The following is a 113292-nucleotide window of genomic DNA, read 5'->3' on the forward strand; positions in this document are numbered from 1 at the left end:
CTCCGCCAACTCGGCAACCGACTCGTCGGCATCCTCCACGGCTGCCTCAAAACCCGCACCCGCTACGACGAAGCGACCGCCTGGTCCCACCACGCTTAACCCCATGCCGCTTGACACCGAACGACATGGGGTGTCTGACCGGACCCGCCCCGTGCCGGCCGCGGAGCCGTTACGGGGCGGCCTCCGGGTCCGACGCCGCCGGCCCCGCCGACACCGACACCGGGGCGGGCGAGCCGCTCGCACCGGGGGAGGGGGAGGGCGAGCCCGTCGGGGTCTCCCCCTCCTCGCACGTCACGGAGAACTCCACCCAGTCCGAGGCCGCCGGAGCGGGCCCGCGCACCTCCAGCCGGACCGCGTCGGAGAAGGTCGCGCTCGGGTAGTACGTGAGCTCGGTGTGGTCCAGCCGCCGGCTCCTGGGGCCGTCCGCCGGGTACGTGACGGACTGCCAGCCCGGGCCGGAGGTGACCCCGCTGCGCGTCGCCCAGCGGTACTCCAGCACGGCGGGCACACGGTCCGCCTCGACGTCCGCCGCGAAGGCGGGCGCCAGCGAGGCGGCCGGCGGGCAGCTCCCGCGGTAGCCCGCCCGTACGGCGCGGACCGACACGGCGAACCGCGGCGGGGGCGTGGCCGACGGCGAAGCGGACGGCGACGGGGACGCCGACGGCGGCCCCGAGCCGGACGGGCTCGCGGACGCGGCAGCCGAGGTGGCGGCCGGGCCCGTCGGGCCGGTGCCCCCGCCCCCGCCCGTCGTGTCGCGGTCCCTGAGCAACAGCCACACCAGCGCGACCACGGCCAGCAGCAGCACCACGATCCCGGCGGTCAGCACCAGCCCGGCCCGCCCCTCGCGCGGCGGCGCCCCGCCGCCCGCAGCCCCGCCCGGGCCGGGACGCGGTGCCGGCACCGGCCCCGGCACCGGCGCGGTGGGCCCGCCCCGCCGGTCCGGCCCGTCCTGCCCGTCCTGGCGGCCGTGCCGGTAGTGCGCCGTGGCCGTCGGCGAGTCCGGACCCGACACCGCCCCGCCGGAGCCCCGTACGATCCCGCCCGCCCCGATGATCCGCAGCATCCGGGCCGCCTCCGCCGCGGGGAGCCGCTCCTCCGGGTCCTTGCGCAGCAGCCCCTCCAGTACCGGCGTCAGCGGCCCGGCACGGCGCGGCGGCGGCAACTCCTCGTCCACCACCGCCCGCAGCGTGGACAGCGGGGTGTCCTGCCGGAAGGGTGTGACCCCCTCGACGGCGGCGTACAGCATCACCCCGAGCGACCACAGGTCCGATTCGGGCCCCGGATCGCGCCCCATCGCCCGCTCCGGCGCCAGGAACTCGGGGGAGCCCACCACCTCGCCCGTCATCGTGATCGCCGACGAGCCCTCCAGGCTGGCGATCCCGAAGTCGCTCAGCACCATCCGGCCGTCGTTGGCGATCAGCACGTTGGAGGGCTTCACGTCCCGGTGCAGCACCCCGGCCTCGTGCGCGGCGCGCAGCGCGGCCAGCACCTGCTCCCCGAGGTGCGCGGCCCGCTGAGGGGTGAGCGGCCCCTCGGCCTCCAGCACGTCGGCCAGCGAGAGTCCGCGCACCAGCTCCATGACGATCCAGGGCCGGCCGTCCTCGGTGACCACGTCGTAGACCGTGACGACCCCGCGGTGCGAGACCCGGGCCGCCGCCCAGGCCTCCCGTTCGAGCCGCCGGTACATCCGCCCGAGTTCGGCGCCGTCCAGGCCGGCCGGGGCCCGTACCTCCTTGACGGCCACCTCGCGGCCCAGCACCTCGTCGCGGGCCCGCCACACGATGCCCATGCCGCCCCGGCCCAGCACGTCGAGCAGCCGGTACCGGCCCGAGATGACACGGTCCGCGGCGGATTCCCCGTCCGCCCCACCGAATTCGTCACTCACGCGAGCCCCCAGGTGTGTCCGTGTGTCGGCGGGCGATCACTCCAAGTTAGCGCAGTGCGCTCGAAGTGACCCCGATACCGGCGGGACTTCGTGCGCGGGCCCCCGCAGGATCCGCACAAGGCCCCTTCACCTGCGGAGAGTGACGGCCGACTCCGCTGAGTTACCGTCAACTCCCTGTCGCCATAGGGGTAATTCACACCACCGGGATACCCGAGCGCGACGCAGGGGCGATAGGGTTACCCTGCCCGGGCCGGGTGCCCTCGTACGGGTGGGGAGAGAACATGGAACAGATAGCAATGCGCAGCAGGCCGCCTCGCGTGCCTGCCATCACCTGCGGCAGCAGTGCGACCAGCTCGCGCCTCGACCGCCACCTCGCCGTGCTGGGCGGCCCTGCCGTCCCGCACCGCGAGACGGCCGAGGCGACGCTGCTGATGCGCGAACTCACCTCTCGCGACCACACGCACCGCCTGCGGAGCCGGAGCGCGCGCGTGTCGCTCTTCGCGCCGCTGCGGCGGCTGCGTCGCACGCTCTTCGGCAGCCGCCGCTCGTAACAAACATCCCCGACTCCCACTGGTTTCGCTCCCCGGCCCTACGCAACCACACCATCCCGGCGCAGTGTCGTGATCTGTGCGCCCGTCATCCCCAGGGCGCGCAGCAGGGCCTCAGTGTGTTCGCCGAGCGCGGGCACCGCACCCATGTGCGGTGCCGCGCCGTCCGGCAGTCCGATCGGCGGCAGCAGCGCCCGCAGCGGACCGACCGGTGATCCCACCTCCCGCCAGCGGTCCCGTGCCGTCAGCTGCGGGTGCTGCGCGAGCCGGGCCACCGAGTTCAGCCGTGCGCACGCGATGCCCGCCGCCTCCAGCCGCCCGATCGCCTCGTCCGCGCCCAGCAGGGCCAGCGCCTCGGCGACCACCGCATCGGTCTTCTCCCGGCCGCGGGTGCGCGCCGCGTTCGTCGCGTACGCCGGATCCTCGGCCAACTCAGGCCGTCCCAGAACCTGTTCGGCGAGCCGCCGCCACTCGCGGTCGTTCTGCACCGACAGCAGCACCCGGTCCCCGTCCGCCGTCGGGTAGGCGTCGTACGGGGCGATGACGGCGTGCGCGAGGCCCGTGCGCACCGGCTGCTCCCCGCCGTGCATCGTGTGGTGCAGCGGATGGCCCATCCACTCGGCCAGAGCGTCGAGCATCGAGACTTCCACCCGGCCCCCGCGCCCGGTCGTCCCGCGGCGCAGCAGGGCCGCGAGGACCCCGGAGAAGGCGTACATGGCCGCCGCGATGTCAGCGGCCGGGATCCCCGCCTTGACGGGCTGCTCCGGGGTGCCGGTCACCGAGACCAGCCCCGCCTCGCACTGCACGAGCATGTCGTAGGCGCGCTTGTGGGCGTACGGGCCCTCGGCCCCGTACCCGGAGATGTCGACGGCGACCAGCCTCGGGTACCGCTCGCACAGCGCGGCCGAGTCGAGCCCGAGCCGGGCGGCGGCCCCCTGGGCGAGGTTCTGCACGAAGACGTCGGCCCCGGCGAGCAGCCCGTGCAGGACCTCCCGGCCGCGCGGGTCCTTCAGGTCGAGCGCGATCGACTCCTTGCCCCGGTTGGCCCAGACGAAGTGCGAGGCCAGTCCGTGCGCGGCACAGTCGTAGGCACGCGCGAAATCGCCGCCGTCGGGCCGCTCGACCTTGATCACCCGGGCTCCGAGGTCGGCGAGCTGGCGGGTGGCGAAGGGGGCCGAGACGGCCTGTTCGACGGCGACGACGGTGACCCCGTCGAGGGGCAGGGGGTCCACGGGGCGCGCGGGCGCGGGCGAGTCGGGTGTCATGACAGCCTGCCTACCCGCTGGGACCCGGACCTGTCACCACACAGGATGTCGACATGCCACGCCGTGCACGGTTCCTCCGCGTATGGCGCGTCCCCCGTGGACGGCGTACGGCTCTCACTCCCGGCCGCGTGCGAACCTGCGCGTGGCCGGCGGAGCGAAGAGGGCCAGCAGGATCAGCGACCAGACGACGGCCCCCGCGACCGGGTGCGCCGCCGGCCAGGCGGCGCCCGCCGCGGCCTCGCCGCCCGCGTTCCCGCACAGGGCGCGCACCGCCGTGGCGACGGCGCTGATCGGGTTCCACTCGGCGATCGTGCGCAGCCACCCGGGCAGTCCCGCGGTCGGCAGGTAGGCGCTGGACAGCATCGGCAGCACGAAAGTGGCGCTGCCGAGCTGCCCCGCCGCCTCCTCGCTGCTGCTCAGCAGGCCGAGGTACGTCCCCACCCATGCCGTGGCGAAGCGGAACAGCAGGAGCACGCCGAGCGCCCCCAGCGCGCCCGGGAGTCCGGTCTCGATCCGCCAGCCCATCGCGAGCCCCACCAGCATCACGGGCACCATGGAGAGCGCCGTGGTCAGAAGGTCGGCGGCGGTCTGCCCGAGCGGTACGGCCGCGCGGCTCATCGGCAGGGTCCGGAAGCGGTCCATCACCCCGCGGTGGGCGTCCTGCGCGGCCGTGAACATGCCGGTCATGAGGCCGTTCGCGGCGGTGGCGGCGAGCAGTCCGGGCACCAGGAACTCGCGGTACCGGTCGCCGGGCATGGCGAGCGCGCTGCCGAAGACGTACCCGAAGAAGAGCAGCATCGTGATCGGCATGGTCTGCGTGAGGATCAGCAGCGCGGGTGCGTGCCGGGTCTTCTGCAGCTGTCGGGTGAGGACGGCGCCGCCGTCCTGCAGCAGGGTGCTCATGCCGCTCGCTCCTTCGTCGTGGTGGTGCGGACCCGGGTGAGGCGCAGGAACACCTCGTCGAGGGTGGGCGGGCGCAGGCTCGCGTCGGTGACCGGGATCCCGGCCTGGTCGAGGGCGCGGATGATCCCGGGCAGGGTGAGCGTCCGGTCCAGAACCGTCACCCCGGCCGTCAGGCGCTGGGCGTCGAGTACGGGACGGCCGCCGGTCAGCCGGTCGAGTACGACGGCCGCGCCGTGGAGCGCCGCGGCCTCGGCGACGGTCACCTCGGCGTACGAGCCGATCCGGGACTTCAGCTCGGCCGGGGTGCCCGTGGCCACGGCCCGGCCGCGGTCGACGACCACGACGTCGTCGGCGAGGCGGTCGGCCTCCTCGAGGTACTGCGTGGTGAGGAGGACCGTCGTGCCCTCCTCGGCGAGTGCTCGAACTGCCGTCCAGATGTGCTCGCGGGCCGCCGGATCGAGGCCCGTGGTGGGCTCGTCGAGGAAGAGGACGCGGGGGCGGGTGATCAGCCCGGCGGCGAGGTCGAGGCGCCTGCGCATCCCTCCGGACCAGGTGCCGGCCACCCGGTCGGCGGCCTCGTCCAGGCCGAACCGCTCCAGCAGCTCGTCGGCCCGGGCCCGCCCGGCCGGACCGCGCAGTCCGGCGAGGCGGGCGAACAGCCGCAGGTTCTCGCGGCCCGTCAGATCCCCGTCGACCGAGGCGTACTGGCCCGTGACGCCGATGGCGCGGCGGACGGCCGCCGGATCGCGCACGACGTCGTGGCCGGCGACGAGGACGCGGCCGGCGGTGGGCCGGGTCAGCGTGGTGAGGATCCGGACGGCCGTGGTCTTGCCCGCGCCGTTGGGGCCGAGGAGGGCACAGACCGAACCGGCCGGCACCGCCAGATCGAGACCGCGCAGTGCGTGTACCTCGCCGAAACGCTTCTCCAGGCCCTCACTCAGTACAGCGTACGTAGTTGTCATGCGTCGGACCCTACCTCACTCCGTACGGTGTACGTAACTAGGATGATGGCGAGGTGATGAGTGATGGCAGCCAGCGGGCGACCCGCCCAACCCGAAGTGATCTGGGCCCGCCCGGGGCGCGCCGGCCGCGGACCCCGGCCCGCGCACACCCGTGAGTCGATCGCGGCCGAGGCCGTGCGGATCGCGGACGCGGAGGGGATCGAGGCCGTCTCCATGCGGCGCGTGGCCGCCGGGATCGGCGCCGGGACGATGTCCCTGTACAACTACGTGCCGCGCAAGGAGGACCTGTACGAGCTGATGGTCGACGCGGTCGGCGGGGAGTACGAACTGACCCCGCCGACCGGGGACTGGCGGGCCGATCTGCTCGCGCTCGCCCGCCAGACGCGGAAGATGATGCACCGCCACCCCTGGCTGCCCCGGCTGCTGACCCCCGTCTACGGCTTCAGCCCGAACGCCCTGCGCTACCTGGAGCACAGCCTGGACTGCCTGGCCCCGCTGGAGGTGTCGGGCGGGGAGAAGCTGGAGCTCGTCGCCGCGGTCAACGGCACGGTGGCCACCTTCGTGGCGAGCGAGCTGGCCCTGGCCGAACGGGCCCGGTCGCTGCCGTGGAGCGAGGCCGCCGAGGAGGGCATGCGGATGGCCTGGCTGGGCTCACGGCTGGCAACCGGGCAGTACCCGCGGCTGGCGGAGGCGCTCGCCGGCGCGCATCCGGTGACGGAGGCGGCGTCCGACCTGGGCGCGGTGTTCGACCGCTCGGTGTCCCGGCTGCTCGGGGCGTGGGGGCCCGCGGAGGCCACCTGACCCGGGGCCGGGCCCGTGCATTCCCGGTGCCGGAGGGCGAGGGGCGTCCGGTTTTGGTGCCGGAGGGGGCGCGGGCCGTGCGGTTCCCGTCAGAGCAGCGCGAACTGCCCGCCCGGACCCTCCTCGCGGTGGTCCAGTACGGACGCCGGGCGCCGGGCCCAGCGCGGCGGCGGCAGCACCCCCGCGGCCGCCAGACCGGCGGCGGGCAGCAGTGGCCCGGGGGTGAACGCCGCCCGCTCCGGAGCCAGATCGGCCAGCAGTGCCAGGGTGGTCACCAGTGCCAGCAGCTCCGAGGTCCAGGCCTGCGGCCACTCGGCCGGACCGAGCGCCTCCAGCCCGTCGGCCTCCGGATCCCGGTGGGCGGTCCGTGCGGCGAACCAGGCTTCGAGCACCCGCGTACCGCCCTGCACCTCGTACTCCCAGGCGCCCCGCGGTACGGGGGAGACCGTCCCGGCCCCCAGGCCGAGGGTCTCGGTCTCCGGGTCGTACGCGAGCCCGTCCGGCCAGGCCGGGACCGCCGAGCGCACGTACGGGCGCCGCCCGCCCGGCAGCCGGGGCGGCTCGGCGCCGGGCCCGCCCCGCAGCTGGACGGCGAGCAGCCGGTGCCCCAGCTCCAGCCCGGCCCGCCAGCGCCCGGGGTCGCCGGTGAGCGGGACCTCGTACCCCCGGGGGCCGGGGCGGCCCGCGGCGAGGATCCAGCACAGCACGTCCTGCGGGGTGACCGGGCCGCCGTAGCGCTCGCCGAGCAGCGGCAGCAGACCCGGCGCGAGATTGGGCTCGGCGCCGCCCGGGCGGCGGTGCAGCGGGCGGATCCGGCCCAGTCGGCCGGCCGGGAGGTGCGCCGTGACCAGCAGGTCCGGGGTCTCGACGGTGAAGAGCTGGTGCTCGTCGAGGACCCGCCACAGCTCCGGGCGGGCCGTGTCGATGAGCCGCTGGTCGGGCAGCAGCCACTGCTCGTCGAAGGGGTCGCGCAGCACCCGTACGGGGTCGGGGCAGGGGCCCGGCGCATCGGCGAAGCGGGCGGTCGACGGCGAGCGCCGGCCGGGCAGCGCGGCCGCCCCGGTGGTGGGCGTACGGGTCCGGGTCGGGCGGAACAGCCGGTCCCGCTCGGACCCTTCGGTGCCGGTCAGGGCCGCCCAGCGGGCGCGGAGGGACGCGGGGTCCGGGGCCGCCACCCAGGCCCGGCCCAGGCGCAGGCCGCCCACGGCCCAGGGCATCAGATCGTCCAGCAGCGGTACGTCTTCGCTCACCCGGCAGATGGTAGCGACGGGAGGTGGCGGCCGGGGGCGCGGCCGGGGAGCGGCGCAGGGCTGTATCCGGGCCGAAGAGCTACGCTCCATATGTACGGATGTGTTCTGCTGTCGAGGAGGCGGTCATGAGTCAGTACGACGAATACTCGACTCCGTCGCAGGCCGAGGGCGAGCGGCTCGACGAGGACATGGACGAGAAGGAGAAGATGCAGCGGCACCCGCAGACGATGCGGACCACGCCGTCGCAGGCGGAGGGTGAGCGCGGCAAGGACGACGACGAGAAGTGACGGCGAGAAGCAGCCCGCAACGGGCACCGGTCAGGTGGCGTCGACGGTCACCGTGAACGAGAACCGGTCGCCCCGGTACCGGATCCGCGCCACGTCCACGACCCGGCCGTCCTCGTCGTACGTCACGCCCGTGTAGTGCAGGATCGGGCTGAGCAACGGCACTTGGAGCAGTTCGGCCGTCTCCGGGTCGGCGAGGCGCGCCTCGACGGTGTCCGTGATCCGGCTGATCTTCACGCCCACCACGTCACGCAGCACCTTGGTCATCGGCCAGCGCGCCAGGTCGGACAGGTCCACCGCCTCCGCGACCTCGGGGCGGACCGCGTTCTCCGCCCAGTTGGTCGGCTCCCCGCTCTCGCCGTCGTGGCGCAGCCGGCGGTACGTGACCACCTCGGCCGTGTCCGGGAAGTGCTCCAGCAGCTCCCCGGACACGGCCGTCCGCTCGTGGCCGAGAATCGTCGTACGGTCGCCTGACTGCTGCGCGACGATCGCGTCGACCGAACCCAGCAGCCGCACCGGCGCCCCGCGCCGCGCACCCGGCTCGATGAACGTGCCGCGCCGCCGGTGCCGGCTGATCAGCCCCTCGCCCTCCAGCTCCTTGAGCGCCTGGCGCATGGTCAGCACGCTCACGCCGTAGTGCTCGGCCAGCTGCTCCTCCGTGGGCAGGCGCAGCGAGGCGTCCGGGGTGCGCCCCAGTATCGAGGCGCGCAGCGACTGGGACACCTGGTACCAGAGCGGCAGCTTCCGGTTGAGCACCAGGGAGTCGGGGGCGAAGGCGGTCACGGGAGGTTCTCCGTTAGGACGGGGCGTGGGGCGCGTGGCGCTTAGCGATACTAGGCGCGGAAGTGGCGCTGGAGCCCCTGCCAGACGTCGTCGTATCCGCGCTGGAGGTGGTCGGCGCCGGCCGCCTGGGTGGTGGCGGTGATCGGCCAGCGGGTCTCGAACATGAAGGCCAGACCGTCATCGATCTTCTGCGGCTTCAGCTCGGCGGCGCTCGCCTTGTCGAAGGTCTCCCGGTCCGGTCCGTGCGCGGACATCATGTTGTGCAGCGAGCCGCCGCCGGGGACGAAGCCCTCCGCCTTGGCGTCGTAGGCGCCCTCGATCAGGCCCATGTACTCGCTCATGACGTTCCGGTGGAAGTACGGCGGGCGGAAGGTGTCCTCGCCGACCAGCCAGCGCGGGGCGAAGACCACGAAGTCCACGCCCGCCAGCCCCGGGGTGTCGGAGGGCGAGGTCAGCACGGTGAAGATCGACGGGTCAGGGTGGTCGAAGCTGATCGAGCCCAGGACGTTGAAGCGGCGCAGGTCGTACACGTACGGGGTGTGCGTGCCGTACCAGGCGACCACGTCGAGCGGCGAGTGGTGGTAGGTGGCCGCCCAGAGGTTGCCGCAGAACTTGTTGACCACCTCGGTCGGGCGCTCGACGTCCTCGTACGCGGCCACCGGGGCCCGGAAGTCGCGCGCGGCGGCCAGGCCGTTGGCGCCGATGGGGCCCAGGTCGGGCAGCTCGAAGGGCTGGCCGTAGTTCTCGCAGACGTACCCGCGGGCATCGTCGTCGAGGAGCTCCACGCGGAAGCGCACGCCGCGCGGGATCAGGGCGACCTCGCCGGGGCCTGCGCTGAGCAGGCCGAGCTCGGTGCGCAGCAGCAGGCCGCCGCGCTCGGGGACGATCAGCAGCTCGCCGTCGGAGTCGCTGAACACCCGGTCGGTCATGGAGGCGTTGGCGGAGTAGAGGTGGATGGCCATGCCGGAGCGCTGGGTGGCGTCGCCGTTGCCGCCGAGGGTCCACAGGCCCGCCAGGAAGTCGGTGCCGGGGGCCGGATCGGGGAGCGGGTTCCAGCGGAGCCGGTTGGGGTCCGCCGGGGCCTCGGTGAAGGGCGCGGAACGCAGGGTGCCGTTGTCGGTCCGGGTGAAGGGCGGGTGGGCCGCCGAGGGGCGGATCCGGTAGAGCCAGGAGCGGCGGTTGTGCCGCCGCGGCTCGGTGAACGCGCTGCCGCTCAGCTGCTCCGCGTACAGACCGAGGGGGGCGCGCTGGGGCGAGTTGCGGCCGGACGGCAGCGCGCCGGGGACGGCCTCCGAGCTGTGCTCGTTGCCGAAGCCGGCGAGGTACTCCAGTGCCTCCGCCGTCTTCCTGGCCTGCTCGCTCATGGGTGCTCCCGCTCTGTCGAAGGAATCCTATGGTCGACAGTAGGATTCCGCGGCCCGCGCGTCAATGGCCTCCCGGTCCGCCCGGCCGGATCGGGCAGGGGCTTCGGAGGGGGTGGGGCCGAGGCCGTGCGATTTCGCGGTGCCGCGGGGGGTCCAAAAAGATGAACATTGCTCTACTCTCACGCGCATGTCGTGGACCCGCAGGTTCCCTGCCGTGCCGGCGGCGCTCCTCGCCGCCCTCCTCGCCCTCCTGTCCCTCTTCGCCGCCGCGCCCGCCGCCCGCGCGCACGAGGAGCGCCCCGTGACCCTGCCGGACGGCTCCGGATCCGTGCCGCAGTACCGGAAGGCCGAGCCCGACCTGCTGGTCTGCAAGACCGACCGGCCCGCCTTCGAGCGCCGGATATCCGCCTTCCCGGAGGAGCTCAAGCAGCGCAACCTCGCCCTGTACGAGCGGTGCGAGAAGAACGGCTACCGGCACCTCCAGGAAGCCGTCGACGCCGTGGACCGGCCCGGCATGAACATCGCGATCCTCCCCGGCCTGTACGAGGAGGAGCCCTCACTGCCGAAGCCGACGGGGGAGTGCGCCGCGCTGAAGGCCCCCAACTCCGCGCTCGGCTACCAGATCCTGTCCTACGAGCAGCAGGTCCAGTGCCGGCACAACCAGAACCTCGTCGCCATCCTCGGCAAGACCGGCCTCCAGATCGAGGGCACCGGCGCGAACCGGCTGGACGTCGTCATCGACGCCAAGTACCAGAAGCTGAACGCCATCCGCGCCGACAAGTCGAACGGCATCTACTTCCGCAACTTCACCGCCCAGCGCACCACCTTCAACTCGCTGTACGTACTGGCGGGCGACGGGTTCGTCATCGACGACGTGCTGACCCGGTGGAACGACGAGTACGGCTTCCTGACCTTCGCCAGCGACCACGGGCTCTACAAGAACTGCGAGTCGTACGGGAACGGCGACTCCGGCATCTACCCCGGCAGCGCCTCGAACATCAACGACGGGCGCGGCTACGAGGTCCCGCGCTACTCCATCGAGATCACCGGCTGCCGCAGCCACCACAACATGGTCGGATACTCCGGCACCGCGGGGGACTCGGTCTGGGTGCACGACAACGAGTTCGACCTGAACATGGGCGGCGCCTCGATGGACAGCGCCTTCCCCGGACACCCCGGACTGCCGCAGAACCACGCCAAGTTCGAGCGGAACCTGATCCACGACAACAACGCCGACTACTACGGCTACGTCGCCGACGGCACCTGCGCCAAGCCGCCGATCGAGCGCGGCTACGAGCAGGGCGTGGTCTGCCCCCAGATCTCCATGCCGCCGGGCACCGGCATCATCACCGCGGGCGGCAACTGGAACGTCTACGAGAACAACTGGGTGTACGGGCACCGGCGTGCCGGCTTCTTCCTCTCGGCGGTCCCGGCCTTCATCCGCGGCGAGGAGCAGTGGTCGAAGCAGGCGGACACCTCCCACCACAACCGCTACGCCGGGAACGTGCTCGGCAAGGACAAGTCCGGGGCCGCCCGCCCCAACGGCATGGACGTGTGGTGGGACGGCCAGGGCCGCGGCAACTGCTGGCAGAGCGGACCTGACGGCTCCACCCCGGGCACGCTCCCGGAGTGCGGTGCGCGCCGGGGCGCGGTGTCGGGCGGCTCGGCCCGGCTCGTGGGCGAACCGGTGAAACTCGCCCAGCTCCTGGTCTGCGCCGACTACAACGTCCAGGCACGCAAGCTCCCGGCCGGCTGCGACTGGTACGGCGCGCGCGGCCCGGAGCGGGTGGAGACCCAGATCGCGCTGGCGGTGGCGGGGGTGCTGCTGCTGGTGGGCGGGGTGCTGTGGTGGCGCCGCCTGCGCAGGTCCCGGCTGGGCACGGCGGCCTCGCTGCTGGGCCTGGCCGGCCTGGCCCTGGACGTGGCCGGCTCCACGATGCCGCTCGTGGACACCTTCGTGCCCGCCCTGGCCCTGCTCCTGCTGGGCCTGTGGTGGACGGGCGCGGGCATCGCGCTGCGCCCCACCCGCCCCTGGCTGGCGCGGCTGACCCTGGTGCTGGCGGCCCTCACCCTGCTGGACGCCTTCGACAAGGCCGTCCTGATGATCCCCTGGATCCCTCTCGGCCCCTCGTGGATCCGCGCCCTGCTGACCGTGCCCTGGGTCCTGTGGGCCACCATCGCCGCATCCCGCCCGGGCCCGGCCGGCCCGGGCGGCGACCCCGAGGGCGACCGTGCCCCGGTCCCGGTCGGCGCGCCCCCGGCCCTGCACGCCCAAGCCGAACCGGACACGGCATGACGCCCCGCCGACCCCCCACCCACCCCGCCACAAGCACCCCCCGCCGAGCCGGTGGCCGGGACGACCGAAGGAGGAACGCAGTGAGCGACCGGACCGCAGACCCCATCAGGTGCGACGGCCGCGGGGTGACGTCCGTCGGGGCGCGGCCCCGGCGGACCGCCCGCACCGCAGGCCTGCTCGCGCTCGTGCTCCTCCTGGCGGGCGGAGCGGCGACCGGCTGCGGCGGGCGGGCCACCACCCACCACAAACCCGGCACGAGCCACCAGCAGGCCACCGGCAGCGTCGGCACCCTGCTCGATACCACCGACCCCACCGGCCACCGGCTCCGTGAGGTACCGGCCGAGGGCGCGCCGGAGGTCCGGCTCGCCGCCCGCCCCGATACGGAGGACGGCTGGAACCTCCAGCTGACGGTGAAGAACTTCCGCTTCACCCCGGACAGCACCGGCGGCGCCGCGCTCCCGGGCGCCGGGCACGCGCACCTGGAGCTCGACGGCCGCAAAGTGGCCCGGCTGTACGGCCCCTGGTTCCACCTGCCCGCCGCGCAGGTCCCCGAGGGTGCGCACACCCTGACCGTCCGCCTCTACGCGGACGACCACACCGCCTGGGCCGTCGCCGGCAAGGCGGTCGAGGGGACGGCCCAGCTCACGGCCGCCGCCCCGGGCCAGGGCGGCCACACCCACGCCCCGCCGTCGGCACCGCCTTCGCCGGAAGCGCAGGCCGACCGTACGGTCGCCATCACCGTGCGGGACGGCAAGGTCGCCCCCGCCCCCGGCCGCACCGAGCTGCGGCGCGGCGAAAGCCTCGCCCTGCGCGTCACCAGTGACCGCGCGGACACCCTGCACGTCCACGGCTACGACAAGGAACTCGCCCTGCCGGCAGGCCAGGAGGCCACCCTGGTCCTGACGGCCGACCGTACGGGCCTCTTCGAGGTCGAGACGCACGAGTCCCGCCTCGTCCTGACCCAGCTCCTCGTCCGGTGACGCCCGCGCCCACCCCGACCCGGACCCGCCCGGCCCCGTTCCCCTTCCGCGGCGGGGAACAGGGCCGCACGGGCGGCCCGCGGTGACCCCGGTCGTGCCGGGGCTCGTCCCCGCCGCGGGCGGCGGCGGGGGCCGGGGCGTGGTCCTCCGCCCGGCCGATCCGCTCACCGCACTCGCGCACGGGATCGGGTCCCAGCACGATCTGCCGATCTCTCCCTTCTACGCATTCGCCGGTGCCTTCGCCGCGCTGTTCGTCTCCTTCCTCACACTCGGTCTGCTCTGGTCCGCGCCCCGTTTCCGCGGCGACCGGTCAGGCCTCGCCCTGCCCGCCGCCCTGGAGCGGATCGCCGACGCGCCGGCCACCCGTACCGCCCTGCGCGGACTCGGCCTCGCCGCCGCGCTCGCCGTCCTCATCTCGCTCCTCCTCGGTCCCGACGACCCCGCACACAACCCCGGCCCCGGCGCGGTCTATGTCCTCCTCTGGGTCGGCCTCGTCCCCGCCTCCCTCCTCCTCGGCCCCGTCTGGCGCCTGCTCAACCCGCTCCGCACCCTGTACCACCTGCTGCCCCGCGCCCGCCGCCAGGGGCACACCCCCCTCCCCGCCCGACTCGGCCAATGGCCGGCCGCCGCCGGGCTGTTCGGCTTCACCTGGCTCGAACTTGCCGCTCCGGATCCCGCATCCACCACCACCCTCCTGACCGCCGCCGCCCTGTACGCCGCCGCTCAACTCGCGCTCGCCGCCCGCTTCGGAGAGCGCTGGTTCGCCGACGGCGACGCCTTCGAGGCGTACTCCGCCCTCCTGGCCGGGCTCTCCCCCCTCGGCCGCCGCAGCGACGGCCGCCTGGTACTCCGCAACCCCTTCCACGGACTCGACGCGACACCCGAGCGGCCCGGACTCGTCGCCACCGTCTGCGTCCTGCTCGGCTCCACCGCCTACGACGGCTACTCCGACAACCCGTCGTGGATCAACACCCTCCAGACCTCCCCCCTCGGCCGCACCCCCACGGCCACGCTCGGACTGCTCGCTTCCGTCGCTCTCGTCGCCATCCTGTACTGCCTCTGCGCGGCGGCCACCCGCCTCGTCTGCGGCCCGCACCCGGGCCCGCTGACCGCCTTCGCGCACTCACTCGTGCCGATCGCACTCGGCTATCTCGTCGCCCACTACTTCTCCCTCTTCGTCATCGAAGGACCACGCACAGTAAGCATGGCACTGGGCACTGACAACGCCCCCGAACCCTTGCCGCCACTGGGCCCAGGCGGCCTCGCCGCCCTCCAGGTCGTCGCCGTCGTCACCGGCCACGTGCTCGGCGTGATCGCGGCCCACGACCGCTCCGTACGCCTCTTCCCGCCCGCGAGGGCCGTCGCCGGCCAGCTGCCGCTGCTCGCGCTCATGATCACTTACACGATCGGGGGGATCGGCCTCCTGCTGAACTGAGACCACTGCTGTACCGAGAAGCCAGGAGCGGCATGATGGACCCCGTGCCCCCCGCCCACCCCTTGCGCCGTACGCCGATCCAGCAGCGCAGCGCCGACCGGCTCGCCCGGATACTCGACGCCTGCGCCGAACTCCTGGACGAGACCGGGTACGAGAACCTCAGCACCCGGGCCGTCGCCCTGCGCGCCGGGGTGCCGATCGGCTCGGTCTACCGCTTCTTCGGCAACAAGCGGGCCATGGCCATCGCCCTCGCCCACCGCAACCTGGACCGGTACACCGAAGGCATCGCGGACCGCCTCGCCGCCCTTCCGGCCGGCGACTGGCGGCCCGTCGTGGACGCCGTGCTGGACGAGTACCTGGCCATGAAGCGCACCGTCCCCGGTTTCGCGCTCGTCGACTTCGGGGTGCCCGCCCCGCCGGCCGAGGGTCCGGCCGCGGACCCCAACCGGCTGGTCGCCGTACGCCTCACCGAACTGCTCGGCACGCACCTCGGCCTGACCCCGGACGCCACCCTGGAACGGGCGGTGCTGGTCGCCGTCGAGGCCACGGACGCACTGACGAAGCTGGCCTTCCGGGCCGACCCGGCCGGCGCCCCCGCCATCGTGGCCGAGATCCGGGCGATGATGCACGCCTACCTCGCCCGCGTACTGGACTGACCCCGTCCGTCCGCCTGCCCGACAGGCCGCCCGCCCCGCAGGCCCGTCCGTCCCGCCCGCCGTTCTGTCCGCGAGCCCCGCGACCCGCCCGCCCCGGCCCCGTCCCGGGCGCGCCCGCCTCGATGGCCGCCGGCGCTCGCCCGGCCGGGGCCGCCCGCCGGCCCCGTGCGCCGCCCCGACGGCCCGCGCCTCGGCCCGCGTACCCCTCCCCACCGTGCCTACCGGTCGGTATGCTCGGCTCACCCCGCCTGCCCGTGCCGCAGCCTGCCGTCCCTGGAGGGCCCATGCCCCGCACCGCCCTGCGCATCTGCCCCCTCTGTGAAGCCACCTGCGGCCTCACCCTCACCATCGACGGCACCACCGTCACCGGCGCCCGCGGGGACCGCGAAGACGTCTTCAGCCGCGGCTTCATCTGCCCCAAGGGCGCCGCCTTCGGCGCGCTCGATGCCGACCCCGACCGCCTGCGCACCCCCCTCGTCCGCCGCGACGGACGGCTCCGGGAGGCCACCTGGGAGGAGGCGTACGAGGCCGTCGCCGCCGCGATCCCGGCCCTCGTGCAGGAGCACGGCCCCCAGTCCGTCGGCGTGGTCCTCGGCAACCCGAACGTGCACACCATGGCGGGCGCCCTCTACCCGCCGCTCCTGCTCAAAGCCCTCGGCACCCGCAACCTCTTCACCGCCAGCACCCTCGACCAGATGCCCAAGCACGTCTCCAGCGGACTCCTCTTCGGCGACCCGTTCGCCATCCCGGTCCCCGACCTCGACCGCACCGACTTCCTCCTTCTCCTCGGCGCCAACCCCGTCGAGTCCAACGGCTCCCTGTGCACCGCCCCCGACTTCCCGGGCCGGCTCAAGGCGCTGCGCGCCCGCGGCGGCACCCTGGTCGTCGTCGACCCGCGCCGCACCCGCACGGCCAAGCTCGCCGACCGCCACCTCGCGCCGCGCCCCGGCAGTGACGCCCTGCTGCTGGCAGCCCTCGCGCACACCCTCCTCGCCGAGAAACTCGCCGCCCCGGGCGTGCTGGAGGAACGGACCGAAGGACTCGGGGAACTCGCCGAGGCCCTCGGGAGTTTCACTCCTGAGGCCGTTGCCCCCGCCTGTGACCTCGCGGCCGCCGAGATCCGCACCCTCGCCCGCGACCTGGCGGCCGCGCCCACCGCCGCCGTCTACGGGCGGATCGGCAGCTGCACCGTCGAGTACGGCACGCTCGCCAGCTGGCTGGTCGACGTGCTGAACATCCTCACCGGCAACCTCGACCGGCCAGGGGGAGTCCTCTTCCCGCTCCCGGCCGCCGGCCCGCGGCCGCGTCCCGCCGGGCCCGGCAAGGGCTTCACCCTCGGCCGCTGGCGCAGCCGGGTCAGCGGACACCCCGAGGCCAAGGCCGAACTGCCCATGGCCGCGCTGGCCGAGGAGATCGAGACGCCGGGGGAGGGGCGGATCCGCGCCCTGGTCGCCATCGCCGCCAACCCGGTGCTGTCCGCCCCCGACGGGCGGCGCCTGGACGCAGCCCTGGCCGGACTCGACTTCATGATCAGCATCGACCCGTACCTCAACGAGACCTCCCGCCACGCCCACGTCGTCCTGCCTCCGCCGCCGCCCTCCCAGAGCGCGCACCACGACTTCGCCTTCAACGGGTTCGCCATCCGCAACCAGGTGCGCTACAGCCGTCCTGCCGTCCCGCTCGAAGCGGGCCGGCTCGACGAGTGCGAGATCCACGCCCGTCTCGTCCTGGCCGTGTCCGGCCTGCACGGCGCCGCCGCCCCGGCCGCCGTCGACGACATGGCCGTCCAAGGCGCCCTCGCCAAGGAAACCGCCGACACCCGCTCCCCCCTGCACGGGCAGGCCCCGGCGCACCTGGCCGCCCTGCTCGCCGGGGAGAACGGACCCGAGCGGCGGCTCGACCTGATGCTCCGACTCGGGCCGTACGGAGATCTGTTCGGCGCCGGCTCCGCCGCGGGGGCGGGAGCGGGAGCGGGCGAAGGCGAGGGGCTGAGCCTGGAGCGGCTGCTCGCGCACCCGCACGGCATCGACCTGGGCCCGCTGCGGCCCCGGCTCCCGGGCGTGCTGAGGACGCGCAGCGGCAGGATCGAGCTGCTCCCGGACCCGATCACGGCCGAGCTCCCCCGGCTGCGCGCGGCGCTCGCCGACCGCCCTGCCGCCCTGGTGCTCGTGGGCCGCCGCCATCTGCGGTCCAACAACAGCTGGTTGCACAACGTTCCGGCCCTCACCGGAGGTTCCAACCGGTGCACCCTCCAGGTGCATCCGGAGGACGCCGGCCGGCTCGGCCTCACCGAGGGCGGCCTCGCCCGGATCACCGCCGACGGCGGCAGCCTGGAGGTTCCCGTCGAGGTCACCGACACCGTCCGCACCGGCGTGGTGAGCCTCCCGCACGGCTGGGGCCACGACCGCGACGGGGCCCGGCTCTCCGTCGCCTCCACCGTGCCCGGCGCCAACGTCAACCAGCTCCTCGACGGCTCCCGGCTCGACCCGCTGTCCGGGACGGCGGTGCTCAACGGTTTCCCCGTCGAACTGACACCCCTGCCCTGAGCTGGGGTTTTGCTCGTATTGCTCACGCGCGGACGTCTTGTTGGCCGAGTGAGGGGGCACCTACGTTCCCTGCATGCTGACCTTCCTCGGCTTCGCCATGATCGCCACTTTCCTGGTCCTGATCATGATGAAGAAAATGTCGCCCATCGCGGCGCTCGTCCTCATCCCCGCGCTGTTCTGCGTGTTCGCAGGCAAGGGCGCCCACCTCGGCGACTACGTCATCGACGGCGTCGGCAAACTCGCGCCGACCGCCGCCATGCTGATGTTCGCCATCGTCTACTTCGGCGTGATGATCGACGTCGGCCTCTTCGACCCGATCGTGCGCGGCATCCTGCGCTTCTGCAAGGCGGACCCGGTCCGGGTCGTGGTCGGGACGGCGGCCCTCGCCGCCATCGTCTCGCTCGACGGCGACGGCTCGACCACCTTCATGATCACTGTTTCGGCCATGTACCCGCTCTACAAGCGGCTCGGCCTCAGCCTGGTGGTCATGACGGGCGTCGCCGCCACCGCCAACGGCGTCATGAACACCCTGCCCTGGGGCGGTCCCACGGCCCGCGCCGCCACCGCCCTCAAGCTCGACGCCTCCGACATCTTCGTCCCGATGATCCCCGCGCTCGCGGTCGGCCTGCTGTTCGTGTTCGCCCTCGCGTACGTCCTCGGACTCAAGGAGCGGCGCCGGATCGGCACGCTGGTCCTGCCCGGTGCCACGGAGCCGGTGTCCGGTCAGGTTCCGGAGCCCGCCGAGGAGCCGCTGCTCGTCCCCGCCACCGGGTCGGCCGATGCCGAGACCGCCGCCACCGGCGCGGGCGCCGCCCCCGGCTCGGAACCCGCCTCCGGCAAGGGCACCGCCTCCGGCACCGGCTCCGCCCCCACGTCCGGATCGGCCGGCTCCGCCGTACAGGAGGACGGCTTCCAGGGGCTCGACCCCCTCCGCCCGACCCTCCGCCCGCGCCTCTACTGGTTCAACGCCGGCCTCACCGTCGCCCTCCTCGTCGCGATGATCATGGAGCTGCTGCCCATCCCGGTGCTCTTCCTCCTCGGAGCCGCCCTCGCCCTGACCGTCAACTTCCCGCACATGCCGGACCAGAAGGCCCGGATCGCCGCCCATGCCGACAACGTCCTGAACGTCGCCGGCATGGTCTTCGCCGCCGCCGTCTTCACCGGGGTCCTCAGCGGCACCGGCATGGTCAAGCACATGGCCGACTGGCTCGTCGGCGCCGTCCCCGAGGGCATGGGCCCGCACATGGCGCTGGTCACCGGCCTGCTCAGCCTGCCCCTCACCTACTTCATGTCCAACGACGGCTTCTACTTCGGCGTCCTGCCGGTCCTGGCCGAGGCCGGAGCCGCCCACGGGGTCTCCCCGCTGGAGATCGCCCGCGCCTCGCTGGTCGGCCAGGCCCTGCACATGTCCAGCCCGCTCGTCCCCGCGGTCTACGTCCTCGTCGGCATGGCCGGGGTCGAGTTCGGGGACCACACCCGCTTCACCGTGAAGTGGGCGGCCCTCACCTCCCTCGTCGTCCTCGGGGCAGGGATGCTTTTCGGCATCATCTGACCCCCGACACCTCTGGCGTGCCGAAAACTACCGTCGCTAGTTTGTAGGGTGTTCGAACGAGGTCAGGTCTCTACGCGCTGGTGCGTGCTCGGGAGGAAAGCCATGAAGGCCCACGACGGGATGTACATCGGCGGTACCTGGCGGCCCGCCGCCGGACGCGAGCAGATCGAGGTGGTCAACCCGGCCGACGAGCAGGTCATCGGCCGGGTCCCGGCCGGGAACGCCGAGGACGTGGACGCGGCCGTACGCGCCGCCCGTGCCGCCTTCCCCGGCTGGGCGGCCACGGCTCCGGCCGAACGGGCCGCCCTGATCGCGGCGCTCCGCGATGTGCTGGTGGCCCGCAAGAGCGAATTCGCCGAGATCATCACCGCCGAACTCGGCTCCCCGGCGGGCTTCTCGGAGATGGTCCACGTGGGGGCGCCGATCGCGGTGTCCTCCTCGTACGCCGAGCTGGGGGCCTCGTACGCCTTCGAGGAGCGGATCGGCAACTCCACCGTGCTGCTGGAGCCGATCGGCGTCGTCGGGGCCATCACGCCCTGGAACTACCCGCTGCACCAGATCGTTGCCAAGGTGGCGCCCGCTCTCGCCGCCGGCTGCACCCTCGTCCTCAAGCCGGCCGAGGACACCCCGCTGACCGCACAGCTCTTCGCCGAGGCCGTGCACGAGGCAGGCATCCCGGCCGGAGTGTTCAACCTGGTGACCGGGACCGGCCCGGTCGCCGGTCAGGCGCTGGCCGCGCACGAGGGAGTCGACCTCGTCTCCTTCACCGGCTCCACCGCGGTCGGCAAGCAGATCGGCGCCACGGCCGGTGCCGCGGTCAAGCGCGTCGCGCTCGAACTCGGCGGAAAATCGGCCAATGTCATCCTGCCCGGGGCCGACCTGGCCAAGGCCGTCGCGGCGGGCGTGGGCCACGTCATGAACAACTCCGGCCAGAGCTGCAACGCGCTCACGCGGATGCTCGTCCACCGCGACCAGTACGAGGAGGCCGTCTCGCTCGCGGCCGCCGCCGTCGCCAAGTACCCCTCCGGCGACCCCCGCGACCCGGGCACCCGCCTCGGCCCGGTCGTCAACGCCAAGCAGCGCGACCGCGTGCGCGGATACATCGCCAAGGGCGTCGAGGAGGGTGCGCGCCTCGTCGCCGGCGGCCCCGACGCGCCGCACGAGCAGGGGTACTTCATCGCCCCGACCGTTTTCGCCGACGTCACGCCCGGGATGACCATCGCGCAGGAGGAGATCTTCGGCCCGGTGCTGTCGATCCTCCCGTACGAGGACCAGGACGAGGCCCTGCGCATCGCCAACGGCACCGTGTACGGGCTGGGCGGCGCGGTGTGGGCGGCGGACGAGGAGACGGCCGTCGCCTTCGCCCGGCGCATGGACACCGGCCAGGTCGACATCAACGGCGGGCGCTTCAACCCGCTCGCGCCCTTCGGCGGGTACAAGCAGTCGGGCGTCGGCCGCGAGCTCGGCCCGCACGGCCTGGCCGAGTACCTCCAGACGAAGTCCCTGCAGTTCTGAGCCGCCCCGAGCCGCTCCGAGCCGCTCCAAACCGCCCCGCAGTCCCGAGCCCCGAGAGACGGAATCGACCATGGTCCGCGCCGCCATCCTGCCCGCCGTCGGAGCCCCGCTGGAGATACGGGAGATCGTCCTGCCCGATCCCGGCCCCGGTCAGGTCCGGGTGCGGCTCGCCGCAGCCGGTGTCTGCCACTCCGATCTCTCCCTCACCGACGGCACCATGAGGGTGCCCGTCCCCGCAGTCCTCGGCCACGAGGGCTCGGGCACGGTCCTCGCCGTCGGCGAGGGCGTCACGCACGTCGCCCCCGGCGACGGCGTGGTGCTCAACTGGGCCCCGTCCTGCGGGGAGTGCCACCACTGCTCGATCGGCGAGGTCTGGCTCTGCGCCAAGGCGCTCACCGGGGTCGGGGCGGTCTACGCCCACGACGCCGACGGCACGCCGCTGCACCCGGGGCTGAACGTGGCCGCATTCGCCGAGGAGACGCTCGTCGCGGCCAACTGCGTGCTGCCCGCACCCTCCGGCATCCCGCTGCCCGAGGCCGCCCTGCTCGGCTGCGCGGTGCTCACCGGCTACGGCGCCGTCCGCAACAGCGCCCGCGTCGCCCCCGGTGAGGCGGTCGCGGTCTTCGGCGTCGGCGGAGTCGGCCTGGCCGCACTCCAGGCCGCCCGGATCGCCGGAGCGGGCCCGATCGTGGCCGTCGACGTCTCCCCGGGCAAGGAGGAGCTGGCCCGGGCGGCCGGGGCCACCGACTTCGTGCTCGCGTCCGACACCACCGCCAAGCAGATCCGCGCCCTCACCGGCGGCCAGGGCGCCGACGTCGCCGTCGAGTGCGTAGGGCGGGCGGAGTCCATCCGCGGAGCCTGGGACTCCACCCGCCGCGGAGGCCGCACCACGGTCGTCGGCATCGGCGGCAAGGAGCAGCAGGTCGCCTTCCACGCCCTGGAGATCTTCCACTTCGCCCGCACCCTCACCGGCTGCGTGTACGGGAACAGCGACCCCGCCCGCGATCTCCCGGTGATCGCCGACCACGTCCGCGCGGGCCGGCTCGACCTCGGCTCCCTGGTCACCGAGCGCATCACCCTCGACGGCATCCCGGCCGCCTTCGAGGCGATGCTCGCCGGCAAGGGGGGCCGCTCGCTGGTCGTCTTCCAGCCGTAGGACGCTGCCGCACGTTACCGCGGAGCCTCCGCCCCTTCCCGGAGGGCGGGGCTGCGCGGCCGGTACCGGTCGTACTCGCCGTAGTCCCGCAGAGTGATGTTCTCGGCGGTCTTGCGGGCGATCCGGGCCGCCATGTCCTTCCCCGGCAGGTACGGCATGACCTTGTAGTAGCGGTTGAGGAGCGTGGCCGTGAAGCGGCTCCCGGGAACCATGAGCCTGGCGACGCCATCGCCCATCTTCTGGCAGCCCTCCGCGTATTCCCGCAGTTCGGCCTCGTAGCGGGTGAACGCGACGCGGTGGTCTCCGCGCGCCGCGGCCAGCTCGCCGGCCAGGACGTACGCGCCGACCAGGGCGAGTCCCGTACCCATGCCGGACAGGGAGGACGGGCAGAAGGCGGCGTCGCCGACGAGGGCGATCCGGCCCCGGCTCCAGGAATCCATGCGGACCTGACCGACCGAATCGAAGTAGAAGTCGGGCGCGTGGCGCATGTCCTCCAGCAGCCGGTCGCTCTCCCAGCCGGTGCCCGCGAACCGCTCGGTGAGGACGGCCTGCTGCTGCGCGACGTCGCGCCGGCCGACGTCGAGGAGCGGGGAGGCGAAGTAGAAGACGGCCTTGGCCTCGGTGTTGTGGCGGGCGCTGTACACCGCGACGAGCTTGCCCGCGGTGCGGTACGCGTGTCCGGTGTGGTCGAGCCCGAGGCGGTTGGCCGTGGTGAAGATCGCGCAGTGGACGCCGAGGTGCCGTACGAACCGCTCCTCCGGCCCGAACGCCAGGCGGCGGGTGCGCGAGTGCAGCCCGTCGGCGCCGATCACCAGGTCGAACCGGCGCGGTGCGCCGCGCTCGAAGGTGACGGTCACCCCCTCGGCGTCCTCGGTGAGCGAGGTGACGGAGTCCCCGAAGACGTACTCGGTGTGCTCCTTCGTCGTGTCGTAGAGGATCCGCGCCAGGTCGCCCCGGAGGATCTCGACGTCTCCGGCGAACAGATCGGCGGGCAGCCGGGCCTGCGGCTTGCCCGCGCTGTTGACGTACGCCATGGAGCCCATGCCGGTCCGGGCCCGTTCGATGTCGTCCAGGATGCCCATGGCGCGCAGGACCGACAGATGGGCCTCGCCCCGGAAGTCCACGGCGTAGCCCCCGTCGCGGAGGGCGGGTGCGGCCTCCACGATCGTGGTGGTGAAGCCGTACCGGTGGAGCCAGTGGGCGAGCGCGGGGCCGGCGACGGAGGCGCCGGAGATCAGTACGCGGACGTTCTTCGTGTCGGTGTCGTTCATGCCGGTGAGCTTCCACGGCAGGGCTCACCGCGGGCTCACCGTCCGCTCACCGGGCTCGCGCGCTCACCGCCCCACGGCCTCGGTGACGCGCCTGACGGCGCTCGCGGGCAGGCCCATCAGGCGGAGGGCATCCGGAGTGTCGGCCCGTGCCGCCACCGCCGCCTCCGCGGCCTCCCGGTAGCGGGTCCGGGCCGCCGCGAGGTCGCCCCGCGCCTCGGCGATGCGGCCGAGGCCGACGAGGGTACGGACCCGGGTGCCGACGCTCTTGACCCAGTGCGGGTCGGCGCGCTCCAGAGCCTCCTCGTACAGCCGCTCCGCGCCGGCCGGGTCCCCGTCGAGCAGGGCCAGGTCGGCGAGTCCGCGCAACGCCGCCGCCAGACAGGTGGAGCTGCCGGCGCGCCGGGCCAGCGCGGCGGCCTCGGCATAGTCGGCGCGGGCCGTCGCCGCGTCCTCGGCGACGCGGCGGTCGGCCCGGTTGACCAGCAGGTCGGCGCCGTCCTCCAGCGCGCCGAGCTGCTCGGTGAGCGAGAGGGCCTCGTCGGTGAGCGCGAGGGCACGCGCGTGGTCGCCGCGGCGGCCCGCCAGGTCGGAGAGGACGTCCAGGGCCAGGGCGGTGCCCCAGCGGTCACCGAGCGAGCGGAACGCCTCGGCGGCGGTGTCGAACGTCCGCTCGGCCAGGGCGGCGTCCCCCTCACCGAGGGCCCCGAAGCCCGCCACGTACCGGGCGGCGGCCCGCGCCCACGGTTCAGGGCAGTCGAGCTGGGCCGAGACGAGCGCGAAGGCGCTCTGCGCGCCGCCTTCGCCCGCGTTGCGCATCATCCACAGGAGCAGGCCGACGGGGTAACTGCCCGGTCGGGCACCCGACCACGCGGCGGCCAGCGCCTTCTCGGCCACCGCCCGGTGCCGCTGCCACACCGGCCGCCCGTCGGCGCCCGACGCCGCCAGCAGCACGCACAGGACGTACTCCTCGCCGAGCCCGTCAGGCGGCTCGCCGCCCATGGCGCCGCCCGTCCCGCCCGTCCCGTCGTCCGTCGCTTCGAGCTCGTCGAGGGCTTCGAGGAGCGCGATCGCCTGTGGCGCGACCGAGGCCGACACGCCCCGGATCCACAGATAGGTGGAGGCCGAGGCGAGCAGCTCAAGGCCCGTCTCCACATCCTGCGCCTCGGCCGCCCAGCGCAGGGCCGCCAGGAGGTTGCCGTGCTCGGCCGTGAGGAGGGGCAGCCACTCCAGCTGCTCCGCACGCCGCAGATGCGGGTCGGCGGTCCCCGCCAGCTCCAGGAACCGCCGGGCGTGGGCCCGCTGTACGGCATCGCGTTCGAGCGCCGCGTCGAGCTGCTCGCCCCCGTAGGCGCCGATCGTCTCCAGTATCCGGTAGCGGCCGCCCGCGAACTCCAGAAGCGATTTGTCGACCAGTGCTTCGAGTGTCTCGCCGTCGGTGTCGCACACCCGTATCGCGGACTCGGCCGTCGCGCCACCCGCGAACACCGTGAACCGTCGCGCGGCCCGCTGCTCCGGCTCGGAGAGCAGCTCCCAGCTCCACGCCACGACCGAGCGCAGGGTCCGGTGGCGCTCTTCGGCGCTGCGGCTGCCGCGGGCCGCGACCCCGAGCCGGTCGTCCAGCCGACCCGCGAGTTCGTCGACGTCCAGCGTCCGGACGCGCGCCGCAGCGAGTTCGATGGCCAGGGGGAGGTCGTCGAGGGCCGCGCAGATCCGCCGCACGACCTCGGAGCCGGCGGTGAAACCGCGCCGTACGGCGGAGGCACGGTCGGTGAAGAGCCGAACGGCTGCGTCGCCGTCGAGGGGCCGCACCGGCCAGAGGCTCTCGCCGATGATGCCGAGCGGCTCCCGGCTCGTCGCGAGGACCCGCAGCCGCGGGCAGGCCGCCAGCAGTCGCGCCGCCAGCGCCGCGATCTCGTCGACGAGGTGCTCGCAGTTGTCCAGGACGAGCAGCAGCATCCGGTCCGACAGCGCCGCGATCAGGCGGTCGACCGGTGTCTGCCCGGTCTCGCCCATGCTCAGCCCGTTCTCGCGCAGGCCCAACGCGCTCAGCAGGGTCTGCGGCAGCCCGGCGCCGTCGCGCAGCGGGGCCAGCTCCACGAAGCACACGTCGTCGGACCCGGTCCCGGCGACTTCCACGGACAGCCGGGTCTTGCCGACTCCGCCGGGGCCGGTCAGCGTGACCAGCCGGGCCACCCGCAGCAGGCCCGCGACCTCGGCCACCTCGCCGGCGCGCCCGACGAACGCCGTCAGCTGCGCGGGCGGGGCGGCGGGCGCCGGAGACGGATCGGCGCTCAGCAACTCCCGGTGCAGCGCCATCAGTTCGGGAGAGGGGTCGGTGCCCAGCTCATCGGCCAGATGCCGCCGGGTCTCCTCGTACGCCACCAGGGCGGCAGCCGGCCCGCACTCGGCGAACAGCGCCCGTATCAGCAGCCCCGCCAGCCGCTCCCGGAGCGGATGGCGCCCGACCAGCTCACGCAGCTCGGGTACGGCGCCGGGCTGCCCGCCGAGCAGGCACTCCGCCTCGATCCGGTCTTCGAGCGCCCCGAGCCGGAGCTCTTCCAGGCGTAGTGCGGCGGGCCGGGCGGTCTCGCTGTCGGCGAGGCCGGGCAGCGCCGGGCCCCGCCACAGCGCCAGCGCCTCGCGCAGCAGCGTGACCGCCCGCTCGGCGTCGCCGGCGCGCAGCGCGGAGCGCCCCTCCCGGGCCAGCCGCTCGAACCGGCAGGCGTCCACGTCGTCCTGCGCCACCACGATCCGGTAGCCGGTCCCGGCCTGCTCGATCGCGGCCCCCGTACCGAGGGCCTTGCGCAGCCGGGACACCTGGGACTGGAGGGCGTGCGTGGACGGCGTGCCGTCCGGGCCGGCGGCGTCGGCCAGCCGGTCCGCCGACACGACCTGCCCCCGGTGTGTCAGCAGCAGGGCCAGCAGCGCGCGACGGGCCGGCCCGCCCAGCGGAACCTCCGTCCCGTGGTCGTGCCACGCCCGGGTCTCTCCGAGGATTCCGAACAGCATGCCGGTGATTATCCACCGGAGTTGATCACCGCGGGCGATCGGACCGAGATGGGTCCCGCCCGAGACGTCGATGGTCTGGCCGGTCACCCACCGGCCCTGCGGGCCCGCCAGGAACCCGACGACGTCGGCGACGTCCTCGGGTTCGCCGAGCCGGCCGAGACCAGCGCGCCCTCGGCCGCGAGCCGCAGTGCGACCGCCCGGCCGATCCCGCGCGAACCGCCCGTCACCAGCGCCGTCTTGCTGTTCAGCATGCCCATGGCCCTGCCGCTCAGCGGCCGGTCCTCGGTGGATCCGGCGTCGGGGCCACCGTGGCCGGGGCGGCTCACCGCCCGCTCACCGGACCCGCCGCCCGTATGCGCATGCGGCTCACCGCCGGCCACCGGGCCCGGTTTCCCGCCGGCCGGTGCTCAGGGCTCGGGCATTGCCGCGTACTGGAGGGCCAGCCCGTCCAGCAGGGCAGCCAGGCCCGTCTCGAAGGCGCCCTCGTCCACCTCGCGCCGGCGTTCGGCCAGCAGGTGGGCCCGGCCCAGGTGCGGGTAGTCCGCCGGGTCGTAGGCCGCCTCGTCGTCCACGAAACCCCCGGCGAAGGAGCCCACCGCCGAGCCCAGGATGAAGTAGCGCATCAGTGCGCCGATCCGGGTCGCCTGCGCCGGGGGCCAGCCGGCGGCCGTCATCGCACCGAACACCGCGTCCGCCACCCGCAGGCCGGCCGGACGCCGGCCCGGGCCGCGCGCCAGCACCGGCACGATGTTCGGATGGTCGGACAGCGCGTCCCGGTACGAGTGCGCCCAGTCGTGCAGGGCGCCCCGCCAGTCCCGGCCCGATCCCGGCTCGAACATCGACAGGTCGACCCGCGCGCTCACCGCGTCCGCGACCGCGTCCAGGATCTCGTCCTTCGTGCGGAAGTGGTTGTAGAGGGAGGGGCCGCTGACCCCCAGCGCGGCGGCCAGCCGCCGCGTCGACACCGCCTCCAGCCCCTCCGCGTCCACCAGCGCGCCCGCCGCCTCGACGATGCGGTCTCGGCTGAGGAGGGGCTTGCGCGGTCTGGCCATGCGCCACATAGTAGGGCCTGCCCGCCATAAACTACCGGTGCTAGTTAAAGCGCGCCGGTCCACGCCGCCACACCCGGAGGTGCCCGGTGAATCTGGAGCTGAGCGAGGAACAGGAGGCCGTACGCCGCCTCGCCCGCGAGTTCACCGCGCGCGAGATCGCCCCGTACGCCGCCGCGTGGGACCGCGCCGAGAGCGTGGACCGGGCCATCGTGAAGAAGCTCGGCGACCTCGGCTTCCTGGGCCTGACCGTCCCCGAGGAGTACGGCGGCTCCGGCGGCGACCACCTGACCTACGTCCTCGTCACCGAGGAGCTCGGCCGCGGCGACTCGGCCGTGCGCGGCATCGTCTCCGTCTCCCTCGGCCTCGTCGCCAAGACCGTCGCCGCCTGGGGGAGCGAGGAGCAGAAGCGGGCCTGGCTGCCCCGCCTCTGCTCCGGCGAGGCGCTCGGCTGCTTCGGCCTGACCGAGCCCGGCACCGGCTCCGACGCGGGCAACCTCACCACCCGCGCCGTGCGCGAGGGGGACGCGTACGTCATCAGCGGCAGCAAGATGTTCATCACCAACGGCACCTGGGCCGACGTGGTCCTCCTCTTCGCCCGCACGGGCGACGCGCCCGGCCACCGTGGCGTCTCCGCCTTCCTCGTCCCCGCCGACGCCCCCGGACTCACCCGCCGTGAGATCCACGGCAAGCTCGGCCTGCGCGGCCAGGCCACCGCCGAACTCGCCCTCGACGGTGTCCGCGTCCCCGCCTCCACGATGCTCGGCCCCGAGGGCAAGGGCTTCTCCGTGGCGATGTCCGCACTGGCCAAGGGCCGGATGTCGGTCGCCGCCGGGTGTGTCGGCATCGCGCAGGCGGCCCTGGACGCGGCCGTCTCGTACGCCGCCCAGCGCGAGCAGTTCGGCAAGCCCATCGCCCACCACCAGCTCGTCCAGGAGCTGATCGCCGACATCTCGGTCGACGTGGACGCAGCCCGGCTGCTGACCTGGCGGGTGGCCGACCTCGTCGACCGCGGGCAGCCCTTCGCCACCGAGTCCTCCACGGCCAAGCTCTTCGCCTCCGAGGCCGCCGTGCGCGCCGCGAGCAACGCCCTCCAGGTGCACGGGGGTTACGGCTACACCGACGAGTACCCGGCCGGCAAGCTGCTGCGCGACGCCCGCGTGATGACCCTGTACGAGGGCACCAGCCAGATCCAGAAACTGCTGATCGGCCGTGCCCGCACCGGGGTCTCCGCGTTCTGAGTACGCATCTGAGTACGTGCGCGGATGTGGCCCCGGTCACGCCGTCCCATGCTGGGCCCATGAACGAGACACCGGTCAAGCAGCGCAACTCGGCGGCGTACTACGGTCAGGCCGTCGCGTCCTTCGGCATCGCGATCTGCGCCGTGGCCCTGGGGATCTACCACCTCCAGGTGGACGGCTGGGTCCGCGCCTTTCTCGGCATCGCGGTCCTCTACCTCACCACCTCGGCCTTCACCCTCGCCAAGGTGATCCGCGACCGCCAGGAGCTCACCCAGATCGTCAGCCGGGTCGACCAGGCCCGGATGGAGAAGATCATGGCCGACTACGACCCCTTCCAGCCGAAGGTCTGAGCGGCGCGGACCGTGTTGCCCATGTCCGCTAAGCGCTTGCTCACCCTCCGGTAAGGTGTTCCTTCCACAGGACGAAGAGGGTGAGCGAGCGATGGACACCGCGGCGGAGACGACCGGCGGCTACCGGCCGTGGTCCGAGGTCACCCCCGACGCAGCGCGGCGGCTGCTCGTCGCCGCCGTCGAGGCGTTCGCGGAGCGCGGGTACCACGCCACCACCACGCGTGACATCGCAGGACGGGCCGGGATGAGCCCGGCCGCGCTCTACATCCACTACAAGACCAAGGAAGAGCTGCTCCACCGGATCAGCCGGATCGGCCACGACAAGGCCCTGGAGATCCTGGAGACCGCCGCTTCCGGCCCCGGCTCGGCCGCCGAGCGGCTCGACGCCGCCGTACGGTCCTTCGTGCTGTGGCACGCGGCGCACCACACCACCGCGCGCGTGGTCCAGTACGAGCTCGACGCCCTCGCCCCGGAGCACCGCTCCGAGATCGTGGAACTGCGCCGGCAGAGCGACGCCGCCATACGGCGCATCCTCGCCGACGGGGTCGCGGCAGGGGAGTTCGACGTGCCGGACGTCCCCGGCACCACCCTCGCCGTGCTGTCCCTGTGCATCGACGTGGCCCGCTGGTTCAACGCGGCCGGTCGTCGCACGCCCGACGAGGTCGGCGCGCTCTACGCCGACCTCGTCCTGCGCATGGTGGGCGCGGCCCCGGACGTCCCCGGCGCGACCGCCGGGCCTGCGGCGCCTGCCGCGCCCGCCGCGCCTCAGAAGTAGTAGCGCGACACCGACTCCGCGACGCACACCGGCTTGTCGCCGCCCTCGCGTTCGACCGTGACCGTCGCCGCGACCTGGACTCCGCCGCCCGCCTCCGTGACCTCCGTGATCACGGCGCTGGCGCGCAGCCGCGAGCCGACCGGCACGGGTGCCGGGAAACGCACCTTGTCCGTGCCGTAGTTGATGCCCATCCTCATGCCCTCGACCCGCATGATCTGCGGAACCAGGCTCGGCAGCAGGGACAGTGTCAGATAGCCGTGGGCGATGGTGGAGCCGAAGGGCCCGTCCGCGGCCCGCTCGGGGTCCACGTGGATCCACTGGTGGTCGCCCGTGGCATCGGCGAACAGGTCGATCCGCTTCTGGTCCACCTCCAGCCACCCGCTCGGGCCGAGCGGTTCCCCGATCCCTGCGTGCAGCTCCTCGGCGGACGTGAAGATCCTCGGCTCGGCCATGCCTGCCCCTCTCCCTGGCGAATAAGCGCTTGCTCAGCATGCTGCGGTCGCATGTATCTGTCAACGACTCGTCTGTCAACGAATGTCGGACCGGCCGACTACCCTCGGCCTCGTGCCGCAGATTCCCGAGAAAGTCCACGAGCTCACCGTCGGCCAGCTGTCCGCCCGCAGCGGCGCGGCCGTGTCCGCGCTGCACTTCTACGAGACCAAGGGCCTGATCAGCAGCCGCCGCACCGCCGGCAACCAGCGCCGCTACAGCCGCGACGCACTGCGCCGGGTGGCCTTCGTGCGCGCCGCACAGCGCGTCGGCATCCCGCTCGCCGCCATCCGCGATGCACTCGCCCAGCTCCCCGAGGAGCGCACCCCCAACCGCGAGGACTGGGCCCGGCTTTCCGAGACCTGGCACGCCGAGCTGGACCAGCGGATCACCCAGCTGATGCGCCTGCGCGACCACTTGACCGACTGCATCGGCTGCGGCTGCCTCTCACTGCAGAACTGCGCCCTGTCCAACCCGGACGACGTCTTCGGCGACCACTTCACCGGCTCCAGACTCTAGGCCGCCCAAGCGCGCCCGTCCGGCGGCGACCAACTCCCGGGCCACCGCCACCAGCTCGGCGTTCGACCGGGCCGGCCGCCCGTCCGGCAGGTGCAGTACGTCGCCCACGCCGATCCGCGCGCCCGCACCGCACCGCGCGGCCAGCCGCAGCACCGGCCAGGCGGCGGCCTCCCGACCGAACAGCAGCAGTGGCGGCGCCGGCGGCAGCCACCGCAGCCCGGCCACCAGCGCCGGATCGGCCTCGGCAAGCTCCACCGCCAGCCGGATCCGCGCCGGGTCCCGTACCGGCCAGGCCAGGAACCGCTCCAGCGGCCCCGCCCCCGGCCCGCCGTCCTCCCGATCCAGCGGAACCGCCGCGTCCACTGCGACGCCCCGCGCCAGCAGCGCCTCGGCCAGCTCCTCGGCCCCCGGCTCCGCGAAATGCACCACCGCCCGGTCCGGCAGCACCCGCCACGACCGGACCCGCTCCAGCCGCCCCGCCGGATCGGGCTCGGCCCCGACGCCCGCGGACACCGAAAGCGGTACGGAGACCCCCGCGCCCCGCAATGCCTCCAGCAGCGGCCCGACGACCCGGGGCGACAGGCTCTCCCGGCCGCACGGGGTCCGCGGATGGACCAGCACCTCCCCGGCCCCGGCTGCGACCGCCCCCAGCGCCGACTCCACCACGTCCTGCGGGGACAGCGGCACCGCGGTGCCGTCGGCGGCGCCGCGCGCACCGTTCACCGACACCGTCACCGACAGCGCCACCGGGCCCGGCTCCCGAAGCCCCCGCAGGCTCATGCCGCCCCGGCCGCAGCCGGATCCGTCACCGAAGCCGAGTCCGCCAGCGCCGGCCTGGGCACGACGATCCCGCAGCCCGCGCACACCGGCCCGTCCCAGGCCCAGGCCCCCTCCCAGCTGCGATGCCCCGCGCGGGGCACCCGTCTCTGCCCGGGCACGTGCGCGGGCCAGCGCAGCTCCTGTTCCCCGCAGACGGGGCAGCCCGTCCCAGGCTCCGACTCCAGTGCCGTGACCAGCCGCCGCAGCACCTCGCCCAGCGTCCCGTCCGGCCGCACGCCCGGATCGGCGCACCGCACCACCGCATCCCCGCTGCCGCCCCACGCCCACTCCGGCCGGCGCAGCCCGTGGTGCTTCTCCCGCCGGCGCCGCTCCGCGAACTGGCGCTCGTACTCCAGCCAGACCGCCCGCGCCTCCTCCAGCTCCTCCAGCGCCGCGACCAGCCGCTGCGGATCCGCCGCCCGGTCCTCGGGAGCGATCCCGTGCCGGTCGCACAGGTGCCACCACGTCGCCCGGTGCCCGTACGGAGCGAACCGCTCCAGGCAGCGGCGCAGCGAATGGCGCCGCAGAGCACGGTCATTGCGTGCGTCCCGCACCTGGTACGCCAGACTTCGGAATCCCGCCATCACACCTTCACCTCCGTCGCGCCCACGCCCGCACCGGGGGGCGTCGTACAACGTCGAACGACGACGCACCGTGAGATGTGCCCAACATGCCCGGTCAGCTGCGGGCGCATGCGGGGGCGGTCGAGGCGTACGGGTGGCACATGGCCGGAACTCAGCGCCCCATGCGCCCCGCAGCAACCACGACCCGGGCCAGCTCCTCGTGGCAGATGTCGCTGTGCGCCCCCGAGGGCGGACCGCCGCGACGCACCACGGACCCGGTGTCCACGCTGACGCAACCGGCCTCCGGGACCCCCTCGCGCAGGGCCGTGTCGAGGGTGAGCCTCGGGGCGCCCGGCACCGCCTGTACCCCGTCGTGCCCGATCGCGCCCCACCGCTCGTCGAATCCGAGGAGACCGGCCGAATCCCCTGCCATCCGGGAGGCCAGCGGATAGAAGACCTTGAGGGCCGAGTCGTACGGGGAGTGGCAGGCGACCACGGGGCCGTCGACCCGGCGCTGCATTCCGCGCAGGGCGCCGCCGCTCCCCTTGTCATGGGGGAGCCGGTCGCAGAAGGCGTAATGGGAGAAGGCCCCCTGGAGCAGGGTCACGGACTTCACGTACCGGGCCCCGTCCGGCACCGCGCGCAGGGAGAAGGACACCACCCGGGCCCCGAAGCTGTGGCCTATGAGATGGATCCGCAGGGCCGGGCGCCGGCCCGCCAGTTCGGCCAGCACCGGGCCGAGGCCGTGCTCGCCGACGACCCCGGCCCGCTTCTTCATCTGGTAGTAGGTGGCCTGCCGCAGCAGTTCCTTGGCGCCGTTCCACAGCGCGTGCAGGCCGCCGCCGGGGGAGAGGGCGGGCCCGTCGGCACCCGCGGGCAGCGCGCCCGCCTCGATCAGCCCTTCCGTGAAGGCCCGGCACACCTCCAGCACGTCGTGCGTGAAGACGGCGGGCACGTCCCGGGCGTCCCGCACGGCGGGCCCGGCAACGGGCGCGCCCCCCGGAACCCCCGGATCGGCCGGGTCCGCCGGATCGACCGTGTCCACGCCCGACAGCTCCCGCACCAGCGCACCGAATTCCGTGAACGCCGCCACCGACTCCGGCCGGTCCTCCAGCAGTCCGGCGACCCGGTCCAGCTCCGCCACCCGCCCCGGCCAGAACTCCCCGAGCGCCCGCAGGGTGGCCGGGTCCAGGGCCGTCCCGTGGCCCGGCCCGGCGAGCGCGCCGTGGGGGTCGAAGTCCGGAATCGGCTCGTCCGAGAACCGGATCGAGGGCCATACGACACCCACGTACCCGAGCCGCACCCCCGGCCCCACCAGCCCCGGGAAGGGTGCGTAGAAGCGGTCGAAGAGCCGGGTCGACGTCGACCGGTCGCTGTTCCACCCGTGCGCGAACACCAGCAGGTCGGTGGCCTCCAGCGCGGCCACCGCGTCCCGGGTGCTGCGGTCCACGTCCCCGTCGGCGTCGAAGGTCAGCTCCGCGTACGGACCGACCCCGACCCCGACTCCGATCCCGACGCCTCTGCCCGTTCCGTCCGACATGGGGTCTCCCTCCGCGCGGCCTCTCCGGTGCCGTCCAGCATCCTGCTGCGGCCCCCGCCCGGCCAGACCCGCGACGCCCCCGGATTCACGGGTAGAGCAGGTACCGCCCCCGCACCGCCTCGAACCGCTCCAGCCCCGCCGCCCAGTCGGCCGCGACCTCCTCGACCCCGGCCCCCGCGTCCACCATCCGCCGGACCCGGTCCGAGCCGGTCAGCTGGTCGATCCAGTGGTCGCTGCGCCACGCGAAGCCGCTCCACGTCCGCTTCGCGGTCACCAGCAGCCCGATCCCGGCCCGGACCGGATCGAAGGTCTCCCGGTCGTGCACGATCAGCCGGACCCCGCCGCACACCTTCCCGGCGTACTTGGAGAAGGTCGGCGTGAAATAGGCCTCCCGGAACCAGACCCCGGGCAGCCCCAGGGCCTGGGCCGCCTCCGCCCACCGCCGGCCCACGCCCTCCGCGCCGAGCACCTCGAAGGGCGTCGTCGTCCCGCGCCCCTCGGACAGGTTGGTGCCCTCGAACAGGCAGGTGCCGGCGTACGCGAGGGCCGTGTCCGGCGTCGGCATGTTCGGGCTCGGCGGCACCCAGGGCAGCCCGGTCGCCCCGAAGAAGGAGTCCCGCCGCCACCCGGACATCCGCACGGTGGTCAGCGCGACCGGTTGCGCGCCCAGGAACTCCCGGTTGAACAGCAGGGCCAGCTCGGCCACCGTCATCCCGTGCGCGAGCGCGATCGGCTCCCGGCCCACACCGCTCGCGTACGCGCGCTCCAGCACGGGCCCGGCGGCCCGCCTGCCGCCCACCGGGTTCGGCCGGTCCAGTACGACCACCGCCTTGCCGGCCAGCGCGGCCGCGCGCATGCAGTCGTAAAGGGTCCAGATGTAGGTGTAGAAGCGCACTCCGACGTCCTGGATGTCGAAGACGAGGGTGTCGATCCCGGCCGCCGTGAACACGTCCGCGAGTTTCTGCCCGCTCTTGTCGTACGTGTCGTACACCGGCAGCCCGGTCGCCGGATCGCGCCCGGCCGCCTCGGAACCGCCCGCCTGCGCCGTCCCGCGGAACCCGTGCTCCGGTCCGAACACCGCCACCAGGTCCACCCGGGCGTCCGCGTGCAGTACGTCGACCAGGTGGCGGGCGTCGGCGGTGATCCCGGTGGGGTTGGTGACCACCCCGACCCGCCGGCCGGCGAGCACCCCGTAGCCGTCCGCGGCGAGCTGCTCGAAGCCGGTGCGCACGCGGCCTGCGGCCGGCGGAGCCGGGTCCGCCGCAGGGCCCGCCGCCGGGTGTGCCGCCGGTTCCACCGACGGGTCCGGTCCCCGGCCGGGCGCCGCGCCCACCGCCCCGAGGCCCCCCAGGGCCACCGCCGTCCCCGCCAGTCCCAGCAACCCCCGTCGTGACAGCGTCATCCGGCCACGCTAGGGGCCGGCCCTCTTCCCCCCCGACATACCGACCGGTTAGTCTGCCCGGCATCCGGCCATGAAAGGTGATCCCGTGAGCGCGTACCAGGACCAGCGAGTCGTCGTCACCGGCGCGGGCGGCGGCATCGGCGCCGCCCTCGCCCACCGCTTCGCCGCCGAGGGGGCCACCGTGGTGGTCAACGACCTCGACGCCGCCAAGGCCGCCGCCGTCGCGGGCGCGATCGGCGACCGGGCGATCCCGGTCCCGGGTGACGCCTCGGCCGTCGTGAAGGAGGCCCGAGAGGCCCTCGGCGGCCGGGTGGACGTCTACTGCGCGAACGCGGGACTCGCCTCGGGCGGCGACGCGTTCGCCGACGAGGCCGTGTGGGAGGCGGCCTGGGACACCAATGTCATGGCGCACGTCCGCGCAGCCCGGCTGCTGCTGCCCGACTGGCTGGAACGCGGCAGCGGGCGCTTCGTGTCCACGGTGTCGGCCGCCGGGCTGCTGACCATGATCGGGGCGGCGCCGTACAGTGTCACCAAGCACGGTGCGCTCGCCTTCGCGGAGTGGCTCTCGCTGACCTACCGCCACCGCGGCGTACAGGTCCACGCCATCTGCCCGCAGGGGGTGCGCACCGACATGCTGACGGCCGCGGGCTCGGCGGGCGAACTCGTCCTCGCGCCGACCGCGATCGAGCCGGAAGCGGTTGCGGACGCACTGTTCGAGGGCATGGAGAAGGGCCGGTTCTTGATCCTCCCGCACCCCGAGGTCGCGGACTTCTACGCCGCCCGCGCCACCGAACCGGACCGCTGGCTCGCCGGCATGAACCACCTCCAGCAGAAATGGGAGACCAGGTGAGCCGGCCCTCCCGCTACGCCGCCAAGCCGTGGCTCGGACTGCTCAGCCCGGCCCAGCGCGCCCCCGTCTCCCCGCCGCCCAGCCTGCTGCACGCCTTCCGCGCCGCCGTGGCCCGGGCCCCCGAGCGCACCGCGCTGGCCTATTTCGACGGCCGCATCGGCTACGCGGAGACCGACGCGCTCTCCGACTCCGTCGCCGGCCACCTCGCCGCGCACGGCATCGGCCGCGGGGACCGGGTCGCCGTCATGCTCCAGAACACCCCGCACTTCGTGCTGGCCGTGCTGGCCGCCTGGAAGGCGGGGGCGGTGGTCGTCCCGCTCAACCCCATGTACAAATCCGGTGAAGTGGGGCACATCCTGCGCGACTCCGGGGCCGCCGCGCTGGTCTGCGACGGCCGCGCGTGGTCGGCGTACCTGGCCGAGGCCGTCCGCGGCACGGCCGTACGGGTCGTCCTGACCGCCTCGGAACGCGACTTCCAGACCCGGAACGACCCGCGCTTCTTCGCCCCGGCCGAGCCGGGCCCCGCCGTGCCGGGTGCCGATCCGGCGCCGGCGGGCGCAGCCGGACCGGCCCCGGCCGACCTGACCGCCGTGGCCCGCCGGGGCCGCCCCGCCCCGCCGGACCCCGGTCTCACCGCCGCCGACACCGCGCTCATCAGCTACACCTCCGGTACCAGCGGCACCCCCAAGGGGGCCATGAACCCGCACGGCGCGCTCACCCACAACGCCGTACGGCAGGTCACCGGACACCCGCTCCCCGAGGGCGCCACGTATTTCGCCCTCGCGCCCCTCTTCCACATCACCGGCATGGTCTGCGAGCTCGGCGCCTGCTTCGCCAACGCCGGCACCCTCGTCCTCGCCCACCGGTTCGACGCGGGCGTCGTCCTCGACGCCTTCCTCGAACACCGCCCCGCCTACACCGTCGGCCCCGCGACGGCCTTCATGGCCCTGGCCGCCCACCCCGACGCCACCCCGGACCACTTCGCCTCGTTCCGGGTGATCTCCTCCGGCGGTGCCCCGCTCCCGCCCGCCCTCGTCGAACGCCTCCGCGCCGCCTTCGGCTTCTACCTGCGCAACGGTTACGGCCTCACCGAGTGCACCGCCCCCTGCGCCTCGGTGCCCGTGCACCTCGAAGCCCCCGTGGACCCCGCCTCCGGCACCCTCTCCGTGGGCCTGCCCGGCGCCGACACCCTCGTACGGATCCTGGACGAGCACGGCGGCGAGGTGCCCTTCGGCGAGACCGGCGAGATAGCCGTCCGCGGGCCCCAGGTCGTCCCCGGCTACTGGGGGCTGCCCGAGGACACCGCCAAGGCCTTCCCGGACGGCGAACTGCGCACGGGTGACGTCGGGTTCATGGACGCGGACGGCTGGCTCTACGTCGTCGACCGCAAGAAGGACATGATCAACGCCTCCGGGTTCAAGGTCTGGCCGCGCGAGGTCGAGGACGTCCTCTACACCCACCCCGCCGTACGCGAGGCGGCCGTGGTCGGCATCCCGGACCCGTACCGGGGCGAGAGCGTGAAGGCGTACGTCAGCCTCCGCCCCGGCACCACGGCCGAACCGCAGGAGCTGTCCGCGTATTGCGCCGCCCGCATCGCCGCCTACAAATACCCGCGCGAAGTGGAGATCCTGCCTGTCCTGCCGAAGACGACGAGTGGCAAGATCCTGCGACGGGAACTGCGCGACCGCGGCTGAAAACAGCCGTACGGTCGTACAGCCGGCCGCACAGCTGGTCATACCGACAAGGGAACAGGAAGGGAAGGTCAGCGCCATGGCTGCCAGGACCACGGAGCCCGAAGGCACGCACGAAGCCCCGGTGCCGCAGCGGCTGCTGGCCGTCGCCACCCGGCTGTTCGCCGAGCGCGGCTACGACCGCACCTCCGTACAGGAGATCGTCGAGGCGGCCGGGGTCACCAAGGGCGCGCTCTACCACTACTTCGGGTCCAAGGACGACCTGCTGCACGAGGTGTACGCGCGGATGCTGCGCCTCCAGCAGCAGCGCCTCGACGCGGTGGCCGATTCCGACGCCCCGGTCGAGGAGCGGCTGCGCGCCGCGGCCGCCGACGTCGTGGTCACCACCATCGAGAACCTCGACGACGCGGCGATCTTCTTCCGGTCGATGCACCAGCTCAGCCCGGAGAAGTTCAAGCAGGTACGGGCCGAGCGCAGGCGCTACCACGAGCGTTTCCGGGCGCTGGTCGAGGAAGGCCAGCGCACCGGGGTGTTCTCCACCGCCACCCCCGCGGACCTGGTGGTGGACTACCACTTCGGCTCCGTCCACCACCTGTCCACCTGGTACCGGGCGGACGGCCCGCTCACGCCGCAGCAGGTCGCCGATCACCTCGCCGACCTGCTGCTGCGCGCGCTGCGGCCGTAGCCCGCTCCCGGGCCCGACGGGCCACCCGCTACGGGGCAGGGGCTACGGGGTGACCTTCAGCAGCTTGTTCGGCGTGCCCGCCGACGGGTTGGTCACCGCCCCCGAGGTGGCCGCCGACGTCAGCGCCGAGGCCGCCTGCGCCGGCGTCGCGGACGGGTGCCCGGCCAGGTAGACGGCCGCGGCGCCCGCAACGTGCGGGGTGGCCATGGACGTGCCCGAGATGGTCTTGGTCCCGGAGTCGCTGTCGTTCCAGTCGGACGTGATGTCCGAGCCCGGCGCGTACAGGTCCACCACGGAGCCGAAGTTGGAGAACGGGGACTGCGCGTCGTCGATGGTGCTCGACGCCACGGTGATCGCCTCGGGGACCCGGCCGGGGGAGCCCTTCCCGGCGTCGCCCGCGTCGTTGCCCGCCGCGACGGCGAAGGTGACACCGGAGGCGATCGCCCGGCGCACCGCCTCGTCGAGCGCCTCGTCCGCGCCGCCGCCCAGGCTCATGTTGGCCACCGAGGGCCCCGAGTGGTGCTGCGCGACCCAGTCGATCCCGGCGACGACCTGCTCGGTGGTGCCGGAGCCGTTGTCGTCCAGGACCCGCACCGCGACCAGCTTCGCCTTCTTGGCCACGCCGTGCGCGGTCCCCGCGATGGTGCCGGCGACGTGCGTGCCGTGCCCGTTGCCGTCGTCGGCGCTGTTGTCGTTGTCCACCGCGTCGAAGCCGGACGTGGCGCGGCCGCCGAAGTCCTTGTGGGTCGTGCGTATGCCGGTGTCGATGACGTACGCCGTCACCCCCTCGCCGGCGCTGTCGGGGTAGTTGTACTTCTTGTCCCCCGCCTTCGCGGTCTGGTCGATCCGGTCCAGGCCCCATGAGGGCGGGTTGTCCTGCGTGGCGTTGATCGTGAACTTCTTGTTCTGCACGACTTTGCCGACGGCCGGGTCCGCGGCGAGGCGCTTGGCCTGGGTCTCGCTCAGGCCGGAGGCCGAGAAACCGTTGACCCCGGAGCCGTAGGTGCGCTTGATCTCGCCCCCGTACTTGCGGGCGAGCTGTTCCTTGTTCGCGGACGCGTCGAGTATGACGACGTAACTCCCGCTGATCGCGCCGGGCGCGCCGAGGCCGTAGACGGTGCCCTCGGCCGGTGCCGCCGCCCCCGCGAAGGGGGAGGCGTACAGGGCCGCGGCGGCCGCGGTGGCGGCTCCCGTGGCCACTGCTGCGTACCGTAAACCGCGCGAGCGCTTGTGAGTTGCCATCTGGGGGGTTCTCCTCGTGTTGACGTGTGGGGCGTCAAAGCTTCTGGAGAACCCTGTTCCGATTGACAGGCGCAAATCAAGAACGTACCGGCGGTTCGGGGTTGTTCAACAAGGTTTCTTGAAAGGCCCCCCGCATCACGTTCACCATGCACGCATGTTCACCCGAACTCCTGCACGATTCCCACATGTTCACGTGCGGCCCGCGTACTTCTTCAGCTCCCGGTGGGCCAGCGAGCGCTGGTGCACCTCGTCCGGTCCGTCCGCCAGCCGCAGCGTCCGCGCCGCCGCCCACAGCTCCGCCAGCGGGAAGTCCTGGCTCACCCCGCCCGCGCCGTGCAGCTGCACCGCGTCGTCGAGGATCCGCACCACGGCCCGCGGGGTCGCGATCTTGATGGCCTGGATCTCGGTGTGCGCACCCCGGTTGCCGACCGTGTCCATCAGCCAGGCCGTCTTCAGCACGAGCAGGCGCAGCTGCTCCACCGTGACCCGGGCGTCCGCGATCCAGTTCTGCACGACCCCCTGCGCGGCCAGCTCCTTGCCGAAGGCCGTACGGCCCACCGCACGCCGGCACATCAGCTCGATCGCCCGCTCCGCCATGCCGATCAGCCGCATGCAGTGGTGGATCCGGCCCGGGCCGAGCCGTGCCTGGGCTATCGCGAAGCCGGTGCCCTCCTCGCCGATCAGGTTCGCGGCGGGGACGCGGGCCCCGTCGAAGACCACCTCGGCGTGGCCGCCGTGGTCGTGGTCCTCGTACCCGTACACGGTCATCGCCCGGCGGACCTCGACGCCCGGGGTGTCGCGCGGGACCAGGATCATCGACTGCTGGCGGCGCGGATCGGCGCCTTCCGGGTCGGTCTTGCCCATGACGATGAAGATCTTGCAGTCCGGGTTCATGGCCCCGGAGATGAACCACTTGCGGCCGGTGATCACGTACTCGTCCCCGCTCGCCGAACGCTCGATGCGGGTCTCGATGTTCGTCGCGTCCGAGGAGGCCACGTCCGGCTCCGTCATCGCGAACGCGGACCGGATCTCGCCCGCCAGCAGCGGCTGGAGCCACTGCTTCTTCTGCTCCTCGTCGCCGAACTGCGCGAGCAGCTCCATGTTCCCGGTGTCCGGTGCCGCGCAGTTGGTCGCCATCGGCGCCAGGTGCGGGCTGCGGCCGGTGATCTCGGCGAGCGGGGCGTACTGGAGGTTGGTCAGCCCGGCGCCGTGCTCGGCATCCGGGAGGAAGAGGTTCCACAGGCCCTGGCGGCGTGCTTCGGCCTTCAGCTCACCGAAGACGGCCGGGGTGTCCCAGGGCGAGGCCAGCCGCGCGCGCTGCTCGGCGGCGACGGGCTCCGCCGGGTGGACGTACTCCTCCATGAACGCGAGCAGCCGTTCGCGGAGTTCCTCGGTCCGGGCGTCGAATGCGAAATCCATGGGTGTGCCTCAGCCTTCCTGGAGGGTGGTCAGACCGTGCTCGATGAAGACCGGGACCAGTTCGCCGATCCGGTCGAAGCCCGCGCCCACCGTCTGCCCGAGCGTGTAGCGGTAGTGGATGCCTTCGAGGATCACCGCGAGCTTGAACCAGGCGAACGCGGTGTACCAGGCGATCGCACCGGTGTCCCGGCCGGAGCGGGCGGCGTACCGCTCGATCAGTTCGGCCGGCGCCGGATGGCCGGGCGCACCGCTCGTCGTGCTGACCGGGGAATCGGTCAGCCCCAGGTCCGAGCTGTACATCACCAGCAGCCCGAGGTCGGTCAGCGGATCGCCGAGCGTGGACATCTCCCAGTCCAGGACCGCCCGGATCGTGTCGTCGGGGCCGCCGATCAGCACGTTGTCAAGCCGGAAGTCACCGTGTACCACGGTCGGGGCGGGGGAGTCGGGCAGGGCGCGCCCGAGCGCGCCGTGCAGCTCGTCGATGCCCGCGAGCTCGCGCCCCCGGGAGGCCGCGAGCTGCTTGCCCCAGCGGCGCAGCTGCCGGTCGAGGAAGCCCTCGGGCCGGCCGAAGTCCCCCAGGCCCACGGCCTGCGGATCCACCGCGTGCAGATCGACCAGGGTGTCCACCAGGCCCAGGACCGCGCGCCGGGTGCGCTCGGGTCCGATCGCGGCGAGCTGGCCGGCCGTCCGGTACGGCACCCCGTCCACGTACTCCATGACGTAGAACGGCGCCCCGAGGACCGACTCGTCCTCGCACAGCAGCACCGGTTCGGGCACCGGCACGGCCGTTCCGTGCAGTGCCCGGATCACCCGGTGCTCGCGCCGCATGTCGTGCGCCGTGGCCAGGACGTGGCCCAGCGGCGGCCGGCGCACCACCCAGCGGGCGGTCCCGTCGGTGATCTCGTACGTGAGGTTCGACCGGCCGCCCTCGATCAGCCGGCCGCGCAGCGCCCCGGCCACGAGCCCCGGCCGGACCCGGTCGAGATGACCGCGCAGCCGCTCCAGATCAAGGCCCCGGGGGGCGGCCGAAGCGGACGCTGACGCTGAGGTCATGGTGCGCACCTCCGTACGGAGTTGACGAAGACGAGAACGGACGAGAGACATCATGCCGACCAGTCGGTATGTCGTCCAGTGCGCGAGGACGCGGAATGCGGGCCGGAGGGGAATCCTCCGGCCCGCGCGCCCGGCTCACGCGTGGCAGAGGATCGGCGTCCCGCCGTTCATCACGGTCATGTCCTGGAGCACGGCCAGTATGTTCAGCGGCGCCCCTTCCGGCTCGCCGGCCAGCTCCGCGTACGCCCGGTGCAGGTTCGCCACCAGCCGCTCGCTCTCCCGCCAGGCCGCGAACTCGCCTAGATCGGCCCCGCGCGCCACCTCCAGGGGGGTCAGCCCCTTCGCCCGGCCCTCCCGGGCGAGCTCGGCCACGTACCGCAGGTAGCGCCCGGTGGACTCGTAGGCCGACGGGTCGGTCAGCGGACCGTGTCCCGGCACGACGGTCTCCGCGTCCAGCGAGCGCAGCAGCTCCAGCGCCCGCAGCGAACCGGCGAGCGAGCCCATCGCCAGGAACGGCGTGCCCCCGGCAAAGACCAGGTCGCCGGTGAAGACGACCCGCCGGCGCGGCAGGAACACGATCGAGTCCCCGGTGGTGTGCGCGACGCCCGGGTGGATGACCCGGACCTCCGTCTCGCCGAGGTGGAAGGTCATCCGGTCGCTGTACGTGAGGTCCGGCGCGGTGATCTCTATCGCGCCGAAGTCGGTCGCCGGCCAGATCATCTCCAGCTGGTGCCCGGCGGCGATCTGCTCGGTGCGCGCGTTGTCGTGCCCGAGGATCAGCGCCTCGGGGGCGAAGACGGCGTTGCCGTAGGTGTGGTCGCCGTGGTGGTGGGTGTTGACGACCGTGCGCGGCAGCGGCACCCCGGCCGCCACGACCGCGTCGCGCAGCGCCAGGGCCCGCCGCTCGGTGGCGGCGGTGTCGATGAGCAGGGTCTGGCCGCCGTCGCTCACGAACCCGGCGTTGTTGAGGCACCAGCCGCCGTCCGGCTGGACGTAGGCGTACACCCCGGCCGCGGGCTGGACGAGGTACGGCTCTTCAGCGGTCATGCGTGCTCTCCCCGGTTCGCTCTGACAAGCGGTCAGCATCCTGCCAGCCGCGGCGGCGCCGGGGGAGGGCGGGGGGCCGGCGGGCGAGCCCGGCCGGCGAGCCCGGCCGGCGGTCCGCGGCCGGTCCGTCAGTGGTCGTCGTAGTGCCCGTCGTGTGCGGCGTGCCGGTGCCCGTCGTGCACGTAGTCCACGTGGTCGCCGTGCGGGACCGCCTCGTGCCCGCAGGCCGGTCCGTGGTCGTGGTCGTGGTCCGCGTGTGCGGTGTGCCCCGACGGCTCGCATTCGTCCCAGTGCCCGGAGTGCTCGCGGTGCAGATGGCCGTCGTGCGCGTAGTCGAGGTGGTCGCCGTGGTCCACCTCGGTGTGGCCGCAGCCGGGTCCGTGGGCGTGCTCGTGCGTGAGGTGTTCCTGGTGCGTGGTCGTCATGTGCCGAGGCTAGTGCGGAACATCCCTTATAGCCCGTTATACCCGAGTGGCGCGAACAAGCCGGATCATCCGACCGGCCGTTCAGAAGATGAGCGCCACTGCGAAGACCGACAGCGCCACCGTGCACGCCACCGCCGCCAGCGTCCACCGCGGCGCGAGCCCCGGCGGCCGGTCCGCCGCCAGCTGCCGCATCCGCCGGTGCGCCACCCCCAGGAACGCCAGCCAGATCAGCGCGATGACCGCCACCCCGACCACCTCCACCGGCGAGCCCGACCCGCGCAGCGCCTGCCGCAGCGCCAGCACCGCCGTCACCGAGCACGCCAGCGTCGTACGCCGCCATGCGAGCCGGGTCCGTTCGGGCTGGAGGCCCGCGTCGCGGCCCGTCGTGCCGGAGGCCGTCACCGCCCGTTCGTCCAGCCCATCAGCACCACCAGCACCATCGACACCGCGACCAGCCCCACCCCCAGGCTCAGCACCACCGGGAACCGCGACAGCGGCAGGTCCTCGCCGCGCCGCATCGCCCGTTCGCACCGCACCCAGTGGTTCACCGCCCGCAGCGCACAGGCCGCTCCCACCGCCAGCAGGGCCAGGGCCATGCCCACCCGCACGCCCCAGCGCAGGTCCGGCAGGAACTGGTCCACCGCGAAACCGCCGCCGACCAGGGCGAGGGCGGTCCGGATCCAGGCCAGGAAGGTCCGCTCGTTGGCCAGCGAGAACCGGTAGTCGGGGGTCTCGCCCTCGTCTCTCAGCCGCTGCGGCGCGAACCAGAGGCGCACGTCCTTGACGAAGTCGATCACCTGATCAATCTACTGGGGGGACTCCCGGTGCGCGCGCAGCCGCCGGTACGCCTCCAGCCCGTCCGGCACCCATTCCCACTCCCCGTCCGCGACCCGCGCCGCCAGCTCCTCCTCGGAGAGCCACGCGTGCCAGGCCACCTCCGACTCCTGCGGCCGCACGGGCAGGTCGCAGCGCACCTCGTGCACGTACGACCACCAGGCCCCGCCCGGCCCCTCGTACAGGAACTTGAACAGCGGCACCGGCTGCGCCAGCCCCGCCACGCCCAGTTCCTCCCCGGCCTCCCGCAGCGCGGCCTGCGCGTAGCTCTCGCCGGCGCCCACCACCCCGCCCACGAACATGTCGTAGGCCGAGGGGAAGACCAGCTTCGACGCCGTCCGCCGGTGCACGAAGATCCGCCCCTGCGCGTCCCTGGCCTGCACGAACACACACCGGTGGAGCAGCCCGCCCGCGTACACCTCGCCCCGCGGCGCCTGCCCCGTCACCCGGTCGTCCCGGTCCACCACGTCCAGCACTTCATCAGCAGCACTCACACGGCTCATCCAACCACCGCTGTTGACTGGTTACCGCCCCGTAGCCAAGGATCTGCCCCACCACCGACCGGAGGACGGGTTCGCCATGACGTACGACGCAGACGTGATCGTGATCGGCGCCGGGCTGGCGGGCCTCGCGGCCACCGCCGAGCTCGTCGACGCGGGCCGCAAGGTCATCCTGCTCGACCAGGAGCCCGAGCAGTCGATCGGCGGCCAGGCGCACTGGTCCTTCGGCGGGCTGTTCTTCGTGGACTCGCCCGAACAGCGGCGGATGCGGATCAAGGACAGCCGCGAGCTCGCCCTCCAGGACTGGCGGGGCACCGCCGGCTTCGACCGCGAGGAGGACGCCTGGCCGCGCCGCTGGGCCGAGGCCTACGTCGACTTCGCGGCCGGTGAGAAACGGCCCTGGCTGCACGCCCAGGGCGTCCGCTTCTTCCCCGTGGTCGGCTGGGCCGAACGCGGCGGCTACGACGCGGGCGGCCCCGGGAACTCCGTCCCCCGCTTCCACATCACCTGGGGTACCGGGCCCGGCCTGGTCGCCCCCTTCGAGCGCCGCGTACGGGCCGGGGCGGCCCGCGGCCTGGTCCGGCCGAAGTTCCGCCACCGGGTCACCGGGCTCGCCCGCACCGGCGGCACGCTCGACACGGTCACCGGCGAGATCCTGGCGCCGTCCGGTGCCGTACGGGGCACGGCGAGCGGGCGCGAGGCCGTCGGGGAGTTCTCCCTCCGGGCCCAGGCCGTGATCGTGACCAGCGGCGGGATCGGCGGCAACCACGACCTCGTGCGCAGACAGTGGCCGGCCCGCCTCGGCACGCCGCCGCAGCGGATGCTCTCCGGGGTCCCCGCGCACGTCGACGGCCTGATGCTGGGCATCGCGGAGGAGGCCGGAGCCAGCCACATCAACAAGGACCGGATGTGGCACTACACCGAGGGCATCGAGAACTGGAACCCGATCTGGGCCGGGCACGGCATCCGCATCCTGCCCGGCCCGTCCTCGCTCTGGCTGGACGCCACCGGGAAGCGGCTGCCCGTACCGCTCTTCCCCGGGTTCGACACCCTCGGCACCCTCGACCACATCATGAAGACCGGCCACGACCACACCTGGTTCGTGCTCAACCAGCGGATCATCGGCAAGGAGTTCGGCCTCTCGGGCTCCGAGCAGAACCCGGACCTGACCGGCAAGTCGATCCGCGACGTCATCGACCGGGCGCGGCAGGCCGTACCGGGGCCGGTGAAGGCCTTCATGGACAACGGCGCGGACTTCGTCGTGGAACGCGATCTCGCCTCGCTGGTGCGCGGCATGAACGCGGTCACCAAGGAGGACCTGCTCGACGAGGAGACCGTCCGCCGCGAGATCGTGGCCCGCGACCGGGAGATCGCCAACCCGTTCACCAAGGACCTCCAGGTGACGGCCATCCACGGGGCCCGCAGGTACCTCGGCGACAGGCTGATCCGCACCGCCGCCCCGCACCGCATCCTGAACCCGAAGGCGGGCCCGCTGATCGCCGTACGGCTCTCCGTCCTGACCCGCAAGTCCCTCGGCGGCCTGGAGACCGACCTGTCGTCCCGGGTCCTGACCGCGTCCGGCGACCCGCTGCCCGGCCTGTACGCGGCGGGCGAGGCGGCGGGCTTCGGCGGTGGCGGGGTCCACGGCTACCGCGCCCTGGAGGGCACCTTCCTCGGCGGCTGCATCTTCTCCGGCCGCACGGCGGGCCGCGCCGCGGCCGGGGCGGTGGGCTGAGGCGCGGCCGCCGGGCGAGCCCCCGACGCCAGGGCAGGGGCCCCACCCGGACCGGCCGCCGGTCCGGTCAGGGCAGTGGCAGGCGTTCGACGACCCGGAAGCGTTCCGCGACGACCAGCGTGTCGTCGGCCACGGTGAACTCCGGGTCGCCGAGCAGCTCCCGCATCTGCGGACCGTGCCAGTACCGCTCGTGGGAAGAACGCCATTCGGCCACGGACGCGTACCCCTCGCCCTCGTCCAGGGCGTGCCGGAGGTCCACCTCCGCAAGCGGCAGCACCCGTACGTCCGTCACCTCCAGGACGGCCACCGGACGCTCCGCGGAGTCCATGACGGCCATCCGTTCACCCGCCACCGGCAGGGGGTCGCCCGTGACCTCGTGCTCGGTCAGCAACCCCGTCGTCGTGGTCTTCGCGCCGCTCAGCACCGCTGCGACCAGGGTGTCGCGCAGCGGCCCGGGGAAGGCGAACAGGGCGGGCGGGAGATCGTCGTAGCTCGTCATGGGCCCACCCTAGGATCGCCCCCCAGTGGCCGCGATCCCTTTTGGAACGCCCCAACTGGCCGAATGTCCACACCAGTTGAAACGCGCCACGCACTGGACTGGACCTTGACGCGGAGCTGTACATACCGCTTTGCTGTGCGTGATCATCCAGCCAAACCGCCCGCCCGCGCCCGTGTTCTGGAGGGAATCCCGCGGATGTCCCCGCCTCCGCCGCCCCTCGGCCGCGCCCGCAAGCGGGGCGCCCAGCTCTTCGACCCGGCCCTCTGCGATACCGAACTGGTCGACGTGCGCGCACAGTTCACCCAGGGCCGCTGGGCCAAGGCCCGCTCGCTCCTCGTCGGCACCGGCGACGACTGGGACCGCCGCGGCCACCGCGTCGTCGTGCTCGCCGAAACCCCGGCCGCCACCGCCTGGGCCCGCGAATGGCTGCTCGCCGAACCCGAGAGCGCCGACGCCGCCACCCTCCTCGCCTGCGCCGCCGTCTTCACCGCCCTGCGCCGCAAGGGCACGCCCGAGGCCGCCGAGGAGGCCTGCCGCCGGGCCGCCGCCCTGCTCCCCGCCGATCCCACCCCCTGGCTGGGGCTGCTCATGCTCTCCCGCGCCTTCGGCACCGAGGAGGAGTTCAGCCGCCACTTCGACCAGGTCCGGGCCCGCCACCGCGAGCACCACCACGCCCACCACCTGATGGTCGCGATGCTGGCCGAGCACACCCCCGCCGCCGGCCACGACCCCCTGCACGAGGTCTACGACTTCGCCGCCTGGGCCGCCGAGGAATCCCCGGCCGACTCCCCGCTCGCCGTCCTCCCCGTCATCGCGCACGCCGAGCGCTACCGGGTGCTCGCCGCCACCGGGGGCCGCACGCCCGACGGGGCCGCCGCCCACTGGTCGAACCGCCGGGCCCGCCAGGTGCTGCGCTCCGCCTTCGACTGGTGGCTCGAATGGGAACGCGAGGACCACCCCCGCAACAGGGTCGACCTCAACTTCCTCGCCCACGCCAAGCTCTGCGAGGGCCGCCCGGCCGAGGCCGCCGCACTCTTCCACCGCATCGGCAGCCACGCCACGCCCGCCCCCTGGTCCTATCCGGACCTCGACCCCCGCAAGGCCTTCCTCGCCGCCCGCAGCGCCGCACTCGGCACGGCCTGACACGCCGCGCCCGACCGCACCGCCGCTCCACAGCACCGCCGCTCACAGCATCCCGCTCGACCGCTCCCCGCTCGACCGCTCCCCGCTCCGCTCGACCTTCCCCCGAAAGGACACCCCGCCATGGCGACGGGCAGACCCACCACGCTCAGCACCGCGCCCGAGATCCGCACCTACAAGGGCCAGGACCGCGCCCTGCGCGCCGACCGCCTCGGCACCGCCGGCCTGCTGCTCTCCGTACTCGCCGCCAGCGCCCCCCTGATGGTGGTCGCCGGAGTGATGCCCACCACCTTCGGTGTCATGGGCGTCGTCGGCCAGCCGCTGCTGTTCGTGATCCTCGGCATCGTGCTCGCGCTCTTCGGCATCGGCTACGCCGAGATGAGCCGACACGTCCACAACGCCGGCGCCTTCTACGCGTACATCGCCCGCGGCCTCGGCCCCACCGCCGGTGCCGGCGCCTCGCTCGTCGCGCTCGTCGCGTACAGCGCCATGCAGGTCGGCGTCTACGGCATCCTCGGCTTCGAGATCTCCGGCCTCTTCGCCACCTACCTGAAGACCGACGTCGCCTGGTGGATACCGGCCCTGGCCGCCGTCGCCGTCACCGGTGCGCTCGGCTGGCTCAAGATCGACCTCAACGCCCGCGTACTCGGCCTGCTCCTCCTCGTCGAGTGCGCCCTCGTCGTCGCCTTCGACATCGCCGCCCTCGGCGACCCCGGCCCCGAAGGCCTCTCGCTGCACGCCTTCAACCCCGCGACCCTCGGCGGCGCCGGTCTCGGCACGGCCCTGTGCTTCTGCATCGCCGCCTTCGTCGGCTTCGAGCAGTCCCCGGTCTACGCCGAGGAGACCAGCAAGCCCCACATCGTCGTCTCCCGCGTGATGTTCCTCGCCGTCGGCTTCGTCGCCCTCTTCTTCGCGTTCAGCGCCTGGGCCCTCACCGTCGCCACCGGCCCCTCCGAGGTCGTCAAGACCTCCGCCGAAGCCGGCCCCGGCCTGCTGTTCCAGCTCACCGAGGGCCGCCTCGGCACCACCTTCACCGACGTCCTGCACGTCCTCTTCGTGACCGGCATGTTCGCGGCCATGCTCAGCTTCCACAACGTGGTGGCCCGCTACGCCTTCGCCATGGGCCGCGAAGGCCTGCTCCCGGCCGCCTTCGGCCGCACCACCGCGGGCACCGGCGCCCCCGCCACCGGCTCGCTGCTCCAGACCGTCATCGCCACCCTCGTCGTCCTCGCCTTCGCCTTCACCGACGGCAAGCCGGCCGGCGACCCCACCGCACCCGTCCTGCACCTGTTCACCTGGATGGGCAACGTCGGCGCACTCGGCGTGACCCTGCTCATGGCCGCCGCCTCCTTCGCCGTCATCGCCTTCTTCGTCCGCCGCGGCACCGCCCGCGCCCAGGTCTGGCGGCTCGTCGCCTCCGGCGCCGCGGGGATCGCCCTGCTCGGCATCGCCGTGTACACGGTGAAGGACTTCGGCGTCCTCGTCGCCGCCGAGAAGGGCTCCGTGCTCGGCTGGGCCCTGCCCGGGATCATCGGCGCCACCGTCGTGGGCGGGCTGCTGTACGGCGCCGTCCTGCGCAGCCGCCGCCCCGAGGTGCACGCCCGCATCGGCCTCGGGAACGAAGCCTTCCGCCTCGACCAGGCCGCGGAGGCAGCCCCGCGCGACTGACGCCCAACCGCCTGGTTTTCGAGCTCGTACGAACCCCCCGGCACCTGTTTCCATGGTCGCCGGGGGGTTCTGCGTGTGGAGGGCTGGTTTTGGCGGTGGCCGGGGCTCATGGTCTCCTGGGGCGACAAAAACCACCGCACCACCGCACAGGTGACACCACCCGGCTCCCCTGCGCGGCGGTCCGGACCTGCCTGTCCCACCCACGAAGGCGAAGCCCTACATGAGTGACCGCACCTTGACCGAGGCCCCGGCCCCGGCGTCCTCCCGCCACGTCGACGCCGGTGACGAGGGTTACAGCAAGGACCTCAAGTCCCGCCACATCAACATGATCGCGATCGGCGGGGCGATAGGCACCGGCCTGTTCCTCGGCGCCGGCGGCCGGCTCGCCGGAGCCGGACCCTCGCTCGCGATCGCGTACGCGGTGTGCGGCGTCTTCGCCTTCTTCGTCGTCCGGGCCCTCGGCGAGCTCGTGCTCTACCGGCCCTCCTCCGGCGCGTTCGTCTCCTACGCGCGCGAGTTCATGGGGGAGAAGGGCGCCTACACGGCCGGCTGGCTGTACTTCCTGAACTGGTCCACGACCACCGTGGCCGACATCACCGCCGCCGCGACCTATGCCCACTTCTGGTCCCTGTTCACCAGCGTCCCGCAGTGGGTCCTGGCCCTGATCGCCCTCGCCGTGGTCCTCACCGCGAACCTGATCTCGGTGAAGTACTTCGGCGAGATGGAGTTCTGGTTCTCCCTCGTCAAGGTCGCCGCCTTGGCGGTCTTCCTGGTCGTCGCGATCTACCTGGTCGCCACCAGCCACGACATCGGCGGCCACACCGCGGGCCTGTCCACCATCACCGACAACGGCGGCATCTTCCCCTCCGGAGTCCTGCCGATGCTCCTGGTCGTCCAGGGCGTCGTCTTCGCGTACGCCTCCGTCGAGCTCTGCGGAGTCGCCGCCGGCGAGACCGAGAACCCCGAGAAGATCATGCCGAAGGCGATCAACTCGATCATGTGGCGCGTCGGCCTCTTCTACGTCGGCTCGGTCGTCCTGCTCGCGATGCTGCTGCCGTACACCGAGTACTCCGCCGACCAGAGCCCCTTCGTCACCGTCTTCGACAGGCTCGGCATCCCCGGCACCGCCGGCATCATGAACCTGGTCGTCCTGACCGCGGCGCTCTCCAGCCTGAACTCCGGCCTCTACTCCACCGGCCGCATCCTGCGCTCGATGGCCATGTCCGGCTCCGCGCCGAAGTTCACCGCCCGCATGAACCGGGGCAAGGTCCCCTATGGCGGCGTCCTGTTCACCGCCGCCTTCGGCCTCGCGGGCGTCGGCCTGAACGCCCTCATGCCCAAGGACGCGTTCGAGCTCGTCCTGAACTTCGCCTCGCTGGGCATCCTCGGCACCTGGGCGATGGTCATGATCTGCTCGCTGTTCTTCTGGCGCCGGGCGGAGCAGGGCCTCGTGGAGCGCCCCTCCTACCGCCTGCCCTGGGCCCCGTACACCCAGATCGTCACCCTGGTGTTCCTGCTCACGGTGCTCGTCCTGATGTGGTGCGACGGAGGCGTCGGCCGGACCACGGTCCTGTGCGTCCCCGTCATCGGCGCCGCGCTGGTCGGCGGCTGGTTCCTGGTCCGCCGCCGCGTGGCGGAGATCGCCGCCCGCGGCTGACGGCCCACGGCCCCCGGCCACAACGGCGAAGGACCCCGCCCACAGGGCGGGGTCCTTTCCCGTCTCCGGGCCGGTGGGCGGGCGGTCAGGCCTTCTTGACCACGCTGGACTTCAGCTGCATGGCCCCGAAGCCCTCGATCCGGCAGTCGATGTCGTGGCCGTCCACGCCGTCGACGATCCGGATGTTGCGCACCTTGGTGCCGGCCTTGATCCCCGAGGGGCTTCCCTTGACCTTGAGCGCCTTGACGACGGTCACGGTGTCGCCGTCGGCCAGCACGTTCCCGACGGCGTCCTTGACGATGCGCTCCCCGGCGCCCTCGCCGTCCTGCGCACCGCTCTCGGCGGGCACCCACTCGTGGCCGCATTCGGGGCACACCACGAGGGCGTTCATCTCGTAGGTGTACTCACAGGAGCATTTCGGACAGGGGGGAAGGTTCTCGTTCACCCGTTCAGAATATCCCCACCAGGCCCCGGCGCCCGCTCCGCCCGTCCCCGGCCCGAAAACGCCGAGAACCCCACCGAAGTGGGGTTCTCGCTCTGTGTCCGAGGGGGGACTTGAACCCCCACGCCCGATAAAGGGCACTAGCACCTCAAGCTAGCGCGTCTGCCATTCCGCCACCCGGACAAGGTGTCTGTCTCGCGTCCCTCGCGGGCCGTTCCGACGTGGAAAACATTACCAAACATTCCGGGGTCCTCGATCACACCCCCCCGGCGGCCGGGGATCACCCTTGGGGAGAGCCGCTCGAAGCGCGAGGATAAGGAGGCAGTCGGTACCGATCAGTGGGAGGAAGCAGCGTGAGCGAGTCGAGCGCGGGCAGGAACGTCTCCGGCGAGGACGAGGTCGTCGACCTCTGCCGGGACCTCATCCGGATCGACACCAGCAACTACGGGGACCACTCCGGCCCCGGCGAGCGCAAGGCCGCCGAGTGGGTCGCGGAGAAGCTCGCCGAGGTCGGGCTGGAGCCGCAGATCTTCGAATCCCACAAGGGGCGCGCCTCGACCGTCGCGCGCATCGAGGGGGAGGACCCGTCGCGGCCGGCGCTGCTGATCCACGGGCACACGGACGTGGTGCCGGCGAACGCCGCCGACTGGACGTACGACCCCTTCGCGGGCGAGATCGCCGACGGTTGCGTGTGGGGCCGCGGCGCCGTCGACATGAAGGACATGGACGCGATGACGCTGGCCGTCGTACGCGACCGGCTGCGCAGCGGCCGCAAGCCCCCGCGGGACATCGTGCTGGCCTTCCTGGCGGACGAGGAGGCGGGCGGCGTGTACGGCGCCCGGCACCTCGTGGACAAGCACCCCGGGCTCTTCGAGGGGGTCACCGAGGCGATCGGCGAGGTCGGCGGCTTCTCGTTCACCGTCAACGAGAACCTGCGGCTGTACCTGGTGGAGACCGCCCAGAAGGGCATGCACTGGATGCGGCTCACGGTGGAGGGCACCGCGGGCCACGGCTCGATGACCAACAACGACAACGCCATCACGGAGCTGTGCGAGGCCGTGGGCCGGCTCGGCCGCCACCAGTGGCCGGTCAGGGTCACCAAGACCGTGCGGTCCTTCCTGGACGAGCTCTCGGACGCACTGGGCACCCCACTCGACCCGGACGACATGGACGCGACCCTGGCCAAGCTCGGCGGCATCGCCAAGATGGTCGGCGCGACGCTGCGGAACTCGGCCGCCCCGACCATGCTCGGCGCCGGCTACAAGGTGAACGTCATCCCCGGCCAGGCCACCGCACACGTCGACGGACGCTTCCTGCCGGGTTACGAGGACGAGTTCTTCGCCGACCTCGACCGGATCCTCGGCCCGCGCGTGAAGCGCGAGGACGTGCACGGGGACAAGGCCCTCGAAACGGACTTCGACGGGAAGCTCGTCGACGCCATGCAGAGCGCGCTCAAGGCCGAGGACCCGATCGCGCGCGCGGTCCCGTACATGCTGTCCGGCGGCACGGACGCCAAGTCCTTCGACGACCTCGGCATCCGCTGCTTCGGCTTCGCCCCGCTCCAACTGCCGCCGGAGCTGGACTTCGCCGGGATGTTCCACGGAGTGGACGAGCGAGTTCCGGTGGATGGGCTGAAGTTCGGCGTGCGCGTGCTCGACCGATTCATCGACAACTGCTGAGATTCGAGAAGGTGTGCGCTTTCCACTGAGAAGAGTGAATGCGCTCATACGCTCGTAGCCCTGGTGATCCCTCCTCGTTACAGGTGGTGCGGTCCGCGGCTGGGACCGCATTGCCAACTAGGAGGAACAATGTTCAAGAAGGTTGTCGCCGCTGCGGCTGCCACCGGTGGTCTGGTTCTCGCGGGTGCGGGCCTGGCCCACGCCGACGCGGCTGCCCAGGGTGCGGCCATCGGCTCTCCCGGTGTGCTGTCCGGCAACGTCATCCAGGTCCCGGTCCACGTTCCCGTGAACGTCTGCGGCAACACGATCAGCGTGGTCGGCCTGCTGAACCCGGCTTTCGGCAACACCTGCGTCAACGCCTGACGCTTCTGAGGTCTTGGGCCCCGGAGCGCATTCCAGCGCTCCGGGGCCGCCGGGCTTCAGGGCCCGGCTGTTCTTACACAGCAGGGGGATTACAGATGCGACGACAGGCAGTCGTCACCAGGAAGGCCTTGATCACCTTGGCGGCCGCGGGGGGTGTTCTCGCACTGGGTGGGGGTTACGCACACGCGGACTCCGGTGCGTCCGGCCATGCCGTGAACTCTCCGGGCGTGCTGTCCGGAAACACCGTCCAGGCGCCCGTGGATGCTCCGGTGAACGTCTGCGGCAACACCGTCTCGATCGTGGGGCTGCTCAACCCGGCCTTCGGGAACGACTGTTCCCAGCACTCGGCCACCCCGCACCAGCCCGATCACCCGGGGTACCCGGGCACTCCCGGCCACCAGGGCGAGCCCGAGGAGCCGGACGAGCCGTGCGACGAGGACGAGCCGGGTCACCCCGGTACGCCGGGCCAGCCCGGCAACCCCGGCAACCCCGGTACTCCGGGTACGCCCGGTACTCCGGGTACGCCCGGTACTCCAGGTACGCCCGGTAACCCGGGTACCCCCGGCAACCCAGGTACGCCCGGTAACCCGGGTACGCCCGGCAACCCGGGTACCCCCGGGACTCCGGGTACGCCCGCCAACCCCGGGACTCCCGGCACGCCCGGAAACCCCGGTCAGCCCGGGAACCCCGGAAACCCGGGTACGCCCGGCACTCCGGGTACGCCCGGCCACCCCGGCGGACCCGCCGGCCCCGGCGCCGGCAGCGTCACCCCCGCCACCCACCCCGGCCAGGGAACCGGCACGGGGACCGGGACCGGGATCGCGCCCGCCCGGCACGCGGGGCTCGCCGCCACCGGCGCGGGAGACGTCCTCGGCTTGGGCCTCCCGCTCGCCGCCGGCACCCTGCTGGCCGGTGCCGTGCTCTACCGGCGCGCCCGCAACACGGCCTGACGGGCCCTCACGGCGCGGGCCCCGACCCGGGGCCCGCGTCACCAGGTCGCGCGGACCTGACGGATGATCCGCCGGCGCATCCGCACCCGACGGCTGCCGTCCCGGTGCAGGGTGAGCCGGTCGAGTTCCCAGTTCCCGTACTCGGCATGGTCGGTGAGCAGACGGGTCGCCTCCTTGCGGGGCACTCCGCGGGGCACGTACACGTCGACAAATTCGTATTCCGGCATCGAATCTATTGTGCGGGCAGAGCCCTGCTACGGATAGCGTCTGCACTATGTCTGATGCCGCTCTGCCCAGTGTTGCCGAGGTACGCGCCGCCGCCGAGGCGGTCAAGGCCGCACTCGACCGTCACCTCGCCGCGGTCGAGAGCAGGATCGGGGACGAGGACCCGGCCGTCTACGCCGCCTTCAACGAACTCGCCGCCGCCGCCGAGGAGTACGACGAACTCCTCTACGACCGGTACGACGAGGTCACCCCGTTCGAGATCCCCACGCCCGAGGACGGTGTCCCGTACACCGGGCCCGCCGAGCCCGCCGCCTTCAGCGTGCTCATCCGCCGCGACTACGCCGTCGTCGAACCGCCGAGGCTGATCGCCCAGGCCGAGCGGGTCGCCGCGCACGACCGGGAGGCCGAGCTCGTCCACGACGGCGGCACCGCCGGTGCGCTGGGCGTGCTGTTCGGGGAGTACGAGCCCGACGAGATCGCCTCCCGCTACAAGGAGTTCGGCCTGGAGGAGGGGGATTCCACGCTCTGGATCGCGGCCGCGGAGGAGGTCGCGGAACCGGGGGAGTGGCTGGGCTCGCCCTTCGGGCACACCGATCCGCAGCACGTACTGCACCGGTTCGACGTCAGCTCCGTCTTCGACGAGGACGCCGACGACTTCGACGACGAGGACGCCGACGGCGTCGACGACGTGCAGGACGCCGGCGGCCAGGCCGCGGCGCCGGGCCTGGCCCCCGCCTGATCCCGGTCCGCACCGACGGCACCGCGGCCCCCGCCCCTTCCGGAAGGGACGGGGGCCGCGGTGCGGGCGGGTCACTCCGGCCGGTCCTGCACCTCCGCCACGAGGGCCCGCAGGAGACCGCTCAGCCGCGTCGTACGCGGCTTCGGCAGCACCTCCGCGACCGCGCGCGGCAGCGCCTGGTCGACACCGTGCACCACGGACAGATGGCGCTCCGCCCGCCCGAACGCCGTGTACACCCAGTCCCGGGAGAGGGCCTGCGCCGCGTCCCCCGGCAGGACGACGACCACCGCCGGCCAGCGCGCGCCGACGGCCTGGTGCGCCGTCACCGCCCAGCCGTGCCGCACCTGGGACTCCACCCGCTCCTTCGGTACGACGATCCGCGCGCCGGCGGCGTCCAGGTGCAGCCCCTGGGCGTCGGCCGACACCACCCGGGCCGGCACGGCCCGCCCGGGCGAGGGCACGTGGACGACGCGGTCGCCGGGGTCGAAGCCGCCGAACCGGCCGGGGCCGGGGTTCAGCCGCTCCTTGAGGGCGGCGTTCAGCGCCCGGGTGCCCGCCGAGCCGCCGTGGCCCGGGGTGATCACCTGAACGGCGTCCGCCGGGATCCCGAAGGCGCGCGGCACCGACTCGGCCACCAGCTGCACGGCACGGTGCACGGCCTCCCCGGCGTCGCGCACCGGGACGATGACGACCTCCTTGCCGGGCGCGTCGACCTGGTTCAGCTCTCCGATCCCGACCCCGGAGACCAGCTCGCCGAGGGGGCCCGGGTCGGGGGTGCGCGAGACCAGCTGCGGGCAGGCGCGGGCCGCCAGCACATCGCCGAACACCCGCCCGGGCCCGGCGGATCCGAGCACCCCGGGGTCCCCGGACAGCACCAGCCGGGCCCCGTCCGGGACGGACTCCACGAGCGCGGCGGCGGTCTCCACGTCCAGCTGAGGGGCGTCGAGGACCACGAGCAGGTCCACGGTGAACTGCCCGTCGGCGTCCCGGCCGGGCCCCTCCGTCCCGGCGAGCAGTCCGGCCACGGTGACGGCGCCCGGGGCGGGCGTGTGCGCGGCCAGGCAGACGCGCAGGCCCAGGTCGCGGGCCGCGGCCAGCAGGGCCAGCGGCTCGGTGCGGGCGGCCTCGCCGCCGGTGTGGGTGACCAGGCCGTGGCCGGAGACGGCGCGGATCAGCTCCGCTCCGGGCCCGGTGGCGGCCTTCTCCCAGTCCGCCGGGTCGTCGAAGGTGTTGGACAGCCGGGCCAGGCCGTCGGCCAGGCTCTCCTCGGCCAGTGCGTACCCCTCCAGGCCGACGAGAACCCGAACGGGCTGCTCCTCGCCTTCGGCGGCGGGCGGTCCGAGCGGCTCCTGGAACACCAGGACGGCGCCCTCGCCGATGGCCTGTTCCAGGGACTCGGCCGGGTCCGGGACGCCGTACTGCGCGAGGGCGGATTCCAGGGTGGGGGCCTCCAGGGCGGTGTGCCCCTTGAGCGCGGCCTGCTCCAGCAGCCAGCCCACGAGGGCGGCGGCGCGCCGCTCGTCCCCCGGGCCGGCCCCGGGGCCGAGCAGGGCCCGGGCGAAGCCGTCGGCCTGGGTGGGGCGGACGCCCGCGACGGCGAGGAGCCGCCAGGGGTCGTGGGCGAGCTGCTCCGCGGCGTCTTCGCCGAGGGCGGCGGCGGCCGGCCCCGCCAGCGCCTCGGGGGCCCCGCCGCGGGCCAGTACGGCGCGCACGCTCTCGATGCCCGCTGCGGATGCGGCGGGAGCCGGGGGAGCGGGACGGGAGGCCGGGGGCGCGGCCGGGGCCGCGGCCTTGCGGGGGGCGGCCGGAGCCTCGTCGAAGTACACCGGGGAGGGCTTCTCCCCGCTCTCCACGGCCCGTACGGCGGCCAGCAGATCGGCGGCCTTCCCGCTGAGCTTGGCTCCGGCGTCGACGGGCCCCTGCCGCTCCGCCTTGCGGCGCGCGATGCGCTCCCGCTCGATCTTCTGCGCGGCCAACTCGGCCTCGGCCTCGCTCCGCACGGGCGTCGCGGCCTCGGCTGCCTGCTCCGCGGAGGCCCCGTCCGTGCCGGGCTCCGACGGTTCGGCCTCGGCCGCGGCGGGCTCCTGGTCGCCGGGGGTGGTCCCTGCGGGGTCTTCCCCCACCCCGGAGGGACCCGAAACCGAGGGCTCCGCCCCCGGACCCCCGTCACCGGCTACCTGCGGCTCGCCTGCACCCGCGTCACCCGAGCCGATGTCACCCGAGCCACCCGAGCCTGCGTCGTCCGAGCCTGCGTCGGCTGTCGCCGGCCCGTCCGGGGCCTGGCCGGTGTCCGCTCCTGCAGGGGTTTCGCCCTCCGCGCCCGATTCCCGCACCATGGGATCCACCTCCGGCTGCGCCGATTCCGCTTCGTCCGAGCCGGCCGCTTCGCCATCGGCCGCCGGGCCGCCGTCCTCGCCGGAGCCGGCCCGGTCGGTGCCGGCTGCTGCACCGGCGGCCTGCGGCTCCGCCGGGTCCGGGTCGGTGGCCGCCTTCGCCTGGGGGCCGGGGGTGGCCGGGTCCTCCGCGGAAGCGGCTCGGCGGTCCGTACTCACAGCGTGCTCCAGTTTTGATCGGGGTAGCGATGCACGGGCGCCGAAACATCGTCCAGCGCCTGGCAGATCTCCTCCGGAAGACTAAGGGCCTCCACCGACAGAGCCGCTTCGAGCTGCGCGGACGTCCGTGCGCCGATGATCGGTGCGACCACCCCCGGCCGGTCGCGGACCCACGCCAGGGCCACCTGGAGCGGGGTCACCGCCAGGCCCTGGGCCGCCGTGGCGACCGCGTTCACGATGCGGCTCGCCGCGTCGTCCAGGTACGGGTCCACGAAACCGGCCATGGTCGGCGAGGCGCCCCGCGAGTCCGCCGGGGTGCCGTCCCGGTACTTGGCCGTCAGGACCCCGCGGCCCAGCGGGGACGACGGGAGCAGCCCGACGCCGAGGTCCAGCGCCGCCGGGAGGACCTCGCGCTCCACGCCCCGCTGGAGGAGGGAGTACTCCATCTGCGTCGACGCCAGCCGGGTCCGCACCCCCGGGGCGGCGAGCTGCCAGGTAGCCGCCTTCGCCAGTTGCCAGCCGCTGAAGTTCGACACGCCCGCGTACCGGGCCCGGCCGCTGCTCACCGCCAGGTCCAGCGCCTGGAGGGTCTCCTCCAGCGGGGTCCCCGGGTCGAAGGCGTGGACCTGCCAGAGGTCCACGTAATCGGTGCCCAGACGGGCCAGCGAGTCGTCCAGCGCCGACAGGAGATGGCCGCGCGAGCCGTCGAACCGGCGGTCCGGGTGCCGGACGGATCCCGCCTTGGTCGCGATCACCAGCTCCCGGCGCGGGACCAGACCGCCGACGAGCTGCCCCAGGAGGTACTCCGCCTCACCGCCCCCGTACACGTCGGCGGTGTCGACGAGCGTGCCGCCCGCCTCCCAGAACGTTTTCAACTGCCCGGCAGCGCCCGACTCGTCAGGGCCCTCCGCGGAACGGCCCCAGGTCAGGGTGCCGAGGCCGATCCGGGACACGCGCAGTCCGGTGCGGCCGAGATGCCTCTGCTCCATGAGCGCTGACACTACTGGGGCACCGATGGACTACTGGGGCACTGACGCAGTGGGCCCTGGCGCGCTACAGTCCCCCGCAGACCTACATTACTGATCGGTAAACCGGTAAGGGGACGACACATGCGGCTCGGCATCAATCTCGGCTACTGGGGCGCTGGCATGGACGCCGACAACCTCACCGTGGCCCAGGAGGCGGACCGTCTCGGCTACGACGTCTGTTGGGCCGCGGAGGCCTACGGCTCCGACGCCCCGACCGTCCTCGCCTGGGTCGCCGCCCAGACCGAGAGCATCGACGTCGGCTCCGCGATCATGCAGATCCCGGCCCGGCAGCCCGCGATGACCGCCATGACGGCCGCCACCCTCGACTCCCTCACCAAGGGCCGCTTCCGCCTCGGCCTGGGCGTCTCCGGACCGCAGGTGTCCGAGGGCTGGTACGGCGTCAAGTTCGACAAGCCGCTCGCCCGCACCCGGGAGTACGTGGAGATCGTCCGCAAGGCGATGACCCGCGAGCGGCTGAGCTACGAGGGCGAGCACTGGACCCTCCCGCTGCCCGGCGGCCCCGGCAAGCCGATCAAGCTCACAGTGCACCCGGAGCGCGAGCACATCCCGCTCTACATCGCCGCCATCGGGCCGAAGAACCTGGAGCAGACCGGCGAGATCGCCGACGGCGCCCTGCTCATCTTCCCGGCCGCCGAGCACCTGGAGGCCACCGCGCTCACCCACATCCGGGCGGGCCGCGAGAAGGCCGGGCTGACCATGGACGGCTTCGACGTCTGCCCGACCGTGCCACTCGCCGTCGGCGACGACGTGACCGCCCTCGCCGACATGTTCCGCCCGTACACGGCCCTGTACGTCGGCGGCATGGGCAGCCGGAAGCAGAACTTCTACAACCAGCTCGCCCAGCGCATGGGCTACGAGAAGGAAGCCGCCGAGATCCAGGACAAGTACCTGACCGGCGACAAGACGGGTGCCGCCGAGGCCGTCCCGCACTCGCTGATCGACTCGACCACCCTGCTCGGCTCCGTCGAGCGGATCGCGGACGGGATGCGGGCCTACGCAGAGGCCGGGGTCACCACCCTCACGCTCGCCCCGGCCGGCTTCACCCTGGACGAGCGGATCACCGCCCTGCGGGCCGGCGCGGAGGCCGTGGAGCTGGCCGGCCTGGCCTAGGGAGCCGGGGCCGGCCCTGCCCGTCAGGGCAACGCCTGCGGCCGTGGTGGGGGCTCGGGGGGTCTTCCCCGCCACGGCCGACACAGTCAACAACGCGTGCGGCGCCCTCCGGGTTACGCCCGCGCGTTGACCCGTTCGCGTCGTTCGTTCGGCCGAGTAGTACGACGCATCGGTTGCCCGGCCCCCCGATCGGCCGTTGACTCGATGCATGCTCTCTGCCCGCAGCCTGTTCCAGGAGATCGTCGACGACGACGCCGCGTTCCAGCTGTTCTGTTCCATCGCCGCCAGCGGGGAGTCCCAGGGCGGCTGGGAGAACGCCCGGATCGCGGCCCTGGTGCCCGACAGCATGCGCGAGCTCGCGCCCAAGATCACCCGGCACGGCGCCGACGAGGACAAGCACGGCCGGATCTTCCGGGCCCTGCTCCGCAAACGCGGCCTGCCGCCCGTCCCCGTGCCGCCCGAGACCGACTACACGATGCTGCTGGAGCGGCGCGGCATCGGCCTCGCGCACGACAAGCTGCGCCGTGACGAGCCGCTGACCGAGAGGGACATCGTCGTCTACCTCGCGCACAGCCGGGTCACCGAACAGCGCGCCGCCGACCAGATGGTCATGCTCGTCCGGCAGTTCGGGGACCACCCGGACGTCGGCAGGGCCATCCGCATGATCAGCCACGACGAGGACAACCACCTCGCCTACTGCCATGAGGAGTTGCTCCGCCTCGTCCGCAGGGGACACGGCCGCACGATCCAGCAGGTGCTGCGCGAGAGCGCCCTCACCGAGATCTGCGTCCACCGCGACGTGAGCCTCGCCGTCATGGGCCACATGGGCCGGCTGCTGCGCTGGCCCGCGCCCAAGGCGGCCGCGCTGGCCGCCGGGATCCGCGGGGTGTACGCGTACGAGCGGTTCGCCGGCTGGCACCGGATGATCGGCCTCAGCCTGCCGGAGCGGCGCAACGCGCTGGGCGGGGCACCGGTGGGCGCCCCCGAGTACGCCTAGCCGCGGACGGCCACGGCCACGGCCCCGCCGGCGTCCGCTACAGCCAGCCGCGGGTCTTGAACAGGCGGTGCAGGCCCAGACAGGCGGCCGCCATCACCAGGAGCACCGCCGGATAGCCCCAGGCGTGCCGGAGCTCCGGCATGTGCTCGAAGTTCATCCCGTAGATCCCCGCCACCATCGTCGGGACGGCCGCCATCGCCGCCCATGCCGAGATCTTGCGCATGTCGTCGTTCTGCCGGACGCCCATCTGCGCCAGGTGCGCGGCCAGCGCGTCCGACAGCAGCCGGTCCAGCCCCTCGATGTACTCGCTCGCCTTGGTCAGGTGGTCCGCGACGTCGCGGAAGAACGGCTGCGCGTGCTCGTGCACGAAGGGCACGTTCCCGAACGCGAGGCGGTCCATCGGCTGGAGCAGCGGGCTCGTCGCCCGGCGGAACTCCAGCACCTGCCGCTTGAAGCCGTAGATCCGGGCGGCGGTGTTCTTGGTGTCCGTGGCGTTCGGCGCGAAGACGTCGGCCTCCACCTCCTCCAGGTCGGCCTGGAGCTCGGCCGCGACCTCGATGTAGTGGTCGACCACCGCGTCCGACACCGCGTACAGCACCGCCGTCGGCCCGTGCCGCAGGACCTCCGGCTCCTGCTCCAGCCGATGCCGTACGGCCGTCAGCGCGGCCCCCTCCCCGTGCCGGACCGTGACCACGAAGGAGTCGCCGATGAACACCATCAGCTCGCCCGTGCTCACCGTGTCGGCGTCGTCGTCGTACATCACCGGCTTGAGGACGACGAACAGCGAGTCGTCGTACACCTCCAGCTTCGGGCGCTGGTGCGCGGTCAGCGCGTCCTCCACCGCCAGCTTGTGCAGCCCGAACTCCTGGCTGACGTGCTCGAACTCGTCCTCCGTCGGTTCGTACATGCCGACCCAGAGGAAGGCGTCACCGCCCGCCCGCGCCTCGTCCAGGGCCTCCGAGAGGTCCTCGGGCGCGGCGGAGCGGCGGCCGTCCCGGTACATGGCGCAGTCGACTATCACGCGGGGCATTGTCCCCCGTGCGCGCCCCGCCCGCACCCTGCGCACTCCACGGCCCCTGCTCTTCCCGCACGACAGGGCCTAGGCTTGCGCCCATGGCCACGCTGATCCTCGTACGACACGGGCGGTCCACCGCCAACACCGCAGGGCTGCTCGCCGGATGGACACCGGGAGTGGCCCTCGACGAGCGGGGCGCCGAGCAGGCGGCGGCGCTGCCCGCGCGGCTGGCCTCGGTGCCGCTCGCAGCCGCCGTCACCAGCCCGCTCCAGCGCTGCCGGGAGACCCTCGCGCCGCTGCTCGCCGCGCGTCCGGAGCTGGAGCTGCACACGGACGACCGGATCGGCGAATGCCACTACGGCGACTGGTCGAACCGCAAACTCTCGGAGCTCTCCGATGAACCGCTGATGAAGATCGTGCAGCAGCATCCCTCGGCCGCCGCGTTCCCCGGCGGGGAGTCCATGCGCGCCATGCAGGCGCGTGCCGTGGACGCCGTACGCGAGTGGAACGCGCGGATCGAGGAGGAGCACGGGAGCGACGCCGTGTTCCTGATGTGCTCGCACGGGGACATCATCAAGTCCCTCGTCGCGGACGCCCTGGGCATGCACCTGGACCTCTTCCAGCGCATCCACGTGGATCCCTGCTCGGTGACGGCCGTCCGCTACACGCCGACGCGGCCCTTCCTGCTGCGCCTCGGCGACACCGGGGACTTCGGCTCGCTCGCCCCGCGCCCGGACCGGGCACCGGAAGCGGACACGACCGCGGCGGACACCGAGACCTTCGAGAGCGCGACCGAAGACGGCGGGAACGCGGTCGTGGGAGGCGGCGCGGGCGCGGGGTGATCGAACGGCGCAGTAGGGTGGACTGGCCCGAAGAGCAGAGCACACATCCGCATGCGCGCAGCCCTGCCCCTGCCTCCCCCAGACTCCGTCCGGGGGGACCCCCAGACTTGGAGACTGGACGTGCCCCGTCAGGTGTTCCTCTACGACCCGCCGGACCGCTTCGTGGCCGGCACGGTCGGTCTTCCGGGACGCCGTACGTTCTTCCTGCAGGCCTCATCCGGCCCCCGCGTCACCAGCGTCTCCCTGGAGAAGACCCAGGTCGCGGCGCTGGCCGAGCGGATGGACGAGCTGCTGGACGAGGTCGTACGGCGCACCGGGGGCAATGCCCCGGTCCCGGCCGTCGCCCCCGCCGAGGCCACGGACACCGCGCCGCTGGACGTTCCGGTCGACGAGGAGTTCCGCGTCGGCACCATGGCCCTGGCCTGGGACGGCGAGGAACAGCGCATGATCGTCGAGGCGCAGGCGCTGGTGGAGCTCGAAGCGGACTCGGAGGAGGACCTCGCGGAGGCGGAGGAGCGGCTCCTCCAGGACGAGGAGAACGGCCCGCCGATGCTGCGGGTCCGGCTCACCGGCGCCCAGGCACGGGCCTTCGCCAAACGGGCGCTCGACGTGGTCAACGCCGGCCGGCCGCCGTGCCCGCTGTGCAGCCTGCCGCTGGATCCCGAGGGGCACGTGTGCCCGCGCCAGAACGGCTACCGGCGCCAGGCGTGACGGCCACGGGGGAGCATGAGGAACTGCTCGCCAAGGGCGAGCTGACGGTCGTCGGCCGGATCCGCGAGGCGTCCAACGCCGTACTGCTGTGCACGGTGACGTACGGGGGCGTGAGCGCAGACTGCGTGTACAAGCCGGTGAAGGGCGAGCGCCCGCTGTGGGACTTCCCGGACGGGAACCTGGCGCAGCGGGAGGTCGCCGCCTACCTGGTCTCCGAGGCCACGGGATGGGGCCTGGTGCCGACGACCGTGCTGCGCGACGGTCCGTACGGGGAGGGCATGGTCCAGCAGTGGATCGAGTCCGCGCCCGCGGACGGCGAGCAGGCAGAGCCCGCCGGGTCCGGGGACCCCACGGGGTCCGACGACCCCGCCGAGCCGTACGGGAGCGGCCTGCTGGCCCTCGTCGAGGGCGAGGAGGCGGGGGAGGGCTGGAAGCCGGTCGCCCTCGCCGACGTCGGGGAGGGCCGCACCGCGCTGCTGGTCCACGCCGACGACCCGCGGCTGCGCCGGCTCGCCGTCCTCGACGCCGTGATCAACAACGGCGACCGCAAGGGCGGCCACCTGCTGCCCGCGCCCGACGGACGGCTCTACGGCATCGACCACGGGGTGACCTTCCACCGCGAGGACAAGCTGCGGACCCTGCTGTGGGGCTGGGCGGGCGAACCGCTGACCGACGAGGCACGCGAGGTGCTGGCCTCGCTGGCCGCCCTGCTGGCCGAGGGGGAGCCGCTCGCCACCCGGCTGGCCGAACTGATCACGCCGGTCGAGCTGGCCGCCGTACGCGCCCGGGTGGCCCGTCTGCTGCGCACCGGGGTGCATCCGCAGCCCTCCGGGCAGTGGCCGGCGATCCCCTGGCCCCCCGTCTGACCAGGGCGGGCCCGGTACGCACAGAACCAGCCGGACCGCAAGAGTGCCGATCAAGCCAACAGTGCAGGTCCAGTTCGTTTTCGGAACACGCGTCCGGTTAGGCTCGACACATGCATGCCTGGCCCGCTTCTGAGGTCCCCGCCCTGCCCGGCAAGGGCCGCGACCTCCAGATCCACGACACCGCGACCCAGGGGACGATCACCCTCGCCCCCGGTCCCGTCGCCCGTATCTACGTCTGCGGTATCACCCCGTACGACGCGACCCACATCGGTCACGCGGCGACCTACAACGCGTTCGACCTCGTACAGCGCGTGTGGCTCGACACCAAGCGGCAGGTCCACTACGTCCAGAACGTGACGGACGTCGACGATCCGCTGCTGGAGCGGGCGCTGCGCGACGGCCACGACTGGACCGAGCTCGCGGAGCGCGAGACGGCCCTCTTCCGCGAGGACATGACCGCCCTGCGGATGCTGCCCCCGCAGCACTACATCGGCGCCGTCGAAGCCATACCGGGCATCGTGCCGCTGGTGGAGCGGCTGCGCGACGCCGGTGCGGCGTACGAGCTGGACGGCGACTTCTACTTCTCGGTCGAGTCCGACGCGCACTTCGGCGGCGTCTCGAACCTCGACGCCGCGGCCATGCGGCTGCTCTCCGCGGAGCGCGGCGGCGACCCGGAGCGCCCGGGGAAGAAGAACCCGCTGGACCCGATGCTGTGGATGGCGGCGCGTCCGGGCGAGCCGAGCTGGGACGGCGGCTCGCTGGGCCGCGGCCGGCCCGGCTGGCACATCGAGTGCGTCGCCATCGCCCTGGACCACCTGGGCATGGGCTTCGACATCCAGGGCGGCGGGTCCGACCTGGCGTTCCCGCACCACGAGATGGGCGCGTCGCACGCGCAGGTGCTGACGGGCGAGTTCCCGATGGCCAAGGCGTACGTGCACGCGGGCATGGTCGCGCTGCACGGCGAGAAGATGTCGAAGTCGAAGGGCAACCTGGTCTTCGTCTCCGCGCTGCGGCGCGCCGGGGTGGACCCGGCGGCGATCCGCCTCGCCCTGCTCTCGCACCACTACCGCGCCGACTGGGAGTGGACGGACGAGGTCCTCGAACAGGCGGTGGCCCGCCTGGAGCGCTGGCGCGCGGCCGTGTCCCGCCCGGACGGCCTGCCGGCGGACGCCCTCGTCGAGGAGGTCCGCGAGGCCCTGTCGAACGACCTGGACGCCCCGGCCGCGCTGGCCGCCGTGGACCGCTGGGTGGACGCCCAGAACGCCTCGGACGGCGACGACGAGTCGGCGCCGGGCCTGGTCTCCCGCACGGTCGACGCGCTCCTGGGCGTGGCCCTCTAGCGGCTCCGCGGAGCCGTTGCCGGGGCTCCGGCCCCGGACCCCGCACACGCGGACGCCGGCCGGGCTGCACAGCAGCCGGGCCGGCGTCCGCGTGTGCGGCTACGCCTCCGGGGGCGTGTCCTCGTCGTCCGCCGGCGGAGTCTCCGTCTCCGCCCCCGGTTCGGGGTCCGCCCTGCGCTTCGGATGGCGGGTCAGACCGCTGGTCGTGTCGCGCAGGTACGAGGAGCCGTCACCCGGCTGCTCCGGCGCCGCCGGATCGCGGCGCCGCAGGTACCGCTCGAACTCCCGGGCGATCGCATCCCCCGACGCCTCCGGCAGGTCGGCCGTGTCCCGGGCCTCCTCCAGCGTCTGGACGTACTCCGCCACCTCGCTGTCCTCCGCGGCCAGTTGGTCCACGCCGAGCTGCCAGGCCCGTGCGTCCTCCGGCAGTTCGCCCAGCGGGATCCGGATGTCGATCAGATCCTCCAGCCGGTTCAGCAGGGCCAGCGTCGCCTTCGGGTTCGGCGGCTGGGAGACGTAGTGCGGGACCGCCGCCCACAGGGACACGGCCGGCACCCCGGCGTGGGTGCAGGCCTCCTGGAGGATGCCCACGATCCCGGTCGGGCCCTCGTACTTGGTCTCCTCCAGGTCCATCGTCCGTGCCAGGTCCGGGTCCGAGGTGACACCGCTGACCGGCACCGGCCGCGTGTGCGGTGTGTCCCCGAGCAGTGCGCCCAGGATCACCACCATCTCCACGCCCAGTTCGTGCGCGAAGCCCAGGATCTCGTTGCAGAACGACCGCCACCGCATGGACGGTTCGATCCCCCGTACCAGCACGAGGTCACGCGGCTTCGCACCGCCGATCCGCACGACCGACAGTCTCGTCGTCGGCCACGTGATCTTCCGTACCCCGTTGTCCAGCCACACCGTCGGCCTGTTGACCTGGAAGTCGTAGTAGTCCTCGGCGTCCAGCGCCGCGAAGACCTCGCCCTTCCACTCCCGGTCCAGGTGCGCGACTGCACCGGAGGCCGCGTCACCCGCGTCGTTCCAGCCCTCGAACGCGGCCACCATGACCGGGTCGATCAGCTCGGGCACGCCCTCAAGCTCGATCACCCAGGTCTCCTTCCGAAGTTCCCTTGCGTACGTGGGTCAGCCTAAGCCTTGGGACGACACCGGCCACAGCCCACGACAGAGGGGCGGTTCCCCTCGGAACCGCCCCTCTTCCCCACCTGCGCGAGAGCTATGCCTTGCGGCCCAGCATCTCCTCGACCCGTGCGCGCACGGAGTCGTCGTCCAGACCGCGGACCGTCACCGTGGTGCGGCGGCGGAGCACGTCGTCGACCGTCTCGGCCCACTCGTTGTCCCGGGCGTAGGCGACCTGCGCCCAGATCTCCGGCCCGTCCGGGTGGATCCGCTCGGCCAGCGCCGGGTCCTCGTTCGCGAGCCGCGCGATGTCGAAGGCCAGCGAGCCGTAGTGCGAGGCCAGGTGGCGGGCGGTCAGCGGGTCCATCCGCGAGCCCGGCTCGCGGTCCACCAGCAGGCGGTGCGCGACGGCGTTCGGGTTGGCGACACCGGGCAGCGGCACCCGGCGCACCAGCGACTTCACCGGCTCCATGTCGTCGGTCAGCGGGCTGCCGGGCAGCTTGGCCAGCTTGTCCATGACCACGCGGCCGATGTGGCGGTACGTCGTCCACTTGCCGCCGGCCACCGACAGCATGCCGCCGGCGCCCTCGGAGACGACCGTCTCGCGCTTGGCCTTCTCGACCCCGCCGGGGCCTCCGGGCAGCACGCGCAGGCCGGCGAAGGCGTACGTCATCAGCGAGCGGTCCAGGTCCGCGTCCTTCACCGAGAACGCGGCCTCGTCCAGGATCTGCTGGATGTCGGACTCGGTGGCGCGCACGTCCGCCGGGTCCCCCTCGTACACCTCGTCGGTGGTGCCGAGCAGGAGCTGGTCCTCCCACGGGAGGGCGAACGTGATGCGGTACTTGTCGATCGGGGTGGCCATGGCGGCCTTCCACGGCGACTTGCGCTTCATGACGATGTGCGCGCCCTTGGACAGGCGGATCGACGGCATCGAGTGCTTGTCTTCCATGCGCCGCAGGTGGTCCACCCACGGGCCGGTGGCGTTGAGCACGACGCGCGCGTCGACGCCGAACTCGGTGCCGTCGAGGCGGTCCTTGAGCTCGGCACCGGAGACCCGGCCGCGCGTCATGCGCAGGCCGGTGACCTCGGCGTGGTTGAGGACGACGGCGCCCGACTCGACGGCCGCGCGGACCGTCATGACGGCGACGCGGGAGTCGTTCATCTGGTGGTCGTAGTAGACCGCGACGGCCTTCAGGTTGTCCGTCTTCAGACCGGGGTTGTCGGCGGCGGCACGGGCAGGGGATATGACCTTGCCCATGCCGTCGCCGAAGGCCGAGAGGGCGGAGTAGGCGAAGACGCCCGCGCCCAGCTTGGCCGCACCCACCGGACCGCCCTTGTAGACCGGCAGGTAGAACGTGAGCGGGTTGACCAGGTGCGGGGCCACGTCCTTGGCCAGCACCCGCCGCTCGTGGTGGTTCTCGGCCACCAGCTTGACCGCGCCGGTCTGCAGGTAGCGCAGACCGCCGTGGACCAGCTTCGAGGAGGCGGAGGAGGTGGCGCCGGCGAAGTCGCCGGCGTCCACCATGGCAACCCGCAGACCCGACTGCGCGGCGTGCCAGGCCACCGAGGTGCCCAGGATTCCACCGCCGATGACCAGCAGGTCGTACGTGGCCTTCGCCAGCTGCTCACGGGTCTCGGCACGGCTCGCGTTCGAACCGGCGGTCGGGTGCGTGCCCAGGGCGGGAACGCTCTGCAGGGTGCTCATATCTCTCAGCTCCTCGTCGATTGACTCAGCTGGTGCGGTCAGCTGGCGTCTTCGTGGTCGATCCAGCCCATGGACCGCTCGACGGCCTTGAGCCAGTTCTTGTACTCGCGGTCCCGCTGCTCGGCGGGCATCCGCGGGGTCCACTCCGCCGCGCGGCGCCAGTTGGCGCGCAGGGCGTCGGTGTCGGGCCAGAAGCCGACGGCCAGGCCGGCGGCGTAGGCGGCGCCGAGGCAGGTGGTCTCCGCGACCATCGGACGGACCACGGGGGCGTCCACGAAGTCGGAGAGGGTCTGCATCAGCAGGTTGTTGGAGGTCATGCCGCCGTCGACCTTCAGGGCCGTGAGCTCGACGCCCGAGTCCTTGGTCATGGCGTCGGTGATCTCGCGGGTCTGCCAGGCGGTGGCCTCCAGGACGGCACGGGCGATGTGCGCCTTGGTGACGTACCGGGTGAGGCCGGCGATCACACCGCGGGCGTCGGAGCGCCAGTACGGGGCGAACAGGCCGGAGAAGGCCGGCACGAAGTACGCGCCGCCGTTGTCCTCGACCGAGAGCGCGAGGGTCTCGATCTCGGCCGCGGTCTTGATCATGCCCATCTGGTCGCGCATCCACTGGACGAGCGAGCCGGTGACGGCGATGGAGCCCTCCAGGGCGTAGACCGGCTTCTGGTCGCCGATCTTGTAGCCGACCGTGGTCAGCAGGCCGCTGTAGGAGTTGATGACCTTGTCGCCGGTGTTCATCAGCATGAACGTGCCGGTGCCGTACGTGGACTTGGCCTCGCCCTCGGCGAAACAGGTCTGGCCGAAGAGCGCGGCCTGCTGGTCACCGAGCGCCGAGGCGACCGGGACACCGGCGAGGACGCCGTCCTTGACGTGGCCGTAGACCTCGGCGGAGGACTTGATCTCGGGGAGGATGTCGAGCGGCACCTCCATGGACTCCGCGATCTTGGCGTCCCACTCCAGGGTGTGCAGGTTCATCAGCATGGTGCGCGAGGCGTTGGTGACGTCCGTGACGTGCACACCGCCCTGGGCACCACCGGTGAGGTTCCAGATGACCCACGAGTCCATGGTGCCGAAGAGGATGTCGCCGGCCTCGGCGCGCTCGCGCAGGCCCTCGACGTTGTCGAGCAGCCAGCGGGCCTTCGGACCGGCGAAGTAGCTCGCCAGCGGCAGGCCGGTCTCGCGGCGGAAGCGGTCCTGGCCGACGTTGCGGCCGAGCTCCTTGCACAGGGCGTCGGTGCGGGTGTCCTGCCAGACCAGCGCGTTGTGCACCGGCACGCCGGTGTTCTTGTCCCACAGGACGGTGGTCTCGCGCTGGTTGGTGATGCCGACGGCCTTGACGTCCGCGGCGGTGATCTCGGCCTTGGCGATGGCCCCGGCGACGACCTCCTGGACGTTGGTCCAGATCTCGGTGGCGTCGTGCTCGACCCAGCCCGGCTTCGGGAAGATCTGCTCGTGCTCCTTCTGGTCGACGGCGACGATGCGGCCGTCGCGGTCGAAGACGATGCAGCGGGAAGAGGTGGTGCCCTGGTCGATCGCGGCGATGAACGGGCCGGTGCTGCTGGTCATGTGGCTGCTCCTGGCAGGTCTAGGCAGGCGGAATCAGGTGGGCAGTGCGGATCTTGCGATACGTGCCGATACTGATCAGGCGAACGCGATGTTGTACAGACCACCGGCGAGGGCGGCGCCGACGAGCGGGCCGACCACCGGGATCCAGGAGTAGCCCCAGTCGGAGCCGCCCTTGTTGGGGAGCGGCAGCAGGGCGTGGACGATGCGCGGACCGAGGTCGCGGACCGGGTTGATGGCGTAGCCGGTCGGACCGCCGAGCGAGAGGCCGATGCCGACGACGACGAAGGAGGTGATCAGGACGCCGATGACGCCGAGGCCCTTGCCGCCGTCCTGGAGCCCCTCGGTCAGGATCGCCAGGACCAGCACGGCCGTGCCGATGATCTCGGTCACGAGGTTCTGGACGACGTTGCGGATCTCGGGGCCGGTGGAGAAGACACCGAGCACCGGGCCGGCCTGGTCGTGCGGGTGCGGGTCCTCAGGGCCGAGCTTGGCGTCCTTGATGTGCTCCGGGTCGGAGAGGTGCGCCCGGAACTGTCCGTAGTACGTGATCCACATCAGCACCGCGCCGAGCATGGCGCCGAGGAGCTGTCCGGCGAAGTAGACCGGAGTGTTGCTCCAGTCGCCGTTCTTGATGGCCAGGCCGACGGTGACCGCCGGGTTGAGGTGCGCACCGGAGAGCGGGGCGGACACGTAGGCGGCGATCAGAACGGCGAAACCCCAGCCGAACGTGATCGCGAGCCAGCCTGCGTTCCGGGCCTTGGAGCTCTTGAGCGTCACGGCGGCGCAGACGCCACCGCCGAGCAGTGTGAGCAGAGCGGTACCGATGGTCTCGCCGATGAAGATGTCGGAGGTGGACACCCGCGACTCCTTTGCCTTGCGTCCAGGGGGTGGGCGGACACCGGGTCCCGTCCGGTGATCCGCGCACTCGGTGAGTGCTTCACCGGTCCTTGGCCTTGCCACACCCTAGCGCGTATTGCCGGTAGGTGTTCGACAATGCCGACCGATGAACGGCAGTTTTCCGCCCAGGTGAAGAACGCGTCAAGGGTTGGCCAGGCCAAAGTGTCGGATCGTTACCACTAGGTGCGATCAGCCAAACCCAGCCACCAGATGGCCGGGATGTGACGAAAAGAGGGCAGGAAGCGGCCAGGTGGTGGCCGAAAAGTGCGGGAAGGGGCCTAGAACCGGCCCGCGCCGAGATCGCGTGAAACAGCGCGCGCGCAGTCCCGGACGGACGCCACGAGGCTCGCCCGGGGCTCCCCGGCCTCCCCGCAGACCCGCTCCACGGCCCCCGCGACCGCCACCGCGCCCACCGGCATCCGCCGCCGGTCGTGGATCGGCGCCGCCACCGAGGCGATGCCGTCCCAGGTCTCCTCGATGTCCGCGGCCCAGCCGCGCGCCCGCGTCAGGTCGAGGATCTCCTCGAAACCCGCGCCGTCGATGACCGTCCGGGGCGTGAACGCCTCGCGCTCCGCCTCCAGGGCCTCGGTGTGGGCGACCGGGTCGTACGCGGAGAGCACCTTGCCCAGGGCCGTCGAGTGCAGCGGCTGCATGGCCCCCACCTCCAGCACCTGGCGGCTGTCGTCAGGGCGGAACACGTGGTGCATGATCAGCACCCCGCTCTGGTGGAGCACGCCCACGTACACGCTCTCGCCGCTCGCCCGGGCGAGATCATCCGTCCAGACCAGTGCGCGGGCGCGCAGCTCGTGCACGTCCAGGTAGCTGTTGCCCAGCCGCAGCAGCTCCGCGCCCAGCTGGTAGCGGCCCGAGGCGGGGTCCTGCTCCACGAATCCCTCGGCCTGGAGCGTGCGCAGAATCCCGTGCGCCGTGCCCTTGGCCAGGCCCAGGGAGCTGGCCACGTCCGAGAGGCCCAGCCGGCGCTCGCCGCCTGCCAGGAGTCGCAGCATCGCAGCGGCTCGTTCGAGCGACTGGATGTTCCGTGCCATCGCGCAGCCTCCTGCTGACGTAGTTCGACAATGCTGAACACTATCGGTCGATGTCGACCTTGCGCATGCTTGGGCAACTGTTCAGGCCTCCGTCGCCCAGGACACCCCTGGCAGACCCCCGCGCACAGAATGCAGTCCGCCACGTGGGACAGCCCCACCGGGGTTGCCACCACGCGGTTACCCTGACCGCGTGCACCCTTGACACAGCGAGGGTGCAAAGCCGACAGCCGTCGCATCCCAGGGAGCTCAACCATGGCCTCGTTGCCGAACCCGCCCGCTGACACCCAGACCCGGGCCGATGCCCTCCGAGAGGCGCTCGCGACCCGCGTGGTCGTCGCCGACGGAGCCATGGGAACGATGCTCCAGGCGCAGGACCCCAGCCTTGAGGACTTCCAGCAGCTCGAAGGCTGCAACGAGGTGCTGAACATCACCCGCCCCGACATCGTGCGCTCCGTCCACGACGCGTACTTCGCGGTGGGCGTGGACTGCGTCGAGACCAACACCTTCGGCGCGAACTTCGCGGCGCTCGCCGAGTACGACATCCCCGAACGCAACTTCGAGCTGTCGGAGTCCGGCGCCCGGATCGCCCGCAAGGTCGCCGACGAGTACACCGCCCGGACCGGACAGCAGCGCTGGGTCCTCGGCTCCATGGGCCCCGGCACCAAGCTGCCCACCCTCGGCCACATCGACTACGCGACGATCCGCGACGCCTACCAGGTCAACGCCGAGGGCCTGATCTCCGGCGGGGCCGACGCCCTGCTCGTCGAGACCACCCAGGACCTCCTGCAGACCAAGTCCTCCATCATCGGCGCCCGGCGCGCGATGGAGGCCCTCGGCGTCTCCGTCCCGCTGATCTGCTCCGTGACCGTCGAGACCACCGGCACCATGCTGCTCGGCTCCGAGATCGGCGCCGCGCTCACCGCGCTGGAACCGCTCGGCATCGACATGATCGGCCTGAACTGCGCCACCGGCCCCGCCGAGATGAGCGAGCACCTGCGCCACCTCGCCCGCAACGCGCGCATCCCGCTCTCCTGCATGCCCAACGCCGGCCTGCCCGTCCTCGGCAAGAACGGCGCCCACTACCCGCTGTCCGCGCCCGAGCTCGCCGACGCCCAGGAGACCTTCGTCCGCGAGTACGGGCTCTCCCTCGTCGGCGGCTGCTGCGGCACGACGCCGGAGCACCTGCGCCAGGTCGTCGAGCGGGTCCGCGACCTGAGCCCGGCCGTCCGCGAGCCCCGGCCGGAGCCCGGCGCGTCCTCGCTGTACCAGGCCGTCCCGTTCCGCCAGGACACCGCGTACATGGCGATCGGCGAGCGGACGAACGCGAACGGCTCGAAGAAGTTCCGCGAGGCCATGCTCGACGCCCGCTGGGACGACTGCGTCGAGATGGCCCGCGACCAGATCCGCGAGGGCGCGCACATGCTCGACCTGTGCGTGGACTACGTCGGCCGCGACGGCGTCGCCGACATGAAGGAGCTCGCCGGCCGCTTCGCCACGGCCTCGACGCTGCCGATCGTCCTGGACTCCACCGAGGTTCCCGTCATCCAGGCGGGCCTGGAGAAGCTGGGCGGCCGCGCCGTCATCAACTCGGTGAACTACGAGGACGGCGACGGCCCCGAGTCCCGCTTCGCGAAGGTCACCCGGCTGGCCCGGGAGCACGGCGCCGCGCTGATCGCGCTGACCATCGACGAGGAGGGCCAGGCCCGCACCGCCGAGCACAAGGTCGCCATCGCCGAGCGCCTGATCGCCGACCTGACCGGCAACTGGGGCATCAACGAGTCGGACATCCTCATCGACACGCTGACGTTCACCATCTGCACCGGGCAGGAGGAGTCCCGCAAGGACGGCATCGCGACGATCGAGTCGATCCGCGAGCTCAAGCGCCGCCACCCGGACGTCCAGACCACGCTCGGCCTGTCGAACATCTCCTTCGGCCTGAACCCGGCCGCCCGCGTGCTGCTGAACTCGGTCTTCCTCGACGAGTGCGTCAAGGCGGGCCTGGACTCCGCGATCGTGCACGCCTCCAAGATCCTGCCCATCGCGCGCTTCGACGACGAGCAGGTGAGCACCGCCCTCGACCTGATCCACGACCGCCGGACCGAGGGCTACGACCCGCTGCAGAAGCTGATGGCCCTCTTCGAGGGCGTCAACACCAAGTCGCTCAAGGCGGGCCGCGCCGAGGAGCTCCTCGCGCTCCCGCTGGAGGAGCGGCTGCAGCGCCGCATCATCGACGGCGAGAAGAACGGCCTGGAGGCCGACCTCGACGAGGCCCTGCAGACCCGCGCGGCCCTCGACATCGTCAACGACACCCTCCTGGAGGGCATGAAGGTCGTCGGCGAGCTCTTCGGCTCCGGCCAGATGCAGCTTCCGTTCGTCCTCCAGTCCGCCGAGGTCATGAAGACGGCGGTCGCGTACCTCGAACCGCACATGGAGAAGACCGATGACGAGGGGAAGGGCACCATCGTGCTCGCCACCGTCCGCGGCGACGTCCACGACATCGGCAAGAACCTCGTCGACATCATCCTGACCAACAACGGCTACAACGTCGTCAACATCGGCATCAAGCAGCCGGTCTCCGCGATCCTCGAAGCCGCGCAGGAGCACAAGGCCGACGTCATCGGCATGTCCGGCCTGCTCGTGAAGTCGACCGTGATCATGAAGGAGAACCTGGAGGAGCTCAACCAGCGCAAGCTGGCGGCCGACTACCCGGTGATCCTCGGCGGCGCGGCCCTCACCCGCGCCTACGTCGAGCAGGACCTCCACGAGATCTACGAGGGCGAGGTCCGCTACGCCCGCGACGCCTTCGAGGGCCTGCGTCTCATGGACGCCCTGATCGCCGTCAAGCGCGGCGTCCCCGGCGCGAGCCTGCCCGAGCTCAAGCAGCGCCGGGTCGCCAAGCGGACGCAGACACCTGGGGGCCCCGTCCTCCAGGCGGACGAGCCGGAGGAGCCGGGCGGCCGCTCCGACGTCGCCGTCGACAACCCGGTCCCCACCCCGCCGTTCTGGGGCACCCGCGTGGTCAAGGGCATCCCTCTGAAGGACTACGCCTCCTGGCTGGACGAGGGCGCGCTGTTCAAGGGACAGTGGGGCCTGAAGCAGGCCCGCGCCGGCGGGGCCACGTACGAGGAGCTCGTCGAGTCCGAGGGCCGGCCGCGGCTGCGCGGCCTCCTCGACAAGCTGCACACCGAGAACCTGCTCGAAGCGGCCGTCGTCTACGGGTACTTCCCCTGCGTGTCCAAGGGCGAGGACCTGATCATCCTGGACGAGCAGGGCAACGAGCGGACCCGCTTCACCTTCCCGCGCCAGCGCCGCGGCCGCCGCCTGTGCCTCGCCGACTTCTTCCGCCCGGAGGAGTCCGGAGAGACCGACGTCGTCGGCCTCCAGGTCGTCACGGTCGGGTCGAGGATCGGCGAGGCCACGGCCAAGCTGTTCGAGTCCGACTCCTACCGCGAGTACCTGGAGCTGCACGGCCTGTCCGTCCAGCTCGCCGAGGCCATGGCCGAGTACTGGCACGCCCGCGTCCGCGCCGAGCTCGGCTTCGGCGGGGAGGACCCGGCCGCCGTCGAGGACATGTTCGACCTCAAGTACCGCGGCGCCCGCTTCTCGCTGGGCTACGGAGCCTGCCCCGACCTGGAGGACCGCGCCAAGATCGCCGACCTCCTGCAGCCGGAGCGGATCGGCGTCCACCTCTCCGAGGAGTTCCAGCTCCACCCGGAGCAGTCCACCGACGCGATCGTCATCCACCACCCCGAAGCGAAGTATTTCAACGCACGCTGACGCGTACCGACGTACACTTGTCGGTCCCATACAGGCCGGTCGCCTGTTCCCCGGGGGATGCCCCATGGGGATAGAGGCGGCCGGCCTTCGCGTCCCCCGAAAGAGGTGTGCCGGATGACCAGCACCGTTCCCGCGCCCGTCGCCCTTACGGCCGACGGGCATGCCCTCCAGGCGGTGCTGCTGGACATGGACGGCACCCTCGTCGACACCGAGGGCTTCTGGTGGGAGATCGAGGTGGACGTCTTCGGCGAGCTCGGCCACCGGCTGGAGGAGTCCTGGCGCGACATCGTCGTCGGCGGTCCCATGACCCGCAGCGCCGCCTTCCTCATCGAGTCCACCGGCGCCGCCATCACCCTTTCGGACCTGAGCGTCCTGCTCAACGAGCGCTTCGAGGCGCGGATCGCCGACCAGGTGCCGCTGATGCCGGGGGCCGAGCGGCTCCTGGCCGAGCTGGCCCGGCACAACGTGCCCACCGCCCTCGTCTCCGCCTCGCACCGCCGCGTCATCGACCGGGTGCTGCGCACCCTGGGCCCCGACCGGTTCGCGCTGAGCGTGGCCGGCGACGAGGTGGTCCGCACCAAGCCGCACCCCGACCCGTACCTGCTGGCCGCCCGGACCCTCGGCGCCCACCCCTCGCGGTGCGCGGTCATCGAGGACACCGCGACCGGCGTCGCCTCCGCCGAGGCCGCCGGCTGCCGCGTCGTGGCCGTCCCCTCGGTCGGCGTCATCCCGCCCGCCCCGGGCCGGACCATCGTCCGCTCGCTGGAGGACGTCGACCTTCCGTTCCTGCGCTCCCTCATCACTCCGATGAACTGACCGCATACGCTCAGTGCCGAACGGAAGGGCCGCCAGACCGCGATCCCGCGGAAGGATCTTCCGTTCTATGGCCCGGAGGCTGAAATTCCATCCTTTCCGTGGCGAGTGTCCCGGGTGACCTTTGTCACCCGCCAAGCCCCCGACGGACCTGTCGGGGGGCTTGGAACGCTTCCCTTGTGTCCGGATTGATCAGCTCCTGACCGAATCTGCGGTGACTCCACATAGACAGGCAGTCCGCACCCATCACCGTGCGAATACCCCCCAAGTCCTGCCAGTTCAAGCCATCCCGTCCCAGGCCACTAATGTCGACGCGGGCACTACGCCGCACCGCTGCCGCCCCGGACGCACACCCTTGCGCCGGGACCGCGTGGACCGATCGTCACAACACCGGCCCGATCGTTCCGCCCTGAACGGGCGACCGCCGCGAAGTGCCCTCTACGCCGCTTAAAACAAGTGCCGGTCAAGGGAGTACTTCCAGCATGAACCGCAAGACCCTGGTGCTGACGGCCGCGGCCGGACTGCTCACCCCCGTGCTCGCCGCATGCGGCAGCACGAGCGGGAACGGAGCAGGATCCGGAGCGATCGTCGTCGGCACCACCGACCGGTTCGAGGCAGCCGACTACGCTCCCGCACCGTTCGACCCGGCCTACGCCTACGACGCCGGCGCCTGGAACGTCCTGCGGCAGACCGTCCAGACGCTGATGCACACCCCCCGCGGCGGCGGCCAGCCCGTCCCCGAAGCGGCCTCCGACTGCCGCTTCACCGACACGGGCAACGAGAGCTACCGCTGCACCCTGCGCCCCGGCCTCAAGTTCGCGGGCGGCGAGCCGCTCACCGCCAAGGACGTCAAGTTCTCCATCGACCGCGTCCTCGCCATCAAGGACGAGAACGGCCCCTCCTCGCTGCTCTCCACCCTCGACACCGTCGAGGTGAAGGCCGCCGACACGGTCGTCTTCCACCTGAAGACCCCCGACGCGACCTTCCCGTACAAGCTCTCCACCCCGGCCGCCGGCATCGTGAGCGAGAAGAACTACGACGCCAAGAAGCTCCGCGAGGGCTTCTCCGTCGACGGATCCGGCCCGTACACGATGAAGGCCGAGGTCAAGGACAACCACCTCGTCCGGGCCGTCTTCACCAAGAACCCGAACTACAAGGGCGACCTCAAGCTGCAGAACGACAAGGTCGAACTGCGCACCTTCGCCGACTCCGCCGCCATGAGCAAGGCACTCACCGCCGGGTCCGTCCACATGGTCTCCCGCACCCTGTCGCCGGCCCAGATCGCCGAGTTCTCCGCCAAGCCGCCCAAGGGCGTCAAGCTGGTCCCGATGCCCGGCCTGGAGATCCGCTACATCGGCTTCAACACCGAGGCCCCGGCCGTCAAGGACAAGGCCGTACGCCAGGCCCTCGCCGCCGCCGTCGACCGCAACGCGATCATCGACAAGGTCTACGGCAAGGGCGCGCAGCCGCTGTACTCGCTGGTCCCCACCACCGTCACCGGCCACGTCAACTCCTTCTTCAACAAGTACGGCGAGGCCAACACCGCGAAGGCCGCCGACCTGCTGAAGGCCGCCGGGATCAAGACCCCCGTCAAACTGACGCTGAACTACACCAAGGACCACTACGGCGACGGCACGGCCACCGAGTTCGAGACGCTGAAGAACCAGCTGAACTCCACCCAGCTGTTCGACGTCACCGTCCAGGGCTCCGACTGGTCCGACTTCCGGCCCGCGCAGAAGAAGGGCGACTACGCCGCCTACGGGCTCGGCTGGTTCCCCGACTACCCGGACGCCGACAACTTCCTCGCTCCCTTCCTGGAGCAGGACAACTTCCTGGGCACGCCGTACGCGAACAGCACGGTGCGCACCAAGCTCATCCCCGAATCCCGGCGCGCCGTCGACCGCAACGTCGCCGTCCCCGCGATCACGGAGATGCAGGACATCGTCGCCGAGGACGTGCCCGTCCTGCCCCTGTGGCAGGGCAAGCAGTACGTCGCCGCACGCGACGGGATCACCGGAGTGGAGTGGTCGGTCAACGCCATCTCCGACCTCCAGCTGTGGGAACTCGGCCGCGGTGTCAGCGGCTGAGACCGGCAGCAACCGGCAGCAACCGGCGGCGGGTGTCGCAGGCCGGCGCAACGAAACAGTGAGACTGTGAAGGACGTTCGCGTGATGAGACGTAACCAGTGGTTGGCGGCCCCGCTCGGCGCAGCCACCGCCGCCGCGCTGCTCAGCGGTTGCGGTTCGACCGACAGCCCGACCGCCGGCGGCGGCAAGGGCGTGGTCATGGGAATATCCGACAAGGTGAAGTCCACCGACCCCGCATCGGGCTACGACCCGGGGTCCTGGCTGCTCTTCAACAACGTCTTCCAGTCCCTGCTGAGCTTCCCCAAGGGCGGCACCACGCCGGAGCCCGACGCCGCCCAGGCCTGCAACTTCGAGGGCGGCGACAGCAAGCTCTACAAGTGCACCCTGCGCACCGGCCTGAAGTTCAGCAACGGCAACGCCCTCACCTCCAAGGACGTCAAGTTCTCCTTCGAGCGCACGCTGAAGATCAATGACGACAACGGCCCCGCCGTGATGCTGTCCTCGATCGCCGGCATCGACACCCCCGACGACAACACCGTCGTCTTCCGCCTCAAGACGTCCGACGCGACCTTCCCCAGCAAGATCGCATCGGGCGCGGGCTCCATCGTCGACCACAGCGAGTACCCGGCGGACAAGCTCCGCACCGACGGCAAGGCCGTCGGCTCCGGCGTCTACAAGCTGGACTCGATCAACGAGAAGAGCGCCAGCTTCTCCGTCAACGACTCCTACAGCGGCAAGGCCAAGGCGAAGAACACCGGCGTCACCCTCAAGTTCTTCAACGAGGACCAGGCCGCCCTCAAGAAGGTCCTGGAAAGCGGCGAGGTCGACTTCGCCTTCCGCGGCCTCGCCGCCAAGGACATCGCCAGCCTGTCCTCCACCAAGACCGGGGACAACAAGGTCGACGTCGTCCAGGGCACCGGCGCCGAAGTCGAGCACCTCGTCTTCAACATGAACGACCCGGTCGCAGGAAAGCTCCCCATCCGCAAGGCCATCGCCTACCTCGTCGACCGCGAAGCGCTCGTCAAGGACGTCTACGACGGCACCGCGACCTCGCTGTACTCGATCGTCCCGGCCGGCATCGGCTCCCACAACACCGCCTTCTTCGACCGCTACGGCGGCAGCCCCCAGCCGAAGAAGGCCGAAGCCGTCCTGCGCGCCGCGGGCATCAAGGACAAGGTGAAGATCACCCTGTACTCGACGCCCACCCGCTACGGCCCGTCCACGGACCAGGAATTCCAGCTCATCGCCAAGCAGCTCAACGACAGCGGACTCTTCGAGGCCGACGTCAAGTCCGTCGAGTTCGGGCAGTACGAGAAGGACATCCAGGACGGCAAGTACGGCGTCTACGTGAAGGGCTGGGTGCCCGACTACCCGGACGCCGACAACTTCACGCAGCCGTTCTTCGGCCCGGACAACGTCCTGCACAACAACTACGACAACAAGGAGATCACCGGGACCATCATCCCGTCGACCTCCGCGAAGTCGGACCGCACCGCGGCCACCACCGACTACAACCGCCTCCAGGACATCGTCGCCGACGAGATCCCGATCCTCCCGCTCTGGCAGGGCAAGCAGTACGCCGTCACCCGCCAGAACGTGACGGGCCTGCAGTGGTCGCTGGACGCCTCCACCGTCTTCCGCTTCTGGGAGATCAGCAAGGGCTGACCCGCCCTCGGTACGGCGAAGGGGCCGGCAGCCGCGTGATGCGGCTGCCGGCCCCTTCGGGCTGTTCCCGGCCACTGCCCGGGGCGCTGCCGCCCGGCGGACTACTGCCCGGCGCCCGGCCGCACCAGACCGCTCTCGTACGCGTACACCGCAGCCTGCACCCGGTCACGCAGGCCCAGCTTCGTCAGCACGTGCCCCACGTGCGTCTTCACCGTCGTCTCGCTCACGAACAGGTCCGCCGCGATCTCCGCGTTCGACAGGCCGCGCGCCACCAGCTTCAGCACCTCGACCTCCCGCTCCGTCAGCGTGCCGAGCGTGTCCGGGACACGGTCCTCGCCCGACGGCAGATGCCCCGCGTACTTGTCCAGCAACCGCCGCGTGATGCTCGGCGCGAGCATCGCCTCGCCACCCGCCACCACCCGGATCGCCTGCACCAGCTCATTGGCCGGCACGTCCTTCAGCAGGAACCCGCTCGCCCCTGCCCGCAGCGCCTCCACCACGTACTCGTCCAGATCGAACGTGGTCAGCACGAGTACCTTCGCCGGCCCGTCCCGGCCCGGACCAGTGATCTGCCGGGTCGCCTCCACCCCGTCCATCCGGGGCATCCGGATGTCCATCAGCACCACATCGGGCTGCAGCGCCCGTACCTGGTCCAGCGCCTGCAGACCGTCCCCGGCCTCACCGACCACCGCCAGGTCCTGTTCGGCCTCCAGGATCATCCGGAAGCCGGTGCGCAGCAGCGGCTGGTCGTCGACCAGTAGGACGCGGATCGCCACAGGGGGTACCTCGTATTCGAACGGCGGCATCGACGGACGCCGCCCATTCTGCCCTGAACGGCCCCTCAGGATTCCCCCGGGCGACCCGCCGCCCCGGCCTCCGCCCCGCCCTCACGCCCGGCCCCGGACCCCGGCCTCGGGACGATCACCAGCGGATAGGCCGGGGGAGTCCCGCCGAACTCCGGACACACCGCCCGGTGATCGCACCAGCCGCACAGCTTCGTCGGCCGCGGCCGCCAGTCACCCGTCTCCGTCGCCTCCCTGATCGCATCCCACAGCGCCAGCAGCTTGCGCTCCACCCGCTCCAGATCCGCGACCACCGGGTCGTACGTCAGCACGTCCCCACTGCCCAGATACACCAGCTGCAGCCGCCGCGGCACCACCTGCTTCAGCCGCCACACCACCAGCGCGTAGAACTTCATCTGGAACAACGCACCCTCGGCATACTCCGGCCGCGGCGCCTTGCCCGTCTTGTAGTCGACGATCCGCACCTCGCCCGACGGCGCCACATCCACCCGGTCGATGATCCCGCGCAGCCGCAGCCCCGACTCCAGCTCCGTCTCCACGAAGAACTCCCGCTCCACCGGCTCCAGCCGCGTCGGGTCCTCCAGCGTGAACCACCGCTCCACCAGCGCCTCGGCCTCCATCAGCCAGCGCGCCAGCCCCGCCCCCTCGGCCCCGTCCGGAAACAGCTCCGACAACTCCGGCTTCGACTCCAGCAACCGGTCCCACTGCCCCGGAATCAACGCCTTCGCCCGCGGCGCCGTCCGCTCCTGCGCCGGATCGTCGAACAACCGCTCCAGCACCGCATGCACCAGTGTGCCCCGTGTCGCCGCCGCACTCGGCTTCTCCGGCAGCCTGTCGATCACCCGGAACCGGTACAGCAGAGGACACTGCATGAAATCGCTCGCCCGCGACGGGGACAGCGAAGAAGGCGCCACAGCGCACGGCGCTGCATCGGCATCGGCTGCGCCTGGAACCGGACCGGGGCTCGTCGTCATGGACAAAACCCTACGACCCGCCGCCGACAGCGCGCGCATACCATCGACGACGAGCCCCCTCGCACTGCATGATCGGAACATCACGCCGCGCCACCCGGCACCCCGCCCCGCACCGACCGTGCACCTGGACCACACTGAAAGCACCGCCGGCCGCAACCCGCCGGACAGCACCGAACGAAGGACAGCCGTGGCAGACACCGAGGACACCGGCGAGCGCGCAGACAAACGCTCCGGACCGGGCGGCGGCATCCTCATGGGCCGCCCCTTCGGCGTGCCCGTCTACGTCTCGCCCAGCTGGTTCCTCGTCGCCGCCCTCATCACCTGGGTCTTCGGCGACCAGCTCGACCGCGTCCTGCCCGACCTGGGCCCCGCCCGCTACCTGGTCTCCCTCTTCTTCGCCGTCGCCTTCTACGCCTCCGTCCTCGTCCACGAACTCGCCCACACCGTCGCCGCCCTCCGCTTCAAACTCCCCGTGCGACGCATCCAGCTCCAGTTCTTCGGCGGAGTCTCCGAAATCGAGAAGGAGTCCGAGAGCCCCGGCCGCGAATTCGTCCTCGCCTCCGTCGGCCCCCTCCTCTCCCTCCTCCTCGCCGGCGCCTTCTACCTCGGCATGGAACTCGTCGACCCCGCCACCGTCCCCGGCGTCCTCCTCGCCGGACTGATGATCTCCAACCTCCTCGTCGCCGCCTTCAACCTCCTGCCCGGCCTCCCCCTCGACGGCGGCCGCATGCTCCGCGCCCTCATCTGGGGCATCACCGGCAAACCCATGGCCGGCACCGTCGCCGCCGCCTGGATCGGCCGCGCCCTCGCCGTCGCCGTCCTCATCGGACTGCCGCTGATCACCCACACCGGCACCCTCGGCTCACGCACCGGAGCCAGCGAGTCGACCGGCATGAACACGGTCATGGACGCCCTGCTCGCCGCGATCCTCGCCGCCATCATCTGGACCGGCGCCGGCAACAGCCTGCGCATGGCCCGCCTGCGCGAACACCTCCCCGAACTACGCGCCCGCACCCTCACCCGCCGCGCCGTCCCCGTCGAAACCGACACCCCCCTCTCCGAAGCCCTGCGCCGCGCCGGCGAAGCAGGCGCCAGCGCCCTCGTCGTCGTCGACGGCCACGGCGACCCCACCGCCATCGTCCGCGAATCCGCCATCGTCTCGGTCCCCGAGCACCGCCGCCCGTGGGTCTCCGTGAACGGCCTCGCCCAAGACCTCACCGACGGCATGAAAGTCCCCGCCGACCTCACCGGCGAAGGACTCCTCGACCACCTGCGCACCCACCCCGCCACCGAATACCTCGTCATCGAACCCGGCGGCGCGATCTACGGCGTACTCTCCTCCCGAGACGTCGAAAAGGCCTTCGTGAAAGCCATGGCACGGCCCCAGCCCTGAAGCCAATACACTGGTCACATGTCCGAACCGACCGGTGCCGCCCGCCGACGCGGGCCCTTCAAGGTCGGGGACCAGGTTCAGCTCACCGACCCCAAGGGCCGCCACTACACGTTCACGCTCGAAGCAGGGAAGAATTTCCACACCCACAAGGGTTCCTTCCCGCACGACGAGCTGATCGGTGCTCCCGAGGGCAGTGTTGTCCGTACCACGGGGAACGTCGCGTACCTCGCGCTGCGCCCCCTGCTCCCCGACTATGTCCTGTCCATGCCCCGCGGTGCCGCCGTGGTCTACCCCAAGGACGCGGGCCAGATCCTGGCCTTCGCCGACATCTTCCCCGGCGCCCGCGTCGTCGAGGCAGGCGTGGGCTCCGGCTCCCTGAGCAGCTTCCTGCTGCGCGCCATCGGCGACCAGGGCATGCTCCACAGCTACGAGCGCCGCGCGGACTTCGCCGAGATCGCCACGGCCAACGTCGAGCGCTACTTCGGCGGCCCGCACCCCGCGTGGCAGCTGACCGTCGGCGACCTCCAGGACAACCTGTCCGACACCGACGTCGACCGCGTCATCCTCGACATGCTCGCCCCCTGGGAGTGCCTGGAGGCCGTCTCCAAGGCCCTCGTCCCCGGCGGCATCCTGTGCTGCTACGTGGCCACCACCACCCAGCTCGCCCGCACCGTCGAATCCATCCGCGAGTTCGGCTGCTACGCCGAACCGCAGCCCTGGGAATCGATGATCCGCAACTGGCACGTCGAAGGCCTGGCCGTCCGCCCGGACCACCGGATGATCGGCCACACCGGCTTCCTCGTCACCGCCCGCCGCCTCGCGGACGGCGTCGAGCCCCCGATGCGCCGCCGCCGCCCCGCCAAGGGCGCCTACGGCGAGGACTACGACGGACCCGGAAGCCAGTCCGGTGGGGGCACCTCCCAGGGGAGCTCCGGCGACCGCGGCTGACACCGGCTCCGGCCGACCCCGCCGCACCCCAACACCAAGGCGCTGTGGCGCAGTTCCCCGGACGATCCGGGAACTGCGCCACAGCGCCTTTTCGTTGTCCTCGACACCGGCCCCAGCCGACCCGGACCCGGACGTTCCACCCCGCTGTGAGGTGTGGCACGATGCTGGCTCCCCGTCACCGTTAGCACAGGAGACACCCCGCGTGCCGCACCGCACCGCCGAGCCGACGCCGACACTGGAAACCCTGGCGCACAGCACCGCCAGGCCCGTCCACTGGCTGGCCACGGCCACCGCCATGGCCGCCGTCATGGCCGCCGCGGGACTCCTCCAGCCGGATGCCGCCGCCAGCCCCTCCGCGGCTCCCGCCGCCGGCGCCTCCGCGGCCCCCGCCAGCGGCCCGCAGGCCACCGCCCCCGACCCGGCCCGGGCCACGTACCCGCTCGACTGCAAAGGCCTCCCGACGGCCGTCACGGCCACCGCCCAGGGAGACCTCGACGGCGACGGCCGCCCCGAGACCGTCGCCGCCGTCCGCTGCGACGCGGGATCCGGCACCCCGCCCCACGCGATCTACGTACTCACCCAGGACAAGGAGCCCGGCGCCGTCCCGAGGGTCGTGGCCACCCTGCTCGAAGCCGGGAAACGACAGACCGCCACCGACCTCGCCGTCCGCGACGGAGTCGTCACCGCCCGTCTCGTCGGCTACTCCTCACCCCAGGTACCGCGCTACAGCCCCGACGTGAAGCAGCTCGCCAAGTGGCGCTGGAGCGGCGGAAAATTCCGCCAGGAGCTGACGAACTCAGACGCCCGGAGCGTTTGAACCGTCACTCTGCGTCGGGGCCGTAGACCTCGACCCTGTCCGAAACGCGCCTCACGTGGATGCAGTCACCCGGACATTCCTTCGCCGAGTCCACCACGTCCTGCAGCAGCGTCAGCGGAACCGGAGTCGTCGCCCCCGCCTCCACCAGAAGCTCGTCCTCCGGGCTCTTCACATACGCCAGACCGTCGATGTCCAGCTCGAACACCTCCGGCGCGTACTGCACGCAGATGCCGTCACCGGTGCAGAGGTCCTGATCGATCCAGACCTCAAGTGGCTCGCCGGCCTGCCCGCCGCCGCCCGTGGGAGCCTCCTGCTGCACGGTCATATCTCCTGCCGTTTCCTGCGCTCAGTGATCCGTTTCCGCCACGAGCCGCGGCAAGTCGCGCGAGCCCTGACGGGTGTTGAACGGTTCGACCTTACAACCGGCCGCTTTCCGATGTTGATGGGTGGGTATTTCCTTGGCGTGAGGGAGTACGCAAGGGTGAAGATCGGACACACCTCTACCGTCTTTGTGATCTAGGGGTTTCAATCACCACCAGCCCAGGTAGGGTCAGGAAGCGTCCAGCTCCCCTTGGAGGAGGTGAGGACCGTGGCAGCCCACGACGACGACATCAACCGCGGCATCCGGCCGGGGCGAGGGTCTGAGGACCCCGCCGGCCAGGTTGCCTATCTCGAGCAGGAAATCGCCGTCCTGCGACGTAAGCTCGCCGACTCTCCGCGACACACGAGGATTCTCGAAGAGCGGATCGTCGAGCTCCAGACAAACCTGGCCGGCGTCTCCGCACAAAACGAGCGACTGGCAAATACGCTCCGTGAGGCCCGCGACCAGATCGTGGCACTCAAGGAGGAAGTCGACCGGCTCGCACAGCCGCCGGCCGGCTTCGGCGTCTTCCTTCAGTCGAACGAAGACGGCACCGTCGACATCTTCACCGGGGGCCGAAAGCTCCGCGTGAACGTCAGCCCCAGCGTCGACCCGGAAGACCTCCGGCGCGGCCAGGAGGTCATGCTCAACGAGGCCCTGAACGTGGTCGAGGCCATGGAGTTCGAACGGGCCGGGGACATCGTCACCCTCAAGGAGATCCTTGAGGACGGCGAGCGCGCCCTGGTGATCGGGCACACCGACGAGGAGAGGGTGGTGAGGCTCGCCGAGCCGCTCCTGGACATCACCATCCGCCCCGGCGACGCCCTCCTGCTCGAACCCCGCTCCGGCTACGTCTACGAGGTCGTCCCCAAGAGCGAGGTCGAAGAACTCGTCCTCGAAGAGGTCCCGGACATCGACTACGACAAGATCGGCGGCCTGGGCGACCAGATCGAGCTGATCCGCGACGCGGTCGAGCTCCCCTACCTCTACCCGGACCTGTTCAAGGAGCACGAACTGCGCCCGCCGAAGGGCATCCTGCTCTACGGCCCGCCCGGCTGCGGCAAGACGCTCATCGCCAAGGCTGTCGCCAACTCCCTTGCCAAGAAGGTCGCCGAGGTCACCGGCCAGCCCGCCGGGAAGTCCTACTTCCTGAACATCAAGGGCCCCGAACTCCTCAACAAGTACGTCGGCGAGACCGAGCGGCACATCCGCCTCGTCTTCCAGCGTGCCCGGGAGAAGGCGAGCGAGGGCACCCCCGTCATCGTCTTCTTCGACGAGATGGAATCCCTCTTCCGCACCCGCGGATCCGGAGTCAGCTCGGACGTGGAGAACACCATCGTCCCGCAGCTGCTCGCAGAGATCGACGGCGTGGAAGGCCTGGAGAACGTCATCGTCATCGGCGCCTCCAACCGCGAGGACATGATCGACCCGGCCATCCTGCGCCCCGGCCGGCTCGACGTGAAGATCAAGATCGAGCGCCCCGACGCCGAGGCGGCGAGGGACATCTTCGCCAAGTACCTCAAGGCCTCGCTGCCGCTCCACAGCGACGACCTCTCCGAGCACTCCGGCTCGCCCGAGGTGGCCGTCCACAGCATGATCCAGACAGTCGTCGAGCAGATGTACGCCGAAACCGAGGAAAACCGCTTCCTTGAGGTCACGTACGCCAACGGCGACAAGGAAGTCCTCTACTTCAAGGACTTCAACTCGGGCGCCATGATCCAGAACATCGTGGACCGGGCGAAGAAGATGGCCATCAAGGCCTTCCTGGAGCACAACCAGAAGGGCCTCCGCGTCTCCCACCTCCTCCAGGCCTGCGTGGACGAGTTCAAGGAGAACGAGGACCTGCCGAACACCACCAACCCGGACGACTGGGCCCGGATCTCCGGAAAGAAGGGCGAGCGGATCGTATTCATCCGCACCCTCGTCACCGGAAAGCAGGGCGCGGACACCGGACGCTCCATCGACACGGTGGCAAACACCGGTCAGTACCTCTGATCCAACAGGGCGGCTGCGGGTGCCCTCGCCGGGCACCCGCAGCCGACTGCTTTACCGACTGCTCTTTTCAGCCGGTGACAGGGCGAAGGCAATGACCGAAATGATCTCCCCACCAGCGCGGAGTGGTTCTAGGCTCTTCCGTACCGCCGGTCGCGCAGTGCGGGGACGGGCACCGCACACGCACCGGAGCACCAGCGGTACTTGAGCGCCGCTCCCGAACGGGAGCGCCGCCGGGCAAGGAGGGCCGCATGACCGTACGGCGAGTAATGGGAATCGAGACGGAGTACGGGATCTCCGTCCCGGGCCACCCGAACGCCAATGCCATGCTCACCTCGTCCCAGATCGTCAACGCCTACGCGGCTGCGATGCACCGGGCGCGACGCGCCCGCTGGGACTTCGAGGAAGAGAATCCGCTGCGGGACGCCCGCGGCTTCGACCTCGCCCGCGAGGCCGCCGACAACAGCCAGCTCACCGACGAGGACATCGGCCTCGCCAACGTCATCCTCACCAACGGCGCCCGGCTCTACGTCGACCACGCCCACCCCGAATACAGCTCCCCGGAGGTCACCAACCCGCTCGACGCCGTCCTCTGGGACAAGGCCGGCGAGCGGATCATGGCAGAGGCGGCCGTACGGGCGGCCCAGCTCCCCGGCGCCCAGCCGATCCACCTCTACAAGAACAACACCGACAACAAGGGCGCCTCCTACGGCACGCACGAGAACTACCTGATGAAGCGGGAGACCCCCTTCTCGGAGATCGTGCGCCACCTGACCCCCTTCTTCGTCTCCCGCCAGGTCGTCACCGGCGCAGGCCGCGTCGGCATCGGCCAGGACGGCCGCGAGCACGGCTTCCAGATCAGCCAGCGCGCGGACTACTTCGAGGTCGAGGTCGGCCTGGAGACCACCCTCAAGCGCCCCATCATCAACACCCGCGACGAACCCCACTCGGACGCCGAGAAGTACCGCCGCCTCCACGTGATCATCGGCGACGCGAACCTCTCCGAGATCTCCACCTACCTCAAGCTCGGCACCACCGCCCTCGTCCTCTCGATGATCGAGGACTCCTTCATCGGCGTCGACCTGGCCGTGGACCAGCCCGTGCGCACCCTGCACCAGGTCTCCCACGACCCCGACCTGCGCCACCTGATCACGCTGCGCAGCGGCCGCACCCTGACCGCCGTACAACTCCAGATGGAGTACTTCGAGCTGGCCAGGAAGTACGTGGACGAGCGTTTCGGCTCCGACGCGGACGAGCAGACCAAGGACGTGCTGGTCCGCTGGGAGGACGTCCTGGGCCGGCTGGAGAGCGACCCGATGAGCCTTTCGGGAGAGCTCGACTGGATCGCGAAGCGCGAGATCCTGGAGGGCTACCGCAGGCGGGACGGGCTCGGCTGGGACGCCGCCCGGCTGCACCTGGTGGACCTCCAGTACGCGGACGTACGGCCCGAGAAGGGCCTGTACAACCGCTTGGTGGCCCGAGGCAAGATGAGGCGGCTCGTGGAGGAGCCGGCGGTGGAACGCGCCCAGGGCAAGCCGCCGGAGGACACCCGGGCGTACTTCCGGGGCCGGTGCCTGGAGCAGTACGCGGACGATGTCGCCGCGGCCTCGTGGGACTCTGTGATCTTCGACCTCCCGGGCCGCGACTCCCTCCAGCGGGTCCCGACGCTGGAACCCCTGCGGGGTACGCGCAAGCACGTCAAGGAGCTCCTGGACCGCTGCCGCACGGCGGAGGACCTGGTGCGGGTACTCAGCGGGAACTGAGGGCTGAAAAGCCCTCGGTCCGGGAATCATGGGAACACCCGGACGTTATGAAAGTGCGGGGACGAATGCCGGGCCCTCCTTGTAGGGTCCGACGTAGGGTCTGATCTTGGGAGAGGTCCCGATCCGGGGCCTTTCTACGTGAGCGTGCGAACCGAGCGGGGTGAGGTAGACATGGCGACGAAGGACACCGGCGGCGGACAGCAGAAGGCGACTCGCTCTTCCGAGGAGGTCGAGGAGCAGGCCGCGGAGGCACAGTCCGACCTCAAGGAACGACAGGAAAAACTCTCCGACGACGTCGACTCGGTACTCGACGAAATCGATGACGTCTTGGAGGAGAACGCCGAGGATTTCGTGAGGTCATTCGTCCAAAAGGGTGGCCAGTAAAGGTCGTTTGGCTATTTGATCTTCGAATTGAAGGTGCGGGGGGTTTTGGTCAACAGCGTGCCGGAAGGCATGAAGTGCTGTTCTCGGTGTAAGCGCGTGCTACCTCACGAGGCTTTCGCGAGCAACCGTTCGATGCGGGATGGATTCCAGGCGTATTGCCGGGAATGCCAGGCTGACCACTACAGGGCGCGCCAGGAAGCCGCCGGGCGGACGGTACGGGTCAAGATCCCCGTGCCGTCCGGCCACAAGCGGTGCCCTGACTGTGGAGAGATCAAGCCTCACTCCGAGTGGGAGCTCAACCGGACGAGCTCGGACGGCTGGGCCAGCTACTGCAAGGAGTGCCGGGCGCAGCGGAACCGGGCGAGCTACTTCAAGCGCAAGTACGGCATCACCGAGGCCGAGCGCGACGAGATGATCGCGGCCCAAGGTGGTGTATGCGTGATCTGCCAACAGGGTCCGGCGGAGCACGTGGATCACGATCATCAGACGGGTAAGGTCCGAGGCGTACAGCTGCTTCAGCTGTAACGCAGCACTGGGGCAGTTCAAGGATCGGCCGGACGTCATAAGGCGTGCAGCCGCTTACGTGGAAGGAAACCTGTGGAACCCAACACTCGTAGCACAGGGCGTCTACCGGCAGCCTTCCTGACGCCGGGGTCGTCGTCCTTCATGGACTTCCTGGGTGCGCACGCGCCCGAGATGCTGCCGGGGAACCGGAAGCTGCCCGAGGGGATCGTCGAGGCGCCGCACGGGACGACCATCGTCGCCACCACCTTCCCCGGTGGCGTCGTGCTCGCCGGTGACCGGCGGGCGACCATGGGGAACATGATCGCGCAGCGGGACATCGAGAAGGTGTTCCCGGCCGACGAGTACTCCGCGGTCGGCATCGCCGGTACGGCCGGCCTGGCCGTGGAGATGGTGAAGCTGTTCCAGCTGGAGCTGGAGCACTTCGAGAAGGTGGAGGGCGCGACCCTTTCCCTGGAGGGCAAGGCCAACCGGCTGTCGACCATGATCCGGAGCAATCTGGGCATGGCGATGCAGGGGCTGGCGGTCGTGCCGCTGTTCGCCGGGTACGACGAGGCCAAGGAGAAGGGCCGGATCTTCTCCTACGACGTGACGGGCGGCCGCTCCGAGGAGCACGGCTTCGCCGCCACCGGTTCCGGCTCGATCTTCGCGCGCGGCTCGATGAAGAAGCTGTACCGCCCCGACCTGACGGAGGAGCAGGCCACCACCCTCGTCGTGCAGGCGCTGTACGACGCGGCCGACGACGACTCGGCGACCGGTGGCCCGGACCTGTACCGCCACATCTACCCGATCGTCACCGTCATCACGGACGAGGGATTCCGCAGGCTCAGCGACGAGGAGTCGCAGGAGCTCGCCCGTACGGTCACCAACCGTCGTCTGGAGCAGCCCGACGGTCCGCGCGCCGCCCTGCTCTGACCAGTCCTCTCGTCGCCCAGAAGAAAGGGACGGACAACCGGTGTCGACTCCGTTCTATGTGTCACCCCAGCAGGCCATGGCCGACCGGGCGGAATACGCCCGGAAGGGCATTGCCCGCGGTCGCAGCCTTGTCGTGCTGCAGTACGCCGACGGCATCGTGTTCGTCGGCGAGAACCCGTCCCGCGCGCTGCACAAGTTCAGCGAGATCTACGACCGGATCGGCTTCGCGGCCGCCGGCAAGTACAACGAGTACGAGAACCTGCGGATCGGGGGCGTGCGCTACGCCGATCTGCGCGGATACACCTACGACCGTGACGATGTGACGGCCCGTGGGCTCGCCAACGTCTACGCGCAGACGCTGGGCACGATCTTCTCCAGTGCGGGTGAGAAGCCGTACGAGGTGGAGCTGGTCGTGGCCGAGGTCGGTGCGACCGCGGCGGGTGACCAGATCTACCGGCTGCCGCACGACGGTTCGATCGTGGACGAGCACGGCTCGGTCGCGGTCGGCGGCAACGCCGAGCAGATCAGTACCTATCTGGACCAGCGCCACCAGGACGGGATGACCCTGTCGGAGGCGCTGAAGCTGGCGGTGCAGGCGCTGTCCAGCCAGGCGAACAGTGCGGACAAGACGATTCCGGCCGAGCGGCTGGAGGTTGCGGTGCTGGACCGTACGCGGTCCCAGCAGCGGAAGTTCAAGCGGATCCGGGGCCGGCAGTTGTCGCGGTTGCTGGAGGCGGATGTTCCGGCGGCGGCGCAGGCCGACGCGGTCTCGAACGACGAGGCTCCCGAGGACGATTCCGAGTAGGACTGCTTCGAGTGGCCCCGGTCCGCCTCCTGTGAGGCGGGCCGGGGCTTCTTCGTGTTCAGGGGCGGGTGGGTGCGGGGCCGGAGGAGCCGCGGACGATCAGCTCGACGGGGAGGTCGGGGGCGGTCCAGGGGGTGCCCTCCAGGACGGCGAGGAGGGCGGTCATGCCCTGTTCGCCGACGCGTTCGGCGGGCAGGCGGACGGTGGTGAGTTCGGGTTCGACGGCGGTGGCGAGCGCGAGGTCGTCGACGCCGGTGACGGAGAGGTCGTCGGGGACGCGCAGGCCCAGGCGGCGGGCGGCCTTGCAGGCGCCGGCGGCGAGTATGTCGTCGTCGCAGATGACGGCGGTGGGGCGGTCTGCGGGGGCCGCCAGGGCCGCCTCCATGGCGGTGAGGGCGTCGGCGACGGTGAGCGGGGCCCGTACGGTGCGCAGCTCGGCGTGGGGTCCCAGGAGGGCGGCCAGGGCTTGGGCGCGGATGTCGAAGGTCCAGGTGTCGACGGCGGAGGCGAGGTGGAGGAAGCGGTGGTGGCCGAGGGTGAGGAGGTGTTCGGTGATCTGGCGCATGCCGTCGGCCATGGCGAGGTTGACGTGGGCGGCGGCGCGGCCGGCGGTGGGGTCGCTGTCGAGCATGACGAGGGGGAGCTCGGCGTCGCCGATGGCGTCGAGGGCGCCGGCGGCCATGGAGGAGGCGATGACCCCGTCGAGGGCGGTGCTGGCGGAGGCGAAGGGGTCGCGGGCGGGGCCGGTGCCGTCGGGGGAGGGGTAGAGGACGACGCCGAAGCCGTGTTCGGCGGCGATGCGGGCGGCGCCGGTGTAGACGCGGGCGAAGAACTCGTTGGTGAGGGCGGGGACGACGAGGAGGGCGGTGCGGGTGCTGCCGAGGCGGAGGCTGCGGGCGGCGAGGTTGGGGCGGTAGCCGAGGGTGGTGGCGGTTTCGCGGACGAGGGCGGCGGTGCGTTCGGAGACGCGGCCGCGCCATTTGCCGCCGAGGACGAGGGAGACGGTGGCCTGGGAGACCCCGGCGGCGCTGGCGACGTCCCGGCTGGTGGGTCTCGTCACACGGTTCTCCTGGAATGCGAGGTCGGCGGGGGTGCGGGTGGTCCGCCGGGTGGACCGGTGGGCTGCGGCCATGGTACGTATGACCGTCTTCGTTATACGTATTACCCCGGCAGGGTCCGGGCAGAAGGGGGCGGACATGGCCGCGGGATACGCGGAGCTGCTCAGGACCCGGCACGCCGCACGGCTGTTGGCGGGCACGCTCGTCGGCCGGCTGCCGAACGCCACGGCGGCGATCGCGATCGTGCTGTTCGTGCGGGCCGGGGGCGGCAGCTACAGCCTCGCGGGCGCCTTGGCCGCCGCCTACGGCTTCGCCAATGCGGTGGGGCAGCCGCTGCTCGGCCGTGCGGTGGACCTGTACGGGCAGCCCCGGGTCCAGCTGCCGGCCGCGGTGGCCTCGGCGCTGGGCATGGCGTGGCTGGCGCTGGCGGGTACGGGTTCGGCCGCTGCGGCGTACGGCGCGGTCATCGTGTCCGGGTTCTTCTCGCCGCCGCTGGAGGGCGGCCTGCGGGCGCTGTGGCCCAGTGTGCTGGGCGGGCGTGAGGAGCGGGTGCACGCCGCGTACGCGCTGGACGCGGTGGCACAGGAGGTCATGTACACCGTCGGTCCGCTGATCGTGACGGTGTGTGTCGCGCTGTGGAGCCCGGCCGGCGCCCTGCTGGTGATCAATGCGCTGGGTGTTCTGGGGGCCCTGTCGGTCGTGCTGAGCGAGCCGTCGCGCACCTGGCGTTCCGAGCCGCGCGAGGCCCACTGGCTGGGTGCGCTGCGCTCGCGGGGGCTGGTGGCGCTGCTGGGTGCGTTCTTCTTCGTGGGCTGCGCCCTGGGCTCCATCACGGTGGCGGGCATCGCCTATTCGGACGGCCACGGCGGGCAGGCGGTCTACGGGTGGATGATGGCGGCCCTGGGCCTGGGTGCCCTGGCCGGAGGTGTGGTCTACGGGGCCCGGCAGTGGGGCGGGGCCCCGGAGCGGCGGCTGCGGGTGCTGGTGGCGCTGCTGGCGCTGGGCTACCTGCCGCTGCTGCTGACGCCCGGCCCGGTGGCGATGACGGCGCTGACGGCCCTGGCCGGGGTGTTCCTGGCGCCGACGATCGCCTGTGCGTTCATCGTGGTGGACCGGCACGCCCCGGCGGGCACGGTGACGGAGGCGTTCTCCTGGCTGGTGACCTTCTTCGGGGTGGGTGCGGCCGTCGGTACCGCGGTGGCGGGGCCGTTCGTGGAACTGGGCGGTACGGCGGCCGGGTTCGGGGTGGCGTGTGCGGCGGGGGCTGCGGCCCTGGTGGTGCTGATGACCACTCAGCGGATCCTGGCCGCTCCCGGGCGGACCCGTACGGTGACGGGCTCGTCGGCGGCCTCGCCGGAAGGTGCGGGCGAGATCGTGGGCGAGGGGGCGGTCCGGGGTCCGGCGGGGGGTCCGGCGGAGCGGCTCGTCGGCAACTGATCGAAACGGCGTTCACGAACCCGGTTTCAGAACAGTGCAGAAGGCGTAATGTTCAGTCATGGACCGCCGCATTTTCGGGCTGGAGAACGAGTACGGCGTCACGTGCACGTTCAGGGGACAGCGCCGACTGTCTCCTGACGAAGTGGCGCGCTACCTCTTCCGCCGTGTTGTGTCATGGGGCCGCAGCAGCAATGTCTTCCTGCGGAACGGCGCCCGCCTGTACCTCGACGTGGGTTCGCATCCGGAATATGCAACTCCCGAATGTGACAACGTGACCGAATTGGTCACGCACGACAAGGCGGGCGAGCGCATTCTCGAAGGCCTGCTCGTCGACGCCGAGCGCCGCCTGCACGAGGAGGGAATCGCGGGCGACGTCTATCTCTTCAAGAACAACACCGATTCGGCCGGCAACTCCTACGGCTGCCACGAGAACTATCTCGTGGCCCGGCACGGAGAATTCTCCCGCCTGGCGGACATCCTCATTCCGTTCCTTGTCACGCGGCAGCTGATCTGCGGCGCGGGCAAGGTGCTGCAGACCCCCCGGGGTGCGGTCTACTGCGTGAGCCAGCGGGCCGAGCACATCTGGGAGGGCGTCAGCTCCGCGACGACCCGGTCCCGGCCGATCATCAACACCCGGGACGAGCCGCACGCGGACGCCGAGCGCTACCGCCGGCTGCACGTGATCGTCGGGGACTCGAACATGTCCGAGACGACCATGCTGCTCAAGGTCGGGGCGACCGATCTGGTGCTGCGCATGATCGAAGCGGGCACGGTGATGCGGGACCTGACCCTGGAGAACCCGATCCGGGCCATCCGCGAGGTCAGCCACGACATCACGGGCCAGCGCAAGGTGCGTCTGGCGAGCGGCCGTGAGGCGTCGGCGCTGGAGATCCAGCGGGAGTACTACGACAAGGCCGTGGACTTCGCCGAGCGCCGGGGGATCCGTACCGGCACGGTGGACCAGGTGCTGGAGCTGTGGGGCCGCAGCCTCGACGCGATCGAGGCGGAGGATCTGGACCGGATCGCGACCGAGATCGACTGGGTGATGAAGTATCAGCTGATCGAGCGCTACCGGGCCAAGCACGGCATGACCATGTCGAACCCGCGGGTGGCTCAGATAGACCTCGCGTACCACGACATCCATCGCCGGCGCGGGCTGTACTACCTGCTGGAGCGCAAGGGGCAGGCGGCGCGGATCTGCAACGACCTCAAGATCTTCGAGGGCAAGTCGGTGCCCCCGCAGACGACGAGGGCGCGGCTGCGCGGCGACTTCATCCGCCGGGCGCAGGAGCAGCGGCGGGACTTCACGGTCGACTGGGTGCACCTCAAGCTCAACGACCAGGCGCAGCGGACCGTGCTGTGCAAGGACCCGTTCCGGTCGGTGGACGACCGGGTGGAGAAGCTGATCGCCGGCATGTGACATCGTGCTGATCTTGCGGCGCTCGTGACAGGGGCCGCGTACGGAATCTCGTACGCGGCCCTGCGCACGCCTTAGAGTGGCGACGACCGTTGCCGTCTGAGATCTGAGGAACACGTGCGCCGACTTGCCGGCCTGCTTGTCGTACCCCTTCTGCTGCTGTCGGCAGCAGCCTGTGGCGACAGCGGCTCCGACTCCGCCCAGATGAAGAACGGGGCCCCCGCGATCACCAAGGGTGAAAAGTTCGGGGAGACGCCCACCTTGTCGAAGGGCTCGGGTGAGCCGCCGAAGGAACTGAAGGTGGTGACCGTCAGCGAGGGCACCGGCCCGGTGCTGAAGAAGGGCGACATCGCCCAGGTCAACTATTACGGGCAGGTGTGGGACGGCAAGGAGCCGTTCGACCAGAGCTTCGGCAAGGGCAAGCCGTTCGACGTCACCATCGGTGCCGGCATGGTCATCAAGGGCTGGGACCAGGGCCTTGAGGGCAAGAAGGTCGGCAGCCGTCTGGAGCTGGTGATCCCGCCGGACCTCGGGTACGGGGACAAGGGCTCCGGCGACAAGATCAAGCCGAACGCCACGCTGGTGTTCGTCGTGGACATCGTCAAGGGCACCTCGGTCCCGGTCTCGGCCACGGGCAAGGAGATCCCGCAGGAGGACAAGGCCCTGCCGAAGATCGGTACGAACACGGACGGCAAGGAAGTCTCCGTGACCGTTCCGAAGGACACCGCGCCGCCGGCGAAGCTGGTCTCGAACTACGTGCTGGAGGGTGACGGCCCGGTCGTCAAGGACACCGACAGCGTCGTGGTCAAGTTCAACGGCAAGACGTGGAAGGACGACAAGACCTTCGAAAGCACGTACGCCACGGACCAGACGGTGACCTGGCCGATGGAGCAGCTGTCGGTCAAGGGCCTCAAGGACGGCCTGCTCGGCAAGAAGGTCAACAGCCGCATCCTGCTGGTCATCCCGCCGGACCAGGCGTTCGGCGACAAGGAGCAGGGCACCATCCCGGCGAACTCGACGCTGGTGTTCAGCCTCGACATCCTCGCCGTGATGTAAGACTGTCCCGGTTGACCTGATTTATTTCTGAGGAGCAGTTCCGTGAGCAACCAGCTCGAGAAGCCCGAGATCGACTTCCCCGACTTCCCGGTTCCGGCCGACCTCGTCATCGAGGACATCTGGGAGGGCGACGGCGCCGAGGCCACGGCCGGCAACAAGGTCTCCGTCCACTACGTGGGCGTGGCCTATTCCACCGGCGAGGAGTTCGACGCCTCCTGGAACCGCGGCGCGCCGCTGCAGTTCATCCTGGGTATCGGCCAGGTCATCCCGGGCTGGGACAAGGGCATCGAGGGCATGAAGGTCGGCGGCCGCCGCAAGCTGGTCATCCCCGCCCACCTCGCCTACGGCGACCGCGGCGCCGGCGGCGCCATCAAGCCGGGCGAGACGCTGATCTTCGTCTGCGACCTGATGGGCGTCTGATCCGACGACTCGTGACAGGTAATGGGGCCCCCGCCGTGAGGCGGGGGCCCTCGCTTTTGCCGGGGCCCGCCGGGGCGGTACGGTCAACGGTCACGGACGTGTGTGTCGTGCGCGTCGTGCAACGTGTAAGCGGAGAAGGGCGGAAGGGCGTCGATGGCGATTGCCAAGGCCGAGCGGCTGATGAATCTGGCGCTGTGTCTGCTGGGGACCCGCCGGCCGCTGAGCAAGCGCGAGTTGCGCGGCTCCATCGAGGCGTACATGGAAGCCGGCAACGACGAATCGTTCAACCGCATGTTCGAGCGTGACAAGGACGATCTGCGCGAACTCGGCCTGGTCATCGAGACGGTGGAGAACCTGGAGGGCGAGACCGGTTACCTCGCCCGCCGCGACAGCAACCGGCTGCCTCCCGTCTCCCTCGATGCCGAGGAAGCCGCCGCGCTGGGGCTCGCGGCCAAGGTCTGGCAGCAGGCCCGCCTCGCCGGAGCCGCCAGCGGTGCGCTGCAGAAGCTGCGCGCGGGCGGGATGCCGGAGGCGGAGGACCCGTACGCGGGCCAGCACAGTGCCATCGAGCCGCGCATCCCGGTCCACGAGGCGGCCTTCGAGCCGCTGATGCTGGCCTGCCGCGACCGCCGGCCGGTGGTCTTCGACTACCGCAAGTCCACCGCCGCGCATCCCGAGACCCGCCAGGTGGAGCCGTGGGCGCTGGAGTGCTGGCGCGGCCACTGGTATCTGGCCGGATACGACCGCGACCGCGGGGCGGAGCGGGTGTTCCGGCTCTCCCGGATCACCGGCAAGGTCCGCTCCCGGGCGGCCAAGTACACCGCTGAGGTCCCGGACGTGGTCACCGTACGGGAGACCGTGGCCAGCTGGGCCGGGGAGAGCGCGGACCGCTCCGCGCTGATCCGGCTCCGGGCCGGGGCCGGGTACCCGCTGCGGGCCAGGGCCACCGCCGTGCGCGAGGGCGGGGACGGCTGGGACGAGCTGGAGATCCCGTACGGGCACGGGCTGGACGCCTGGCTGGTCGAGTTCGGGCCGGACGTGGTGGTCGTGGAGCCCGCCGACCTGCGGGCGGACGTCGTGGCCCGGCTGCGCGCCGTGGCCAGGGGCTGAGGCCGGCCCGGCGGGCCGGGCCTGACCCGTCGCGTCCGCCGCACGATCCGCAACCACCGCACAACCGCACCGTTCGCAAGACGTGCCCTGAGGGGGAGACGTACCAGCATGGCTGCCAACGCCATCGACCAGACCCGCCGGATGCTGTCCCTGGTGACGTACCTGCGCGAGCGCCCCGGGGCGCACGTCGCCGACGTCGCCCGCGCCTTCGGGATCACCGAGGACGAGCTGATCTCGGACCTCGACGTGCTGCCCATGTGCGGGACCAGCTTCCGCGGCGGGGACCTGCTCGACATCGACACCGACGGGGAGCGCATCTGGTGGCGCAACCCCGACGCGTCGGGCGAGTCCACCGCCGAGCCGCTGCGCCTCGCCGCCGACGAGGCGACCGCGCTGCTGGTCGCCGCCCGCGCCGTGGCCACGCTGCCGGGGTTGCGCGAGAGCGACCGGGACGCGCTGCTGCGGGCCACCGCGAAGCTGGAGGCGGCCGCGGGCGAGGCGGCCGGGGCCAGCTCCCGGCTGTCGGTGACCTTCGAGGCGGAGGGCGGGGTCTTCGCGGACGTCGACCGGGCCATCGCGGAGCGCCGCAGGCTGTGGCTGCGCTACTACTCGCCGGCGCGCGACGAGCTGACCGAGCGCAAGGTCGACCCCATCCGGCTCTTCGCCGTGGGCCACACGTACATGGAGGGCTGGTGCCACCTCTCCGAGGCCCGGCGCACCTTCCGCCTCGACCGGGTCGCCGAGATCCGGCTGCTGGACGAGCGGGCCGAGCCGCCCGCCATCGAGCCGCGCGACCTGTCCGAGGGGCTCGTCCAGCCGGCCGCCGAGGACCCGGAGGTCGTGGTCGAGGTCGGGCCGGGCGGCCGCTGGGTCGCCGAGTACTACCCGCACGACCGCGCCGAGGAGCTGTCCGACGGCGGCCTGCGGATCACGCTGCGCAGCCCGGACCCGGCCTCGCTGCGCCGGCTCGCGCTGCGGCTGGGCCGCGACGGCCGGATCGTGGCGCCCGCGGAGGTGGCGGACAGTGCGCGGCAGGCGGCCCGGGAGGCGCTCGCCGGGTACGGGGAACAGGGCTGATCAAGGGGAATCGGCGGGGCGGCACCGGGACCGGGACCGGACCTGCGGGGCCGTGCCGTACGGAACGAATGGGCTGAGGGAGCGCCGAGCGATGTCGCCAATGTCTGGGCCACGGGGTGTGCATGCTGCAGCAGGGCCGCCGGGGCGGTCGGCCACGGTGGGACCCGTCTCCTTCAAGGCGGCCTGTTCCGACTGCCGCGCCCGCTTCGAGCTGGACGCCGGGGCCCTGCGGCTCGTGATCGGCGGCAGCCGGCGCACCACGTTCTACTCGTTCACCTGTCCCGAGTGCGGGGCCTCCGTACGCAAACCGGCCGGCGAGCGCATCGTGGAACTGCTGACCGGCGGAGGCGTGAGCACCCTGCGCAGCATCTGAGGAGGCCGGTGGCCTAGGCTCGGTCCCATGCTGTGGCCGATGCTCGCAATCGCCCTGGGTTTCCTCGGGCTCGCCGTCCTCTCCGTCCTCGCCATACGCGTCTACGCGGAGGTGCGGCGGCTGTCCGGCCAGGTCGCGCTGGCCAGCCGGCGGATCGCCGACGCCTCGGGGGACCTGGAGCGCGCGGCGACGGATCTGGCGCGGGCGGGCGGGGCCGCACGGCCGTGATCCGCAGGTCCGGTGGCGCGCACGGATATGGAAAGTGCGGGCCGGGAGCCGTACCGTCGGTCGCAGCCGCACGCAAGGCCGGGTACCCCGGGGGATTGCCGGGCGTTAACCCCCGGGGGTTACGATCCTTTCTGAGCGATTGCGTGCCTCTGCGCGCAGTCGCCCGCCACCACTACCAGCCGTTCCGGCGAGAAGGAAGTCAGACATGATCGGCAATCTGAAGCCTCTTGAGATCCTCCTGATCATCGCCGTGATCTTCCTGCTGTTCGGTGCCAAGAAGCTCCCCGACATGGCCCGCTCCCTGGGCAAGTCGGCCCGCATCCTCAAGAGCGAGGCCAAGGCCATGAAGGCCGAGAGCCAGGCGGACGAAGCGGCCGCCGCGACGGTCGCCGACCAGGCCCCGCAGCAGGCCGCCGCCCCGCGCACCATCAAGGCCGCTCCCGGCGACGTGACCGGCTCGCGTCCCGTCAACGAGCCGAACCACTCCACCCAGGGCTGATCCTCCGGCCGCCGGCCGACGGCCCGCGGTCACGATCACGCCGGTCATCTGCAACGAGACAAGGGACGTGGGTTGCTCAAGTCTGCCCGCAAGCAGGAGAAGCAGAACAAGCAGGCGAAGGACGCCGAAGGGCGGATGCCTCTTGTCGAGCACCTGCGTGAGCTGAGAAACCGCCTGCTGAAGTCGGTCCTGGCGATCCTCGTGATCACCATCGTGGCGGCCTTCTACTACAAGAACCTCATCGACTTCATGCTGAAGCCGATGCTGGACTCCGTCGGCTGCACCAACGGGGTGGTCTCACAGCGCAACGGCAGGCCCTGCGCCGACATGACCGTGAACGGCCTCATCGCCCCGTTCTCGATCGCCCTCAAGGTCTCGCTCACCGCCGGTGTGGTGCTCTCGGCGCCGGTGTGGCTCTACCAGCTCTGGGCCTTCGTCGCCCCGGGCCTGCACAACCACGAGAAGCGCTACGCGGTCGGCTTCGTGGCCGTCGGCGCTCCGCTGTTCGCCGCCGGCGGGGTGCTCGCCTACAAGCTGCTGCCGCAGACCGCCACGATCCTTCTCGAATTCACCCCCGACAACGCGCGCAACCTGCTCCCGGTCGACGACTACCTCGACCTGGTCACGCGCATGGTCATCGTCTTCGGTCTCGCCTTCGAGCTGCCGCTGCTGCTGATCCTGCTCAACTTCACCGGGGTCCTCACCGCGAAGCGGCTGGCGAGCTGGTGGCGGGCCATGGTGCTGGGCATCACGATCTTCGCCGCGTTCGCCACGCCCACCGGCGACCCGCTGACCATGATGTCGCTGGCCGCGCCGATCGTCGCCCTCTACTTCATCGCGCTCGGGATCTGCCTGGTCAACGACCGCAGGCGGGGCCGCAACAACCCCGATGCGCTGCTCGACGACGACGAGGCCTCCGAGCTGGACCTCACGCCGGCGCCGATCGGTGAGATGGAGCCCGTGCAGGCCCCGACCGCCCTGCCCGAGCAGGCCGACGGCGGACGCAGGCAGATCAACGGTTACGACGACGCGACCTGACAGGTAGATTCCGGCGGGTGAGCGCTGAGATCACCCTCCTCGTCAATCCCACCGCGGGACGCGGCCGGGGCGCGCATGCCGCGCAGCCGGCCGCTTCCGCGCTCCGGGCCGCAGGGTTCTGCGTACGGACGGTCCTCGGCGCCGACGCCGGGGACGCGCTGGCGCGGCTGCGCACCGCCGTCCGCGAAGGCACCGGGGCGGTCATCGCGGTCGGCGGCGACGGCGTGGTCTCCCTGGCCCTGCAGGCCCTGGCCGGGACGCTGGTACCGCTCGGCGTGGTCGCGGTGGGGACCGGGAACGACTTCGCGCGGGCGATGGGGCTGCCCGTGAGCGAGCCCGCGCAGGCGGGCCGGCTGGCGGCCGAGGCGATCAAGGAGGGACGGGTCCGCGAGATCGACCTGGGGCGGGTGGCCCCGGCCGACGCAGGAGCCGGTTCCGGCGGCGGGACCTGGTACGGGACCGTGCTGTGCTCCGGCTTCGACTCGCGGGTCAACGACCGCGGCAACCGGATGCGGCTGCCGGCGGGCCGGTTCAAGTACGACCTGGCGATACTGGCGGAGCTGGCCGCCTTCAGGCCGTTCCCGTACCGGATCACCCTCGACGACGGTCCGGTGATCGAGACCGAGGCCGCACTGGTGGCCGTCGGCAACGGCTCCTCCTACGGCGGCGGCATGCGCATCTGCGCCGACGCCGTGCCCGACGACGGGCTCTTCGACGTCGTGGTCGTCGGGGACTGCAGCCGCTCGACCCTGCTCAAGGTCTTCCCGCGGGTCTACAAGGGCACGCACCTGAGCCACCCGCAGGTGACCGTCCACCGGGCCGCGAAGATCACGCTGGAGGCCGCCGGGATCACCGCCTACGCGGACGGCGAGCCCCTGGGGCCGCTGCCCGTGACCGCCGCGTGCGTGCCGGCGGCCCTGCGGCTCCTGGTGTAGGGGCGCGGGGCCGCCCGTGCCGCACGGGCTGCTCATAAAGATCGCGACTGTTGTCAGAGGCGGCGGGTAGGCTCGAAGACAAGATGACCGAAGAACTCTCCCCCGCCGAGCGGTACGCCGCTGCCCGGATCCGCGCCGCCGAAGAGGCCTCCGCCCTGGCCCCCTTCCGCGAGATGTACGAATTCGACCTGGACGCGTACCAGGTCGACGCCTGCAAGGCACTGGAGGCCGGCAAGGGCGTGCTGGTCGCCGCCCCGACCGGCTCGGGCAAGACGATCGTCGGCGAGTTCGCCGTGCACCTGGCCCTGCGGCAGGGCCGCAAGTGCTTCTACACGACGCCCATCAAGGCCCTGTCGAACCAGAAGTACGCCGACCTCGTCAGGCGCTACGGCGCCGACAAGGTGGGCCTGCTGACCGGCGACAACAGCGTCAACTCCGAGGCGCCCGTGGTCGTGATGACCACCGAGGTGCTCCGCAACATGCTGTACGCGGGTTCTCAGTCGCTGCTCGGCCTCGGCTACGTCGTGATGGACGAGGTGCACTACCTCTCCGACCGGTTCCGCGGAGCCGTCTGGGAGGAAGTGATCATCCACCTCCCCGAGTCGGTGACGCTGGTGTCCCTGTCGGCCACCGTGTCCAACGCCGAGGAGTTCGGCGACTGGCTCGACACCGTGCGCGGCGACACCGAGGTGATCGTCTCCGAGGAGCGGCCCGTCCCGCTGTGGCAGCACGTCATGGCAGGCCGCCGGATCCACGACCTCTTCGAGGAGGAGTCCGACCACGGAGGGCGCGGCTCCGCGCGCCGTGAGGTCAACCCCGACCTGCTGCGCATGGCGCGCGAGGAGAACAGCCGCACGTACAGCCCGAAGGACCGGCGGCGCGGCAAGATGGTCCGCGAGGCCGACCGCGAGCGCGAGCGGCGCTCCCGCGGCCGGATCTGGACCCCCAGCCGCCCCGAGGTCATCGCCCGCCTCGACGGCGACGGGCTGCTGCCCGCGATCAACTTCATCTTCAGCCGGGCCGGCTGCGAGGCCGCCGTCCAGCAGTGCCTGTTCGCGGGCCTGCGGCTCAACGACGACTCCGCCCGCCTGAAGGTGCGCGAGATCGTCGAGGAGCGGACCGCCTCCATCCCCGCCGAGGACCTGCACGTCCTGGGTTACTACGAGTGGCTGGAAGGCCTGGAGCGGGGCATCGCCGCGCACCACGCCGGCATGCTGCCCACCTTCAAGGAGGTCGTGGAGGAGCTGTTCGTCCGCGGCCTGGTCAAGGCCGTCTTCGCGACCGAGACCCTGGCGCTGGGCATCAACATGCCCGCGCGCACGGTGATCCTGGAGAAGCTGGTCAAGTGGAACGGCGAACAGCACGCCGACATCACCCCCGGCGAGTACACCCAGCTCACCGGCCGGGCGGGGCGGCGCGGCATCGACGTCGAGGGCCACGCCGTGGTGCTGTGGCAGCGCGGCATGGACCCGGCGGCGCTCGCCGGGCTCGCCGGCACCCGTACGTATCCGCTGCGGTCCAGCTTCAAGCCCTCGTACAACATGGCCGTGAACCTGGTCCAGCAGTTCGGGCGGCACCGCTCGCGCGAGCTGCTGGAGACCTCCTTCGCGCAGTTCCAGGCCGACCGCTCGGTCGTCGGGATCTCCCGGCAGGTGCAGCGCAACGAGGAGGGCCTGGAGGGCTACCAGGAGGGCATGACCTGCCACCTGGGCGACTTCGAGGAGTACGCGCAGCTGCGCCGCGACCTCAAGGACCGCGAGACGGACCTGGCGAAGCGGGGTGCGGCCCAGCGCCGGGCCCAGGCGGCCGGTTCCCTGGAGAAGCTCAAGCCGGGCGACATCATCCACGTGCCGACCGGCAAGTTCGCCGGGCTCGCGCTGGTCCTGGACCCGGGCGTGCCGGCCGGGCGGGTCAACGGGCACCGCGGGTACGAGTACGCCGAGGGCCCGCGCCCGCTGGTGCTGACGGCGGAGCGGCAGGTCAAGCGGCTCGCCGCGATCGACTTCCCGGTCCCGGTCGAGGCCATCGAGCGGATGCGGATCCCCAAGACCTTCAACGCGCGCTCGCCGCAGTCCCGTCGGGACCTGGCGTCCCAACTGCGGGCCAAGGCAGGGCACATCGTGCCGGAGCGCCGCGGCCGCGGCCGGGCCGAGGCGGCCGACGACCGCGAGATCTCCCGGCTGCGCGCTGCACTGCGGGCGCACCCCTGCCACGGCTGCGACGAGCGCGAGGACCACGCCCGCTGGGCGGAGCGCTACCACCGGCTCAAGCGGGACACCCAGCAGCTGGAGCGGCGCATCGAGGGCCGGACGAACACGATCGCCCGCACCTTCGACCGGATCCACAGGCTGCTCACCGAGCTGGACTACCTGCGCGAGGACGAGGTCACCGTGCACGGCAAGCGGCTCGCCCGGCTGTACGGGGAGCTCGACCTGCTGGCGTCCGAGTGCCTGCGCGCCGGGGTCTGGGAAGGCCTGTCCCCGGCCGAACTGGCCGCCTGCGTCTCGGCGCTGGTGTTCGAGGCGCGGCAGTCCGACGACGCGGTGCCGCCGAAGGTGCCGGGCGGTGCGGCGAAGGCGGCGCTGGGCGAGATGGTCCGCATCTGGGGCCGGCTCGACGCGCTGGAGGAGGAGCACCGCATCAACCAGGCGGAGGGTGTGGGCCAGCGCGAGCCGGACCTCGGCTTCGCGTGGGCGGCGTACCAGTGGGCCTCCGACAAGAGCCTGGACGAGGTGCTGCGCGAGGCGGAGATGCCGGCCGGTGACTTCGTGCGCTGGTGCAAGCAGGTCATCGACGTGCTGGGGCAGATCGCGGCCGCGGCCCCGTCCTCGCAGGGCGGGAGCACGGTGGCACGAAATGCCCGTAAGGCCGTGGACGCGCTGCTTCGGGGTGTAGTGGCCTACAGCTCGGTCGGCTAGCCGCTTTTGGGGCTTCCTCTGAATACGGTCATGGCCGGATCTCATCTCTTGCCATGATCAATTCAGTCGTGTCCTGTGCGACGATCGCCCCATGACTGGGGGAACGGACGAGGGGCCGAGACGGGTCGGCCGGCCGCGCGCCGATCGGCTGCGACCGGCGAGCGGCCGGCCGCCGCGCGAAGAACTCCTCTGCGCGGCGGCCGAGCTGTTCACCGTCCGGGGGTACGCCGCCACCACCACGCGGACGGTGGCCGAACGGGCCGGAATGCGCCAGGCCACGATGTACCACTACTTCCGCGGCAAGGAGGAACTCCTCGCCGAACTCCTGGAATCCACGGTCGCGCCCTCGCTGGTGTTCGCCCGCCGGCTGCTCGCCGACGCCGCGAGGCCTGCCGCGCAGCGGCTGTGGGAGCTGTGCCGTTCGGACGTGATGCTGCTGTGCGGGGGCCCTTACGACCTGGGCGCCCTCTACCTGCTGCCCGAGGTGGCCGGATCACGGTTTACCCGCTTCCGCCGGATGCGCGGCGAACTCAAGGATGCCTACCGCGCGTTGCTCGCCGGTACCTCCGCCGGGGCCGAACTGGCCCGGGACGGGGCCGGGCTGGTGCTGCGGGGCGATCTGGTCTTCGGGCTCATCGAGGGCGTGATGCTGATCCACCGCGCCGATCCGGACCGGCCGGTGGTGGCCTTCGCGGAGGCCACCGCCGATGCGGCGCTGCGGATCGCGGGGGTCACGGGCGCCGCCGGAAGGGCCGGGACCGCCACGGCCTAGCCCTGGCCGCCGGCCTCCCAGGCCGCGAGGTCCTCCCAGGCCTGCAGGGACAGGCCGCTTTCGAATCGGCGCTCGGCGCCGGTGACCGGGTCGGTGAACTGCACGCTGCGGGCCAGGAGTTGGAGGGGGTTGCGGTAGTCGTCCGGGGCTGGGTCGGTGACCTGCGGATACACGGGGTCGCCGAGGATCGGCAGGCCCAGGCTGTTCATGTGCACCCGCAGCTGGTGGGTGCGGCCGGTGTGCGGGGTCAGCCGGTAGCGGCCCAGCTCCCCCTTGGTACCGATGAGCTCGACGAGGCTCTCGGCGTTCGGTTCGGCGTCCGGGATCTCGGCCGCGGCCATCACCCCGCGGGTCTTCTCGATGTGGCTGCGGACCGTGCGCGGGAGGACGACCTCCGGGTCGTGCCGGGCGAGGGCCTCGTACTCCTTCACGACCCGCCGCTCCTGGAACAGCAACTGGTACGCGCCGCGGTCCTCGGGCCGGATGCTGAACATCACCAGTCCGGCGGTCAGCCGGTCCAGCCGGTGTGCCGGGCTGAGTTCGGGCAGGCCGAGCTCCGTGCGCAGCCGGGCCAGGGCGGTCTGCGTGATGTGGCTGCCGCGCGGGGTGGTCGCCAGGAAGTGCGGCTTGTCCACGATCAGGAGGTGTGCGTCGCGGTGGACGACGCGGATCGGGAACGGCACCACGGGCTCCGGCTCCATGTCCCGGTGGAACCACAGGTAGGCGCCCGGCTCGTACGGGTCCTGCGGATGCAGGACCCGCCCGCCGGGGCCGAACACCCGCCCGGTGCGCAGCAGGCGCGCGATGGACTCGGCTCCGCGGGTGCCGGCGTAGCGCGCGGCGAGGTAGCCGCCCAGGTCGGGCCACCGTCCGTCGGGGGCGGCGGGCAGCCGGAGCCGGACCGGGTCGATGCCGGCGACCTGGGGGAGGGGGGAGGGGGGTGCCTGGGTTCTGCGTCTCATCGGGCCCAGGCTATGCGGCTACTGCTTGGTGAACGTGCCGAGGTGGGTGGCGTCCAGGTACTCGATGCGGACCGCGCCGTCCTTGAACGTCACCCCGGTGCGGCCGACCGCGTTCTCGCCGGCGGTCACGTAGCTGAAGGTGTCGCCGTCGTAGTGGGTGAGCGGGAAGCGCATCGGCTTCGGGCCGAGGGAGAGGGTGAGGCCGCCGTCGCCGCTGCTGTTCGCCGTGACCGTCAGCTTGCCGTAGTACGGGCTGACGTAGGTCCCGGTGTACGCGCTGTCGGAGCGGGCCGGCTTCGCGTCCGCGGGCGGGTGCGCGTAGTCGGTGGCGGAGGGGCCGGGGCCGAGCTGCTGGGCGTACAGCGCGGCGAACAGGGGCAGCCAGTCGGTGGTCGCAGCGCCGTGCTCGGCGGTGTCGAAGAAGTCCATCGCGATGGCGTCGGCCATGCCGACCGGGGCGCCGTTGGTGAGGACGACGATGCCGAGCTTCTCCAATGGGAGCAGCGTGACGTTGGTGTTGGAGCCGAGTTCGAAACCGCCGGAGTGGCTCAGGCGCAGCCGTCCCGCGTCGTCGTACGAGACGTTCCAGCCGAGGCCGTAGAAGCCGGTGTGGTCCAGGGGCGGGGCCGGCGCCTGCGACACGATGTGCGGCAGGCGCGTGGTTGCGAGGGTGTCGGCGGGAATGATCCGCTTCCCGTCGAGGGTGCCGCCGGCAAGTTGGAGGCGCAGCCAGCGGGCCATGTCGGTGGCGGTGGAACTCACGCCGCCGGCCGGTGCCTGGGCGTCGGGGTCGCGCACGAAGCGGGGCGACCAGGTCCCGTCCGGGTTCTTGACGTGGGTGGCCGCGTGGTCGGGGGCGTTGATGAAGGCCGAGAACCGGGTGCTGGTGTGCTTCATCCCGGAGGGTTTGAACAGGGTGTCCTGGCTGAGCTTCTCCCAGGTCGTGCCGTGCTGGCGGGCGACTGCTTCGGCGGCGGCGGTGAGGCCGAAGTTGGTGTACGCGTAGCTCGCGCGGAAGGACGAGAGGGGTTCCAGACGTAGGTGGCCGAGGATGTACGCCTGGTCGTAGCCGAGGTCTTCGAGGAGGTCGCCGGCGTGGTCGGGGAGGCCGCTGCGGTGCGAGAACAGGTCGGCGGTGGTGACGTGGCCGGTGACCCAGGGGTCCTTCAGCGCGAAGCCGGGGAGTTCGGCGGGGCTGTTCCAGTCGGCCGGGTCTTTGAGGGCGCCGGCCACCACCGTGGAGGAGATCGGCTTGGAGACGGAGGCGACCTGGAAAACGGTGTCGGGGCCGATGGCACCGGGTGCGTCGGTGCGCCGGACGCCGAAGCCCTTGAGGTAGACGACCTTGTCGTCGTGGACGACGGCGACGGCGGCGCCGGGGACCCCGGTGCTGCGCAGGGCGTCGTTGACGAACCCGTCCAGGTGGGCGAGCGCCTTGTCCACTTCCGCGTCGGTGATCTGTGGCTTGGGCGCGGGCGGCGGGCTGGGCGCGGCGTGCGCGGTGACGACGCCGGCGGCGGCCGTCGCGGCGAACACGACGGCGGCTCCGGCTGCGGTGAGCATGCGGAGCTTGCGCATGCGGACATTGTCCTGCCGAACGGGTGAACCCGCCGCACGAGGGCGGCGGCCCCGGCCCGGGCGGGGCCGCTGCGCGGCCCGGCTCCGGGGCGGACGGCTCCCGGCCGGGCCGGAAGGCCGGCGCGAGGCCGGTGGCCCGGTCAGGCCCCTGTCGGGCTCAGGCCGCGGATTCCTGTTCGGCCAGCACCCTGGCGTTCCAGTCGCCCTTGATCGCCCGCCAGCCCTCGTCCGTCTCGCCCAGCCGCCAGTAGCCCGAGATCGACAGGCGCTCCTTCGGGACTCCGCGTTCCAGGCGCAGGTGGCGGCGGAGGTCCTTCACGAAGCCCGCCTCGCCGTGCACGAAGGCGTGGACCTCCCGGGAGGGGAACTCCAGGCTCCTGACCGCCTCGACGAGCAGCTCGCCGACGGGGCGGGTGCCGCGGTGGAGCCAGACGGGGGCGATGCCGTCCGGGGTGGCGATCTTCTGCTCGTCGTCCGGGCCCTCGATCTCCACGAACGCGTGCACCCGCGCGCCCGCCGGCATCCGCTCCATCGCGGCCGCGATCGCCGGGAGTGCGGACTCGTCGCCCACCAGCAGGTGCCAGTCGGCCTCCGGGTCCGGCGCGTAGGCGCCCCCCGGTCCGAGGAAGCGGACGAGTTCACCGGGCCGGACGCGGGCCGCCCAGGGGCCGGCCAGCCCCTCGTCGCCGTGGACGACGAAGTCGAGCGTCAGCTCCAGGTGCGCCGGGTCCCACGAGCGGACCGTGTACGCCCGCTGGCGCGGCCACGCCTCGCGTGCGTACTCGGCGCGGATCCGGTCCAGGTCCCACGGGGAGGGGTACGTGACGCCCTCGGGCGCGAACAGGAGCTTGATGTAGTGGTCGGTGAACTCGCCCGCACTGAACCGGACCAGTCCGGCGCCGCCCAGCACCACGCGCACCATGTGCGGCGTCAGCCGCTCTGTGCGCACGACGGCTGCGGTACCGATCTTGCGGGCGCGTCCTTCTGCCACGGCGTTCTCCCCTTGCTCCCCTGAAACTTAGGATTACCTAAGTTATCACCTCAAGGCCGCAGCGCGCTGCTGAGGCGTGACACCGCTCCGCCCAGACCCCACCGGTGCGCCAGCGCGTCGACGAGTTCCGGCTGCGCGGGCACCGCCGGCAGAGCAGGGTCGAACGCCGGAAGCGGGACGTCCGAGGCCACCTTGACCACCTTCGGAGCCACCGCCAGATAAGGCCGGGACTCGTCCAGGCGCTTGCGCTGGGCGGGGGTCAGCTTCGACTTCGGGTCGTCGACCGCCGCGATGATCCCGGCCAGGGTGCCGTACGCGTCCAGCAGCTTCGCCGCCGTCTTCTCGCCGATCCCCGGGACCCCGGGCAGCCCGTCGCTCGGGTCCCCGCGCAGCAGCGCCAGGTCCGCGTACCCCGGGCCGTCCACCCCGTATTTCTCGCGCAGCCAGGCCTCGTCCGTCACCTGGAGCGTGCCGACCCCCTTCAGCGGGTACAGCACGCGCCGCTGCCGGGCGTCGTCCACCAGCTGGTACAGGTCCCGGTCGCCGGTGACGATGTCCACCGGGCCCGTGGCGCGCGCCGTGAGAGTGCCGATCACGTCGTCGGCCTCGTACCCGGCGACCCCCACCCGGGCGATCCCGAACGCGTCCAGGGCCGTCTCGATGATCGGCACCTGCGGGGCCAGCGTGTCCGGGGTCTCCTCCACGTCCGGTCCGGCCTCGGTCTCCTGCGCGACCCGGTGGGCCTTGTAGGAGGGGATCAGCTCCACCCGCCAGTGCGGCCGCCAGTCGGCGTCCATGCAGGCCACCAGATCGTCGGGGCGGTGGTCCTGGACCAGCCGTCCGATGAAGTCGAGCAGTCCGCGCACCGCGTTGACCGGGGTGCCGTCCGGTGCCTTCACGGAGTCCGGCACACCGAAGTACGCGCGGTAGTAGAGGGAGGCGGTGTCCAGCAGCATCAGGCGTCGAGTCGTCGTCACGGTGACGATGATGCCGCAACCCCCACGGGCGCCCGCGGCGACGGGTTACGCCCGGGGGCACGGAAAGTGGCCGCGAGAGCGATCCGAAATGGCACGGGAGTTTCACCCGGGGCGTACCGTGGTGGGCTCTTGCACGCGAAACCGGGAGCGGTTGCTGCGTAAGGTGCTTACAGCACACCCACGTGCGACGGACGCAGACGTACGCCGACGGACCAGACAAGGGGAGGGCAGCCCCGCCATGGACGACAGGGACGGCTCGGACGACAAGGAACGGGACAAGGACGCCAAGGAACCGCTCCGGGTGGGCGTGGCCGTGCGCAAGCGGCGCCGGGCGCTCCACCTCACCCTTGCCGCCGTATCGGCGCGCAGCGGCCTGTCGGTGCCCTTCCTGAGCCAGATAGAGAACGAGCGGGCCCGGCCCAGCATGCGGTCCCTCGAACGGGTCGCGGACGCGCTGGAGACGACGGCCGTCGAGCTGCTGGCCGCGTCCGACACCGCGCGCACGGTCGACCTCGTACGGGCCGGCGACGACTCCGGGCTCACGCCGGTGCCGGGCGTGCGTCCCCTCGTACGCGGACACCACCAGCTGCACGCACTGGAGTTCACCGGGGACCAGGACGCGGGCCGCGAGTACCAGCACCGCAACGACGAGCTGATGTACGTGGTTTCGGGCGCGTGCCAGGTGGAGGCCGAGGGGCGGGCGTACCGGCTGGAGAGCGGGGACGCGCTGTTCCTGTCCGGCGGCGTGCGCCACCGCTGGCGGGCAGTCTCCGAGGACACCCGGCTCCTGGTCGTGGCGGTCGGGGAGCACATCCACGCGACCTCCGAGCCGCCCTCGCCCGGGCGCTGAGCCGGATGCGGGTCGTCTCGCTCGTGCCCTCGCTGACCGAGGCGGTGGCGGTGAGCGCTCCCGGGCTGCTCGTCGGGGTGACCGACTGGTGCACCCACCCCGCGGACCTCGGGAAGCGGGGCGCGGTGCGGATCGGGGGCACGAAGAACCCCGACGTCGAGCGGATCGCGGCGCTGCGCCCGGACCTGGTGATCGCCAACGAGGAGGAGAACCGGGCCCCGGACCTCGCGGCGCTGCGTGCGGCGGGGGCGGAGGTGCTGGTCACCGAGATCCGCGATCTGCCGCAGGCGCTGACCGAGCTGGACCGGGTGCTCGTGGGGGCCCTGGGGCTGGCGAGACCGAAGTGGCTGGACGATGCGGAGGCCGCATGGGCGCGGGTGGAGCCTGCCGGTTCGCTCCGGGCATTCGTGCCGGTGTGGCGGCGGCCCTGGATGGTGCTCGGCCGGGACACCTTCGCGGGAGATCTGCTGGCCCGGCTGGGCGTGCACAACATGTACGGCGGGCACGCCGAGCGGTATCCGCGGGTGCCGGTGGAGGAACTGGCCGCCGCCGACTGCGATCTGGTGGTGCTTCCCGACGAGCCGTACCGCTTCACGCGCGAGGACGGCCCGGAAGTCTTCCCGGACCGTCCGTCCGCCCTGGTCAGCGGCCGCCACCTGACCTGGTACGGGCCCTCGCTGGCCGAGGCCCCGGCCGTACTGGCGGCGGC

Annotated in this window: 103 protein-coding genes, 1 tRNA gene and 1 pseudogene (1 of these 105 only partly in view); 61 read left to right on the forward strand and 44 right to left on the reverse strand. The window is 72.1% G+C overall.

The genetic code is table 11. From position 1 onward, the window contains the following. Window positions 1–169: 169 nt before the first annotated feature. Window positions 170–1789, reverse strand: a complete 1620-nt coding sequence (locus tag ABTY04_RS18750; RefSeq protein ID WP_502996672.1) for a serine/threonine-protein kinase — start codon at window positions 1787–1789, stop codon at window positions 170–172. Window positions 1790–2166: 377 nt separating this feature from the next. On the opposite strand from ABTY04_RS18750, the gene ABTY04_RS18755 reads away from it, so the two are divergent. Further along, entirely contained in the window at window positions 2167–2436 is a 270-nt protein-coding gene (locus tag ABTY04_RS18755; protein WP_076046471.1) for a hypothetical protein, read from the forward strand. A 38-nt stretch (window positions 2437–2474) separates the two neighbouring features. Here the strand turns inward: ABTY04_RS18755 and ABTY04_RS18760 are convergent, their stop codons facing one another. The 3 genes from ABTY04_RS18760 to ABTY04_RS18770 form a co-directional block, all read right to left on the reverse strand. Continuing rightward, window positions 2475–3698 (reverse strand): CaiB/BaiF CoA transferase family protein, encoded by a 1224-nt coding sequence (locus tag ABTY04_RS18760; RefSeq protein ID WP_352214448.1) that lies wholly within the window; start codon window positions 3696–3698, stop codon window positions 2475–2477. A 114-nt stretch (window positions 3699–3812) separates the two neighbouring features. Further along, window positions 3813–4601: an ABC transporter permease gene (locus ABTY04_RS18765; RefSeq protein ID WP_352214449.1), complete on the reverse strand. Its 789-nt coding sequence runs from the start codon at window positions 4599–4601 to the stop codon at window positions 3813–3815. Beyond that, the gene (locus ABTY04_RS18770; protein ID WP_352214450.1) at window positions 4598–5563 is read right to left on the reverse strand and encodes an ATP-binding cassette domain-containing protein; all 966 of its coding nucleotides are present in this window, start codon (window positions 5561–5563) and stop codon (window positions 4598–4600) included. The genes ABTY04_RS18765 and ABTY04_RS18770 overlap by 4 nt, the downstream gene beginning before the upstream one ends. Before the next feature lie 63 nt (window positions 5564–5626). Between ABTY04_RS18770 and ABTY04_RS18775 the strand changes: the two genes are divergently transcribed. Then, window positions 5627–6364: a TetR/AcrR family transcriptional regulator gene (locus ABTY04_RS18775; RefSeq protein WP_352214451.1), complete on the forward strand. Its 738-nt coding sequence runs from the start codon at window positions 5627–5629 to the stop codon at window positions 6362–6364. An 89-nt stretch (window positions 6365–6453) separates the two neighbouring features. On the opposite strand, the gene ABTY04_RS18780 is transcribed toward ABTY04_RS18775, so the two are convergent. Continuing rightward, on the reverse strand, window positions 6454–7581 hold the full coding sequence (locus tag ABTY04_RS18780) for a type ISP restriction/modification enzyme (protein WP_352214574.1): 1128 nt from the start codon (window positions 7579–7581) through the stop codon (window positions 6454–6456). A 158-nt stretch (window positions 7582–7739) separates the two neighbouring features. Between ABTY04_RS18780 and ABTY04_RS18785 the strand changes: the two genes are divergently transcribed. Then, a complete protein-coding gene (locus ABTY04_RS18785) occupies window positions 7740–7901 on the forward strand; it encodes a hypothetical protein (RefSeq protein WP_352214452.1) in 162 nt (53 codons plus the stop codon). A 30-nt stretch (window positions 7902–7931) separates the two neighbouring features. Here ABTY04_RS18785 and ABTY04_RS18790 read toward each other — a convergent pair whose 3' ends face one another. Both ABTY04_RS18790 and hmgA read right to left on the reverse strand, forming a co-directional pair. Beyond that, on the reverse strand, window positions 7932–8681 hold the full coding sequence (locus ABTY04_RS18790) for a GntR family transcriptional regulator (protein WP_352214453.1): 750 nt from the start codon (window positions 8679–8681) through the stop codon (window positions 7932–7934). A 50-nt stretch (window positions 8682–8731) separates the two neighbouring features. Further along, the gene (gene hmgA / locus ABTY04_RS18795; protein ID WP_352214454.1) at window positions 8732–10045 is read right to left on the reverse strand and encodes a homogentisate 1,2-dioxygenase; all 1314 of its coding nucleotides are present in this window, start codon (window positions 10043–10045) and stop codon (window positions 8732–8734) included. 187 nt (window positions 10046–10232) lie between these two features. On the opposite strand from hmgA, the gene ABTY04_RS18800 reads away from it, so the two are divergent. The 8 genes from ABTY04_RS18800 to ABTY04_RS18835 all read left to right on the forward strand — a co-directional run bounded on the left by ABTY04_RS18800 (window position 10233) and on the right by ABTY04_RS18835 (window position 22181). Next, window positions 10233–12341 (forward strand): right-handed parallel beta-helix repeat-containing protein, encoded by a 2109-nt coding sequence (locus ABTY04_RS18800; protein ID WP_352214455.1) that lies wholly within the window; start codon window positions 10233–10235, stop codon window positions 12339–12341. A gap of 125 nt (window positions 12342–12466) precedes the next feature. Then, entirely contained in the window at window positions 12467–13321 is an 855-nt protein-coding gene (locus ABTY04_RS18805) for a cupredoxin domain-containing protein (protein WP_502996673.1), read from the forward strand. 139 nt (window positions 13322–13460) lie between these two features. Continuing rightward, window positions 13461–14756 carry a hypothetical protein gene (locus ABTY04_RS18810; RefSeq protein WP_352214576.1) on the forward strand — a complete coding sequence of 432 codons (1296 nt, stop codon included), beginning with the start codon at window positions 13461–13463 and terminating at the stop codon, window positions 14754–14756. Between the two features lie 35 nt (window positions 14757–14791). Further along, a complete protein-coding gene (locus ABTY04_RS18815) occupies window positions 14792–15412 on the forward strand; it encodes a TetR/AcrR family transcriptional regulator (RefSeq protein WP_352214577.1) in 621 nt (206 codons plus the stop codon). A gap of 284 nt (window positions 15413–15696) precedes the next feature. Further along, window positions 15697–17958: a molybdopterin-dependent oxidoreductase gene (locus ABTY04_RS18820; RefSeq protein ID WP_352214456.1), complete on the forward strand. Its 2262-nt coding sequence runs from the start codon at window positions 15697–15699 to the stop codon at window positions 17956–17958. Window positions 17959–18031: 73 nt separating this feature from the next. Further along, complete coding sequence (locus tag ABTY04_RS18825; protein WP_352214457.1) at window positions 18032–19510, forward strand: CitMHS family transporter; 1479 nt, start codon at window positions 18032–18034, stop codon at window positions 19508–19510. 102 nt (window positions 19511–19612) lie between these two features. Beyond that, window positions 19613–21025: an aldehyde dehydrogenase family protein gene (locus ABTY04_RS18830; protein WP_352214458.1), complete on the forward strand. Its 1413-nt coding sequence runs from the start codon at window positions 19613–19615 to the stop codon at window positions 21023–21025. 70 nt (window positions 21026–21095) lie between these two features. Beyond that, on the forward strand, window positions 21096–22181 hold the full coding sequence (locus ABTY04_RS18835) for a Zn-dependent alcohol dehydrogenase (RefSeq protein WP_352214459.1): 1086 nt from the start codon (window positions 21096–21098) through the stop codon (window positions 22179–22181). A 14-nt stretch (window positions 22182–22195) separates the two neighbouring features. On the opposite strand, the gene ABTY04_RS18840 is transcribed toward ABTY04_RS18835, so the two are convergent. The 4 genes and pseudogenes from ABTY04_RS18840 to ABTY04_RS18855 all read right to left on the reverse strand — a co-directional run bounded on the left by ABTY04_RS18840 (window position 22196) and on the right by ABTY04_RS18855 (window position 27513). Further along, window positions 22196–23452: an FAD-dependent monooxygenase gene (locus ABTY04_RS18840; RefSeq protein ID WP_352214460.1), complete on the reverse strand. Its 1257-nt coding sequence runs from the start codon at window positions 23450–23452 to the stop codon at window positions 22196–22198. Between the two features lie 63 nt (window positions 23453–23515). After that, on the reverse strand, window positions 23516–26461 hold the full coding sequence (locus ABTY04_RS18845; RefSeq protein ID WP_352214461.1) for an ATP-binding protein: 2946 nt from the start codon (window positions 26459–26461) through the stop codon (window positions 23516–23518). Window positions 26462–26649: 188 nt separating this feature from the next. Then, window positions 26650–26718, reverse strand: a pseudogene (locus ABTY04_RS18850) (hypothetical protein); the annotation flags it as partial. 150 nt (window positions 26719–26868) lie between these two features. Beyond that, entirely contained in the window at window positions 26869–27513 is a 645-nt protein-coding gene (locus ABTY04_RS18855; RefSeq protein ID WP_352214462.1) for a TetR/AcrR family transcriptional regulator, read from the reverse strand. Between the two features lie 86 nt (window positions 27514–27599). Here ABTY04_RS18855 and ABTY04_RS18860 point away from each other — a divergent pair, with 86 nt between their 5' ends. From ABTY04_RS18860 to ABTY04_RS18870, 3 genes are all read left to right on the forward strand, one after another. Then, on the forward strand, window positions 27600–28751 hold the full coding sequence (locus tag ABTY04_RS18860) for an acyl-CoA dehydrogenase family protein (RefSeq protein WP_352214463.1): 1152 nt from the start codon (window positions 27600–27602) through the stop codon (window positions 28749–28751). A 59-nt stretch (window positions 28752–28810) separates the two neighbouring features. Then, window positions 28811–29101, forward strand: coding sequence for a YiaA/YiaB family inner membrane protein (locus tag ABTY04_RS18865; protein ID WP_352214464.1), 291 nt, complete (start codon window positions 28811–28813; stop codon window positions 29099–29101). A 91-nt stretch (window positions 29102–29192) separates the two neighbouring features. Beyond that, entirely contained in the window at window positions 29193–29876 is a 684-nt protein-coding gene (locus tag ABTY04_RS18870; RefSeq protein WP_352214465.1) for a TetR/AcrR family transcriptional regulator, read from the forward strand. Here the strand turns inward: ABTY04_RS18870 and ABTY04_RS18875 are convergent. After that, the gene (locus tag ABTY04_RS18875) at window positions 29867–30328 is read right to left on the reverse strand and encodes a MaoC family dehydratase (RefSeq protein WP_352214466.1); all 462 of its coding nucleotides are present in this window, start codon (window positions 30326–30328) and stop codon (window positions 29867–29869) included. The genes ABTY04_RS18870 and ABTY04_RS18875 overlap by 10 nt on opposite strands. A 112-nt stretch (window positions 30329–30440) precedes the next feature. Here ABTY04_RS18875 and soxR point away from each other — a divergent pair, with 112 nt between their 5' ends. After that, window positions 30441–30884, forward strand: a complete 444-nt coding sequence (gene soxR, locus ABTY04_RS18880) for a redox-sensitive transcriptional activator SoxR (RefSeq protein WP_352214467.1) — start codon at window positions 30441–30443, stop codon at window positions 30882–30884. Here the strand turns inward: soxR and ABTY04_RS18885 are convergent. The 4 genes from ABTY04_RS18885 to ABTY04_RS18900 form a co-directional block, all read right to left on the reverse strand. Further along, entirely contained in the window at window positions 30813–31631 is an 819-nt protein-coding gene (locus ABTY04_RS18885) for a 3-keto-5-aminohexanoate cleavage protein (protein ID WP_352214468.1), read from the reverse strand. The genes soxR and ABTY04_RS18885 overlap by 72 nt on opposite strands. Window positions 31632–31660: 29 nt before the next feature. Further along, entirely contained in the window at window positions 31661–32287 is a 627-nt protein-coding gene (locus ABTY04_RS18890; protein WP_352214469.1) for a hypothetical protein, read from the reverse strand. A 151-nt stretch (window positions 32288–32438) separates the two neighbouring features. Continuing rightward, window positions 32439–33806 (reverse strand): serine-threonine protein kinase, encoded by a 1368-nt coding sequence (locus ABTY04_RS18895; RefSeq protein ID WP_352214470.1) that lies wholly within the window; start codon window positions 33804–33806, stop codon window positions 32439–32441. Window positions 33807–33891: 85 nt separating this feature from the next. After that, window positions 33892–35208: an exo-beta-N-acetylmuramidase NamZ family protein gene (locus tag ABTY04_RS18900; RefSeq protein WP_352214471.1), complete on the reverse strand. Its 1317-nt coding sequence runs from the start codon at window positions 35206–35208 to the stop codon at window positions 33892–33894. A gap of 70 nt (window positions 35209–35278) precedes the next feature. Between ABTY04_RS18900 and ABTY04_RS18905 the strand changes: the two genes are divergently transcribed. From ABTY04_RS18905 to ABTY04_RS18915, 3 genes are all read left to right on the forward strand, one after another. Next, window positions 35279–36058, forward strand: a complete 780-nt coding sequence (locus tag ABTY04_RS18905; protein WP_352214472.1) for an SDR family oxidoreductase — start codon at window positions 35279–35281, stop codon at window positions 36056–36058. Then, window positions 36043–37752 carry a class I adenylate-forming enzyme family protein gene (locus ABTY04_RS18910; RefSeq protein ID WP_502996668.1) on the forward strand — a complete coding sequence of 570 codons (1710 nt, stop codon included), beginning with the start codon at window positions 36043–36045 and terminating at the stop codon, window positions 37750–37752. The genes ABTY04_RS18905 and ABTY04_RS18910 overlap by 16 nt, the downstream gene beginning before the upstream one ends. A 76-nt stretch (window positions 37753–37828) precedes the next feature. Then, the gene (locus tag ABTY04_RS18915) at window positions 37829–38434 is read left to right on the forward strand and encodes a TetR/AcrR family transcriptional regulator (RefSeq protein WP_352214474.1); all 606 of its coding nucleotides are present in this window, start codon (window positions 37829–37831) and stop codon (window positions 38432–38434) included. A gap of 42 nt (window positions 38435–38476) precedes the next feature. On the opposite strand, the gene ABTY04_RS18920 is transcribed toward ABTY04_RS18915, so the two are convergent. The 8 genes from ABTY04_RS18920 to ABTY04_RS18955 form a co-directional block, all read right to left on the reverse strand. After that, on the reverse strand, window positions 38477–39676 hold the full coding sequence (locus ABTY04_RS18920) for a S8 family peptidase (RefSeq protein WP_352214475.1): 1200 nt from the start codon (window positions 39674–39676) through the stop codon (window positions 38477–38479). Window positions 39677–39865: 189 nt separating this feature from the next. Continuing rightward, window positions 39866–41095: an acyl-CoA dehydrogenase family protein gene (locus tag ABTY04_RS18925; RefSeq protein ID WP_352214476.1), complete on the reverse strand. Its 1230-nt coding sequence runs from the start codon at window positions 41093–41095 to the stop codon at window positions 39866–39868. A gap of 9 nt (window positions 41096–41104) precedes the next feature. Then, complete coding sequence (locus tag ABTY04_RS18930) at window positions 41105–42148, reverse strand: phosphotransferase family protein (protein WP_352214477.1); 1044 nt, start codon at window positions 42146–42148, stop codon at window positions 41105–41107. 135 nt (window positions 42149–42283) lie between these two features. Then, complete coding sequence (locus ABTY04_RS18935; RefSeq protein ID WP_352214478.1) at window positions 42284–43195, reverse strand: MBL fold metallo-hydrolase; 912 nt, start codon at window positions 43193–43195, stop codon at window positions 42284–42286. Between the two features lie 128 nt (window positions 43196–43323). Beyond that, window positions 43324–43620, reverse strand: coding sequence for a hypothetical protein (locus ABTY04_RS18940; protein WP_352214479.1), 297 nt, complete (start codon window positions 43618–43620; stop codon window positions 43324–43326). An 81-nt stretch (window positions 43621–43701) separates the two neighbouring features. After that, the gene (locus ABTY04_RS18945; RefSeq protein ID WP_352214480.1) at window positions 43702–44022 is read right to left on the reverse strand and encodes a DUF202 domain-containing protein; all 321 of its coding nucleotides are present in this window, start codon (window positions 44020–44022) and stop codon (window positions 43702–43704) included. Then, window positions 44019–44417 (reverse strand): YidH family protein, encoded by a 399-nt coding sequence (locus tag ABTY04_RS18950; RefSeq protein WP_352214481.1) that lies wholly within the window; start codon window positions 44415–44417, stop codon window positions 44019–44021. The genes ABTY04_RS18945 and ABTY04_RS18950 overlap by 4 nt, the downstream gene beginning before the upstream one ends. A 9-nt stretch (window positions 44418–44426) precedes the next feature. After that, window positions 44427–44948 (reverse strand): NUDIX hydrolase, encoded by a 522-nt coding sequence (locus ABTY04_RS18955; RefSeq protein ID WP_502996669.1) that lies wholly within the window; start codon window positions 44946–44948, stop codon window positions 44427–44429. A gap of 85 nt (window positions 44949–45033) precedes the next feature. On the opposite strand from ABTY04_RS18955, the gene ABTY04_RS18960 reads away from it, so the two are divergent. Continuing rightward, window positions 45034–46689 (forward strand): FAD-binding dehydrogenase, encoded by a 1656-nt coding sequence (locus ABTY04_RS18960; protein WP_352214483.1) that lies wholly within the window; start codon window positions 45034–45036, stop codon window positions 46687–46689. A gap of 67 nt (window positions 46690–46756) precedes the next feature. Here ABTY04_RS18960 and ABTY04_RS18965 read toward each other — a convergent pair whose 3' ends face one another. Beyond that, entirely contained in the window at window positions 46757–47188 is a 432-nt protein-coding gene (locus ABTY04_RS18965) for an ASCH domain-containing protein (RefSeq protein ID WP_352214484.1), read from the reverse strand. A gap of 195 nt (window positions 47189–47383) precedes the next feature. Here ABTY04_RS18965 and ABTY04_RS18970 point away from each other — a divergent pair, with 195 nt between their 5' ends. The 3 genes from ABTY04_RS18970 to ABTY04_RS18980 all read left to right on the forward strand — a co-directional run bounded on the left by ABTY04_RS18970 (window position 47384) and on the right by ABTY04_RS18980 (window position 51653). Then, window positions 47384–48331 carry a hypothetical protein gene (locus ABTY04_RS18970; protein ID WP_352214485.1) on the forward strand — a complete coding sequence of 316 codons (948 nt, stop codon included), beginning with the start codon at window positions 47384–47386 and terminating at the stop codon, window positions 48329–48331. A gap of 120 nt (window positions 48332–48451) precedes the next feature. Beyond that, window positions 48452–49996: an APC family permease gene (locus ABTY04_RS18975; RefSeq protein ID WP_352214486.1), complete on the forward strand. Its 1545-nt coding sequence runs from the start codon at window positions 48452–48454 to the stop codon at window positions 49994–49996. Window positions 49997–50216: 220 nt separating this feature from the next. Beyond that, a complete protein-coding gene (locus ABTY04_RS18980; RefSeq protein WP_352214487.1) occupies window positions 50217–51653 on the forward strand; it encodes an amino acid permease in 1437 nt (478 codons plus the stop codon). 85 nt (window positions 51654–51738) lie between these two features. Here the strand turns inward: ABTY04_RS18980 and ABTY04_RS18985 are convergent, their stop codons facing one another. Then, on the reverse strand, window positions 51739–52098 hold the full coding sequence (locus ABTY04_RS18985) for a zinc ribbon domain-containing protein YjdM (protein ID WP_352214488.1): 360 nt from the start codon (window positions 52096–52098) through the stop codon (window positions 51739–51741). A gap of 95 nt (window positions 52099–52193) precedes the next feature. Further along, window positions 52194–52278, reverse strand: a tRNA-Leu gene (locus ABTY04_RS18990). A 170-nt stretch (window positions 52279–52448) separates the two neighbouring features. Between ABTY04_RS18990 and ABTY04_RS18995 the strand changes: the two genes are divergently transcribed. The 3 genes from ABTY04_RS18995 to ABTY04_RS19005 all read left to right on the forward strand — a co-directional run bounded on the left by ABTY04_RS18995 (window position 52449) and on the right by ABTY04_RS19005 (window position 55087). After that, complete coding sequence (locus ABTY04_RS18995) at window positions 52449–53774, forward strand: M20/M25/M40 family metallo-hydrolase (RefSeq protein WP_352214489.1); 1326 nt, start codon at window positions 52449–52451, stop codon at window positions 53772–53774. 129 nt (window positions 53775–53903) lie between these two features. Further along, window positions 53904–54137, forward strand: coding sequence for a chaplin ChpH (chpH, locus tag ABTY04_RS19000; protein ID WP_352214490.1), 234 nt, complete (start codon window positions 53904–53906; stop codon window positions 54135–54137). 95 nt (window positions 54138–54232) lie between these two features. Next, window positions 54233–55087 carry a chaplin gene (locus ABTY04_RS19005; RefSeq protein ID WP_352214491.1) on the forward strand — a complete coding sequence of 285 codons (855 nt, stop codon included), beginning with the start codon at window positions 54233–54235 and terminating at the stop codon, window positions 55085–55087. Between the two features lie 38 nt (window positions 55088–55125). Here the strand turns inward: ABTY04_RS19005 and ABTY04_RS19010 are convergent, their stop codons facing one another. After that, window positions 55126–55314 carry a DUF5703 family protein gene (locus ABTY04_RS19010; RefSeq protein WP_352214492.1) on the reverse strand — a complete coding sequence of 63 codons (189 nt, stop codon included), beginning with the start codon at window positions 55312–55314 and terminating at the stop codon, window positions 55126–55128. Window positions 55315–55361: 47 nt separating this feature from the next. Here ABTY04_RS19010 and ABTY04_RS19015 point away from each other — a divergent pair, with 47 nt between their 5' ends. Next, a complete protein-coding gene (locus tag ABTY04_RS19015) occupies window positions 55362–56051 on the forward strand; it encodes a hypothetical protein (protein WP_352214493.1) in 690 nt (229 codons plus the stop codon). Between the two features lie 71 nt (window positions 56052–56122). On the opposite strand, the gene ABTY04_RS19020 is transcribed toward ABTY04_RS19015, so the two are convergent. Further along, the gene (locus tag ABTY04_RS19020; protein ID WP_352214578.1) at window positions 56123–58387 is read right to left on the reverse strand and encodes an ATP-dependent DNA helicase; all 2265 of its coding nucleotides are present in this window, start codon (window positions 58385–58387) and stop codon (window positions 56123–56125) included. Between the two features lie 212 nt (window positions 58388–58599). Continuing rightward, on the reverse strand, window positions 58600–59592 hold the full coding sequence (locus ABTY04_RS19025; RefSeq protein ID WP_352214494.1) for an aldo/keto reductase: 993 nt from the start codon (window positions 59590–59592) through the stop codon (window positions 58600–58602). A gap of 120 nt (window positions 59593–59712) precedes the next feature. Here ABTY04_RS19025 and ABTY04_RS19030 point away from each other — a divergent pair, with 120 nt between their 5' ends. Then, window positions 59713–60762 carry an LLM class F420-dependent oxidoreductase gene (locus tag ABTY04_RS19030; RefSeq protein WP_352214495.1) on the forward strand — a complete coding sequence of 350 codons (1050 nt, stop codon included), beginning with the start codon at window positions 59713–59715 and terminating at the stop codon, window positions 60760–60762. 208 nt (window positions 60763–60970) lie between these two features. Then, window positions 60971–61759 carry a ferritin-like domain-containing protein gene (locus tag ABTY04_RS19035; RefSeq protein WP_352214496.1) on the forward strand — a complete coding sequence of 263 codons (789 nt, stop codon included), beginning with the start codon at window positions 60971–60973 and terminating at the stop codon, window positions 61757–61759. A 37-nt stretch (window positions 61760–61796) separates the two neighbouring features. On the opposite strand, the gene corA is transcribed toward ABTY04_RS19035, so the two are convergent. Continuing rightward, on the reverse strand, window positions 61797–62789 hold the full coding sequence (corA, locus tag ABTY04_RS19040; RefSeq protein WP_352214497.1) for a magnesium/cobalt transporter CorA: 993 nt from the start codon (window positions 62787–62789) through the stop codon (window positions 61797–61799). Between the two features lie 83 nt (window positions 62790–62872). Here corA and ABTY04_RS19045 point away from each other — a divergent pair, with 83 nt between their 5' ends. From ABTY04_RS19045 to mshC, 4 genes are all read left to right on the forward strand, one after another. After that, window positions 62873–63616 (forward strand): histidine phosphatase family protein, encoded by a 744-nt coding sequence (locus ABTY04_RS19045; protein WP_352214498.1) that lies wholly within the window; start codon window positions 62873–62875, stop codon window positions 63614–63616. A gap of 120 nt (window positions 63617–63736) precedes the next feature. Further along, a complete protein-coding gene (locus ABTY04_RS19050) occupies window positions 63737–64327 on the forward strand; it encodes a DUF3090 domain-containing protein (RefSeq protein WP_352214499.1) in 591 nt (196 codons plus the stop codon). Beyond that, window positions 64291–65193, forward strand: coding sequence for an SCO1664 family protein (locus ABTY04_RS19055; protein ID WP_352214500.1), 903 nt, complete (start codon window positions 64291–64293; stop codon window positions 65191–65193). Before ABTY04_RS19050 ends, ABTY04_RS19055 begins: the two co-directional genes overlap by 37 nt. Before the next feature lie 110 nt (window positions 65194–65303). Next, window positions 65304–66533 carry a cysteine--1-D-myo-inosityl 2-amino-2-deoxy-alpha-D-glucopyranoside ligase gene (gene mshC, locus ABTY04_RS19060; protein WP_352214501.1) on the forward strand — a complete coding sequence of 410 codons (1230 nt, stop codon included), beginning with the start codon at window positions 65304–65306 and terminating at the stop codon, window positions 66531–66533. Between the two features lie 99 nt (window positions 66534–66632). On the opposite strand, the gene ABTY04_RS19065 is transcribed toward mshC, so the two are convergent. The 5 genes from ABTY04_RS19065 to ABTY04_RS19085 all read right to left on the reverse strand — a co-directional run bounded on the left by ABTY04_RS19065 (window position 66633) and on the right by ABTY04_RS19085 (window position 72868). Continuing rightward, window positions 66633–67625: a PAC2 family protein gene (locus ABTY04_RS19065; protein ID WP_352214502.1), complete on the reverse strand. Its 993-nt coding sequence runs from the start codon at window positions 67623–67625 to the stop codon at window positions 66633–66635. A 127-nt stretch (window positions 67626–67752) separates the two neighbouring features. Continuing rightward, a complete protein-coding gene (locus tag ABTY04_RS19070) occupies window positions 67753–69360 on the reverse strand; it encodes a glycerol-3-phosphate dehydrogenase/oxidase (protein WP_352214503.1) in 1608 nt (535 codons plus the stop codon). A gap of 38 nt (window positions 69361–69398) precedes the next feature. Continuing rightward, on the reverse strand, window positions 69399–70925 hold the full coding sequence (gene glpK / locus ABTY04_RS19075; protein WP_352214504.1) for a glycerol kinase GlpK: 1527 nt from the start codon (window positions 70923–70925) through the stop codon (window positions 69399–69401). A 75-nt stretch (window positions 70926–71000) separates the two neighbouring features. Further along, window positions 71001–71783 carry an MIP/aquaporin family protein gene (locus ABTY04_RS19080; protein ID WP_352214505.1) on the reverse strand — a complete coding sequence of 261 codons (783 nt, stop codon included), beginning with the start codon at window positions 71781–71783 and terminating at the stop codon, window positions 71001–71003. 317 nt (window positions 71784–72100) lie between these two features. Continuing rightward, on the reverse strand, window positions 72101–72868 hold the full coding sequence (locus ABTY04_RS19085; protein WP_352214506.1) for an IclR family transcriptional regulator: 768 nt from the start codon (window positions 72866–72868) through the stop codon (window positions 72101–72103). Between the two features lie 252 nt (window positions 72869–73120). On the opposite strand from ABTY04_RS19085, the gene metH reads away from it, so the two are divergent. The 4 genes from metH (at window position 73121) to ABTY04_RS19105 (ending at window position 81210) form a co-directional block, all read left to right on the forward strand. Then, window positions 73121–76645 (forward strand): methionine synthase, encoded by a 3525-nt coding sequence (metH, locus tag ABTY04_RS19090; protein WP_352214507.1) that lies wholly within the window; start codon window positions 73121–73123, stop codon window positions 76643–76645. 114 nt (window positions 76646–76759) lie between these two features. Beyond that, the gene (locus ABTY04_RS19095; RefSeq protein ID WP_352214508.1) at window positions 76760–77461 is read left to right on the forward strand and encodes an HAD family hydrolase; all 702 of its coding nucleotides are present in this window, start codon (window positions 76760–76762) and stop codon (window positions 77459–77461) included. A gap of 479 nt (window positions 77462–77940) precedes the next feature. Then, window positions 77941–79545: an ABC transporter substrate-binding protein gene (locus ABTY04_RS19100; RefSeq protein ID WP_352214509.1), complete on the forward strand. Its 1605-nt coding sequence runs from the start codon at window positions 77941–77943 to the stop codon at window positions 79543–79545. Between the two features lie 84 nt (window positions 79546–79629). Then, complete coding sequence (locus tag ABTY04_RS19105) at window positions 79630–81210, forward strand: ABC transporter substrate-binding protein (RefSeq protein WP_352214510.1); 1581 nt, start codon at window positions 79630–79632, stop codon at window positions 81208–81210. Window positions 81211–81311: 101 nt separating this feature from the next. Here ABTY04_RS19105 and ABTY04_RS19110 read toward each other — a convergent pair whose 3' ends face one another. After that, entirely contained in the window at window positions 81312–81986 is a 675-nt protein-coding gene (locus ABTY04_RS19110; protein ID WP_352214511.1) for a response regulator, read from the reverse strand. Between the two features lie 65 nt (window positions 81987–82051). Then, window positions 82052–82987: a RecB family exonuclease gene (locus ABTY04_RS19115; protein ID WP_352214512.1), complete on the reverse strand. Its 936-nt coding sequence runs from the start codon at window positions 82985–82987 to the stop codon at window positions 82052–82054. On the opposite strand from ABTY04_RS19115, the gene ABTY04_RS19120 reads away from it, so the two are divergent. The 3 genes from ABTY04_RS19120 (at window position 82884) to ABTY04_RS19130 (ending at window position 86145) form a co-directional block, all read left to right on the forward strand. After that, window positions 82884–84380 carry a site-2 protease family protein gene (locus tag ABTY04_RS19120; protein ID WP_352214513.1) on the forward strand — a complete coding sequence of 499 codons (1497 nt, stop codon included), beginning with the start codon at window positions 82884–82886 and terminating at the stop codon, window positions 84378–84380. The two genes, ABTY04_RS19115 and ABTY04_RS19120, sit on opposite strands and share 104 nt — an antisense overlap. Before the next feature lie 18 nt (window positions 84381–84398). Then, the gene (locus tag ABTY04_RS19125) at window positions 84399–85328 is read left to right on the forward strand and encodes a tRNA (adenine-N1)-methyltransferase (RefSeq protein WP_352214514.1); all 930 of its coding nucleotides are present in this window, start codon (window positions 84399–84401) and stop codon (window positions 85326–85328) included. 202 nt (window positions 85329–85530) lie between these two features. Continuing rightward, a complete protein-coding gene (locus ABTY04_RS19130) occupies window positions 85531–86145 on the forward strand; it encodes a hypothetical protein (protein ID WP_502996670.1) in 615 nt (204 codons plus the stop codon). Between the two features lie 4 nt (window positions 86146–86149). Here ABTY04_RS19130 and ABTY04_RS19135 read toward each other — a convergent pair whose 3' ends face one another. Continuing rightward, on the reverse strand, window positions 86150–86470 hold the full coding sequence (locus ABTY04_RS19135; RefSeq protein WP_352214515.1) for a ferredoxin: 321 nt from the start codon (window positions 86468–86470) through the stop codon (window positions 86150–86152). Between the two features lie 264 nt (window positions 86471–86734). Between ABTY04_RS19135 and arc the strand changes: the two genes are divergently transcribed. The 7 genes from arc (at window position 86735) to prcA (ending at window position 92887) form a co-directional block, all read left to right on the forward strand. Further along, window positions 86735–88501, forward strand: coding sequence for a proteasome ATPase (gene arc, locus ABTY04_RS19140; protein ID WP_352214516.1), 1767 nt, complete (start codon window positions 86735–86737; stop codon window positions 88499–88501). 248 nt (window positions 88502–88749) lie between these two features. Next, window positions 88750–90261 (forward strand): depupylase/deamidase Dop, encoded by a 1512-nt coding sequence (gene dop / locus ABTY04_RS19145; protein ID WP_352214517.1) that lies wholly within the window; start codon window positions 88750–88752, stop codon window positions 90259–90261. 171 nt (window positions 90262–90432) lie between these two features. Further along, window positions 90433–90645, forward strand: a complete 213-nt coding sequence (locus ABTY04_RS19150) for a ubiquitin-like protein Pup (protein WP_352214518.1) — start codon at window positions 90433–90435, stop codon at window positions 90643–90645. Window positions 90646–90660: 15 nt separating this feature from the next. Further along, window positions 90661–91170, forward strand: a complete 510-nt coding sequence (locus ABTY04_RS19155; RefSeq protein ID WP_352214519.1) for an endonuclease domain-containing protein — start codon at window positions 90661–90663, stop codon at window positions 91168–91170. A 7-nt stretch (window positions 91171–91177) separates the two neighbouring features. Further along, window positions 91178–91291, forward strand: coding sequence for a hypothetical protein (locus ABTY04_RS19160; protein WP_352214580.1), 114 nt, complete (start codon window positions 91178–91180; stop codon window positions 91289–91291). After that, window positions 91243–92082 carry a proteasome subunit beta gene (gene prcB, locus ABTY04_RS19165; RefSeq protein WP_352214520.1) on the forward strand — a complete coding sequence of 280 codons (840 nt, stop codon included), beginning with the start codon at window positions 91243–91245 and terminating at the stop codon, window positions 92080–92082. The genes ABTY04_RS19160 and prcB overlap by 49 nt, the downstream gene beginning before the upstream one ends. A 40-nt stretch (window positions 92083–92122) precedes the next feature. Continuing rightward, entirely contained in the window at window positions 92123–92887 is a 765-nt protein-coding gene (prcA, locus tag ABTY04_RS19170; protein ID WP_352214521.1) for a proteasome subunit alpha, read from the forward strand. A gap of 58 nt (window positions 92888–92945) precedes the next feature. Here the strand turns inward: prcA and ABTY04_RS19175 are convergent, their stop codons facing one another. Continuing rightward, entirely contained in the window at window positions 92946–93947 is a 1002-nt protein-coding gene (locus ABTY04_RS19175) for a LacI family DNA-binding transcriptional regulator (RefSeq protein WP_352214522.1), read from the reverse strand. A gap of 136 nt (window positions 93948–94083) precedes the next feature. On the opposite strand from ABTY04_RS19175, the gene ABTY04_RS19180 reads away from it, so the two are divergent. The 13 genes from ABTY04_RS19180 (at window position 94084) to ABTY04_RS19240 (ending at window position 107225) form a co-directional block, all read left to right on the forward strand. Next, window positions 94084–95382: an MFS transporter gene (locus tag ABTY04_RS19180; RefSeq protein ID WP_352214523.1), complete on the forward strand. Its 1299-nt coding sequence runs from the start codon at window positions 94084–94086 to the stop codon at window positions 95380–95382. Between the two features lie 58 nt (window positions 95383–95440). Beyond that, entirely contained in the window at window positions 95441–96802 is a 1362-nt protein-coding gene (gene pafA, locus ABTY04_RS19185; protein ID WP_352214524.1) for a Pup--protein ligase, read from the forward strand. A 114-nt stretch (window positions 96803–96916) separates the two neighbouring features. After that, complete coding sequence (locus ABTY04_RS19190; RefSeq protein ID WP_352214525.1) at window positions 96917–97855, forward strand: FKBP-type peptidyl-prolyl cis-trans isomerase; 939 nt, start codon at window positions 96917–96919, stop codon at window positions 97853–97855. A 42-nt stretch (window positions 97856–97897) separates the two neighbouring features. Then, a complete protein-coding gene (locus tag ABTY04_RS19195) occupies window positions 97898–98275 on the forward strand; it encodes an FKBP-type peptidyl-prolyl cis-trans isomerase (protein ID WP_352214526.1) in 378 nt (125 codons plus the stop codon). Between the two features lie 153 nt (window positions 98276–98428). Then, entirely contained in the window at window positions 98429–99385 is a 957-nt protein-coding gene (locus ABTY04_RS19200) for a helix-turn-helix transcriptional regulator (protein ID WP_352214527.1), read from the forward strand. 108 nt (window positions 99386–99493) lie between these two features. Further along, a complete protein-coding gene (locus ABTY04_RS19205; RefSeq protein WP_352214528.1) occupies window positions 99494–100462 on the forward strand; it encodes a helix-turn-helix transcriptional regulator in 969 nt (322 codons plus the stop codon). 100 nt (window positions 100463–100562) lie between these two features. Further along, entirely contained in the window at window positions 100563–100835 is a 273-nt protein-coding gene (locus ABTY04_RS19210) for a CpXC domain-containing protein (RefSeq protein WP_352214529.1), read from the forward strand. Between the two features lie 27 nt (window positions 100836–100862). Next, entirely contained in the window at window positions 100863–101063 is a 201-nt protein-coding gene (locus ABTY04_RS19215) for a hypothetical protein (protein WP_352214530.1), read from the forward strand. 205 nt (window positions 101064–101268) lie between these two features. Next, the gene (gene tatA / locus ABTY04_RS19220; protein WP_352214531.1) at window positions 101269–101562 is read left to right on the forward strand and encodes a Sec-independent protein translocase subunit TatA; all 294 of its coding nucleotides are present in this window, start codon (window positions 101269–101271) and stop codon (window positions 101560–101562) included. Window positions 101563–101634: 72 nt separating this feature from the next. Next, window positions 101635–102600, forward strand: a complete 966-nt coding sequence (tatC, locus tag ABTY04_RS19225; protein WP_352214532.1) for a twin-arginine translocase subunit TatC — start codon at window positions 101635–101637, stop codon at window positions 102598–102600. Window positions 102601–102617: 17 nt separating this feature from the next. Then, window positions 102618–103535: a diacylglycerol kinase gene (locus tag ABTY04_RS19230; protein WP_352214533.1), complete on the forward strand. Its 918-nt coding sequence runs from the start codon at window positions 102618–102620 to the stop codon at window positions 103533–103535. Window positions 103536–103618: 83 nt separating this feature from the next. Further along, the gene (locus ABTY04_RS19235; RefSeq protein WP_352214534.1) at window positions 103619–106453 is read left to right on the forward strand and encodes a DEAD/DEAH box helicase; all 2835 of its coding nucleotides are present in this window, start codon (window positions 103619–103621) and stop codon (window positions 106451–106453) included. A gap of 91 nt (window positions 106454–106544) precedes the next feature. After that, the gene (locus ABTY04_RS19240) at window positions 106545–107225 is read left to right on the forward strand and encodes a TetR/AcrR family transcriptional regulator (RefSeq protein WP_352214535.1); all 681 of its coding nucleotides are present in this window, start codon (window positions 106545–106547) and stop codon (window positions 107223–107225) included. On the opposite strand, the gene ABTY04_RS19245 is transcribed toward ABTY04_RS19240, so the two are convergent. From ABTY04_RS19245 to ABTY04_RS19260, 4 genes are all read right to left on the reverse strand, one after another. Further along, window positions 107222–108187, reverse strand: coding sequence for a pseudouridine synthase (locus tag ABTY04_RS19245; protein WP_352214536.1), 966 nt, complete (start codon window positions 108185–108187; stop codon window positions 107222–107224). The two genes, ABTY04_RS19240 and ABTY04_RS19245, sit on opposite strands and share 4 nt — an antisense overlap. An 18-nt stretch (window positions 108188–108205) precedes the next feature. Next, on the reverse strand, window positions 108206–109765 hold the full coding sequence (locus ABTY04_RS19250; protein WP_352214537.1) for a serine hydrolase: 1560 nt from the start codon (window positions 109763–109765) through the stop codon (window positions 108206–108208). A gap of 157 nt (window positions 109766–109922) precedes the next feature. Then, on the reverse strand, window positions 109923–110756 hold the full coding sequence (locus tag ABTY04_RS19255; protein WP_352214538.1) for a siderophore-interacting protein: 834 nt from the start codon (window positions 110754–110756) through the stop codon (window positions 109923–109925). Window positions 110757–110806: 50 nt separating this feature from the next. Then, complete coding sequence (locus tag ABTY04_RS19260) at window positions 110807–111712, reverse strand: 5'-3' exonuclease (RefSeq protein WP_352214581.1); 906 nt, start codon at window positions 111710–111712, stop codon at window positions 110807–110809. 259 nt (window positions 111713–111971) lie between these two features. On the opposite strand from ABTY04_RS19260, the gene ABTY04_RS19265 reads away from it, so the two are divergent. Both ABTY04_RS19265 and ABTY04_RS19270 read left to right on the forward strand, forming a co-directional pair. Then, window positions 111972–112583: a helix-turn-helix domain-containing protein gene (locus ABTY04_RS19265; RefSeq protein WP_229341211.1), complete on the forward strand. Its 612-nt coding sequence runs from the start codon at window positions 111972–111974 to the stop codon at window positions 112581–112583. A gap of 5 nt (window positions 112584–112588) precedes the next feature. Further along, window positions 112589–113292 carry the 5' portion of a helical backbone metal receptor gene (locus ABTY04_RS19270; RefSeq protein WP_352214539.1) on the forward strand. The gene runs 64 nt beyond the window's last position, so only the first 704 of its 768 coding nucleotides appear in the window; its start codon is at window positions 112589–112591; the stop codon falls past the right edge of the window.

The organism is Streptomyces sp. NPDC097981, assembly GCF_040302565.1.
Classification (GTDB): Bacteria; Actinomycetota; Actinomycetes; order Streptomycetales; family Streptomycetaceae; genus Streptomyces.

Bases quoted from the DNA above. Each gene is read 5' to 3' on its own strand.
- ABTY04_RS18750 (WP_502996672.1), bottom strand. From the start codon at position 1,789: ATGGGCATCGTGTGGCGGGCCCGCGACGAGGTGCTGGGCCGCGAGGTG.
- ABTY04_RS18755 (WP_076046471.1), top strand. From the start codon at position 2,167: ATGGAACAGATAGCAATGCGCAGCAGGCCGCCTCGCGTGCCTGCCATC.
- ABTY04_RS18760 (WP_352214448.1), bottom strand. From the start codon at position 3,698: ATGACACCCGACTCGCCCGCGCCCGCGCGCCCCGTGGACCCCCTGCCC.
- ABTY04_RS18765 (WP_352214449.1), bottom strand. From the start codon at position 4,601: ATGAGCACCCTGCTGCAGGACGGCGGCGCCGTCCTCACCCGACAGCTG.
- ABTY04_RS18770 (WP_352214450.1), bottom strand. From the start codon at position 5,563: ATGACAACTACGTACGCTGTACTGAGTGAGGGCCTGGAGAAGCGTTTC.
- ABTY04_RS18775 (WP_352214451.1), top strand. From the start codon at position 5,627: ATGGCAGCCAGCGGGCGACCCGCCCAACCCGAAGTGATCTGGGCCCGC.
- ABTY04_RS18780 (WP_352214574.1), bottom strand. From the start codon at position 7,581: ATGCCCTGGGCCGTGGGCGGCCTGCGCCTGGGCCGGGCCTGGGTGGCG.
- ABTY04_RS18785 (WP_352214452.1), top strand. From the start codon at position 7,740: ATGAGTCAGTACGACGAATACTCGACTCCGTCGCAGGCCGAGGGCGAG.
- hmgA (WP_352214454.1), bottom strand. From the start codon at position 10,045: ATGAGCGAGCAGGCCAGGAAGACGGCGGAGGCACTGGAGTACCTCGCC.
- ABTY04_RS18800 (WP_352214455.1), top strand. From the start codon at position 10,233: ATGTCGTGGACCCGCAGGTTCCCTGCCGTGCCGGCGGCGCTCCTCGCC.
- ABTY04_RS18815 (WP_352214577.1), top strand. From the start codon at position 14,792: ATGGACCCCGTGCCCCCCGCCCACCCCTTGCGCCGTACGCCGATCCAG.
- ABTY04_RS18820 (WP_352214456.1), top strand. From the start codon at position 15,697: ATGCCCCGCACCGCCCTGCGCATCTGCCCCCTCTGTGAAGCCACCTGC.
- ABTY04_RS18825 (WP_352214457.1), top strand. From the start codon at position 18,032: ATGCTGACCTTCCTCGGCTTCGCCATGATCGCCACTTTCCTGGTCCTG.
- ABTY04_RS18830 (WP_352214458.1), top strand. From the start codon at position 19,613: ATGAAGGCCCACGACGGGATGTACATCGGCGGTACCTGGCGGCCCGCC.
- ABTY04_RS18835 (WP_352214459.1), top strand. From the start codon at position 21,096: ATGGTCCGCGCCGCCATCCTGCCCGCCGTCGGAGCCCCGCTGGAGATA.
- ABTY04_RS18840 (WP_352214460.1), bottom strand. From the start codon at position 23,452: ATGAACGACACCGACACGAAGAACGTCCGCGTACTGATCTCCGGCGCC.
- ABTY04_RS18845 (WP_352214461.1), bottom strand. From the start codon at position 26,461: ATGCTGTTCGGAATCCTCGGAGAGACCCGGGCGTGGCACGACCACGGG.
- ABTY04_RS18855 (WP_352214462.1), bottom strand. From the start codon at position 27,513: ATGGCCAGACCGCGCAAGCCCCTCCTCAGCCGAGACCGCATCGTCGAG.
- ABTY04_RS18865 (WP_352214464.1), top strand. From the start codon at position 28,811: ATGAACGAGACACCGGTCAAGCAGCGCAACTCGGCGGCGTACTACGGT.
- ABTY04_RS18870 (WP_352214465.1), top strand. From the start codon at position 29,193: ATGGACACCGCGGCGGAGACGACCGGCGGCTACCGGCCGTGGTCCGAG.
- ABTY04_RS18875 (WP_352214466.1), bottom strand. From the start codon at position 30,328: ATGGCCGAGCCGAGGATCTTCACGTCCGCCGAGGAGCTGCACGCAGGG.
- ABTY04_RS18890 (WP_352214469.1), bottom strand. From the start codon at position 32,287: ATGGCGGGATTCCGAAGTCTGGCGTACCAGGTGCGGGACGCACGCAAT.
- ABTY04_RS18895 (WP_352214470.1), bottom strand. From the start codon at position 33,806: ATGTCGGACGGAACGGGCAGAGGCGTCGGGATCGGAGTCGGGGTCGGG.
- ABTY04_RS18900 (WP_352214471.1), bottom strand. From the start codon at position 35,208: ATGACGCTGTCACGACGGGGGTTGCTGGGACTGGCGGGGACGGCGGTG.
- ABTY04_RS18905 (WP_352214472.1), top strand. From the start codon at position 35,279: ATGAAAGGTGATCCCGTGAGCGCGTACCAGGACCAGCGAGTCGTCGTC.
- ABTY04_RS18910 (WP_502996668.1), top strand. From the start codon at position 36,043: ATGGGAGACCAGGTGAGCCGGCCCTCCCGCTACGCCGCCAAGCCGTGG.
- ABTY04_RS18915 (WP_352214474.1), top strand. From the start codon at position 37,829: ATGGCTGCCAGGACCACGGAGCCCGAAGGCACGCACGAAGCCCCGGTG.
- ABTY04_RS18920 (WP_352214475.1), bottom strand. From the start codon at position 39,676: ATGGCAACTCACAAGCGCTCGCGCGGTTTACGGTACGCAGCAGTGGCC.
- ABTY04_RS18925 (WP_352214476.1), bottom strand. From the start codon at position 41,095: ATGGATTTCGCATTCGACGCCCGGACCGAGGAACTCCGCGAACGGCTG.
- ABTY04_RS18930 (WP_352214477.1), bottom strand. From the start codon at position 42,148: ATGACCTCAGCGTCAGCGTCCGCTTCGGCCGCCCCCCGGGGCCTTGAT.
- ABTY04_RS18935 (WP_352214478.1), bottom strand. From the start codon at position 43,195: ATGACCGCTGAAGAGCCGTACCTCGTCCAGCCCGCGGCCGGGGTGTAC.
- ABTY04_RS18940 (WP_352214479.1), bottom strand. From the start codon at position 43,620: ATGACGACCACGCACCAGGAACACCTCACGCACGAGCACGCCCACGGA.
- ABTY04_RS18960 (WP_352214483.1), top strand. From the start codon at position 45,034: ATGACGTACGACGCAGACGTGATCGTGATCGGCGCCGGGCTGGCGGGC.
- ABTY04_RS18965 (WP_352214484.1), bottom strand. From the start codon at position 47,188: ATGACGAGCTACGACGATCTCCCGCCCGCCCTGTTCGCCTTCCCCGGG.
- ABTY04_RS18970 (WP_352214485.1), top strand. From the start codon at position 47,384: ATGTCCCCGCCTCCGCCGCCCCTCGGCCGCGCCCGCAAGCGGGGCGCC.
- ABTY04_RS18975 (WP_352214486.1), top strand. From the start codon at position 48,452: ATGGCGACGGGCAGACCCACCACGCTCAGCACCGCGCCCGAGATCCGC.
- ABTY04_RS18980 (WP_352214487.1), top strand. From the start codon at position 50,217: ATGAGTGACCGCACCTTGACCGAGGCCCCGGCCCCGGCGTCCTCCCGC.
- chpH (WP_352214490.1), top strand. From the start codon at position 53,904: ATGTTCAAGAAGGTTGTCGCCGCTGCGGCTGCCACCGGTGGTCTGGTT.
- ABTY04_RS19005 (WP_352214491.1), top strand. From the start codon at position 54,233: ATGCGACGACAGGCAGTCGTCACCAGGAAGGCCTTGATCACCTTGGCG.
- ABTY04_RS19010 (WP_352214492.1), bottom strand. From the start codon at position 55,314: ATGCCGGAATACGAATTTGTCGACGTGTACGTGCCCCGCGGAGTGCCC.
- ABTY04_RS19015 (WP_352214493.1), top strand. From the start codon at position 55,362: ATGTCTGATGCCGCTCTGCCCAGTGTTGCCGAGGTACGCGCCGCCGCC.
- ABTY04_RS19020 (WP_352214578.1), bottom strand. From the start codon at position 58,387: ATGGTGCGGGAATCGGGCGCGGAGGGCGAAACCCCTGCAGGAGCGGAC.
- ABTY04_RS19025 (WP_352214494.1), bottom strand. From the start codon at position 59,592: ATGGAGCAGAGGCATCTCGGCCGCACCGGACTGCGCGTGTCCCGGATC.
- ABTY04_RS19030 (WP_352214495.1), top strand. From the start codon at position 59,713: ATGCGGCTCGGCATCAATCTCGGCTACTGGGGCGCTGGCATGGACGCC.
- ABTY04_RS19035 (WP_352214496.1), top strand. From the start codon at position 60,971: ATGCTCTCTGCCCGCAGCCTGTTCCAGGAGATCGTCGACGACGACGCC.
- corA (WP_352214497.1), bottom strand. From the start codon at position 62,789: ATGCCCCGCGTGATAGTCGACTGCGCCATGTACCGGGACGGCCGCCGC.
- ABTY04_RS19045 (WP_352214498.1), top strand. From the start codon at position 62,873: ATGGCCACGCTGATCCTCGTACGACACGGGCGGTCCACCGCCAACACC.
- mshC (WP_352214501.1), top strand. From the start codon at position 65,304: ATGCATGCCTGGCCCGCTTCTGAGGTCCCCGCCCTGCCCGGCAAGGGC.
- ABTY04_RS19070 (WP_352214503.1), bottom strand. From the start codon at position 69,360: ATGAGCACCCTGCAGAGCGTTCCCGCCCTGGGCACGCACCCGACCGCC.
- glpK (WP_352214504.1), bottom strand. From the start codon at position 70,925: ATGACCAGCAGCACCGGCCCGTTCATCGCCGCGATCGACCAGGGCACC.
- ABTY04_RS19085 (WP_352214506.1), bottom strand. From the start codon at position 72,868: ATGGCACGGAACATCCAGTCGCTCGAACGAGCCGCTGCGATGCTGCGA.
- metH (WP_352214507.1), top strand. From the start codon at position 73,121: ATGGCCTCGTTGCCGAACCCGCCCGCTGACACCCAGACCCGGGCCGAT.
- ABTY04_RS19095 (WP_352214508.1), top strand. From the start codon at position 76,760: ATGACCAGCACCGTTCCCGCGCCCGTCGCCCTTACGGCCGACGGGCAT.
- ABTY04_RS19100 (WP_352214509.1), top strand. From the start codon at position 77,941: ATGAACCGCAAGACCCTGGTGCTGACGGCCGCGGCCGGACTGCTCACC.
- ABTY04_RS19105 (WP_352214510.1), top strand. From the start codon at position 79,630: ATGAGACGTAACCAGTGGTTGGCGGCCCCGCTCGGCGCAGCCACCGCC.
- ABTY04_RS19120 (WP_352214513.1), top strand. From the start codon at position 82,884: ATGAAATCGCTCGCCCGCGACGGGGACAGCGAAGAAGGCGCCACAGCG.
- ABTY04_RS19115 (WP_352214512.1), bottom strand. From the start codon at position 82,987: ATGACGACGAGCCCCGGTCCGGTTCCAGGCGCAGCCGATGCCGATGCA.
- ABTY04_RS19125 (WP_352214514.1), top strand. From the start codon at position 84,399: ATGTCCGAACCGACCGGTGCCGCCCGCCGACGCGGGCCCTTCAAGGTC.
- ABTY04_RS19135 (WP_352214515.1), bottom strand. From the start codon at position 86,470: ATGACCGTGCAGCAGGAGGCTCCCACGGGCGGCGGCGGGCAGGCCGGC.
- dop (WP_352214517.1), top strand. From the start codon at position 88,750: ATGACCGTACGGCGAGTAATGGGAATCGAGACGGAGTACGGGATCTCC.
- ABTY04_RS19150 (WP_352214518.1), top strand. From the start codon at position 90,433: ATGGCGACGAAGGACACCGGCGGCGGACAGCAGAAGGCGACTCGCTCT.
- ABTY04_RS19180 (WP_352214523.1), top strand. From the start codon at position 94,084: ATGGCCGCGGGATACGCGGAGCTGCTCAGGACCCGGCACGCCGCACGG.
- pafA (WP_352214524.1), top strand. From the start codon at position 95,441: ATGGACCGCCGCATTTTCGGGCTGGAGAACGAGTACGGCGTCACGTGC.
- ABTY04_RS19200 (WP_352214527.1), top strand. From the start codon at position 98,429: ATGGCGATTGCCAAGGCCGAGCGGCTGATGAATCTGGCGCTGTGTCTG.
- ABTY04_RS19205 (WP_352214528.1), top strand. From the start codon at position 99,494: ATGGCTGCCAACGCCATCGACCAGACCCGCCGGATGCTGTCCCTGGTG.
- ABTY04_RS19210 (WP_352214529.1), top strand. From the start codon at position 100,563: ATGTCTGGGCCACGGGGTGTGCATGCTGCAGCAGGGCCGCCGGGGCGG.
- ABTY04_RS19215 (WP_352214530.1), top strand. From the start codon at position 100,863: ATGCTGTGGCCGATGCTCGCAATCGCCCTGGGTTTCCTCGGGCTCGCC.
- tatA (WP_352214531.1), top strand. From the start codon at position 101,269: ATGATCGGCAATCTGAAGCCTCTTGAGATCCTCCTGATCATCGCCGTG.
- ABTY04_RS19235 (WP_352214534.1), top strand. From the start codon at position 103,619: ATGACCGAAGAACTCTCCCCCGCCGAGCGGTACGCCGCTGCCCGGATC.
- ABTY04_RS19240 (WP_352214535.1), top strand. From the start codon at position 106,545: ATGACTGGGGGAACGGACGAGGGGCCGAGACGGGTCGGCCGGCCGCGC.
- ABTY04_RS19245 (WP_352214536.1), bottom strand. From the start codon at position 108,187: ATGAGACGCAGAACCCAGGCACCCCCCTCCCCCCTCCCCCAGGTCGCC.
- ABTY04_RS19250 (WP_352214537.1), bottom strand. From the start codon at position 109,765: ATGCGCAAGCTCCGCATGCTCACCGCAGCCGGAGCCGCCGTCGTGTTC.
- ABTY04_RS19260 (WP_352214581.1), bottom strand. From the start codon at position 111,712: ATGCTGCTGGACACCGCCTCCCTCTACTACCGCGCGTACTTCGGTGTG.
- ABTY04_RS19265 (WP_229341211.1), top strand. From the start codon at position 111,972: ATGGACGACAGGGACGGCTCGGACGACAAGGAACGGGACAAGGACGCC.